We start from the raw sequence: 115,343 nt of genomic DNA on the forward strand, positions 1-115,343 counted from the left end.
TGTGATCTGGGTGCCGAAGTGGGCGGCGTGGCGTTCGCGCAGGGTGCTGTTGATGCCGTCGCCGGCCACGATGAGGTCGGCGCCGGCCAGTTCGTCCTCGTGGGTGATCTCGTGCTCGTACTCGATGCGCACGCCGAGGGAGCGGGCCCGCTCGGCCAGGACGGCCAGCAACTGGTGCCGGCCGATGCCGTAGCCGACGTCCGAGTCGTTCGCCGTCACCGTGGCCCGTTGGTGGATGTGCGCCACCCAGCTGTCCCAGCGGACGGAGTTCTCCCTGACGATCTGGGCGGATTCGGGATCGGCGAAGTACAGGTTGCTCAGGAGTTCGTCCCAGTACGTCACACCCCAGCCGTACGTCGATCCGGCCGGATTGCGTTCGTAGACGGTGATGTCATGGGCCGGATCGGCCCGTTTCATCAGGATCGAGAAGTACAGGCTGGCGGGCCCGCCGCCGACGCAGGCAATCTTCACAAGAACCCCCGTTGTGACGCAGTGCGCTTCAATTATCACATAGAGTAGCGATTTCGTGCCTGCGACCCTTCGGCAGGGGCGACGGTCTGGAGCAAGGGACCCGTTCGTCGCTGATTTCGGACCGCTCGCCGTAAGGAGCTCCAATGCTGCATACGGTATGTGGTACGCGTGACACGTGGTGACAAGATTCCTTGACCGTTCCCGCATCGTGGCGGACCCGGGCTGGAGCCGGTGGCTGGTGCCGCCCGCGGCGCTCTCCGTCCACCTGGCGATCGGGCAGGCGTACGCGTGGAGCGTGTTCAAGCCCCCGCTTGAGTCGGCGCTCCAGCTGTCGGGCACACAGAGCGCCCTGCCGTTCCAGCTGGGCATCGTCATGCTCGGCCTGTCGGCGGCCTTCGGCGGCACGCTGGTGGAGCGCAACGGGCCGCGGTGGGCGATGTTCGTCTCGATGTCCTGCTTCTCCTCCGGGTTCCTGCTGTCCGCGCTGGGCGTGGCCACCCGGCAGTACTGGCTGGTGGTGCTCGGGTACGGGTTCGTGGGCGGGATCGGGCTCGGCATCGGCTACATCTCCCCCGTCTCCACGCTGATCAAGTGGTTCCCCGACCGGCCCGGCATGGCCACCGGCATCGCGATCATGGGGTTCGGCGGCGGGGCCCTCATCGCCTCGCCGTGGTCGGCGCAGATGCTGGAGTCGTTCGGCACGGGCACGGGCGGGATCGCCGGCACGTTCCTGGTGCACGGCGTGGTCTACGCGGTCTTCATGTCGATGGGCGTGCTGCTGGTGCGCGTCCCGCCGGAGGGCTGGTCGCCGCGCGGGTGGACGCCGCCCGCGGTCGCGGCCCGCCCGCTGGTCACGGACGCGGACGTCTCGGCCCGCAACGCGATCCGCACCCCGCAGTTCTACTGCCTGTGGATCGTGCTGTGCTGCAACGTCACCGCGGGCATCGGGATCCTGGAGAAGGCCGCGCCCATGATCAGGGACTTCTTCACCGGCACGGCCACGCCGGTCGCCGTGGGGGCGGCCGCCGGTTTCGTGGCGCTGCTGTCACTGGCGAACATGACCGGCCGGTTCGTCTGGTCGTCCACCTCGGACCTGATCGGGCGCAAGAACATGTACCGCGTCTACCTGGGCGTGGGCGCGCTGCTCTACCTGGTGATCGCGCTGGCGGGCAACTCCTCGAAGCCGCTGTTCATCGTGTGCGCGCTGGGCATCCTCTCCTTCTACGGCGGCGGCTTCGCGACGGTCCCGGCGTACCTGAAGGACCTCTTCGGCACCTTCCAGGTCGGCGCGATCCACGGCCGCCTGCTCACCGCGTGGTCCACCGCCGGCGTGCTCGGCCCGCTCATCGTGAACGCCGTCGCCGACGCGCAGAAGGCGGCGGGCAGGTCCGGGCCCGCGCTCTACACCACCTCCCTCTACATCATGATCGGGCTGCTGGGGGTGGGGCTGGTCGCCAACGAGCTGATCCGGCCGGTGAGCGAGAAGTACCACGAGAAGCCCGCCGAGCGGCTGGCGGTGGAAGGGCAGGCGCGATGAGCTCCCGGCGGACCGCTCTGATGGTGCTGGCGTGGGCCTGGGTCGGCCTGCCCTTCGCCTTCGGCGTGTACGAGCTGGTGCTGAAGCTGACCCAGCTAATGGGTTAGCACTCCAAAGCTCCAGCGGCTTGGTCAGGCGGCGGACGTGCTGGTGAAGTAGTGGCCTTTGTCGAGGTCGTCGATGAGCCCGGGATGCGCCGGCCGCCAGCCCAGCGACTCCTGGGTCAGCGTGCTCGAGGCGGGGCTGTCGCTCGCGAGGAAGCCGGCCAGCCAGCCGAAGTGCTCGCCTGCCTCCTCGCGCGGGATCGAGACCACCGGCAGGTCGAGGTGGCGGCCGATCACTTCGGCGATGTCACGGATCGGCACGCCCTCGTCGGCGGCGGCGTGCAGCACCGTTCCAGCCGGGGCACGCTCCAGCGCCAGGCGGAACAGGTGCGCGGCGTCGAGCTGGTGCACGGCCGGCCAGCGGTTGGAGCCGTCGCCGGGGTAACCGGAGACGCCCTTGGCGCGGGCGACGCCGACCAGGGTCGCCATGAAGCCGGGGTCTCCTTCGCCGTGCACCGTCGGGGCGAGTCGTACGACGGACGAGCGGACGTCGCGGGAGGCGAGGGAGAGCGTCAGCTGCGCGGTGGCCAGCCGACCCTGCGGGCCGCGGCTCCGACGCGCCGCCGGGTCCGGGTCACGCCCGTCCTGTTCGGTCGCCACCTGTCCCGGTGTGAGCCCGAGCAGCCCGGAGGCGATGACGAGCGGCCGGCCGGAGCCCGCGAGCGCCTCGCCGAAGGTCTCGACGGCGAGGCGATCCGCGTCTGCGGCGCCCTGGTAGTTCCCGGAGAAGGCGATGTCGTGCTTGAACGCGAGGTGGATCACGCCGTCCGACTCGGCGGCGGCACGCCGCAGGCCGTCGAGGTCGTCGAGGGTGCCGCGACGCACCTGTGCCCCGGCCGCGGCGAGGGCGGCGGCCGAGGCGTCCGAGCGTGCCAGGCCGACGACCTGATGGCCCGCGCCGATCAGCTCGGGTACGACGGCGGAGCCGATCCAGCCGGACGCGCCGGTGACGAATACGCGCATGAGAAGAACTCCCATCGATGTCAGTGACTGTCATCAAGCTAGCACTGATGTCAGTCGCTGTCATCAAGGTAGGATTCGACGCATGGGTCGATGGGAGCCGAACGCGCGGGGCCGCCTCGAGCAGGCGGCGATGGAGCTCTACACCGAGCGCGGGTTCGAGCAGACCACGGTGGCGGAGATCGCCAAGCGCGCGGGACTGACGGAGCGCACGTTCTTCCGGCACTTCGCCGACAAGCGCGAGGTGCTGTTCTCGGGCTCCCGCACGCTGCAGCAGCACCTCGAGGACGCGGTCGCCGGCGCGCCCGATGCCACGGCGCCGATCGACGCGATAGCAGGCGCCCTCGAGGCCGCCGCCGCCCTGCTCCAGGAGCGGCGCGACCGCGCCCGGCAGCGGCAGGCCATCATCGCCGCGCACGCCGAGCTCCGCGAACGCGAGCTGATCAAGCTCGCCCGGTTGGCCGCGGCGCTCGCCGACGCGTTGCGCCGGCGCGGCGTCACGGACCCGGCCGCCGACCTGGCCGCCGAGGCGGGGATCGCCGTCTTCAGGATCGCGTTCGAACGCTGGGTCAGCGCCTCCGCCCAGTCGGACTTCCCGCAGGTCATCCGGGAGTCACTCGAGGAGCTGAAAGCCGTCACCGCCGGCAGATGACCATCGATGGGGCGAACCGGCCCGGCAAATCGCCGCTCAGCTGTTGACGACGCGGAGCGTGCCGAGGTGGCGGCCGGTCAGGCGATCGAGCGCGGCCGACGACGCCTCGTCCGCCGGAAGGTAGGCGATCAGGCGCTGGTCGTCGGCGAGTTCGAGGGCCTCATACGCGAGGCGCAGCTCCCCGGCCTCCGGGTGCGCCCAGCGCTGGACGCCGGCCCGCTCGGGGATGCCCGGCGTCGTCAGCCGCTCGACGAAGGGCCCGCCGGCCGTGACGGTGAGCTCGTCGACGAGGGCCGCCACGTGCGGGTCGGCGAGACCGGCGGCGCACTTGAGGATGGCGACCTGCTGGGTCGCGACGGCGTCCCAGTCGGGGTGGACGTCGCGGGCGCGCGGGTCGGTGAAGACGAACCGCGCGAAGCTGGGCTCGGCCGCATCCAGGAGCCCGGTGGGCCGGGCCAGGTGCTCGAAGCCCGTGGTGTACGCGAGCACCTGCGTCATCCGGTTGATCAGCACCGCCGGGGCGGGTTCCAGCTTGTCGAGCAGCGCCCGCACCGTCGGCCGGATGGACACGACCGGCGGCTGGGCCGAAGGACAGACGTAGGAACTGCCGCCTTCGGTTGCCTTCGCCAGGAGCCTGAGGTGGAAACGCTCGTCGGTGGACATCCGCATGGCCTCGGCGAGCGCGCCGAGCACCTGCGGCGATGGATGCCGGTCACGGCCCTGTTCCAGCCGTGCGAGGTACTCGACGCTGATCCCCGCGAGCGTGGCCAGTTCGGCGCGGCGCAGCCCCGGGGTCCGCCGCCGGTATCCGGCGGGGAGACCGACGTCGGCGGGACTGACGGCCTCCCGGCGGCTCCGCAGGAACGCGCCCAGTTCGTTCTCACTCACACCCGCAACCTACCGATCCGCGGTGCGCTCATCATCGCCCTGCCAGGGCCAGCCTCAGCCCGGCCTCCCTACGCGCCGCCGCCCGGGCCAGGTTTGGGGACATGACTTCCAAGAGCATCACGACGACCACGAACGCTCTGCCGCTCACCGCCGGGCAGTGGACCCTGGACCCGTACCACTCGGCGGTCGGCTTCACGATCCGCCACCTCGGCATCTCGAAGGTGCGGGGCCAGTTCGGGCGCTTCGAGGCCGACCTCACCGTCGGCGACACCCCCGGCAGCTGCTCGGTCAACGCCACCGTCGCGCTCGACTCGATCGACACCGGCAACACCGACCGCGACGCCCATGTGAGCGGCCCCGACATGCTCGACGTCGCCAACCGCCCGGCCATGGCGTTCCGCTCCACCAGGATCGAGGGCCAGGGCAGCGACTGGATCATGGAGGGCGACCTCACCATCGGCGAGGTGACCCGGTCCGTCGCCTTCGACGTCGAGTTCGGCGGGGTCGAGGAGTCCATCGTGGACGGACGCAGGCACGCCGGATTCGAGGCGAAGGGCGAGATCCGCCGGAGCGACTTCGGTCTCGGCTTCGCCCTCGCCGTCCTCGGTGACTCCGTGAAGATCCACCTCGACATGCAGTTCGTCGAGCCCGAGTAACACCTCCGGAGGTAGGTCTCGCGGCGCACCCGTGCCGACCGGGCGGCGATTTCCACTGTGGAAAGAATCTTCCCGCTACCTGTCACAAGCCCGGAGGCTGCCCTGTCTTAGCTGGCGGACCGGTTGGCACGCGGGTGCCTCGGCGCGGACAGAAGGGTTTCTGCCATGAAGGTCGTCGTGGTCGGAGGGACCGGCCTGATCGGGTCGAAGCTGGTGGCGAAGCTGGATGAGCACGGGCACGAGGCGGTGGCCGCGGCGCCGAGCACCGGTGTCAACACCCTCACCGGGGAAGGGCTGGCGGAGGTGCTGGCGGGTGCGCAGGTGGTGATCGACGTGTCGAACTCGCCGTCATTCGAGCCCGCCGCGGTGATGGAGTTCTTCGAGACCTCCACGAGCAATCTCCTGGCGGCGGAGGCGGCGGCCGGGGTCGGTCACCATGTCGCGCTGTCGGTGGTGGGAACGGAGCGGATGCCGGAGAACGGCTACTTCGCGGCGAAGGTCGCGCAGGAGGGCCTGATCGAGAAGTCGGGGATCCCGTTCTCGATCGTCCACGCCACCCAGTTCTTCGAGTTCACCCGCACCATCGCCGACGCGGCCACGGACGGCGACTCCGTACGGATCACGCCCGTGCTCTACCAGCCCATCGCGGGCGAAGAGGTCGCGCAGGCGGTCGGCCGGGTCGCGGTGGGGCAGCCGCTGAACGGCCGGATCGAGGTGGCCGGGCCGGAGCGGTCCCGGATGGACGAGTTCTTCCGCGAGGCCCTGGCCGCGTGGGGCGACCCGCGCACGGTGGTCGCCGACCCGGAGGCGCCCTACTACGGCAGCGTGCCGGGCGAGCGGACACTGGTGCCGGGTGAGGGCGCGATTCTCGGCGAGATCCGATACCGCGACTGGCTCGCGCAGAACGCCGCCAAGTAGCCGCCCAGATCCACTCAACACACGCATGGAGGAATGATGAGCGCTGCTCCGAGCGGCGACGACTTTCTGTATGAGCTCGAGGTCGAGGTGGAGGCGGAAGTGACCTTGGTGGAGGCGAGCCGTCCGGAGGAGGTCGCCGGCCTGCCGGTCACCGAATGGCTCTTCGATCCGACGGACGTCGAGCGCGAGGAGATCGGCCTGCGGGGTCTGCTCGGCGCGGTGGAGGCGCTCGAGGACCACTACCGGCCCGGCGATCACGGCGCATGACCGATGGACGCCTTTCCCCCGGCCCCGGCGAGAGCGTGCTGCCGCTGTTCGGTACGTTGGTTAAAGGGCAGCACCCTGGGCGGCGCCCTGACCGACGGGCTGAGGGCGTCCCAGCCCGACGCCGTGGCCGCCGCCGCCATCCGGCCGCGTACGGGACTTAGCGGGGCATGTCCGGCCGTGTGCCGGGGTCATCGGCCGGTGGTGAAGAGCCGCCGGCCGGCAGCGGAATCGATGTGACACCTTGGCGCCGGTGCCGCCAAGGCGGGGGAAACCATGCACACGCGATCTCTGGAACAGGCAGGCGCGCTCGAACAGGCTGCTTCCGCCTTCGTCGAGCTGCGCCCGCGCCTGTTCGGCATCGCCTACCGGATGCTCGGCAGCGTGATGGAAGCCGAGGACATCCTTCAGGAAGTCTGGTTGCGCTGGCAGAACACCGACCGCTCCACCATCCAGAACCCCTCTGCCTTCCTGGCGTTGATCACCACGCGCCTGGCCATCAACGTCGCCCAGTCCGCTCGCGCGCGGCGCGAAGCCTACATCGGGCCGTGGCTCCCCGAACCCGTGGACACCAGCAACGACCCCACCCTGGGCGCGGAACGGGGCGAAGCGCTCGAACTCGCCTTCCTGCTGCTGCTCGAGAGGCTCACCCCCACCGAGCGGGCCGCCTATGTGCTGCGCGAGGCCTTCGTCTACCCCTATCCGCAGATCGCGGAGATCCTTCAGGTCAGCGCGGTCTATGCCCGCCAGCTCGTGAGCCGCGCCCGCAGGCATCTGACCGCCGCACGGCACGAACCCATCGACAAGATCGAGCATCGGCGCCTGCTGAAGGTCTTTCTCGACGCCGCCCGGACGGGGAACGTCGCCGCCCTCGAAGACCTCTTCGCGGCGGACGTCGTCAGCTCCTCCGACGGCGGCGGCATCGCCGGGGCGGCGCGGTTCCCGCTGCTGGGGAGCGCGCGCGTGGCGAAGTTCCTCGCCGCGTACGCGCCACGATTCTGGCCGGGCACCGCATTGACGGGGGTGGAAGCGAACGGGCGCGCCGCTGTGCTCGTCCCCCGCAACCGCACCGACGTCGCCCTCCTCACCATCGACGCCTCGCCGCAGGGCATCCACCACGTCATGTGGATCGTCAACCCGGCCAAACTCGACGCGTTCGCGAAACGCGCCCTCAGGCCGATCTGACCAGCGCGTATGTGGGTACCACAGGTAATGGCCAGGAGGCCGTGCTCCGCAGGGGACGCGCCGGAGGCGACGTCGCGAGGCACAACTCGCACGGACTGTCACAGACGCGGGCCGCACTCTGTCTCTCCTGCGGAGCAAGTCGTGTGACACCGGAATCGACGAGCACGGTCACCGCCGGCCCACCGGCCCGGAGAAGGGTGGCCGAGGCGAGATCGTCCGTTCCGGGCAGGCTTACGGAGGTGCAATACCGTGTCGAAGAAGGACCCAGGGGCCGGAATCGCGTCCGGACCCAGGATGCTGGCGGACATCCAGCCGCCCTCCATCCCCGAAGGCGCTTCGGGGATGACCGTGCTCGTCGAGTGGCCTCCCGGGCATCCCGGCGCCGCTCCGCACCGCCACTCGGGGCCGGCGTTCGGTTACGTGATCGAGGGTGCGGTCCGGTTCGAGCTCGAGGGTGAGCCGGAGCGCGTGATCGAGGCCGGTGAGACGTTCTGGGAGCCGGGCGGCGACGTGATCCACTACCAGGACGGCAACGCCCTGCCGGACGCGCCGACCAAGTTCGTCGTGTTCATGCTGTGCGAGCCGGGCCAGCCGATGCTCACGTACGTCGACGAGGAGGAACTGGCGCAGCGGGCCCACCTGCGCGCCCCGCGTCCCACCGCCGGCTGATCCGTCTGTTCGGCACGGTGGCGCCCCGGCCCCCACCGGGGCGGGGCTTCACGTGGCGGCGGCCGAGACGAGGCTCAGGCGTTGATCGACGTGCCGAGGGCGCTGCCCGCCAGCCAGTCGTCCCACGACTTCGCCCACGGCGTCGGCCCGTTGCCGAACTCGAGCTTGCGCGACGTTCCCACGATCTTGATGATGTCCCCCCGTTGCGTGAACTTGTAGAACCAGTGGGCGTTGGCCGTGCTGGCGTTCACGCAGCCGTGGCTGACGTTGCGGCTGCCCTGCGCGTCGACCGACCAGGGCGCGGCGTGGAAGTACGTGCCGCTGTAGGTCATCCTGACGTTCCACTTGGTGTGCGCGTAGTACAGGCCCGGCCTGCCGATGGTGGCCGAGTCCATGAGGACGTCCGCGGCCTTCTCCTGCGCGATCATGATGCCGGAGTAGCTCTCGTCGCCGGGCTTGCCCAGGCTGACCGGGATGGTCTTGACGACCTTGCCGTTCTTCCGCACGACCGCCTGGTGCGTCGCGTTGCGGATCTTGGTGATGTGCTCGGGGCCGACGGTGAAGGTCACGCCGCGGTCCTGGGTGCCCCACAGGTCCCGTCCGACCCGTAGCCCGGCCAGGTGGGCGACCACCGTGACCTTCTCGCCGGTCGGCCAGTACTCGCGCGGCCGGAACTGGACCTCCCGGTCGCTCACCCAGCTCCAGGCGCCCTCGACCGGCTTGGACATCCGTACCTCCAGCGACCGCTCGACCGCGGCCCGGTCCTCCCGCGCGGTCAGCGGCCGCGTCAGCGTGAGCTGGATCGGCATCCCGACGCCGACTTTCTCGCCGTCCATCGGTGACAGGCCGGTGCCCAGCACCCGCTTGGGCTTGAGCGTGGTGAACCCGGCCCGCGCCATGACCGGCTTCCCGTCCGTGCCGATGGCCTGCACGTTCACCGTGTACGCGGTCGCCGGCTTCAACGGCCACCACGGCCGCCACGTCCCGTCGGTGCCCGCGCTCCCGCTGACCTCCTGTCCCTTGGCGTCCGCGACCGTCAGCCTGATGATCCTGCCGTCGGTGACCTTGACGTTGATCCCGGCGTCCGGGGAGACCTTCCTCGCGCCGTCGGCAGGGGTGATCGTCAGCTTGGCCGCCAGGCCCCGCCTCTCGGACGGCGTGTCGGAGCCGCCCGAGGTGCAGCCTGCGGTCACGAGCAGCACCACCGTGAACGTGCCGACGAATATGGGTCCGCCACTCCGCATGGCCGATGCCTCCAGTCCCCCGACAAATGGGCATATTTCAGGCTAGACAGCCTCTTAATGATACGAAGTCCGTTGTGCCCATAACTGACCGTAATCATGCACGTCGCTCCCGAACTGGACCGTGTCGACCATCAGTCGAGCCGCCGAGACCCCGCTCCCAGCCAGCATCGGGAGGCGGCGTGTCAAACATCAAAATAATGGCTGTATAACCCCTCATAGGTTTTACGGGTTGTTTGGGGTTTAACAGGTAACTCTGAGTATCTGGTAGGGGTATGTCTGCTTCCGTCTGAGTGCCTGGCGAATCCGAATACGCCACCGAAATGGCGGCTGCCGGATTTCCGGCCGTCCATCCAATGAACGGAAACGAGCAGTGAATACTGAAAGTCGGCGGTCACGGACCTCACGCCATGGGCGGTTCGTGGCACTAGCTCTTACCGGCGCAGCCGCCGGTCTCATGTTCCTTCCCTTCGGCCAGGGGGTGGCCGGAGCGAGCACGGGCTTCCCCGCCGTCCAGGCAGGCGGCCCGCCGGCGCCGGCGCCGCAGGCCGCGCCGCGCGTCCACGTACAGAAGAAGATCGTGCATCACCGCCCGCACCGCCACCGCAACTTCGAGGAAGCGGACGTCCAGATCTTCAACCGCAACAACAGCTTCAACTTCGACCACCGCAGGGACTTCTTCAGCGAGAGGGAGTTCGACAGGGACCGGTGGGAGAAGGAGGACTTCGACCACGACCACGACCACCACAAGCCCGTCGAGTGACGCTGACGGGATCCGGACGCACGAACGGCCCGCCCCTCCCCGAGGAGGAGCGGGCCGCCGCGCCGAGTGCCTGTGCTCCCTAGCCTGTCGCGGCCGTGCGCAGTGCGCGGTAGAGCAGGCGGCTGTCGCCCAGGTGGTGGCGCAGGAGTTTCTCCAGGCCGCCGATCGGGATCAGGTTCTGCGGGGCGCGGGGGTCCTTGTAGTCGACGCCCGCCAGCGGTGGCAGGGCGAGGGTGACGGAGTCGGCCAGCCGTACGGCCTGGGCCGGGTCGAGGTCGGCGCTGGCCTCGCAGCGGGCCACGCCCGCCCATGGGGCGGACGACTGGACGGGGAGCCGCAGGTACCAGGCGTGCCGCCGCCAGCTCGTGCCCATGAGAAACACGGGGGTGCGCTGGCCGGGACTGAGGGCGGCGACCACTGCGGACTGGGGCGGCGGCAGGTAGGCGGTGTGGTGGGTCTTGATGTAGCCGACCGTGCGCGGCACGTGCGTACGCCCCCGCAGCGGCCCGTCCACCAGGAGCAGGTCGTCGCCGCGGTTGCGGTGCCGGACGGCCAGGTCCACCTCGAGCTGCGTGACCTGCCGCTGCAGCGCCAGGGAGAGCTCCTCGAAGGAGGCGTCCGCGGCCTTGCTGGGGTGGTAGGTGGCGTGGGTGGTCTTGACCTCGGGCGCGTACGGAGAGGCGGAGATGAGCGTCCGGTTGACCTGGATCTCCGCCAGATCGGCGCCGTCCGGCCCGCAGCGGACGATCCCGGCCGCGTAGGAGGCGGCGATGCCGGGGACCGGCATGGGCGCGTCGGGATCGTGGACCCAGACGCGGGCGTCGATCCTGCGGACGCCGTCGGCGACGAGCAGGGTCTCGGGCGCGGAGGCGTCGGGTCCGGGCGTGACGGGTTTCCAGTCGGCGGCCGGCTGCTCGATGTCGAGGATCAGCTCGGCGCTGGTGGTGCCCAGCTCGGAGAGGTTCTCGACGGCGAGGGCGGCGGCGTAGCCGGGGTCCCACGGGTCGACGGTGAAACCGGTCATGGAGCGACGGTCGCCTTCCTTACGTGCGAGCCCTTGCCGTCGCGGCTGACCTCGAAGCGGATCGGGACGCGGTCGGCCAGCGCGGGCACGTGGGTGACGACGCCGATCATGCGTTCCTGGCCGGCGGCGAGGCGTTCGAGAGTGGTGGCGACGGTGTCGAGCGTGGCGGGGTCGAGGGTGCCGAAGCCCTCGTCCAGGAAGATCGAGTCGAGCCTCCTGGCGACGGCGCCGGACAGGGCCAGCGCCAGGGCGAGGGCGGCCTGGAAGGTCTCGCCGCCGGACAGGGTGCGGGCGCTGCGCCGCATGCCGGCCTCGCCGTAGTCGATGACCTCGATGTCGCCGGTCTTGTCGGCGAGCGCCAGCTCGTACTGGCCGTCGGAGAGCTCGCGCAGCGTGTCGGAGGCGGAGGCCACGAGCACGGCGAGGGCCTCGGCGCACAGCCAGCGTTCGAAGGCGTTGGCGCGCAGGCGGAGAGCGAGCTCGTGGGCGACCTTGGCCTCGTGCTCCTTCTGGGCGACCTGCTTGTCCAGGTCGGCGGCGCGCCCGCGTTCCTCCTTGAGGCGTTCGAGTGCGCTGTCGGCGCGGGCGACGGAGCCGGCGACGGCGGCGCCGAGCTGGTCGGGAGAGGCGTCGCGCGGCGTGACGACGCCGTGCTCGGCCAGGCGCTCGACCAGCCTGCGGCGGTCGGCGGCGAGCCGGTCGCGGGCCTGGGCGAGCTGCTCCTCCCGTTCGGCGAGCGCGGCGCGGGCGGCCTGGGCGGCGCGGTCGCGCCAGCCGAGCAGCTCCGTCCAGGCCCGGTGCAGGTCCTCGCGGGCGAGGGGTGGGGGCGGGTCGTCCTGGGTGCCGGAGACGAGCAGCCGGTCGCGGGCGGCCTCCAGGGTGCGCCAGGCGCTCTCGGCCTGGCGCTCGACCTGCTCGGCCGCGGCCCGCGCCTCCTCGAGGCCGCCGCGTGCGGCGCGTACGGCGTTGCGCGCCTGGGTGGTCAGCTGGTCGGCCTTGGCGATGGCGGCCAGCCGCGCCTCGAGCTCGGCCCGGTCGCCGGGCGCGGGCAGCGCGGCGAGCTCCGCCTCCAGCCGGGCGGCCTGCGTGGCCAGCATCGACGCCGAGGTCTCGGCCTTGGCGCAGGCGGCTCCGGCGCGCTGGGCGCGTTCGCGGGCGCCTGTCAGGGCGCGGTCGGCGGTGCGCATGTCGGCGGGCGGCTCGTGATGGGGCAGCTCGGCGACCGGGTGCCGGCAGACCGGGCAGGGCTCGCCGACGGCGAGCCGGTTGAGCAGGTGGGCGGCGGCGTGGGCGTCGCGCAGGCGTTCGCGCTGGGCCTCGGCTGTGGCGAGCGCCTGGTCGGCGGCGGTCCGCTCGGCGGCCAGGCCCTCGAGTGACGCGGCGGCCGACGTGGCGGCGGCGCGGGCGCGGGTGGCCTCCGCCTGCAGGCGTTCGCGGGCGTCCAGGGCGGCCAGCGCCGCCCGGGGCGCGCCGCGGTCGCCGAGCGCGGCCAGCGCCTCGTACGCCTCGTGCTCGTCGGCCTCCAGCCGGGCCACGTCGGCGGCCATCGTCTCGACCGACTCGGCGGCGGCGCGGCGGGCCGCGGCCAGGGTCGCGACGGCGGCGGGCATGCGGAGCTGGGAGAGCACCGACTGGCGTTCGGCGACGGCGGAGCGCTCCTGCTCGGCGCGCCGGATGTCGCCCTCGCGGGCCCGCAGCAGGTCCAGGTCGGCGCCGATGGTCTCGGCCAGCCGCCGCAGCGCCGCCAGCCGCTCGGCCAGCTCGCGCTCGGCCTCCTCCGTCGCGCCGGAGAGCTTGGCGAGCTGGTCGCGGGCGAAGGAGGCGGCCTGCTTGGCGGCCTCCTCCTCGCGGGCGGCGCTCTGCCTGATCCGCTCGTAGACGTCGGCGTCGAGCAGCTGCACCAGCAGGTCCTGCCGCTCGCGCGGCGCGGCGTGCAGGAACTCGGCGAAGCGGCCCTGCGGCAACACCACGCACTGCGTGAAGAAGCGGTACTCCAGCCCGGTCACCCGCTGCGCCTCCGGGGTGACGTTCTCGCCCTCGGCGACCGGCTTGACCACCGCGTCGAACGCCTCCGCGAGCGGCGCGGCGGCGTCCAGCTCGTCGAGCCTGGCCTCCTTGGTGCGCACCGCCCCCTTGGCGTCGCGCACCATCGCGCGGACCACGCCGTAGCGCCGGCCGTCGCTGTCGAACACCATCGCCACCTTGCCGGCGGTGACCGACGGGGCCAGGGCGTGGGCGACGGCGTTCTCCCTGCCCCAGCGGGGCACGGTGCCGTACAGGGCGAAGCAGATCGCGTCGATGATCGTGCTCTTGCCCGCGCCGGTCGGGCCGACGAGCGCGAAGTACTCGGTGTCGGAGAAGTCGACGGTCACCGGCTCGCGGAAGCTGCCGAAGTGGTCCAGGTGGAGCAGCAGGGGGCGCATCAGCCGGTCACCTCGTCGTAGAGCCGGTCGAACAGCGTGGCCACCTGTTCGTCGTGGCGGCCGGTCGCGGTCAGGTAGTCGCGGAACAGCTCGCGCGGGCTGCGCTCGCCCGAGCCGGTCCTGCGGGTGGCGGGCACCGGCCGGAACTTCTCGTCCAGCATGACGTCGACGGCGCCGGACAGCAGCTCGCGCACGTCGTCGGCCAGGCCGACGCGCGGCTTCTCCTCCACGATCACCTTCAGCCAGTCGTCACCCGGCTCGATGCCCTCGAGCTGCTCCAGCGTGCCGCGCACGGTGCGGAGGCGGCGGGCCGAGGCGAAGGTCAGCTCGCTGACCACGGCGGGCCGCCCAGGGGTGACCTCGACGAGCAGCGCGCCCGGGGTGTTGCCCTCCTCGCCGAAGTCCACGTTGAGCGGCGAGCCGCTGTACCAGATCGGGCACGGGCCGGGGATCTGCTGGCGGCGGTGCAGGTGGCCGAGGGCGGCGTACTGGGTGGCGGGCGGGAACGCGGTCGGCTCGAAGTAGTAGGAGAAGATCGACTGCGCCTCCCGCTCGCCGCCGCCGAACGCGCCGCCCGGGAGCGTGCCGTGGGTGGTGACCAGGTTGACGGTGTCGGCGTGGAAGCCCGCGGTGAGGGCGCCGATCAGCTCGCCGATGCGGGAGGCGTAGTCGCGGTTGTGGTCGGAGGCGGTGCCGGTGAGGACCTCGGCGGCGCGTACGACGTACCGGTGCGACAGGAACGGCAGGACCGCCAGCCGCACCGGCTCCCCCGAGCGCGCCGTGAAGGCGAGCGTGCCGCCCGCGTCGGGGCGCCGGAACGAGCCGATCACGTGCAGGCCGAGCTTGCCCAGCACGGGCCGGTAGACCTCCAGCAGCTGCGGGTTGTCGTGGTTGCCGGCCAGCACCACCACGTCGCGGCCGTCGCCGCGCAGCGCCATCAGCGCGTTGAGCACGAGCGACTGCGCCTCGGGCGTGGGCGCCGAGGTATCGAACAGGTCGCCGGCCACGATGACGGCGTCCACGTCGTGGGTGCGGGCGGCGGCGACCAGCTCGCGCAGCACGGCCCGGTGCTCGTCGAAGCGGGGACGGCCCTTGAGCACCTTGCCCACATGCCAGTCCGCGGTGTGCAGGATCTTCACGAAACCACCTGTGGTCAGAAGGGCGGGATGTCGTCTTCGACGCCGGGCAGGCCCTGGAACGGATCGGCCGAGACCTTCGCCGGCTGGGTCGCGGCCTCGGCGGGCCGGGTCGCCCAGGCGGGGAAGGGGAACGCGACGGCCAGCGGCACCGGGATCTCCGGCTGGGCGACGAACATGGTGCCCGGCTTGGCGATCGTCGCGCGCTCCCGCACGGCCGGAGGCAGCCAGCCGTACTCGGAGCGGGCGGCCTCGGCCGGGTCCAGCCGGCCCGCGACACGTACGGCGCTGTTGGAGACGATGCGCCGCTCCACCTCCGAGGCCGTCTGCTGGGCACCGATGAGGATGACGCCGAGCGAGCGGCCCCGCTCGGCCACGTCCAGCAGGATCTCCTTGATGGGCGAGTCGCCCTCGCGCGGCGCGTACTTGTTCAGCTCGTCCAGCACCACGAAGAGCAGCGGCCGGGCCGTGCCCGAGGACTCCTTGCGGTGGAACTCCCCGCGCAGCACCACGCCCACCACGAACCGCTGCGCCCGCTCGGGCAGGTTGTGCAGGTCCACGATCGACACCTGCGCGTCGGAGGTGCGGACCGAGTGGTTGCGGTAGAAGGGCAGATCGCCCCGGATGATCGGGGAGAGCGGGCGCACCGCGCTGCGCAGCCTGCGCAGGAAGGCGTTGACCGTGCCGAGCGGCGTCTGCGCGCCGGTCCACTCGCCGCGCGCGCTCTCGTCCTGCAGCTGGTCGGAGAGCAGCTCCACGAGGTCGGCGAACGTACGGCAGGAGACGCCGCGCACCATGACCGCGCCGCCGTCGCCCACCGGCTCGGCCCACGCCTTCAGCCGGGCGGCGACCTGCCCCACCAGCAGGGAGTAGCCGGCGCGCTCGTCGTCGGCGTCGGCGAACACGAACCGCAGCAGCTCCTCCTGGCAGAACTCCACCAGCGTCCAGTAGAAGGCGCTCACCCCCTGCGTGCGGGCCGAGACGTGCGGCACGCCGTTGGGGTCGCCCGGGCGGGGCGGCGCGAACACGTGAACGCTGCCGAACGCCCTGGCCGGCAGCCCCAGCCGGGCGTAGACGCCGGCGGCGCGCTCGTCGAGCCGGACGTTGTCGTGGTCGAGGAAGAGCAGGTCCTCGCCCTTGACCGAGAAGATCAACGCCTTGGTGTTGGCCGCTTCGCCCTCCAGCACCCCCGAATTGAAGATCGAGTAGAGCAGGAACGTCGCGAACGAGGTCTTGGTGGCCACGCCCGACACGCCGGAGATCGACACGTGCGCGCCGCGGGTGCCGTCGAGGAAGTCGAAGTTGACGTAGAGCGGCTGGCCGTCGCGGCCCATCCCCAGGGGGATCCGCCGGTCCATCACGTCGAAGTAGAGAGCCTGGTCACGGTCGCCCGCGCCGGCCAGGAAGACCTTGGAGCCGGGCAGCGGCGGCACGAACACCTCCGGCTCGACCCTCGTCACCCGCACCTCCGCCACCTCGACCACCGCGGCCGGCAGCGCGCCGTCGGCGATCAGGAAGACGTCGGAGTCGTACGCGGCGCCCTCGTGCCTGGCCTCCACCGTGGTCACCACACCGGCCACCAGCACCGGGCCGTAGCCCGGCACCTCCCGCCTGGTCACCACCACGTCGTCGAGCTGGACGACCTTGCCCGGCTCCAGCCCCACCCAGAACGACAGCGGCGAGGCCGCCTGGGTGCCGAGCACCCGCCCGACCGCCTCACCGGACGCGGACGCCGCCTCCGTCGCCTGATGGTTCACCGCCCCGTTGACCGTCACTCATCCCTCCGCCCCCACGAATTCCGCTCTAAGGGAGCGTAGTCGGCCTCAGGGGTGCGTCCGGCTCATTTCAGCAGTCAGCCGAGCGAGATCCGGTCGAGGTCGGGGGCGGCGGCCGCGTCGTTGATGGTGTTGGCGCCGGGCCGCGTCCACGTGCCCTCCAGCGTCTGCCCGAGCCGCATCGTGCCCGCCGCGACCGCATCACCGCCGCGGATGCCGGACCTCCGCGTCGGCGGGCGCCGCGCAGAGGCTCACGACCACGGCGAGGACCAGTGCGGCCCCGAAATTACGACGAAGTCTCAGGAGGCAAACCCCTCCAGACATCCGATGAATACAGCAGCCACAGGAGCCGGTCAAGGGCCTTGACGCAGTAACGCGCAAAGTGATCCTATGACTCATGATAGGAAAGTTTCCTAATGGAGGGTCGATGCGATTACTCATCACGAGCGCGCTGACCGTGGGGCTGCCCCTGCCCGCCCTCCCCGTCTTTGCCGGCCCCGTCGGGTCGGGGCCCTGGACCGAGTACTCGCCCGCGTTCACCGTCCAGGAGCGGGGCTGCGGTGACGTCAGCGACTTCATGCTCGCCGTCGAGCGCGGCGGCCGGCTGTACGCGGTGCACGGCGGCGACACGATCGCCACGGGCTGCGACGATCGGCGCCACGGTCCGCGTCAACACCGTCCACGTGGTCGGCGGCGTCCACCGCACCTACGTCAACGGGTCGCTGAAGCACACGGTGTCGGGCGAGAGCGGCAGCTTCTACGACAAGTTCGGCGCGCACCGGACGGCCGGCGGCCAGGGGCCCGCCTCGGTCGAGTGGAGCGGCATCCGCTTCTGGCGTAAGCAGGGGGCTGCGGTGCCGCCGGGGCAGAGCTCGTACACGCATCCCGACCCGATGCCGCGGACCACCTTCTCCTACCGGCTGCGGCCGGTGGGCAGCGAAGGGGCCGCTCCCACCGGCCTGAAAGCCACGGTGACGCAGGCCGACGGCGTCCAGCGGACGACCGGCGACGACCCCCCATCCCCCACCACCGAAGAAAGCTCACCATGAACAAGCTGTCCGCGTCCGGTGCGCTCGCGCTGGCCGCCATGTTGGCGCTGAGCGCCTGTTCGAGCGGTACGTCCGGCACGTCCGCCGCCCCCTCCTCCCGAGGCTCGTCCGGCGGCAAGCAGAAGGTCACGTTCCTCGTCTTCCCCTCGCCGAACCTGCCGGAGTCGTACTGGAAGGCCCAGGTGGCGCTGGTGACGAAGGCCGATCCCGACCTCGACGTGGAGCTGGTCGCCGCGCCGTCGGAGTCGGAGCGCAACGACTACGCCAAGCAGCTGGCCGCCTCCGGGCAGCTGCCCGACGTGCAGATCGGCATGCAGGACCTGATCGCCCTGGAGCCGAGCCTGGCGCCCTGGACCGAGCAGGAGCTGAAAGACTTCCTCTGCCCCACCTGCGGCGCGGTCAACGGCAAGGTGCTGCAGCTGCCGGCCAACACCCAGACGATCCCGAACGTCTACTACAGCAAGAAGCTGTTCAAGACGGCCGGGATCGCGGCGCCGCCCAAGACGTACGCCGAGTTGCTCGCCGACGCCGAGAAGCTCAAGGCCGCCGGGATCACGCCGTTCGTCAGCGGCGGGGCGTTCGTCACCTCCCAGCCGTGGACCGCCATCCTGGCCACCGACCTGTACGCCAGGACGCCCGGCTGGATCGCCAAGCGCCGCGCCGGCCAGGTCACCTTCGCCGGCGACCCGGCCATGAAGGCGGCCACGCAGAAGTTCGCCGACCTCGCCGCGAAGGGCTACATCGACAAGCGGCAGATCGGCCAGGACTACCCCAAGACGCAGGAGGCGTTCCTGGCCGGCAAGGGCGCGATGTACCCGATGGGCAGCTGGTTCGCCGCGGCCGCCGACCAGTCGGACATGAAGGACGACATCGGCGTGTTCGCCTGGCCCAGCGATGACGGGAGCCTGCACCTGCCGGCGTTCACCGGCGGCGGCCTGTCCGTGAGCGCCACCGCGAAGAACCTGGCCGCGGCCAAGAAGTTCGCGCTGGCCTTCCAGCTCACCAGGGAGAACCTGGACGCCTCGGTCAAGGCCGACGCGCTGTTCCCGGCCGTCAAGGGCTACACGCCGCCGTCCACCACCGGCCCGGTCTTCAAGGCCGTGTACGACCTGTGGCAGCAGGCGATCAAGCAGAACGCGACCGTCCCGGCGTTCGGCTGGGAGGCTGGCGACGCGGCCATGCTGCCCGGCATGCAGGGCAAGTTCTGGTCGGCCGCGCAGGATCTGGTCAGCGGCAAGAAGACGACGGACCAGACGCTGGCGTTCCTCGACACCGAATGGGAGAAGAGCGGCTGATGGCCGTCAGCACCACCCATCGCAGGCCCGGCGCGCTGACCCGCCCTGGGAGCAGGCGGCCGGCGCTGCCGGGCCTGTGGCACTTCCTGACCTTCGCGGCGCCAGGCACGCTCGTCTACACATGCCTGGTGCTGCTGCCGATCGCCATGAGCGTCGGCTACAGCCTCACCAACCAGGCGCTGCTCAGGCCGAACACGCAGTTCGTCGGGCTGCGCAACTACGCGCTGCTGCTGAAGGACGACACGTTCCTGAACTCGCTGCGGGTCACCACCGTCCTCTCCCTGATCGTGGTCATCGTCCCGAACGTGCTCGGCGTGGCCATCGCCGTCGTCCTCGACCGGCGCGGCTGGCTCTACAACGCGCTGCGCAGCGTCTTCTTCACCCCCATGGTGATCAGCTCGGTGGTCATCAGCGTGATCTGGACCCGCGTGCTCGCCGACGACGGGCCGGTCAACCAGGGGCTGCGGGCCCTGGGGGTCGGCGAGCCGCCGGGCTGGCTGTCGGACCCGGACATCGCGCTCTACTCGCTGTCGTCCATCGTCTGCTGGCAGATGCTGGGGTTCTGCGTGGTCGTCTACCTGGCCGGGCTGCAGGGGGTGCCGCAGGAGCTGGCCGAGGCGGCCGCGATCGACGGGGCCGGGCCGCTGCGGCGCTTCTGGAAGGTCACCTGGCCGCTGCTGGCGCCCGCGCTGACCATCAACACGGTCGTCCTGCTGATCTCCGCGTTCAAGATCTTCGACCACGTCAAGGTCATCACGAACGGCGGCCCGGGCACGGGGACGACCGCCAGCGTGGCGTTCGTCGTCCTGCAGGAGGGGTTCGTGGAGAACCGCACCGGCTACGCCTCCGCCGAGGCGGTCGTCATGCTCGTCATCATCGCCCTTCTGTCGGTGATCACGCTGCGGATCCTGCAGCGCAGGGAGGTGCAGCTGTGACGGGGTCCCGCCTGCCGTGGGTGCGCCCGCTGGTCGCGCTGGTCATCGGCGCCGTCTTCTTCATCCCGCTCTACATCGCGCTGATCAACGTCTTCAAGGCGAGCGGTCAGGTGGCGCGCGACACGATGGCGCTGCCCGCGCCGCCCACCCTCGACAACCTCGTCCGCGTGCTGACCGACCCCGACAGCCTCTTCTGGTCGTCGCTGCGCACCAGCGTCGTGGTCACCTCGCTGTCGATCGTCATCCTGACGCTGCTGTCGGCGATGCTCGGCCACTACCTGGCGCGGCACGGCCAGTGGTGGTCGCGGGCCGTCATGGTGCTGCTGCTGTGCGGGCTGATGATCCCGCCGCAGGTCATCCTCATCCCGGTCACGCAGGTGCTCAAGTCGCTCGGGCTGATGTCCACGCTCCAGGGCCTCATCCTGTTCAACGTCGGCTACTACGTGCCGTTCGGGGTGTTCGTCTTCTCGGGGTTCATGAAGGGGATCCCGCGCGAGCTGGAGGAGGCGGCCGCGATCGACGGGGCGACGCGGTGGCAGACGTTCTGGCGCGTCGTCTTCCCGCTGCTGCGGCCGGCCACCGCCAGCGTGCTGATCTTCCTCGGCGTGTGGATCTGGAACGACTTCCTCAACCCGCTGATCATCTACGGGCCGCGCGAGGGCACGACGATCATGACGGGCGTGTACAAGTCGCTCGGCCAGTACGCCGCGGACTTCGGCGGCATGTTCGCCCTCATGTTCCTGGCCACGCTGCCGATCCTGCTCTTCTACCTGCTGCTGCAGAAGCAGTTCGTCAAGGGCCTCACGGGCGGCGCGACCAAGGGCTGACGGCCTCTTCGAGGTGGAGGTCCGGCGGCAGGCCGGTGACCGCGGCCCTGCCGTCGTGGTCGACCCGCACCTCGACCTCCGTGCCCGCCACCCGCAGTCCGGCGAGGGTCAGCGCTCCCAGGGGCGCGCCGGACAGCGGGCGCACGTATGCCCGGCCCGCCGGCACGTCGGGGTAGAGGCCCAGGGCCGCGTGGGCGATCGTGAGCGCGGCGGCGGCCGACCAGGCCTGGGGGCGGCAGGCGGCGGGGTAGGCGACCGGGCGGCCCACCTGGTCCCTGGCGTCGCCCGCGTACAGCTCCGGCAGCCGGTAGCCGAACGACTCGGCCGCCGCCAGCAGCCCCTCGGCGAGGGTGGCCGCCTGCTCGCCGAAGCCCTCCCTGGCCAGGGCGGCGATGACGATGGCCGTGTCGTGGGGCCAGACGGATCCGCAGTGGTACGACAGCGGGCTGAACCCGCCCTCACGCGACGACATCGTGCGCAGCCCGAACCCCTCCGCCATGCCGGGAGACGCCAGCAGATCGGCGACCCGGGCGGACTCCGCCCACGACAGCAGGCCGGTGCCGAGGAGGTGGCCGATGTTGCTGGTGAGGGCGTTCACCGGGCGCTTGTCGCGGTCGAGGGCGAGCGCCGGGAAGCGGCCCTGCGGCCCGTCGACCCAGAACGCGGCGCGGAACCTCTCGGCCAGCGCCGCCGCGTACTCGCGCCACCTGGCCGCCCCCGGCAGGTCGAAGGCGTCCAGCAGGGCGGCCCCGTGCAGGGCGGCCTGGTGCGCGTAGCCCTGGACCTCGACCAGCGCGATCGGCGGCTCGGCCTGGCGGCCGTCGTGGAAGCGCACCGAGTCGCCGGAGTCCTTCCAGCCCTGGTTGGCCAGGCCGTGTCCGCTGGCGTCGACGTACTCGACGAACCCGTCGCCGTCGGGGTCGGCGTGGTCGGCGAGCCAGCCCAGCGCGGCCCGCAGGTGCGGCAGCAGCTCCTCGACCTCGGACGGCGGCATGCCCCAGCGCCAGGCGTCGTGCAGCAGGCTGATCCAGAGCGGGGTGGCGTCGATGGTGCCGTAGTAGGCGGCGGGCAGCCGTCCTTCCTGGCCCGCCAGCTCGAACGCCTCCCTGCGCAGCTCATGCATGATCTTTCCGGGGGCCTCCCCCGTGTCCGGGTCGAGCCGCCTGCCCTGGCGGCGGGCCAGCACGCGCAGGGTGCCCGCGGCCAGCCGGGTGCCGAGGGGGAGCAGCATGCGCGCCGCCCAGATGCTGTCCCTGCCGAAGAGGGTCAGGAACCAGGGGGCTCCCGCCCCGAGGAACGTGTCACCGGGCGCTCCCGGCTCGGCCAGCCGGAGCGACCTGAGGTCCTCGAGCGACTGGTCGAGCAGCCTGGTGATGCGCCGGTCGGATGCGGTGACGCGCGGCGGGCTCCATTCGAGGGCGGCCGCGGGGGTCACGACGACGGCGGCGGGGTCCTCGACGGCGACCTGCCAGCGCAACGTCACCTGCCCGCGCGGCGGCAGACTCACCTCCCACCGCAACGACGCCACGCCCGCCGCGTCAACACCGTCCGCCACGCGGTAGGCCGCGCCGCCCTCCACTCCCCCGGTGGCACCGGCTCCGGCGCCGTCACGTCCACGGGGCTCGGTGCCGTCGCCCGCTCGCGGGCCGCCGGATCCCCCGGCCGGGGCCGCGACCGGTGTCGAAGCGTCTTCGCCGGTGACAGTTACGTGGGTGGTGTCGGAGCGCCAGGTCAGGCGGCCCTGGCCGGCGGCGGTCGCGCGGGCCGGGGTGCCGGGGTGGCCGGACTTGACCGCGTCGATGGCCGCGAAGTCGCAGGACAGCTCGACCGTGACCGTGGCTGTCACGGGCGACGACGCCGTGGAGGTGATCACCACCTGCTCGCTCATCCCGTACGGCGAAAGCTCCCGCAGCCGGTCCAGCCGGACCGTGGGATCGGCCGTTGGGTCGCCGAGCCAGCGGGCGAGCGACACGAAGCGGTCGCGACCGGCGCCGGCGGACGCGTGCCCGACGGACTCCGGCTCCCGCCCGTCCACGAGCAGCCGGGCCTGGGAGAGCACCCGGCGGTCCGCGTAGAAGAGCCCCTGAACGCCGGCCGGGCGGATCTGGCCGTCGGCGTCGCTCAGCGCGCTCGCCGGCGCCATGACGGTGCTGACCAGATCGTGCAGCAGCGGCTGAAGCACTAGGACTCCCCTGGGGTCGGGTCGATGATCAACGGCAGGTCTTGACAGAAGGTCGCCGGGGGTGCAGATTTCGAAACACTCCGCAAACTTTGAACGATCAAATCATGCATCATCGGACTTTGAACGTTCAACCCCTCGAAAGGCGCTTCATGGCGGAAAAGGTGACGATCACCGACGTGGCCCGAGCGGCCGGCGTGTCGCGCCAGACGGTGTCCAACACGCTCAACAGCCCCGAAGTGGTCCGGGAGGAGACCCGCAGGCACGTCCTGGAAGTGATCGAGCGGCTGGGTTACCGGGCCAACCAGGCCGCCCGCCAGATGCGCACCGGCCGCTCGCGCCTGATCGCCATCCGCATCGAGCCCGACGGCGACGGGATCAGCGGCTCGGTGCTCGACCGCTTCCTCCACGGCCTGACCGAGACGGCGGCCCAGGAGGGGTACCGGATCCTGCTCTACACCGCCGCGGACGACCGGTCGGAGATCGCCACGTACGAGGACCTGCTCGGCGCCTACAAACCGGACGCCTTCGTCCTGACCGCCACGCACCACGACGACCTCCGCACGTCCTGGCTGCTGGAGCGCGGGCTGCCGTTCGTCGCGTTCGGCCGGCCGTGGAGCGACCTGCCCGACGCCCGCCATCCGTGGGTGGACGTGGACGGCGCCGCGGGCACCGAGGCGGCCACCCGCCACCTGCTGGCCGCCGGCCACCGGCGCATCGGCTTCATCGGCTGGCCGCCGGGCTCGGGCGTGGGCGACGACCGGCGGGAAGGATGGGCCCGCGCCCTCGCCGCCTCGCAACGTGGCACCGACCTCACGACCTCCCAGCAGGGCGCCACTCTCGCGGCCTCCCAGCAGGGCACCGACCTCGCGGCCTTCCGGCAGGGGCCGGACGCTGCGGCCTCCCAGCAGGGCGCAGCTCTCGGCGGGTTGCAGCGGGCGGTCGAGGACGGTATCGCCGCCGGAGAGAGCGCGGCCCGCGACCTGCTCGCCGCCGATCCCGAGCTGACCGCCCTGGTGTGCGCCAGCGACTCCCTGGCCCTGGGCGCGCTGCAGGCGCGGGAGCCGGGCCGGCCCGTCGCCGTGATCGGCTTCGACGACACCCCCGCCGCCAAGGCCGTCGGCCTGACCAGCGTCAACCAGCCGCTCGCCGAGGCCGCGGCGGCCTGCGTCGAGCTGCTCGCCCGCGCCCTGGAGAGCCCCGACGCCGAACCGCCGTCCACGCACGTGCTGCTGCCCCCAAGCCTGATCATTCGCCAGTCGGCTTGACTCCCCCGCGCCGCCACGCTCACGTTCGGTTTCGAAGTCGGCGCACACCGATCACGTGATCTCTTCCAGCCGGGGCAGGTGGGTGCCGATGAAGACCGGATGCCGAAATTTGGTGACGAAACCCAAATGTGCGTGCAGCATGAAAACACAGTGCCTGCCGGTTCTGACATCGGCGTACTCGCCCATAAACCAACTCTAGAATCAGCCTCGTGCAGCTTCGGTACGCCTACCGGATCGACCCGACCCCCGCCCAGCGCACCGCACTGGCACGGGCGTTCGGGTGCGCGCGGGTGGTGTTCAACGACGCGCTCGCGCTGCGCAACCACGCCCACCAGGTCGGCCTGCCGTTCATCACCGATGCCGAGTTGTCTCGCACGGTGATCACGCACGCCAAGCAGACACCTGGACGGGCCTGGCTGGGCGAGGTATCGGCGGTGGTGCTGCAGCAGGCCCTGGCCGACTGCACCACCGCGTTCCGCAACTTCTTCGCCTCGCTGTCCGGCAAGCGTAAAGGTCCGAAGGTGGCCCCGCCCCGGTTCCGGTCCCGCAAGGACCATCGGCAGGCGATCCGGTTCACCAAGAACGCCCGCTTCGCCGTCACCCCTCGCGGGAAGCTGCGCCTGCCGAAGATCGGGGACGTGAAGGTGCGGTGGTCACGAAAGCTGCCCGCGCCCCCGTCTTCGGTCACCGTCATCAAGGATGCGGCGGGCCGGTATTTCGCCAGTTTCGTGGTCGAGGTGCGCGAGCAGCCGCTGCCCGCCACGCTTGCCGAGACGGGGATCGATCTGGGGCTGGGCCATTTCGTCGTCCTTGCGGCCGGCCGGAAGATCGACTCTCCGCGGTTTCTGCGCCGGGCGGAGAAGAAGCTCAAGAAGCTGCAGAAAGCGCTGTCACGTAAAGAGAAAGGATCGTCCAATCGGGCCAGGGCCCGGGTGAAGGTGGCCCGCCGGCATGCGAAGGTCGCTGATGCGCGTCGCGAGTTCCATCACCAGACCTCCACACAGATCATCCGTGAGAATCAAGCGGTGTATGTGGAGGACCTGGCGGTGAAGGGGCTGGCGCGCACGAGGATGGCCAAGAGCGTGCATGACGCGGGCTGGTCGGCGTTCGTGAGCATGCTGGAGTACAAGGCGAAACTGTATGGCAGGCAGTTCGCCAAGGTCGGCCGGTTCTTCCCGTCGTCCAAACTCTGCTCGGCCTGCGGGAGGCTGGCCGAGACGATGCCGTTGAACGTGCGGGAATGGTCCTGCCCGTGTGGCGCCGTCCATGATCGGGACGTCAACGCCGCGATCAACATTCTCGCCGCCGGACGGGCGGAGAGACTAAACGCCTGTGGAGGACCGGTAAGACCACCGCTCGCGGCGGCACGGGCCGACGAAGCAGGAAGCCATGGAAGTGCCGCCGCATGAACAGCGCGGCACAGGCCAGAATCCGCGACGTTTACGCCGGGGAGCACGTCAAGAGAAGGTGTTCGTCAACACCGACCTGCCGCTGTGGCTGGGCAACTCGGTGCTGGTGACCGTGGTGGTCACGGCCGGGCGGGTGCTGCTCGACTCCATGGCCGGCTACGCGCTCGCGCGGCTGCGCTTCGCCGGACGGCGCGCCCTGTTCTCGGCCATCGTGGCGATCATGGCGGTGCCCGGGGTGGTGCTGTTCATCCCGAAGTTCCTGGTGCTGAACCAGTTCGGCATGTACGACAGCTACACCGCCCTGATCCTGCCGGTGATCGCGGACGCCGCCGGGGTCTTCATCATGAAACAGTTCTTCGACTCGCTGCCGGTCAGCGTGGAGGAGGCGGCCCGGGTGGACGGGGCGGGGGTCTTCCGCACGTACTGGTCGGTCGTGCTGCCGATGGCCCGGCCGGCGCTGCTGACGCTCACCATCATCTCCTTCCAGGGCACCTGGAACGCGTTCCCGCACACTCTCGTCGCGGTGCGGAGCCCGAAGCTGTTCACCCTGCCGCGCGGGCTGGCCGACCTGGTGACCGGGTCGCTGGGCAAGGACACGCAGTATCCGCTCAAGCTGGGCGCCGCGCTGCCGGCGACCCTTCCGGTGGCCGTCGTGTTCGTGGTCTTCCAGCGGTACTTCGTACGCGGCGCCAACGAGGGCTCTGAGAAGGGCTGATGGCCATCCATTCCCTTGAGCGTCAGCGCTTGTTCACAGACGGGTAGCGCCAGGACCATAGGTTCCGATCTCATGAAATTTGATGACAAATCGCCCAGGCTCTCCCGGCGTTCCCTGCTTGCCGGTGCGCTCTCCGGAGCCGGTCTCGCCGCGCTGAGCGGCACCGCCGCGTACGCCGACAGGAGAGCGCCACGGGTCCTGATCGCCACGAACGAGCCGTGGGGCACCTACCACGTGGCGCCGCTGCTGCCCGAGGCGCGGCGGCAAGGGTGGGAGATCGCGCAGCTGGTGCCGGATCTGTCCGGGATCAAGCCGGGCGACCCGGTGCCGGTGGTGACGCCCGACCGGGTTCAGGGCGCCGATCTGCTCGTGGTGACGGGCGCCGGGGACTGGCCGGCGGAGTGCGCGGCGCGGTTCCCCCGGCTGCCGTTGATCGCAAGCTCGCTGGCGTACCAGCTGCCCGTCGAGGCGCCCCGCGCGAAGGAGTTCCGCGACCGGCTCAGGGCGATCACCGCGTCCTCGCCCGCCGAGGCCAAGGTGTTCGACGACTATCTGGGCACGCGCCGCCCGATCGCGGTCGTGGGCACGCCACAGACCGACGACCTGCCCAGGCACGCCCCCGAGCCCGGGACCGTCCTGGTGCTGACCAGCGTCACCAGGTCGAGCGGCACCGGCGGCTCGGCGCCCGGCACCGAGCTGCTCCTGGCCGCGGCCGAGCGGCTGACGGCGGCGGGCAAGCACATCCTGGTCGGGCTGCACCCGCGCGAGGACCGCTCGCTGTGGGAGCGGTACGAGATCAGCTCCGTGCCGTCGGTCCAGGCGTCGGCGCGGGCCGAGGCCGCCATCGGCATCCCGGGGACGGTCTTCCCCGTGGTCGCGGCCGTGGGCGTCCCGCTGGTGGGCTGCACGGATCCGCGCCTGCAGATCCCGCAGTACCTGCTGAGCGTCTGCTCGCACACGATCACCGCCGCGGACGAGGCCGTGCCGGCCGTGACGGAGGCCGAGCCGATCTCGCGGAAGGTGCTGTACGAGGCGGTGGGGCCCGTCGGCGGCTCGGCCCGCCGCCTGCTCAAGGTGTGGCGGAAGGCGGGCATCCGCGGCTGAGGCCACTCGGCGGGGGATGTACCTCCCTCCCCGCCTCCAGCGCAGCACGGAGGCGGGGAGGGAGGTCGTCACTTCAGTCCGTAGGCCCGGTGGACGGTCTGCTCCACGGTGTTGCCCTCGGCGTCCGTGGCCCGGGCCCTGAGCCCCACGGCGCCCGTGGTGCGGGAGAGCTCGGGCGGCGTGATGGTGGCGCGTCCCGAGGAGGACACGGGGACCGGGGTCCAGTGGGCGCCGTCGTCGAACGTGACCGAGAGCTGCAGCGCCGTGAGCTTCGCGTCCCGCACGCCGTAGGACCCGTGGTAGCCGGTGACGGTGATCCGGTGCGAGGTGCCCGCCTTGAGCCGGTTGTCGAGGTCGAGGGGCACGTCGTAGCGGAGGTTGAGCCGCCTGACCGGCTCGCACGGCGCCAGCTTGCCCGTGATGAACCAGGCCAGGCAGAGACCGTCGTCCGTCGTGGACATCCCTCCGGTCGGCTGCTTGGACCGGAAGGTCCACGCGGTCTCGACATCCTTGGCGTACAGCTGCGACGGGTTGGGGGTGTGGAACTTGTCGGTGAGCCGGTAGGCGGCCTCCGTCTGCGGCAGGGTGAAGGTCGGCACGATGAACGCGACGATCGCCAGCACGATCTGGGCCTCGACGAGGGGGATCTCCTGCCCGTCGCGATACAGGCGCATCTCGTCCTTGCCGCCGTGGACGTCGCTCTGGAAGTTGGCGTTGTACGTGTACGCCTCCTGGTGGTTCGGCACCGGTCCCATGACCGGCACGGCCGCCAGGAAGGTGTCCTGTGTGCGGCACGGGAAGCACATGGCGACGCCCGCGTCGACCACCGCGTCGGAGACGACGACGTTGCCGGGCACGCGGGGCTGGATCCCCCACGCCTCGGTGCGCGATCCGGACTTGGCGAAGATGTCCACGGCGGTGGTCGTCAGCGCGTGTCTGGCGTAATAGTCGTCGCCCTCGTCGTACATCGTGGTGTTCGTCCGGGTCCAGACGACGTCCGGCGAGAGCGGCCCGACGTACTCGGTGAGGGTCGTCTGCGCGCGCACGGCGTGCTCCATGGACCACGGCCCGGCGTACGCGCCCGGATGGGTCAGCAGCGACGCCGCCGTGCTCAGCTCCACCTCGCCCGGCCGGTCGGCGTGGAAGCGGTCGTCGATCTGCTGCAGGTCGCGCGGCTTGATCGAGTAGCGGACGTCGGCGGGGACCCGGCCCTGCTCGGGGAGGAACAGCGAGTACAGGTACGGCGTGGTCGCGACGCCCTCCGCCGTGACCGTCACCGGCCGGCGCCGGGACAGGGCGGCCAGCGCGCGCCCCTGCTCGGCGGGCAGGCTCATGGTCGGGATCGGGTAGGTGGGCCAGCTCGCGGCCGGGTCGAGGAAGGACCGGCCGGCGGCCCCGTACCCGAGGACGGCGGCGGCGCCCGCCTGCTGGGCGGCCTTGACGCGGTCCAGGGCGTTGCCCGTGCAGGCCGTGGCCGGGCACAGGTCCGCGAGGTCGAGCAGGACGAGCTTGCCCCGCACGTCCAGGCCGCTGAAGTCGGCGCCCTTGCCCGCGGGGACCAGTGCGAGCCTGCTGCGGCCGTCGAGTTTGGGCGTCACCGTCTGCAGGTTCGCGTAGCGCGGGGTGAGGTCGGGGCCGCCGGGGACCTTCATGCGGATGGCCGGGGCGCCCATCTGGTAGCGGCCGGTCAGATGGAACGTGCCCTGGGTGACCTTGCGCGTGGGCAGCATCAGGTAGTCGTCGATCCCGTACTGCGGATACAGCGACGACGCGTCGACAGAAGCCATGCCGTTGGCCGCCTTGCGCCGGAAGGCGTACTGGGAGAGGTAGACCTCCGAGTCGCGCGGCGTCTCCACGGAGACCTTGCGCGCCTTGCGCAGGTCGAGCGTGACCGTGGTGTCCTTGGTGATCTCGATCTGCGGCTCGACGGGCAGGGCCTGGGCCCATTCGCCGTCCGCGCCGCGCCAGGCGAGCGCGCTCATCACGGCGTAGGTGCCGGGGTAGACCTGCGCCTGGCTCTCGGTGCCCGTGGTGGGGCTGTAGGAGTACTGGAGGTCGTCGCGGTCGTCGGTCCGCATGAGCAGCCACGGGATCTCCGTGCTGCCGGTGGCTCCATCGGGCAGCACCAGCCGGGTGCGGACGGTGACCTTCCGCGGCTCGACGAACGCGCCGACGGCCGTGTTCACCTGGACGTCGCCGCTGGAGGCCCGGACGTACCCCTCGTACCAGGTGTCGGGGCCGGCGGGGTCGAACGTGACCGTGACCGGCGCGGTGCCGTGCGCGGGGACGGTGACCGTGCCGCGGTCGAGGGTGAGCGTGCGGGCCGGCAGGCCGCCGCCCCGGTGCGCCTTGACGCCGGTGCTCAGGGTGAGGGTCACCGGCTGGTCGCCGTCGTTGGTGTAGGTGAGGGTCTTGGCGACCGGGCCGCTCTGGGGCGAGGGCAGGAAGCCGAAGTCGATGCTGCCGGAGGCGCGTACCTGCTGCTTGACGGCGCGGGCGACGTCGACGCGGCCGGCGCCCTGCTCGTAGGCGTCCTGCCCGTCGCCGTGGGCGGTGCTGGTCAGCGCGGCCTTGAGCTGGACGTTGGTCCAGTCCGGGTGCTGCTGGGCGAGGATCGCGGCGGCGCCGGCGACGTGCGGGGTGGCCATCGACGTGCCGGACGCGGCGGTGTAGCCGTCCTCGGCGGGCTCGCCCATGGTGGTGCCGTGCGCGCGGGCGGCGACGATGTCCACGCCCGGGGCGCTGATGTCGGGCTTGAGGCTGTAGTCGAGCGGGGTGGGGCCGCGGCTGGAGAAGGAGGCGAGCGCGTCCGAGCGGTCCACGGCGGCGACGGTCAGCGCGGAGGCGGCGGTGCCGGGCGAGCCGATCGTGCGGTTCTGGCCGTCGTTGCCCGCAGCGATCACGAACAGCGCGCCCGAGTCGGCGGAGAGCTTGTCCACGGCCTGGTCCAGCGGGTTGTCCGGGCCGGGGCAGCACCCGCCCAGGCTCATGCTCACCACGCGGGCCTGCTGGGCGACTGCCCACTGCATGCCCGCGATGATGTCGGACTCGAGGCCGCTGCCGTAGTTGTTCATCACCTTGCCGACGAGCAGCGACGCCTCGGGCGCGACTCCGCGGTACTTGGGGCCGTTGCCCGCGATGATGGAGGCGACGTGCGTGCCGTGGCCGTGCCCGTCCTCGGCGCTCGGCTCCGAGCTGAAGTTCGCGGTGGCGGCGATCCGGCCGGCCAGGTCGGGGTGGGTGGCGTCCACGCCGGTGTCGAGCACGGCCACCTTGACGCCCGTGCCCTTGAGCCCGGCCGCCCACGCCTCGGGGGCGCCGATCTGCTTGACGCTCCGGTCGAGCGCGACCTGGACCTTGCGGTCGAGCCAGATCTTCGAGGACGCGGCCCTGGCGGTGGCGACCCCGGACCAGAACTGCCCGGCGGCCTTCTTGTCCACCTTGACGGCCATGCCGTCGATGCTGGCGAGGGCGCGCGCCCCGGCGATCCGCTGCTGGGCCCCGTGCTGGACGATCACCGGCAGGGTGGGGCTCTCGGCGTCGGAGTAGCCGTTGCCCGCCAGGTACGCCACGTCGAACAGGCCCCTGTCCAGGCGGCCCGCCGACAGCTCGTCCATCACGTCCGTGGGGTAGACGTAGTACGCCTTGCCCTCGCGTACCGACATGAAGAACACCGGCGCGCCGTCGGGCCTCCGGGCCGGCTCGACCTGGGCCTGCGGGCTGCCGTCGGGGGCGGTGCCGTAGGTCACCACGTCCCCGGTGATCAATGTGATCTTCTTGGCGGACTCCCCCGCCGCACCGGCGACCGGCGCCGGGGCCGAGGGGGTGGGAAGGGGGGTCGGCGCGGCCATCCCGGTGGACAGCAGCACGCCTAACGCGACAAGCGAGCGGCCGATCATGCGTCTCCTCAGAGATCATCGAGTCCCGGGAACCATGACAGATCGCAGTAAAGCCGCGAAAGATGATCGAGAGTCCTTTTCCCGCCATGTACGGAAACAGGACAAGCGCGACCCACGGCGGGGCCCGGCGCGGCGATCACGGACGGTAAGCTGGAAATGACGGAAGGGGGACGTCATGATCGAGGTCAAGAGCATCGACAAGCCTGACGAGCGCCGCGACTTCCCCATGGGGCACATCGAAGTGTGCAACCTGGAGGGCCTGACCTTCGGCGTGGCCACGTTCGAGCCGGGCTGGCGGTGGTCGTCGTCGGTGAAGCCGATCGCGGGCACCGACTCGTGCCAGGTCCACCACAACTGCTTCGTCGTCCAGGGCCGGCTGCGCCTCCGGAGCGACGAGGGCGGCGAGTCCGAGGTGGGCCCCGGCGACGTCTTCGTCTGCACGCCCGGACACGACGCCTGGGTGGTGGGCGACGAGCAGTGCGTGGTCTACGACTTCGCGGGCGGCGCCGCGGAATACGCCAGGGGCACCCGGACCCTCTGATCGGGGCCGGACATGGCTGTGGCCGGATCGCCAGTCCGGTGCGATCCGGCCACAGGTCAGTGGGTGTTTAACCGCAGTGTTCGAAGGGGCTCTCGTACGTGCTGGTGCCGACGCTGCCGCCCCACTTGACGCACTTGTCGGCGGCGGCGGCCCGGACGGGTCCCGCGTAGTACTCGAACTTGCCCGAGTCCACGATGCGGGTCTTGTCCTTCACCTCCAGGAAGGCACTGGTGTCGGAGGCCGTGCCCAGGGAGATCTTCTTGAGCGTGGCCACGCAGTTGTAGCCGTTGGCCGAGTTGTAGAGCAGGTAGACCGTGCCCGCCGTGCCGAGGGCCTGCGAGTCGATCACCTTGTAGCCGCTGCCGCACACCTCTTCCGGCGTGTGGGGGTTCGTGCCGCCGCCCCCGCCGCTTCCGCCGGTGACGTACTGCATGTACTTGGTCCAGTCCCAGTAGCGGCCCGGGTCGGTGTGGTCGGTGCCGGGGACCTCGACGTGGCCGATGATGTGGGTGCGGTCCTTGGGGATGCCGTACCGGTCGGCGATGTTGCGGGTCAGCGCGGCCGACGAGCGGTACATCGCGTCGGTGAACCACGTCGCGTTGTCCACGAAGCCCTCGTGCTCGATGCCGACCGAGCGCCGGTTGTAGTTGCCGGCATGGAAGGCGCGGTCCTTCTCCCTGACCATCTGGGTGATGGCGCCGTCGGAGGAGCGCACGACGTAGTGGGCCGAAGTCGGGTTCGGCCTGGGCCCGGTCTGGAACCAGTCGATCGTCCCGGCGTAGGAGCCCTGCGTCACGTGGATGACGATGCGGTCGATGGCGTCACTGGCCGGCCGGTTGGAGACCGCGTAGTTGCTGCTGTGGGCGGGCACCCACACGGCCGACGGGTAGTCCGTGCTCGCCGCGAGCGTGCCGGGGTTGCCCAGGTCGTCCGCCTTGGCGTACTGGCCGCGGTCGGGCGTCACGGCGCGGGCCGGCACGGTGACGGTCTCGCCACCGGGCGTGGTGGCGCGGATGCCCTCACCCAGCATGTCGTAGACGGTGTCGGCGTAGAGCCGGGCGACCTCGGGCGAGGACGCGCCGGAGTACTTGGCCACCGCCTGGTACCACTTGCCGGCGTCCTTGCGGGCGGCGGCGGTCAGCTTGAGCTCGTCGGCGTAGGCCCGCAGCACGGCGGCGCCGCCGGCGATGTTGGCCGCGTCGTCCGCCTTCAGGGCCGAGAGCGGCTTCTTGGTCAGCGTGACCGCCCGGTCGAGGGTCTTGGCGGTGACCAGGTGCATCACGCCGTAGCCGTCGTCCGCGCTGGGCTGGCCCTTGTGCCCGTCCAGGTGCGTCTCGGAGTACGCGACCGACACCAGCAGGTCACGCGGCACCTCGTAGGCGGCCGCGGCCTTGGCGAACGCGTCGGCCATCGGGTCGGCGGCGGCGGCCGAGGCCGGCTGCCCCGCGCCCGCGAGCATCGCCAGGGGGATGACCGCGCCCGTAAGAATCATGCGCATCTTCACAGAGTTCAGCTCCCGCAGTGCCCGGACGGGGCGTCGTACTTGCTCGAGCCGACGCTGCCGCCCCACTTGACGCACTTGCCGGCGGCCGAGCCGCGGACCGGTCCGGCGTAGTACTCGAAGCTGCCGCTGTCGGTGACGCGGGTCTTGCCCTGGACCTCGAGGTAGGCGCTGGTGGCGCTGGCCTTGCCGAGCGAGGTCTTCTTGATCGTGGCCACGCAGTTGTTGCCGTTGGCGGAGTTGTAGGTCAGGTAGACCGTGCCGGCCGTGCCGAGGGCCTTGGACTCGATCACCTTGTAGCCGCTGCCGCAGACGGACTCGGCGGTGTGCGGGTTGGTGGAGCCGCCGCCGCCACCGCACTTGTTCTTCGAGGTCACCGAGGCGATCGGGTAGCCGAAGGTGACGCCGTTGAAGACGGCCTTCTTGATGTTGGCCGGGTAGCTGGAGCCGTTGCGCACCTCGTAGTGGAGGTGGGGGCTGATGTTGTTGCCCGGCTTGCTGGTGTTGCCGACGGTGCCGATCTTCTGGCCCTGGGCGACCTGGGCGCCGGCCGAGACGGCGCGGGAGTTCAGGTGGGCGTAGTACGAGGTCCAGCCACCACCGTGGTCGATCTTGACCAGGTTGCCGTAGCCGTTGGCCGAGCCCTGGTGGGCGGAGATGACCACGGTGCCGGCCGCGGCGGCGACCACGGTGTCACCCTTGTCGGCGTCGGGCGTGCTGCCCCGGTTGAAGTCGATCTCATACGACCGGTGGGCGCTGCTCCCGCTGTTGTTGCCCGTCCAGGTCTGGCCGCACGGGAACGGGAGCTGGAAGCTCGGGGCGGCCAGGGTCGAGACCGGCGGGACGTCCACCTGGTTCGGCGGGTTGCCCATCTCCCCCTCGTCCTCCTTCGCCGAGGACGACGGCGAAGGGGTCGGGGTCGGGGCGGCCCATGCCGCCGTCGCGATCGAGCTTGTGGCGAGGCTGAAGAGCAGGGCAACCCCGGCCGTAAGCACCCCTCTGGGTCTCATGCGGATACCTTTCTGCGCGCGCCGGAGGGGGTGGTCCCCGACCGGCACCGCGAACTGTCCGTTGGATCTTTCGAAGCGCTCTTGCTGGGGACCAAGATTGCGAGTACGACATACAAAGAACATCCAAAATCGGTATAAAGGCCCTTCCAGCTTGATACGCCTCACCCACGGGCGCCCCGCCCGGCGTCCAGCTCAGGAGTACGCGCGGTCATGGTGGTTGAACAGCCCGTATTCAGTGTTCTTGGGCCGTTGCAGGTCCGGTCTCCTGAAGGGCTCCTTCGGATCGCGGGCAGGAAGCCCAGGCTCCTGCTCGCCTCGCTGCTGCTGGACGCCAACCAGGTGGTCAGCTCGGACATGCTCGTCGAGGTGCTGTGGCCGCGGACGCAGCCGTCGTCCGCCGTCGCCAATCTGCGCACGTACGTGAGCTCGCTGCGCTCGGCCGGGGTCCAGATCGTGGCCCAGCCCTCCGGCTACGCGATCGAGATCGACGCGGAGCGGCTGGACGCCCTGCGGTTCGAGGAACTGGTGACCATGGCGCGGGCGGCGGGCCGTACCGACGAGGCCTTCGAGCATTTACGCCGCGCTCTGGCGTTATGGCGCGGGGCGCCGCTCAGCGACCTGCCCGCCAGCCCGCTGTGGGACGGGCGGCTGCGCGCGCTCACCCAGGCCCGGCTGGCCGCGGCCGAGGAGCTGGCCGAGCTGAAGCTGGCCCGCGGCGAGCACGCCGGCGCGATCGACGACCTGCGCCGGCTGATCGGCGAGCACCCCTACCGGGAGGATCTGTGGCAGCGGCTGATCCTCGCCCTGCACCACAGCGGCCGGCGGGCCGAGGCGCTGCACGCCTACACCACGATCAGGCGGCAGCTCGTGGACGAGCTGGGCATCGAGCCGGGGCAGGACCTGCGTGACGTGCACGCCTCCGTGCTGGCGGGCGACCCCGCGCCCGCGCCCGTGACGGCGGGCGATCCGCCTCCGGCGCCCGCCGCCGCGCCCCACCAGCTCCCCGCGGACGTGCCGGACTTCACGCCCCACCAGCTCCCGGCCGACGTGCCGGACTTCACCGGCAGGGCGGCGGACGTGGCGGCCCTGACCCGGGCCCTGTCGGCGGGCGAGCGCCCGCCGGACGGGCCGCCTTCGATCGCCGTGGTGACCGGGCCGCCCGGCGTCGGCAAGTCGGCGCTGGCCGTGCACTGCGCGCACGCCCTGCGCGCGGAGTACCCGGCCGGCCAGCTCTACCTGTGCCTGGGCGGCACCGACACGACGCCGGCCGACCCCCTCGACCTTCTCGCCGAGGCGCTGCGCGCGCTCGGCGTCGCGGAGCAGGCCCTGCCGCCCACGCTGCGCGAGCGGGCCTCCCTGTACCGGTCCCTGCTGGCCCGGCGGCCCATGCTGGTCTTCCTCGACGACGCCGCCGACACCGCGCAGGTACGCGCCCTGCTGCCCGGTCACGGCTGCGCGGTGCTCGTCACGAGCCGGCGGCGGATCGCGGAGCTGCCGGGCGCCCTCCAGCTCGAGCTCGACGTGCTGCCGCCCGAGGAGGCCGAGGAACTCCTCGCCAAGATCGTCGGCGCCGAGCGGGTGGCGGCGGAGCGCGAGGCCGCACAGGCGATCCTGCACTCCTGCGGCCACCTGCCGCTGGCCGTCAGGGTGGCGGGGGCCCGGCTGGCCGGGCGGCCCGGCTGGCCGCTGAGCGTGCTGCGGCAGCGGCTGGATGACGAGACGAGCCGCCTCGACGAGCTGCGCGCCGGCGACCTCGAGGTACGCGGCTCGTTCGAGCTCAGCTACCGCCGGCTGCCCGGCGACGCGGCCCTGGCCTTCCGCGCGCTCGGCCTGCTCGGCTCCCAGTCCGTACCCGGCTGGGTGGCCGACGCCGTGCTCGACCGGCACCGGTCGGACACCGTGGTGGACACCCTCGTGGACGCCAACCTCCTGCGCCTGGCCGGCACCGACCCCGTCGGCCAGCCCCGCTACCGCCTGCACGACCTGGTCCGCTGCGCCGCCATGGAGAAGGCGGGCGCCCCCACCATCGACGGGGCCGAACGGCACGCGCTCGTCAGGGTGCTCGGCGGCTGGCTGACCGCCGCCGAACACGCCGCCGCGCGGCTGCCGACCACCCTGTTCGGGCTGACGTCCGACGGGGCGCCCCGCTGGAGCCTGGAGCGGGAGACCCTCGGCCGCCTGACCGCCGAGCCGCTGGCCTGGTTCGACGCCGAGCATGAGTCCCTGGTCGACGCCGTACGGCTGGCCGCCGGCGCGGGCCTGGCCCAGTCCGCGTGGGGGCTGGCCGCGACCCTGGTGCCCTACTTCGACCTGCACTGCCGCCTGGACGAGTGGCAGAGCACGCACCGCGTCGCCCTGGACAGCGCCCGCGCGGCCGGCGACCGCCACGGCGAGGCCGCCATGCTCCGCGGCCTGGCCCAGGTCTGCCTCTACCAGGACCGGTACGCCGAGGCCGGCGACATGTTCCGGCGCGCGCGGGCCATCTTCCACGAGCTCGGCGACACGCGGAGCGAGGCGATCTCGATCTGCGGGCTGGCGGCGGTCAACCAGTTCTCCGGCCGGCACCTCAGGGCGCTCGGGTCCTTCAGGCACGCGCTGGCCATGTTCCTGGCCATCGGCGACAGGAGCGGCGAGGCGTACGCGCGGCAGGCGATCGGGCGCGTCTACCTGTCGCTGCGCGACGTGCGCCAGGCCTCCAGGTGGCTCGGGGACGCCCTGCGGCTGGCCGAGGAGCTCGGCGACGCGCACCGCGAGGGCTGCGTGTCCATGCAGCTCGGCCGCCTGTACGACCTGGTCGCCGAGTCCGACAGGGCCATGCGCTTCCAGGGGCACGCGCTGGACATCTTCGAGGCTCTCGGGGATCGGCACTGCGGCGCGTACGCGATGCGGAACCTGGGTGGGCTCCAGGTGGCCAGGGGCGACCGGTCGGACGGCTCCGACCAGCTGGAGCGCTCACTGGTGATCTTCCAGCAGCTCGGGGACCGGAGCGGCGAGGCGGACACGTACCAGTCGCTGGGCGAGCTGTACCACTCGTCCGGGCGCTCCGTGCTGGCCCGCCACTACCTGCACCAGGCCCGCGAGCTGCGCAGGGAGCTCAGCGAGTCGTTCGCGTGACGGCGGGGTGTGCGGCCAGCCATCCCGCCGTGGGCCAGGTCTCGAGGCGCCACGCGCTGTCCCAGAACATCCACTCGTACTCGGTGGCCCGGCAGAACGCCGCCTCCATCGCCCGGCGCGTCCCCGGGTCGGCGAGCTCGGCCAGCCGGTCCACGAGCGCCCTGGCCTGCTCCACCGAGGCCGCGAACGACGGGTCGGAGTAGGTGGCGATCCAGGTCCGGTACGGGTGGCCGGCGGCGTCCGCCGTGCGCTCGAGCAGCGCCGTGCCGACGTCCTGGTACACCCAGAAACACGGCAGCACGGCGGCGGCGAGCACGGGCAAGGGAGCGGCGAGGGCCGTGGCCTGGAGATAGGAGGAGTAGGCCAGGCAGGTGGGCGAGGTGGCGATGGCTTCTGTCTCGTCGGGCGCCAGGCCGAACTGCTGGAGGTAGCCGGCGTGCAGCCCGCGCTCGACGACCAGCGCCGTGTGCGCGCTCCGGGCGAAGAACGCGGCGTCGTCCGGGTCGGTGGCGCGGGCCGAGGCGGTCGCGAGCACCTTGGAGTACGCCACCAGGTAGCGGCCGTCCTGGACGAGGTAGAACGCGAAGCGCTCCCGGTCGAGGGTGCCGTCGCGGAGCGCGGTGTTGAACGGGTGGTGGTGGATCGCCTCGAGCAACGCGGCCGTGCGCGTCCACATCTGCTCACAGAAGGTCACCGATGACGTCCCTTCGCTAGTGCGAACTAGATCAGGTTCGACGGGTGTGATCTCAGCCCGGCCTCCCGGGCACCCCGCGTCACAGGGAACGCTAGCAGAGGGCGAGAAGCGACACCACGGCCCGCACTCTCACCAGAGCGGTGGCGGCCGGCAGACCGGCCCAGACGATGGGCCGCCGCACCGGCTCAGCCACGCCGGGCCTCCCACGTGCGCCGACGCCCGGCTCCGAGCCCGTGCCCACACCCGCGAGCACAGCGAGGACCCCCTCGAAATAGGCTCGTGGACATGGCCGGCCGCATTCTCGTCCTGAACACCGGATCCTCGTCGATCAAGTACGAGCTGGTGGACGTCGAGACCCGCGAACGCCCAGCCGGCGGCCTGGTCGAACGCATCGGCGAGGAGACCGGGCGGCTCACCCATCGGAGCGGGGACGGGACGCCGTACGTGCGGGAGCGGCCCTTCCCCGGGCACGGCGAGGGGCTGGAGGCCATGATGGAGGCGTTCGCCGCGGCAGGGCCCGAACTGGCGCCCGTCGCGGTCGGGCACCGGGTCGTGCACGGCGGCACCCGCTTCACCGAGGCCGTGCTGATCGACGACGACGTGATCGCCGCCCTCGAGGAACTGACACCACTCGCTCCCCTGCACAACCCGATCAACGTCACCGGCATCCGCGTCGCGCGCAAGGCGTTCCCCCAGGTACCACAGGTGGCCGTGTTCGACACCGCCTTCCACCGCACCCTGCCACCCGAGGCCTACACCTACGCCGTGCCCCAGGAGTGGGGCGTGCGGCGCTTCGGCTTCCACGGCACCTCCTGCGCGTACGTCTCCCGCCGCGCCGCCGCCTTCCTCCGCCGGGACCTGGCCGACCTCAACCTGATCGTGCTGCACCTGGGCAACGGCGCCAGCGCCACCGCCGTCTGCGGCGGGCGCAGCATCGACACCTCCATGGGCATGACGCCCTTGGAGGGGCTGGTCATGGGCACCCGCTCCGGCGACATCGACCCGGCGCTCACCGGTTACCTCGCCCGCGTGAACGGGCTGGACGCCCAGCAGGTCGAGCAGGCGCTCACTCACCACAGCGGCCTGCTCGCGCTGGCCGGCACCAGAGACATGCGGGAAGTACGCGCCCGCGACGACCACGCCGCCCGTTCAGCCCTGGACATCTACACTCGCCGCATCCGCAAGTACGTCGGCGCCTACTACGCGCTGCTCGGACGGGTGGACGCGATCGTGTTCACCGGCGGCGTGGGCGAACACGACACCGCCACCCGCGCCGAATCCCTGGCCGGGCTCGAACGGCTCGGCATCGCCGTGGACCCGGCACTCAACCAGGCCGGCACGACCGGCGAACGGCTCATCTCCCCCGCGGGCGCCGAAGTGTCCGTGCTGGTCATCCCCACCGACGAGGAATGGGAGATCGCCCGCCAGGCCCACGCACTCGTTTCGCCGATCGTGGCCCCGCCGGCAAGCCGTCCTTCAGTCCAAGGGGACGTGCCAGCGTAGCCGTGTGCCGCCCTCCTCCGGAGCCTCCAGTTCGGCGGTGCCGCCCAGACGGCCGGCCCGCTCCTCGATGTTGCGCACGCCGCTGCGGCGTCCTTCCTCTCCCAAGCCGACGCCGTTGTCGGTGACCACAAGCGTGAGCCGCTGATCGGCGACCTCCACCGAGGCCTGCGCCCGGGTCGCGCGGGAGTGGCGCACCACGTTCGACAGTGCCTCACGCAGCACGGCCAGCAGGTGCTCGGCGACACGCTCGGGCACCACGGTGTCGATCTGGCCCTCCATGCGCAGCCCCGGCATGAACCCCAGATGCCCGCCCGCTCCCTCCACGAGTTCGACGATCTGCGTCCGCAGACTCGGAGCAGCCTCCTGGCGCGGGGCCTGCAGGGCGAAGATGGACGAGCGGATCTGCCGGATCGTCTCGTCCAGCTCGTCGATCGCGTGCTGCACCCGCTTGCCCGCCTCCGGCCGCTCGATCAGGCGTACCGTGCTCATCAACGTCATCGCGGTGGCGAACAACCGCTGGATGACCACGTCATGCAGATCCTTGGCGATGCGGTCCCGGTCCTCCAGCAGGCCGAGCCGCTCGGCATCACGCCGTGCCTCGGCCAGCTCCAGCGCGACCGCCGCCTGACCCGCGAACGACTCCACCATCTGCTGATCGGCCCCGCTGAACGGCAGCCGCCCGCTGCGCTTGGCCAACGCCAGCACCCCACGCACCTGCGGCGCCGTACCCAGCGGCACCATCAGGGCGCGCCCGTAGCCCAGCCGCCGCAACGGCGAGTCAGGGTAAGGATCGCTCGGCAGATCCCGCTCCGACACCGGCTCGCCCCGTCTGAACGCCTCGCCGGCCGGCGTGGCCGAGATCTCGAACGTCATCCCCAGCAGCTCGCCGGCTCCCTCGCCCTCCGCCACATCCACGACGAGCGTCTCACCCGACGCCTCGGGCAGCAGCACCTGCACCACGTCGGCGTCGCACATCTGTCCGGCACATGCCGCCATCGTGGTCAGCACCTCATGAAGGCCGGCGCCGGACAGCAGGCTCGTGGTGATCTCTGACGACGCCTTCAGCCACACCTCGCGCCGCCGGGACTCCTCGTACAACCGGGCGTTCTCCACCGCGACGCCCGCGGCGGTCGCCAGTGCGATGACGACCGCCTCGTCCTCTTCGTCGAAGTCCCCGCCGCCGCGTTTCTCGGTCAGGTAGAGGTTGCCGAACACCTCGTCCCGCACCCGTACGGGCACTCCGAGGAAGGTGCCCATCGGCGGGTGCCCCGGCGGGAAGCCGTACGACTCCGGATGATCGGAGATGCGGCTCAACCGCAGCGGTCGCGCATCCTTGATCAGGAGGCCGAGCAGCCCGAGCCCGTGCGGCCAGTGCTCGATCTTGGCGATCTCCTGCTCGCTCAGCCCCACCGGGATGAACTGGACGAGCGTGCGCTCCTCCCCCACCACGCCCAACGCCCCGTAGCTGGCGTCCACGAGCTTGGTCGCGGTCTCCACGATCCGCCGCAGCACGGTCTCCAGGTCCAGGTCGCTGCCCACCGACACCACGGCCTCGAGCAGCGCGTGCACGCGATCCCGCGTGGCCAGTACGGCGTTCAGCCGGGTCTGCAGCTCTGCCAGCAGTTCATCGAGCCGCATCTGGGGCATCAGCGGACGATGCTCGGTCTCGGACATACCGATCAGTGTCGCAGCAGGGAGGGTAGCGGCAACACCGCTGCGGGGCGGTGTGTTCGGGCGCAGCGCGACGCCCGCCTCCGGCGGCCGGAGACGGGCGTGTTGCCGCGCGCTCTACTTCAGCCAGGCGTTGCGCTGGACGACCGGCAGGTTGCCGAGTCCCAGTGTGGTGCCGGCGTCGGCGAGGGCGAGGCCTATGAGGACGATCGAGTAAATGATGTGGTCGTCCATGAAGGGGTTGTTGTCCAGGGGCAGCTCGGCCGCCCACATGAGAACCAGCATCAGCGTGCCGGCACCAGCGGCGATCCTGGTGCCGATGCCCAGGATCAGAGCCAGGCCAATGCCGAGCAGCCCGGCCATGAACAGCCAGTCCACCCATGCCTGCCCGGCCAGCGAGCCGAAGAAGCCACCGAGCGCGTTCTCGCCGGTGCCCTTGAGGAACCCCGTCGTGGGGCTGCCGCCGGAAATCCAGGCACGGTTGGCCGGGGTCGCGAACCCCCAGCCGAAGGTCTTGTCCAGGAACGCCCACAGGAAGATCCAGCCGATCGAGATCCGGGCGATCGCCCAGACGTAGTCGACCGGACGACGTGGCTGCGTGCCCGTGCGCTCCGGGATGACGGGCCGGTTGACGGTGGCGGCCATGATGGCCCCCTTTCGCTGCGGACGTGTCGTTGTCACACCCCAAGCACACCGCCCGCGGCGCTTCCTGAGCAGTGTCGTATGACCCCCAGCGCCAGGACCTTGGTCCCGTCCGTACCCGGGCGGGCAGCCGCCGTTCCGCGGCACGCGAGGACGAACGGCAGCTACCTCACCGCCTTGCGGCACTGTCCCACCTCGCACTTCCTTGATGCGATCGAGGCATGCAGAGAACGCTCGATGCCGGGAGCCGTCTACGACGAGCACTGCCAGGACTGCCTGCCGGGCTCGTCGCCTATGTGACGTTCGTGCGCCCGCGGCTGCTCCGCTGGGGAGCGACGGCATGCCCAGCGCTCGCCGCATCGTCCCCGAGTAGCAGCAGCTCGACGTGGGCCACCTGCTCCTGTCGCAGTCGGCCGACTACTTCACGGTCAGGAAGCAGATGACCAGGATCAAGGCTCTGGCCGAGGGCGCATACCGGCGGGGGACCGTCCGCTCCTGCCAGAATCATGGTCCATCCTCGATCTCCCTTGCAGAGCACGCTTGATCAGGGCGGCGAGGCCAGCGTCGAAGGGCCTCACGAGGGAGGACTTTGGACCTCCGAATCAAGGACCTGTTGCCTTCCGGGTCCCGCCGATGGTCAGATAGCGTCGCAAGCATGATTCGTGTGTTCCTCGTCGACGATCACGAGGTAGTGCGCCGGGGTGTGGCAGCTCTGCTGTCTTCCGAGGACGACATCGACGTCATCGGCGAGGCGGGCACCGCTGAGTCGGCCATCGCCCGCATCTCCGCGCTCGAACCCGACGTGGCGGTGCTGGACGTACGGTTGCCCGACGGCAGCGGCGTGGACGTGTGCCGCGAGGTGCGTTCCCGGATCCCCGGGCTGTCCTGCCTGATGTTGACGTCGTTCACCGACGACGACGCGTTGTTCGACGCGGTGATGGCCGGCGCTTCCGGCTACGTGCTCAAGCAGATCCACGGCTCCGACCTGGTCGGCGCGGTCCGCACGGTGGCGTCCGGGCAGTCCCTGCTCGACCCGCAGACCACTGCCGCCATGCTGCAACGCCTGCGCGAACAGGCCGCCAGGAAGGACCCACTGGCCGCGTTGTCGGAGCAGGAGCGGCAGATTCTCGACCTGATCGGCGAGGGGCTGACCAACCGGCAGATCGGCGAGCGGATGTTCCTGGCCGAGAAGACGGTCAAGAACTACGTGTCCAACCTGCTGGCCAAGCTCAACATGCAACGTCGCACCCAGGCAGCCGCGCTTGCCGCCCGGCTCCAGGACGACCGGCGCGACTGACCAGCTCAGGCACGTGACAGCCGCGGCCGCCGCGACAGCGACAGCCGCCCTGCCATGATCGAGGATCATGCCGCATGAGCGGGTCCAGAACGCCGGTCAGAGTGGTGGCGGAGCGCGCTGGACGCGCAGTTGCTCAATTTCGCGAGCGCCACCATCCACGGCCTGGCCGGCGGCCGGTGCGAGATCGTGGAGACCAACATCTACAACAACGAGGCCCGCTCCAACTACACCCGGTTCGTCTCCGCCACCTCCTCACCCTCGACCCGGGTCGGGACGCAGGTGCGGCTGGCCAACCCGTTCGACGCCTCCACGCTGGTGCACGCCGTGGTGAGGCCGCGGCACCCGTACCACCGGCTCTTCCTGGAGCACCAGTGGCTGCGGGTGGACGCCCGCTCCAGCCGCCCGGTCGGCGTGTTCGACGAGGCGCTGGCCGGATTCCCCGAGCTGGAGCTGCTCGGTGGACAGGAGCGCCTGGACGAGCTGTGGCGCACCCCCCCAACCAGGTCAGCGTGGCAGGCTGGGCGGCCCGCCCCTTCCCCGCCGACTGCGGCGCGCTGACCCTGACCGGCGGGGTCAGCCTCCGCGTGGATGCCGGACGCGCCACCGCCGTCGCCATCGAGCACGCGGGCAGGACCACCGTGTCCGGCAACGTCCGCCGGATCCCGCACGGCGAACCCGTCCCGGCAGGGCTGGTCCTCGTCGCCGTACGCGGTCGCGAGCCCGGCCAGTACTTCACCGTCACCATGGACGTCCGCCAGGACGGCACCTTCGCCGGCGACTTCCGCAACCCCCTCGGCCAGGACGCCGCCACCGTCGAGGCCCACTACCTCGGCGCCATCTCCTACGCCCCCTCCGAGTGCCGCCCCGAGCCGCTCACCGACTAGCTCGACGAGGACCACCATGAACCTGATCAGAAACGGCGCCATCGACCCGAACGGCCTGCTCTTCCCCGAGCCCGACACCACGGGCACCGGGGGGCGCAACTCCTTCGCCGGCGGCCCGGGGCGAGCGTCATGCTCCCGGCCCTCAGGACGGCCCACCACCTCGCGGGCGGCGCGATCGCCACGACGAGCTGCTTGATCTGCTCCACGCCAGGCACCTGCCCAGCTGCCACCACCCCCAGCAGCCGTTGCAGGCCCTCGGCCGTGTGATTCGAACTGGCGAAGGCAGCCCCGACGTGCCTTCATCAGATCATCCCCGCTGAGCAAGGCGTATTCCGTGCGAGCCACCGAAGCGCTGGACGTGCACCGGACCGGCAACACGTATGCCAGTGTCTCCTGTGTCGGCCCATGGCCGTGCGCGCCTGTGCTGGTCGCCGCTTTCACGATCGACCTGCACGTCTCCGGAGAGGACCAACGGCACCCCGATTCGGGACTTAGTCCCCGGGCACGGCCAAGCCGTTGTCGCGAGGGTGGAGGTGACGGTTCCAGCTCGTGAAGGGGTGGCCTGATGGTCGGTCACATCGTGGTCGGTGTGGACGGGTCCGCACCAGCGACCGCCGCAGTGGAATGGGCCGCGGCCGACGCGCAGCGGCGTGAGGTGGCGCTGCGGATCGTGCACGTGTGCCAGCAGTGGCCGCACAGCGACGACACCGAGTACTGCACCAAGGCGCTCGAGGCTGCCGCCGCCCGGGCACGTGAGTTGACCAGGGCTGTCGATGTGACGTCGGAGCTGCTCAGCGGCGACGTGGTCAACGCACTGATCGCGGAGTCGGAGTCGGCGGACAGTCTGGTTCTGGGCAGCAGAGGGCTCGGCGGGTTCGCCGGGCTGGTGCTCGGGTCGGTCGGCATGGCCGTGACCGGGCACGCGACCGGCCCCGTCGTGATCGTCCGGGCTCCCAGCCCGCTGCGGCACGACAGGGTCGTGGTCGGCTACGACGGTTCCCGGCATTCCGAGGCCGCCATGGCTTACGCCGTCCAGCAGGCCAGAGCCCGTGGGGCGCAGTTGCACGTCGTCTCCGCCTGGCAGATACCGGCGCTCTCGCCGTACGCGGTCGCGTACGGCAGCCTGATCGAGGAGCTCATGCGGCAGGAGACCCACGCGGCGCGGGAACGCGTCACTCCCTGGCGCGAGAGCAACTCCGATCTCGTCATCACCGACGAGCAGGTGTGTACGCACCCCGTCAAGGCGCTGATAGATGCGGCTCGGACGGCAGATCTGGTCGTGGTGGGCTCGCGCGGGCTCGGCGGCTTCACCTCGGCGGTGCTCGGGTCGGTCAGTCATGGCGTGCTGCACCACGTGACCTGTCCGGTCGCCGTCGTGCGGCCACGCGGAACGGAGGAGTCATGACCGTCGAAGCATTGACCGCCAGGCAGGTCATGAGCCGTGTCGTGGTGGCCATCAGGCCGGATGAGTCGCCATTGATGGCCTGGGAGCTGATGCACCGCGCAGACGTGCATCACCTGCCGGTCGTCGACGGGCGTCACGTGCTGGGCGTCCTGACGCGTGAGCAGGTGGCTGCGTCGTGGTCGGGCGGGCCGGAAGAGCAGTCCGACCGGCAGGTCGGGACGTTGCTGAGGTGTGAGCGTAGGCCGGTCGTCGGACCGGACGCTCCGTTGACCAAGGTTGCGGCGGCGATGCTCAACGCTGGGTGCGACGCCCTGCCGGTGGTCGACGCGGAGGGGCTGATCGGGCTGGTCACCGCACGCGACGTGTTGACGGCCGTCGCCGGACGGCTCCGGCCGACCGAGGGGCCGGGTGAAGTCGTCACCGGGATGTTCCACCTCGAACCCGTCCTGCCCCCTGAGGGCCGATAGGAGACGCGTGCTGGACGCGCCGGTTGTCTGCGATTCACCGCGATCGTGGAGGCGATGAAGCGGTTCGCGGTAGGCGCGGTCACCGTGATCGACGCCGACCGGCGGCCGGTGGGTGGGGTCTCCGAGGACGACCTGCTTCTCAAGGAGACCCACACCGTACAGGCCGTCGCATTGACGGAGCGGATCCGGACGATCGAGGGCGTTGTGACGCCGGCGGGCTCGGCAGATCCCGCCGTGACGGGGCGTACGACGCAGATGAGGGACGCCGTAACGGCCTGCGCGACATCCTGGAACGTGCCGCCAGGTCGGGCGGAACCGCGACGCTGCGGAGCCGCGAAGCCCGGAACACGGAGGAACCCGGCTGCGCCGGCAGATCCCGCTGTGAGGTTGGACCCTCCAGGTGGGGACCAAGGTCCCTAGGCCGCACGTTCAGCTGCGGAAATCATCGAAGGCATGATGACGACGCAGCTCATCGATACGTACTGGCGGGCTCGCCGACTACTTGTCCGTGCGGCAGATCCATCTGCTCGACAACCCACTGATCAGAGAGCCGCCAAGGCCGGATACGCACCTCCGTCGGCACATGAGCGGCACCCAGTTGCAGGCGCCGCGCCTACACCCGCGAGCAAGGCAAGGACACACCCGAGGCCCGCGGCGGACCCGGGCATGCCCCGGGCCGGCACAACGTGCTGTACATGGGCGCACTGCGCGGAGGCTGACCACGGATGGCCGAAAAGCCGAGGGACCAGTCGATGCCGCGGTGGCCAATCGAAGACCTGCGGCGCCGCAACACCGCCGCAGCGAGACCTTCCTTCTGAAGACCCGCGGAGCGCGGACCCGGACACGAGATGTCACTCGCGGCAACAGCCGGAGTCTCCTTCGCGCAACCAACCGATGGGGAGCCAAAATGAGCACGACCACTCTTGACGCCGTCACGTCGAAAGACGGCACCAGGATCGCCTATCAGCGGCTCGGCCAAGGCCCCGGCCTGGTGCTTCTGCACGGAACCATGCAGGCCGGCCGCAGCAACATCGAACTGGCCCAGGCCCTCGCCCGCGACTTCACGTGTTATGTGCCCGACCGCCGGGGCCGGGGCGACAGCGGCCCGTACGGCCCCGACTATGGCCTCGAGCGCGAGACGGAAGACCTCGACGCGCTGCTCGAGGCGACGGGAGCGCCCTACGCCGTCGGCGTCAGCTCGGGCGCCATCATCACGCTGCACACCGCGCTCGTACGACCCGGCCTGCGCAAGGCCGTGCTCTTCGAGCCGCCGCTTGACCTCGGCGGCACCTACCCGACCGACTGGCTGCCCCGCTTCGACAGCGAGCTCGCGGCGGGCCGGCTCCCGGCTGCCCTGGTCACCGCGATGAGGGCCGCGAGGCTGGGACCGCCTTTCCTGAGCCTCATGCCGCGGGCGCTGCTGGAGGCGCTCACGGCCAGGATGCTCACCCATCAAGAGCAGGCCGCTGCGGGCGGGGAGCCGACGTTCCGCGAGCTGGCGCCGACGCTGCGCTACGACGCGCAGGTGGTGGCGGAGACGGCGTGCCGTCTGGACACCTACCGGTCGGTGAAGGCGGAGATGCTCCTGCTTGGCGGCACGCGCAGTCCCGCCCACCTGAGGTCCGCACTCTCCGCGCTGGAGCGGGTCCTGCCGCATGTCCGGCGAGTGGCCCTGAAGGGCCTCGACCACAGCGCCACGTGCAACACCGCACACCGCGGACACCCGGAACGGGTCGCCACCGCGATCCGTGCCTTCCTTGCCTGACACGAGCCGACCACGTTGTCGCGAGGTACTACCCGGCTCGTCCCTCACCTGGCGGCGCCTTTACGGGGACGGCGTGCCATCGGTGGGTGGCGCACCGGCGGGGGAAGGCAGGAGGCGGCTGGTCGAGGCCCTGAAGTGGGGCGCCTGAGATCCGCGGACCGCGATGCGGTGGCCGCCTCAAAACGGTATGGGCGCGGTGCTCCGCAGCGACTTCCCAGACCGAAGGATCGGGATGCGGGCTCGCCGGGTGGCCGATCGGCGTGTTGGAACGGGTTACAGCTCGGGTGGACGCGATCGCGAATGCTCGCCCTGGTGGGGACGCCTCCTGCTATTGCGGGGGCACCCACTCCTTGGACGCCGCCGCGGCCTTCGCAGGTGAAGCGGTAATCTGAGAATTATTCATTTCATCGGGCCTACCAAGAGAAATTCTGGCACGTCACTTCTCGGGGACCTCTCTCATCGGCAAGGGGTGGCCGACTGCGGCCAGTCGGGAAATTTCCGTAAGGGTCCTATTTACATTGATTCGACAGCCAGTCACCCTATGACCGTGGCCACACCCACCTCGTTGATCAGCGCCTGGCGCTGAAAAGTCACCGAGGTTGTCAACCAATGCGAATTGGTATCCGCTCGCGCCAACACGTGAGGAGAGGACGTCCCGGATGGCGCAATCATCGAAATTCTGCACGGCCAGCGATCCCAACTTCGTTATGGCATGACGCCACACAGAAGGAATCACACCGTGAGAATGACGCGAAGATTACGGGCCGCCGTGTGCGTGGCGGTGGCCGGTGCAATGCTGGTGGCCGGGGTGGGGACGGCGTCCGCCGCGCCCGGGGTCACCCCGGCGGACGTGACGCTGGACCTGGACCTGGGCGAATCGACGACGATCGCCAAGACCGTCTCCACTCCGGCGATCCCGCCCAAGCCGGATATCACGTTCCTGATCGACACGACGGGGAGCATGGGCGGGGTCATCTCGAACGTGCAGACCAATGCGAACGCCATCTTGTCCAACGTCGCTTCGGCGCAGCCGGACGCGCAGTTCGCGGTCGCCGAGTACAAGGACGTGGCGGACGCGACGTCGTTCCGGGTCGCGCAGAACCTCACCGACAACAAGACCGACGTCACCAACGGCCTCAACTCGCTGATCGCGTCGGGCGGCGGAGACTTCCCCGAGGACGGCATCAACGGCCTGTTCCAGGTCGCGTCCGGGGCGGTCCACTTCAGGCCGAACAGCTCTCGGGTCGTGCTGCTGATCGGGGACGCCCCCAGCCATGATCCCAGCAACGGCCATACGCTGGCGGACGCGATCGGCGCCCTGAAGGCAGCGGGGATCACCGTGCTCGCGTTCGACCTGTTCGGGCTGGACTCGACCGGGCAAGCGACCGCAATCACCAACGCCACGGGTGGACGGCTGTTCTCCGGCATCGACTCCTCGGAGGTCAGCGAGACCATCCTGGCGGCCCTGGGCAACCTGCCGGTCACGGTCACCCACCAGTCGCGCGACTGCGACCCGAACCTGTCGGTGTCCTTGGCTCCGGGCAGTCGGACGGTGACCAGCGGCGATGATGCCACCTTCACGGAGACCGTCTCCGTCGGCGCCGGAGCCGTACCGGGAAGCACCATCACCTGCAAGGTGGACTTCCTGCTCAACGGCGTTCTGTCACCAGGCTTCACTGAAACGATCACCGAACACGTCCCGAAGGCGACCCCATCGATCGCCACGACGCCATCGGACACGGTGCCCGCGGGCGGGAACGTCTCCGATACAGCGACGCTGTCCGGCGGGTACCACCCGACAGGCACCGTCACGTTCCAGCTGTTCGGGCCCGGTGACACCAGCTGTGCGAAGCCGATCGCGACGCGTACCGGGACGGTGTCCGGCAGCGGCACCGCCGCATCCGGCAACGTGACCATCGGCGCGGCCGGCATCTACCGGTGGACCGCCACCTACAGCGGCGACGCCCACAACAACTCCGTCACCTCATCGTGCGGCACCGAAGAAGTCACTGTCACGCCGCAGCGGCTGACCGGACGGGCCTACGGCCTGACCGCTGACGCCTCTCTGGCCGGCATCCAACTGGTCAACATCGCACCCACCCCCGACACCGGCCACATCACCACCACCTCGACCGAGACCACCTCGGTGCCCTGCACCGCCACCCTCAGCGGACTGATCAACGCGCACACTCTGTGCGCCCAGGTCGCCACCATCGAATTCCCCGGCAAATCCGTGGCCACCGCCTCCATCGACGACACCACCATCGGTATCACCGGCATCCCAGTGATCACCGTCAAGACCGTCAACTCCAGCTCCACCACCACCTGCGCTGGATCCAGCGGAACCACCACGATCGCCTTCCTGAAGGTGGGCAGCACGGTGGTCATCGCAGAACCTACCAAGGTCCAACCCAACACCACGGTCAGCGTCGGCGTGGTCAAGCTCGTCCTCAACGAGCAGACCCCATTCACCACCCCCGACAAAGGCCTGACCGTCAACGCCGTCCACGTCACCGTCGACACCCTCGGCCTGGCCAAGACCAACGTTGTCCTGGCCTCCTCCGAAAGCGATATCGGCAACTGCCCATAACCCCACCCACCTGCACCAATCAACCCCAAGGCCGGGCGGAACACCCTAGCTCCGCCCGGCCTCAGCCAGGCTTCAGGCGCTCCCCGTGGCTGCTTTGCTCCGCATAGACAGTCTCGCCACTGCCGGCCCCATGCTGGGCCATTGCCCTCCGGCACGCCTCACCAGGTGATGGCATCGATGCCGACGGACATGGTGGCGTCGGTCTCGGCGTAGAACTGCATCCCGATGGCATGCAGGCGGTCCACCTGCGGGATGGTCCAGTCCACGGAGCTCCAGCCGGCACGCATGGGCAGCGCGATCTCGGTCTCCAGCGTCTCCGGCGCCCAAACGGGCTTGGACGCCGAGTTCATCGCGAAGAATCTGAGGCCGCCGGGCTGAGCCCCGGGAACCCAGAGCCAGACAGTCACCTTCATGCCGGGCCGCAGACCGGTCAGCCCATGGGTGACGCCGACGGCCGAATACCCCTTCTCGGCCGAAGCGCCCTTCACCGTGACCAGGACGGCCTGCCTGCCGTGCCGAGCCACCGTAGATGTGACCCCGGCGGTGGCCACTTGCGAACCCCAGAAGACCGACAGCCGCTCACCCGGTTGCTCGAAGTCCATCCTTACGGTGGGGGCAGGAGTGTACGGAGCGTTGACGGCGGTTCGTGCGGAGGCCGGCCAGTTCGGCAGCCGGGATGCCGTCACCAACGTTGCCGCCACAACCAGCGAGATGGTGAGGGCGATCACGAAAGGGAACCAGACTCGCCGATGCCTGCGCTCGGGGGCCGTCACAACGCTCTGGGGTGTGCCGTGCCCCGCCGACGATGGACTCTGCTCCTCGGAAGAAACGCCGAGACGGGGTGGGGCATCGGCAGGGGCCGGCGTCGGACCGGGCGGGGGCTTCTTGAGGAGCCGTGCTGCCTCGTCCCGGCCACGTTCGGCCAATGCCGCGGCGCGCAGTTGCAGCAACTCCCCCTGCGGGACTTTCAGCACCCGTTCGAACGCCGTGAGCAGATCCAGCGGAGGAAGACGCCGGCCGTGCTCGTAGTCCACCAATGTTCCGTGCCCGCCCAAGCCGACCTCGCGGGCCAGGGCCCGGAGCGACAGACCCTGCGCCAGGCGACGGGCACGGAGCGCGGCACCTAACTGACGTATCGCATCCTCGCCGCTCGCACTCATCGCTCACGCTCCGCGTCGCCAAGCAGACGGCCTCAAGTTCCGCGACAGCTCATGTCCAAGGCTAATCGACAAGAGGAGCCGGCCGAAAGGCGGATGCGTGTACGTGCGACTGGTCCACGAATGGTCGGATATCGGTTCGAGATTGGTCCATGTGGTTCTACGCGAGCATGTGTCGCAGTTAGCGTCCGAGACGTCGCCCGCTTCACCAGTTCACGCTCATCGGGAGGTAGTTCGATGCGACGTCACCGGATGCCCGTCGTTCTGGCCGTGCTGACCCTGGCCCTGGCCCCATGGTCGGGGGCGAACGCCGCCGACCCCCCGGACGATGCGAGCTTCGGCCGGACAATCTGCTTCGGCACCGACTGCGACGGCAAGGACCCCGTGAGAACCGGGTGCACGGCGAACTCCTCCACCGTGCGCGCGGGCGGGGCGCTCGTCCGAGCCTACGCCTTCGGAGGTTACGTCGAGCTGAGGTACGGGCCGGGGAGACCCGTCGATGACCGGCGCACCTGTCAGGTCAACTGGGCCAGGTTCGTCAAACCCGGCCAGAACGCCGACTACAACGTGTGGGTGGAGCGCGAGCGCCCGGAGCGATCGACCAGCGACGTCTCGGACAAGCGCCTGACGCAGTATTCCGGCGGCGACGAGGGCACCGGGGTCATCTACTCCGACCAGGTCTACGCGCCCACCGTCAAGGCCATGGCCTGCGTGGAACCGGCCCTCGGCGATTCTGTCGCGCGCGCGGGAGCCGCTGACCCGGCCGGCAAGGTCTGCACGAACCTCGTCTGATCTCCTCGGTCTTCTCCTCGGCCACTCAGAGGGGAAGCCGATGCCGACGTCCCGGCGTCCTCGAGGGCCCCATCGGCCCGCCGAACGAGGTTGGCGCAAGGCCACAGCGGCCGCCATCGCGCGGTAGTGCCAGAAGGCGCGCACGTCGTCTTCGTCGCCAGTGCCCGCCGACCCCGCGACGGCACGCTCGTGAGGCTGCGCATCGCTGAGGGCTGCGGCGAGCACATCGACGTACGCTCGTTCACCACGAACCTGGACGACACGGCCGGACAGTGGCGCCCGGTTGGGCCACCGAGCTGCGGATGCCACGGGCCATCAACTGCGCGACAAACACTGCAATATGCCACCAGTTTCGCCATAGCCACTAACTAGAAATCGGCCGATCATTTTTGTTCGGTCACCCAGCGGGCGATCTGTGAGCGGGAGGTGAATCCGAGTTTCTGCATAATGTGCTCTATGTGACCTTCGGCCGTACGACTGGCGATCACCAAGGTCGCGGCAATGTCCTTGTTCTTCATACCCTGAGCGATCAGCTCGGCGACCTGCCTCTCACGGGGAGTGAGCGCATCTTGCGCGGGACGCGCCGTCCGCGTCACTTCCCGCGTTGTGCTCTCATCCAGAGCGTACGCAACAGCGTCGTCAACACCGCCTTCCTCTCCGGCGCGGAGGGCGTCGGCGAAGGCACGGTCTCCAAGTCGAGCCCTCAGCGCCGTTTCGCATCGGTCGTGGCAGGCGGCGAGAGGACGAAGGCCGGGGATCGATGTTCCCGTCGATCGCCAGGCGGCCCGAGCGGCGCCCAGCAACCGGGTGGCGCGGTCGTCGTCGCCGTCCGCCGCAGCGACCCAGGCGAGCACCTCAAGACATTCGGCGACGCCCCACGCGTCTCTGGTCTTGCGCATGACCCGCAGCCCATCAGCGATCAGCGCGGCGGCATGGCGCTGGTCGCCCTGCAGCCATCGGCCGTAGCCGACCGCCCATAGGGCGTTCGACCTGCTCAGATAGGCGCTGTACGCCTCGCACAGCGCGAGGCACTCCGTACCATAGGAGTGGGCACGCTCATGATCGCCGGCTGTCGAGGTGGCCATCACCAGGTGGCAGAGCGCCATCCAGCTGCCGGCCAGATCTGCCTCGGCGCGGTAGCGATCGTTCGCTTCTTCCAGCAGCATGACTGCATCCCGCACCTTGCCGCGGAAGAACGCGACGAGAGCCGTGAAATGCGTGACGCGCACGAGCGTCTGCGTGTCGTCCACCGAACGTGCCAGAAGGCCGCACTCGTTCAACAACCGGGCTGCTACCTCGATGTCCCCTTGCCTGAGGGCAAACCAGGCGTTGACCCACAGCGCGTTGATGCGCTCCGGGCTCGGCGAGGTCTCTCGTGCCAGCGCGACGTCGAGATAGTGACGGCCCTCGGCGTACGACCCGAAGACAAAGATCCAGTAGTTCCACAGCCGCGACACCAACTCCAGCGCCGCACCGGATCCACCCGGCTCGGCCAGACAGAACGCCAACGCTGTACGGAGATTGCCCACCTCGCGCTGCAGGCGGGCCAGCCATCGCATCTGATCCGGTCCCAGCCATGCCGCGTCCGCCTGGGCCGCCTGTTGCCGATACCAGTCCCGGTGCCGCCGACGCAGCCGGGCTTCGTCGCCGGATTGTGCCAGCAGTTCGGCTCCGTACTCGTGGATGGGCTCCAGTTGGACGTAGTGATGCTCGTCCCGGTGCAGGACCGACTTGTCCACCAAAGCCACGACAAGATCGAATACATCCTGTCGCTCGATCCCCTCGCCCGAACACACCTGCTCGGCATCCTCCAGATCGAAACCGCCCGCGAACACCGACAACCGGGCCCACATTGTCCGCTCTTGCGGCGAGCACAGGTCGAAGCTCCAGTTGATGGACGCACGCAACGTCCGCTGGCGCGGCGCCACCGCGAGACGACCACGCGTCGGCAGTTCGAGGCAGTCGCCCAGCCGGTTCGAGATCTGTTCGACTGACAGCACCCGCACTTGGGCCGCCGCCAGCTCGATGGCCAGCGGTATGCCGGCGAGCCGCCGGCATATGAGCGCCACCTGCTCGCAGTTGCTCGGGTCGATCGCGAAGGTGGGACGGGCGGCCCTCGCGCGATCCGCGAAGAGAGTCACAGCCTCAAAGCGGGCGAAAGAATCGGCTGAGGAGAGCTCGCCCGGGCCAGGCGTGGTCAACGGCGGTACCGGCAGCAGCTGCTCGCCCTCGACACCCAGTGGATGGCGGCTGGTAGCCACGATCTTCAGGCGGACCGCCCGGCCCAGCAGCTTCGTTGCCAGCATCGCGACCGCATCAAGCAGGTGCTCACAGTTATCCAGCACGAGCAGAATGCGCCTGTCCGCCAGATGATCCGAGAGAACGTCGATCGACGGCCCATCCGACTGGTCGCGAAGCCCTAGCTCCACGGCGACCGCCCTGCCCACGAGTTCCGCATCAGAAAGCCCGGACAGGTCGACGAACCAGACCCCGTCCGGAAAGACCCGCCGCACTTCGGTGGCCACCCGCAACGCCAGCCGGGTCTTGCCGATCCCACCAGGACCGATGATCGTCAGCAACCGCGCCGTAGACATAAGCTGTCTGGCGTCGGCGACCATCTGCCGCCGACCAACGAAGCCCGTCATATCGGCTGGCAGATTTCCGGCCCTCTGTCTATGCGGGCCTGGCACAGCCATAATTCATTATAACCGATGAGCGCGCACACGATCTTTGTTAATGGCGTTATCCAAGTTATAAGTGGGTTGATTGAGACTCCATGGCTCACTGCCCGTGCGCCTGTGGACCCAGCTGGTCAGGCCCGGTGCCGGTGGAGATGCTGTTGCTGATGTACGGCCGGGCGCACGAGATCGATGTCATGCCCCGGCCGGTTCCAACAGATGAGTCCTCACAAGGGAGTCTCGTCCGGAAGGAGAGGGCGCATGAAGGTCCGTTCGTAGCGTATGACGCAGCCGCTTTCGTCACGGATCTTGTCGGCGGCGATGAATTCGGGATCCCGTCCGAACAGCTGACGATACTGTTCGTAGGTCGCGAGGCTGGGGAAGCTGAAAAGGGCGAGAGCCTTGTCGCTGGCCCCCTCGGCGGGCAGGAAATATCCGTGATGTGTGCCGCCATGCCGGTTGACCAAATCGATCCAGCGGCGCGCGAACGCTTCGAACGCCACGATCTTCGAAGGATCGATGGTGTAGTTGACGACGCAAGTGATCATCGCTGTCCTCTCATCTCAGGCCGGCGGAGACCCTTACCCTGATCTCTTCACCGAAAGCGGCGTACGCCCATGAGGTCTTGGAGGTCTCCTCCGTGGCCGAGCCCGACCGGGCGTCGCGTTGAGCGGCCTTCGCGCGTCGTTGCGTGGGGCGAACGGCTTGTCCACGTTCAGCGCGGGGCTCCGCGTACGGGATCGTGGCCGGGCTTGCGGTGGTCCTCCGCATGCCTCGCGAAATCGGGCGCCTGGTCGCCGGAGAGCCAGGAGCGATGCGCCTGCTCTACGACTTCACCCACACCCTGCGGCCAGGCGCCGCGTCAGAAAGGCCGCCTTGTCGACGAAACCGCTCAAACCCCTGGTGTTATCGGTAACGTTGAGGCGGTCGCACGTGATCGAAAGATGACACGATGACGAACAGAGACGGCGGGGAAAATTCATGTCAGACCTGACCGACGCCGGGGGCGCCGCCCTGCGGATCAATCCGCACATCCCGCATCCGGCGCGGATCTACGACTATCTGCTGAACGGCAAGGACAACTTCGCCTCCGACCGCGAAGCGGCCGAAGCGCTCATCAAGCTGTCGCCGGGCACACGGGAGGGAGTACGCGCCCACCGCGCCTTTCTGCGCCGCGCGGTACGCTACCTGGCCGCTGAGAAGGGAATCGCCCAATACCTCGACATCGGCACCGGCATCCCCACCCAGGGCAACACCCACGAGATAGCCCAGGAGGTCAACCCCGCCGCCCGGGTGGTGTACGTCGACAACGATCCGATCGTCCTCGTACATGGCCGCGCCCTGTTGACCGGAACCCCTGCGGGGGCGACCACGGTGATCGAGGCCGACCTACGGCAGCCGGACACCATACTGTCCCACTCCGAGGTGCAGGACGTACTCGACTTCGATCGCCCGGTGGGCGTCATCCTGGCCGGTGTCCTGCATTTCATCACCGACCGGGAGGGGCCGTACGAGCTGGTCGAGCGGTTGAAGGGCGCCGTGCCCGCGGGCAGTTACCTGCTCCTGTCGCACATCACGCTCGACTTCGCCCCCCAGGTGAGTCGTGACGACTTCACCAAACCCTATGACAACAGCACAGCCTCGATGGTGCCCCGCACCCGCGACGAGGTACTGCGCTTCTTCGACGGCTGGCAGTTCGTCGACCCGGGCCTGGTCGAGGTCGTGGAATGGCGACCGGACGAGCATGAATACCAGGAGCCGATCCCTGGAGGCCACGCCTGGGCCTACGGCGGCCTGGCGGTCAAACCCTGACATTCGGCCAACGACACAGAGCGGACGGCCCCAATCGGAGTCTGCCTGGGGCCTTGCTCTCAGCGCTGGACGCCACGCCCCAAGCTCTGGATTGACCAGGGCACGGCGGGGCTCGTCAGGGGTGGATCACGGGTGGGCGAGCGGCGATGGACTGGTGGAGGGCGTTCGCCACCGCGTGGACGAGCTGGGCCTGTGAGGCGTCCCAGACGAGGTTGAGACCGCTGTGGCTGCGGAGGATGAGCCTGCCGTACAGCAGGATGGGCAGGCGGGCGTTGTTCTTGAAACGGCGGTCGGGGCCGCCCTTGACGTTGACGTAGCGCCAGGTGGAGTCCACGACCGTGCCATCGCGGGGCACCGGGCCTTCTTCGATGAAGCGTGCCTGTTCCACGGCGACTTGGAGGTGCTGATAGGCGAGGTCGGCGACGTGGCGGCCGTCACGGAACAGGACCCGGTCGGGGAGGAAGTGCACCGACAGGCTGCCGGCGGTCAGGGTCGGGACGGCGACGTTGGTGACCAGGATCCGTGGTCCCGCCAACCGGGCCGAGGCGTTCAGCCTGCGCAGCAGCCTTGAGGCGCCGGCGTACACCTTGAACTGATAGGTGCTGGTGATCGCGCCGGATGCGGTGATCAGCCAGAACCCGTGGGCCCGCTGGAGGCCGGTGATCGAGTTCACGAGGTGATCGAAGCGCCAAGCGGCCTCGTCGGTCACGTCGTACATGACGACCACCGTGCGAGCCGCCCGATCGCGCAACGCCACCCAGATCAGGCAAGGCAGCCCGACGGCGACGATGACCAGGCCGAAGCGTCCTGTCACCAGCCCCGCGACGAGCAGGGCGGCCAGGGCGAACGGCCAGTACGGCCGGCGTTTGGCGGCCTTCTGCAACTGCTGGACGACGTCGCTCGGCTGGGCCGGGACCAGGCTGACGACATCGTGCATGACCACGTCACGGTCGGCCGCGGTCGTGCGGTAGGAGATCACGCCGCGTCCCATGCGCACGACGTTGCCGCGAGGGCTCATCCCCGCCCGGAGGCCTGCGATTCCGGCCGAGACTCCCAGCCCGCCCTGGCTGAGGGTGAAGCGGAACGGTCCAGCCCTGAGGCTGGTACGCACATAGAAACCCACGATGAGGAATCCTTTCGGCCCGGGCGCCCGTTACCGCGGCCGAGATCCGACCCGACAGCGTGATCGCAGCCAGGGGAGCAACCGGGCGAGGGTAAGGCCGGACGCGAGGCATCACGGGATTCGTCATCGACAAGCCCGGACGGCGGGACGAATACGGGTGATAGGGCCTGGCCGCTGGAAGAGGCGGCGGGCGGCGGGCGGCGGGCGGCGGGCGGCGGGCGGCGGGCGGCGACCGGAGCCTTCCCCGCCGGTCGCGAGAACACCGCTGGTCTCGGGGTTCAGGGGTGCCCTCCCCGGTCGCAACTCGTATGGCGGAACGTGGAAGCCCCGTCGGGGTCCGGGCTGTGAGCCCGGTAGGCCGATCCGCAGCTCGGCCGCATCCCGAATCACCGCCACTGGCGCCCGGGGAGGTTCGCGAACGACTCGCCATTCAACCGGGCCTCCGGCGGCACCACACCGGCGGGCCCGTCACCTCCCGTGTCGAACAATCTACGGGCATGGATTCCGCAAGACGCGCTGTCACCACGGAAGTCCTGACCATGGCGATCTACGCTTCCCGCATGGCTTTTGTTATCCCAGAGATCAAGGTCGGCCTGGCCGAACTCGGTGGCGGACCTGACGCCTGGTGCGCAAGATGCGGCAAGCGCGCGACTCTCTACTACGTTGATCCGGCGACCGGGAGACCCACGTACGTCTGCACGGCCGATGCCGGTCCCGAGGTGGAGGCAATGCTCTTGCGCTCCGCCGACTGAGCGAATCACCACCGCGGTGTCAGCCCTTCGAGCCTGCGCCCTGAAGAGACTTCGGAACGAGGTGTTCCTCGACGCCGTAGAACCGCTCGCCCGACCGGCAGACACACTCCGAGCCGCTCCCCCAACCGGGCGGCGGCGGTACTGGTGTGCTGCCCGGGTGGGTCGTCCCGGTGGGTCAAGGCAGGATCTCGACGTACCCGTCGGTTCCGTGCACGCGGATCCGCTGCCCGTCCCGGATCAGCCGGGTGGCCTGCTCCACGCCCACGACGGCGGGCAAGCCGTACTCCCTGGCGATCACCGCGCCATGGGTCATCAGGCCGCCCACCTCCGTCACCAGGCCCGCGATCGCCACGAACAGGGGCGACCAGCTGGGGTCCGTGTATGGCGTGACCAGGATGTCTCCGGCCTCGAGATCGGCCTGCGCCACGTCCAGGATGACGCGGGCCCGCCCTTCGACGGTCCCGGCGGAGACCGGCAAGCCGGTCAGGGCGCCGGCCGGCACGTCGTCGCGCCGGTACGCGCCGGTGAAGACCTCGCCGTCCGAGGTGAGCACCCGGGGGGTCGTGAGCGCGTGATACGACCGGAACGCGTCCTTGCGCCGCTGGATGAGCTGGTGATCCACCTGGTTGGTGCGCACAACGTCGTGGAGCTCCTGGAACGTGAGGTAGTAGATGTCCTCCTTCTCGGACAGCACGTCGGCCTGCACGAGGCGCTCGGCCTCCTCCAGCACGGCCTGCTTGTAGACGAAGTAGCGGCTGATGATGCCGTACTTCGGGTACTCGCGGTAGCCGATGAAGGTCCGGACCCGGTCGATCATCCGTTTGACCTCGTCGGCTTTCTGCTCCCCGTCCGGAAGGGCCCGCAGGCGTGACAGCACGTCCTGTTCCTTCTTCTTCGCCTCTTGCCGCCCGTGCTCGAAGCGCCGTTCGGCGGCACCCGGCTCGAAGAGCTTGATGTTGTCGAGGATCAGGGGCACGAGGGTGGTGGGGCGCTCGCTCCAACGCGGTCTCGTGATGTCGATCTCGCCGACGCAGCGCATGCCGTACCGGTCGAGGTAGGCCTCGATGGCGTCGCGCGCTTCGGTCCCGCCCGCGAGCTTCGGCAGCTCGTCCAGGAAGCCCTCGTCCTCGACGTCCTGCAGGAACGCCACCACCTCCGGATGCGGGCGGATCGCGTCCGCGACGTCGAGCAGCGCCAGCCCCATCTCCGACGTGACGTTGCCGGGGGCGGACAGCGTGAGCGTGTCGGCCGCGTTCTTCTCTCCCAGCCACTCCTGCAGCTTGTCGTTGAGCCACCACGTGGCCTCCATCCCCGCCATGATCGCCTGCATGCTCAGCGGATCGCTGAGGACCCGCTTGTGCTCCTGGAAGGCCTCCAGCAGGAAGTCGAACAGCGCCGGCCCGGTCTTCGTCCGGATGTCGCGCCGCAGGGCGGCGATGGACGCCTGGCTGCGCTCGATCAGCCCGGCGACGATGGCCGGATCGGTCTCGATCGGCGCGGACGCGCCGCCGGCCGGCGGCCCGCCGGGACCCCCGTCCGGGAGCGTCGGGACGAAGTCGCCACGATCGAGGAGGGTTTCCAGCGCGTCCCTGGTCAGCGGATCGGACCTGCCCGCCATCTCCAGGAAGCCGGCGCGGCTCGCGGGCGAGGCCAGTAGCCGGGTGGCGTCGACGAACAACCTCCCACCGGCTTCGTGCATCGGCGCCATGGCCGTCAGCTGCCAGAAGGAGAGCCCCAGGGGCTTCATGGGGTCGGTCATCATCTGCTGATGGCCAACGGACAGGTAGACGTGGTTCTCCCGGTCGTGGGCCGCGGGGATGGGGAACAGCGTGGTGATCGGCCGGCTCTGCACGATCTGGAAGTCATCGTCGACCAGGCACCATTCGATGTCCTGCGGGCGGCCGAAGTGCGCTTCGATCCGCCGGCCGAGCCGCACGAGCCGCACGACCTGCGCATCCGTCAGCGCCGGCTGCTCCTGCCGCTGCGGGTCGATCGGCAGGACCTGCGTCCCGCCGTCCGGCGAGGCGTGGATGGCACGCTTCTTGGCGGCAATCGCCTTGGTGACGACCTCGCCGTCTCGCACCTTGTAGACGTCGGGGTTCACCAGGCCGGAGACCAGGGCCTCGCCCAGGCCGAAGCCGGCGTCCACGGTGGCGACCTTCCGGTTGCCCGTGACGGGATCGGCCGTGAACACGATGCCGGCCGCATGCGGGAAGACCATCTGCTGTACGACCACGGCCATGCGGACCTTCCGGTGGTCGAAGCCGTTGCGCAGGCGGTAGGTCACGGCCCGCTCGGTGAACAGCGACGCCCAGCACCGGCCGACGTGCTGGAGGATCGCCGCCGGACCCACAACGTTCAGGTAGGTGTCCTGCTGGCCGGCGAAGGATGCGGTCGGCAGGTCCTCTGCCGTCGCGCTGGATCGCACGGCGTAGGCGGCGTGCTCGCCGAGCTGCGCGAGCGCGCGGGTGATCGCCGCCGCTAGATCGTCAGGGATGGCGATCCCTTCGATGGTCTGGCGGACCTCCGCGCTGAGCGTGCGGATCGCCTCCCGGTCATCCGGGTTCAGGCGCGAGAGCTGATCGAGCCGATCGTCGATCGACGGCGCCTCCGCCATGATCCGCCGGAAGGCGTCCGTCGTCACGCAGAAGCCGGCCGGCACCCGGATGTCTTCGATCCGCGACAGCTCCCCCAGGTGCGCGCCCTTGCCGCCGACGACCGCGGCCCGCGTCTCGTCAACCTCTTGGAGACCCAACACGTACTGCTCGATCACTGCGCTACCTCCGATGCAGCCGTGCTCCGCCCCATCACTGGTTCGACGTCACCGCGTCCCATACACGTCGACAACCGCACATCCACGTCGTGCCCCCATTCCGCAGGTTGTGGCCTCGGCCGACGATTCTGGGGTACGACCCGGGTCTTGCCGCAAGCCCCCCTGTGCGCTATACGTTAGGAGTGGCAAGAGGAGGATCTTTCGGCCTCTGCCCCTTTCGCCCGCTGGGACCGACAAGCTGCTTGAGCTGTGGCGGCGGGTGTGTACCGCCCCGGCCTATCTCAGGCCGCCGACGGACAGCCCTCCGCGCCAGTGCCGCTGAAGCGTGAAGAAGGCGATGACGAGGGGAACGACCGACACGAGCGCGCCCATGACGATGAGGCTCCAGAGGGAGGTGCTGCCTGCGTTGTTCGCCGAGGCGATTCCCTGCCAGAGGCCGAGTCCGACAGTGACGGGGAAGAGGCGGTTGTCGGAGAGCATGGCGAGAGGCAGGAAGTAGTTGTTCCAGGACGCCACGGCGGACAGGAGCAGCACTGTGACCACCGCGGGTCGCATCAGGGGGAAGGCGACCTGGAGGAACGTTCGCACCTCACCCGCACCGTCGGCCCGCGCCGCGTCCAGGATCTCGTCGGGGACCGCGTCGCGCGCGTATACATGCATCAAGTAGACGCCGAACGGGTTGAGCAGTGACGGGAGGATCACCGCCCAGACCGTGTTCGTCAGGCCGAACTCGGAGAACATCATGAAGGTGGGAATCACCAGGGCCGTCGCCGGCACCATCAACGCGCCGAGCACGAGTGAGAAGCTGAAGCGCCTGGCGGCGAATCGGTATTTGGCGAATCCGTAGCCGGCCATGACGGCCAGGACCGTGGCGCCGACGCCGCCCGCGAGTGCGTACAGCGTGGAGTTGAGGATCCACCTGCCGTAGATGCCGTTGTCATAGGTGAACAGTTGCTCGAGGTTGCCGAAGTAGTCGATCCGGTCGGCGAACCACAGGGTGTTGCCGCCGCCGAACAGGCCGGGGGCGTCCTTGGAGCTGTTGACGATGACCCACCAGAACGGCACGAGGAAGTACACGACCAGGAAGCCGAGGAGCACCTGCAGGGGCAGGTGGCGTTGTGGCCGGCGGCGGACGCCGGCGCGGGAACGGTCGCTCGTCACAGAAAGCTCCTCCGCTTGCGGGTGAAGAACAGGAAGGCGTAGACGCCGACGAAGACGATCCCGCCGAGAGCGAAGGAGATCGCCGATCCGTAGTTGAAGTTCGCGAGTGCGAACGCCTGCTGATATGCGTACATATTGGGGGTGAAATCCGGTCCGATCGTGCCGGCCGCGAGGGAACGCAGAATCTGCGGTTCGTTGAAGAACTGCAGGGTGCCGATGAGCGAGAAGACCAGGATCAGCAGCAGTGCGGGGGCGATCAGCGGGATCTTGATCCGCAGCGCGATCTGCCATGCGCCGGCGCCGTCCATGCGGGCGGCCTCGTAAAGTGCCGGGTCGATGCCCTGGAGCGCCGCATACAGGATGATCATGTAATAGCCGGCCCACTGCCAGGTGACGACGTTGACCAGACCGTAGAAGATCAGGTTGCTGCTGAGGAAATCAGGCGGGGCGGCGCCGAACAGATCGAAGAGGCCGGAGAGCGGCCCGAAGCTCTTGCTGTACAGAAATCCCCACATGACGGCTCCGATGACCGTGGGGATCGCGTAGGGGAGGAAGATCATGAGGCGCGAGAAGCGGGTGAACAGAGAGGTCACGGCATCCAGGATCAGGGCCATCGCGAGCGCGACGATGATCTGCAGAGGGATGGCGACCAGCGAGAAGCGGATGACGAACCATGCCCCGGAAAGAAAGCTCGGGTCGGTGAACGCCTTCACATAATTGTCGAGGAAGACGAAGCTGGTGCCGCCGATCAGCTTTTTCTGGAAAAGACTCAGGTACAGCGCGTACGCGAGCGGCGCGATGAGCAACGCCAGGAAGACGATCCCGAATGGCCCGACGAAGAGCCATCCCATCACATGCTCACGGAGGCGCACCTTGCCACGTATTTTGCGCGTCCTTTCCTGGGTGCTTGGCACACGCTTGTCGATCATGAGGGTCAACCTGGACTCCGGGATGTCGATGCCGAGGGATCAGGGGTGGGCCGGCGGGATGGAAGACGGCCCACCCCTCCCGTCACTGAACGGTGAAGCCTTGCTCCTTGGCGTACTTCGCCACGTCCTCCTGAAGCCGGTCGGCGGCCTGGGCGCCGGTGACGGAGCCCTCGATGAGCGCGCTGATCTGCTTGGTCATGGCGTCGAAGTAGTACTGACCGAACGGGCTGTAGGTGACGCCCTTGTAGGCGTTCGCCGCAGGGACGTAGACCTCCTTGTTCGCCTGCTGGCCGCCGAAGAACCCGACCTTCAGGTTCACGAACTCGGGGTCGTTGAGCGCCTTCAGGTTCAGCGGGAAGATGATCTGGTTGGTCCAGCCGTGGGTGAGCGACTCCTTGTCGGCGTAGAAGCCGTACGCCACCTTCGCCGCGAGCTCCGGGTTCTTCGCCTGGCTCGTCACGGAGAAGGCAGACCCACCCCAGTTCACCTGCACCGGATTGGCGGGATCCCATTGAGGGAGCGGCGCCACCGCGAACTTGCCCGTGTCCTTGCCCTTGCCGACGCCGGCACCGGTGAGGTAACCGGGCGCCCAGGCCGCGGAGATGTACGTCGCGTACTTACCGTTGATCACGCCGGAGATGTACTCCGGGGTGAACTGGTCCTGCGTCCCGACCAGCCCCTTCTTCGCCAGGCGCGCCCAGTAGTCGAGCACGTCCTTGGAGGCCTGGTCGTTCAGCTTGACTCCGATGGAGTTCTGTTGCGCCGGACTGTAGGTGAACGGGGCCGCGCCCTTCTGGATCTGCAGCGCCATCATGAGGGCCGACACGTTGGCGGCGAAGTCGCCGAACGCCGGGCCACCCGCGTCCTTCACCTTCTGGGCCGCCTGCTCGTACTCGGCCCACGTCTTCGGCGGCTTGATGTCGTACTTCTCGAAAATGTCCTTCCGGTAGATCATCGCCATCGGGCCACCATCCACCGGCACGCCGTAGACCGCGTCACCGACCGAGACGTCCTTCCAGGCACCCTCGCTGTAGTCGGCCTTGACGGCGTCGAAGCCGTACTTCTTGATGTCGACGAGCGCCTTCTGGATCTGGAAGGTCGGGATCCGGTCCATCTCGATCATGATCACGTCGGGTGCGCCGGTGCCGGCCGAGATGGCCGTCTGGAACTTGTCGTACTCGTCACCGCCCTGGCCGACATTGGTCCAGCAGATCTGCACCTCGCCGTTCTGCTTGTTGAAGTTGTCGACGACGAGCTGCATGTTGGGGTACCAGCCCCACATGGTCACGACCGGCAGGTTCTTCTTGGGGATCGTGTTCGTGCAGTTGCTCGCGCCGCCGCCGCTCGCGGCGCTTGTGCCCGCTCCCCCGTCGGAGGAGCAGGCGGCCAGCGCGGTCGTGGCGGCGAGCATGGCCACCGCAGCAGAGAGCCATTTCTTGTTCATCGGCATGTTCCCTTGGGGATCGGGGCGCACGGAGGTTCATGCGCCGCCGTTGAGACCGAGCGATCGGCCAGGACGGGGCACCGGTGACGCGACCCGCGCCCCCGTCCCGGCCGACTTCAGGTGAGCGCTGACACAGCCCGCGTCCGGCGGCGAAGGCCGGGCGGACGGGGCTTGCCTAGCGCTTGAACAGGCGTGGCGCCAGGTCGATGAGGTTCTTCTGCCACACGTCCCAGCCGTGCGGCCCAGGGGTGACCCCGTCGAACTCGTAGCGGATACCGAGGTTGTTCAAGGTGGTCAGGGAGGTCATGAAGAACGGCTGGACGAAGTCCGTCTGGTCGCCGACGTACAGGCGCAACAGCTTGGTGCCGCTGTTGATCGCCTCCGCGTCGACGCCGGCGGCACTGCCGAACCCAGCCGAGAACGCCGCGACGTAGGCGAACCGACCGGGGAAGGCCTTGAGCACGCCGAACGCCTGCCCGCCACCCATCGACAGGCCGGCGAGGGCCTGCTGCGACGGGTCGTCGGAGACGTGGTAGCGGGCGCGGGCCGCCGGGACGATGTTCTCCAGCAGTTCCTTGTTGAAGTCGGAGACGTTCCCGTTGCCCATCACGACCACCATCGGCACCAGGTCCCCGTCGAGGAACTGGTGGTCGAGGATCTGCTTGGCGCGTCCCATCTCCACCCAGTCCGTGTAGCTCTGGCCGCCACCGTGCTGGAGGTAGAAGACGGGATACGGCTGCGCGCGCTTCGGGTCGTATCCCGGCGGGGTCCAGACCAGGGCGGTCCGGTCCTGGTTGGCCACGCCGCTCCGGTACGTCATGCTCTCGACCTTTCCGCCCTGTCCGGCGGGAACGTCCGTGAGCAGGCGTGCCCTGTCCCCGCGGACGAGGAAGGTGCTCCAGGTCGGCTCGGAGGTCACCTTCGTCGGGTTCGAGGCATCCTTGACCGAGACCCCGTCCACCATCCACCGGTAGTAGTAGAACCATGGGCCGAGCGGCCCCACGGTCACCCGCCACCGGTCGCCCGCACGCGACAGCGGGATGCGCAGCCAACTCCCGTTGGGCGCCCAGTTCGCCCACACCTTGACGCGCTCGGCCGCCGTGAACGCCGTCGTGGTCTCGAAGGTGACAAAGCCGTCCTCGGTGACGAACGGCGTCGGGGTGGTGCCGGGGGCCGGCGGATTGAACTCGCCCTTCAGCTTCCCGTGCCCGGCGCTCGGACCGTGATCCGAGACCTTGCGGAACAGCCGCGGGGCGAAATCGATGAGGTTCTCCTGCCAGGCGTTCCAGTTCGCCCCGGCATCGGGGTTGACCCCGTCGAATTCGTACGCGATCCGGGCGCGGTCCAGCGCCTTCATCAGGCGGTAGGTCGCGTTGTACGCGGGATCTGTCACATTCCCCGTGTACAGGCGCAGCAGCTTGACGTGGCGGTTGCTCGCGTACGCGTCCGTCCGGCCGGCGCCGTCCGTCAGGAGACCGGAGAATGAGCCGGCGTAGGCGTACTGGGCCGGGTGCGCCAGAGCGGCGCGGAGCGCCCGTGTCCCGCCCTCGGCCACACCGGCGATCGCCTGGTGCGCCGGGTCACGATGGACGCGGTAGCGGTCGGCGACCGCCTTCCGGAGCTCCTGCAGACCGTCACCGTCGCTGATCACGACCACCATCGGCTCCATGGCCTTCTGGAGCGACAGGTTGTCGAAGATCTGCTTGGCCCGGCCGAGGTCGAGCCAGTCGGTGGCGCTTGCGCCGTCGCCGGGCTGCAGGAACAGCACCGGGTAGGCTTTCGGGCCCTTGGCCGCGTATCCCGGTGGCGTCCACACCTGAGCTGACCGCTCCTGCTGCTTGGCCCGGTAGGTCAGGGTCTCGACCTTGCCGCCCTGCCCCTGGGGCGCGTCCGCCAGCAGGCGCGCCGCGTCGCCCGGCACGAAGAAGGTGCTCCAAAGGGGCTTGGATGCCACGCCGGTGCTGTTCGTCGGATCCTTGAGACCCTTGGTGTCATCGCCCGTGACCTGGTACGAGTACAGCCCGGGCCGGAGCGGGCCGAGAACCCCTGACCAGACGTCGCCCCGTCGGGTCAGACCGAACTCCGCCCAGGTGAAAGAGGGGCCGAAGTTCCCCTCGATGGCGACCTGCGACACCGGGCCCACACTGGCCTCGATGGAGGCCACCGGAACGCTGAAGGACGCGTAGCCGTCCTCGGAGATGCTCAGCCATGGCGTATCCGCCGCCGCCGGCCGCGACGCGAGCAACACCGCGGCGATCGCCATGACCCCGGCGGTGATCGCCGCCGCGAGCCGGCGCCCGCCATGGGGGCGTGACCTGCCGTGATAAGGTAAAGAACGCATGCGAAACTCCCTTAATGGCCGGCCACGATTGACGTCCGACTGGCCGGCCTGATTCATGCGGTGGATAGTTCGTGGTTGGTGTTCGCACCTCCATCCGTCGTGGGGTCAGCTTGCCCACCTGGCGTTCGTTGCAGCGAACGCCAGGTGCGATGGGACGCCGTGCCTGTGGGTGGCGTCACGGTCACATGGGGTTCCCCGGCGCCGCGGTGGAGCCGCGAACCACCAGGCGGGTCGGGAGCACGATCTGACCGGGGCCCTCCCAGTCGCCGGACACCAGCGACCTGAGCATGCGCGCGGCCTCGTATCCGAGCCGGTACATCGACTGGTCCACCGTGGTCAGCCCCGGCTCGGTCAACGCGGACTCCGGGATGTTGTCGAAGCCGGCCACCGACAGGTCGCCGGGCACGCTGAGCCCCAGGTCCTTCGCGACCGCCATGGCTTTCAGCGCCATTCCGTCGCTCGCCGCGAAGATCGCCGTCGGAGGGTCCGCCCTGTCCAGCAGCGCCCGCGCGAGCGGTGCCGCGGACTCGGGATCGAAGCTCCCTCTTGCGACCAGCTGCGGATCGATCGGAACACCGGCCTCGCTCAGCGCCCTGCGGTAACCTTCCTCGCGCGACCACGCGGACTCCAGGCCGGCGCGGCCCGCGATGAAGCCGATGCGCCGATGCCCCAGGCCGAGGAGGTGCTGGACGACCGCGGTGGCGCCCGCGAAGTTGTCCGCCGTCACCGACGGCGCCGTCGAGCCCTTCGCCGGATCGATGACCACGACCGGAGTGCCGCTCCGCACCTCGCCCGAGGGCGTGACCACGATGCACCCGTCGGTGAGCGTGCCTGACAGGCGGGCCAGGTGCCGCTGCTCCCAGCCGTCCGAGTACGTCCCGTAGAGGTCGCTGTTGGCGTAGATGATCAGATCGAACCCCGACTGGCTCAGCGCGTCCATGACCCCCTTGAGCACCTCGGCCGTATAGGACTGGAAGCTGTGCGTCACCAGCCCCAGGACGCTGGTACGGCTGCGCCGCAGGCTCGTCGCCACCAGGCTGGACTCGTAGCCGAGCCGTTCGATGGCCGAGCGGACCTGCGCGATGGTGCTCGCGCTGACGCCGTAACGCCCGTTGACCACCCGCGACACGGTCGCGGTGGAGACGCCCGCTAATCGTGCGACATCGCTCATCGTCACCGGCGCACCGCCCTCGGCCATGCCGCCCTCACAAGTTGCAATCGTTATCGGTTACGTTTGCAGCGCAAACGTAAGCGATGACGATTGCGGAAACAAGACCTTTTCGGCCGACCGTTCATGGGATAGAAACACGGGCCGGATCCCGCGGCCGGGGCCAGGTGCCGCCGCGCCACGACCGCCGGCACCGCTGCCGAGCGGGGTGTACGCGCTGGAAGGCGTCGTCGTTCGCGCCGTCCGTGCCGCATTGTGACCGCGGCACGGACACTCGATGTGTGGCTCCTGCCGTCGATGAGCTTGGCGGTCACGTCCTGGGTGGCGCCGTTCCAGGACGCAGGTTCCCGCCGGTGAACTGCCACCAGTTGACGTTGAAGAGGTTGCCGCTCCCGCCGGTGTACTTGAAGTACAGGTCATGGGTGCCGGTCGCGCCGTTCACCGGGCAGGTGACGGACGTCCACGTCTGCCAGCCGCCGGTGCCCGGCACGGTGCAGGTTCCCACCAGCGTGCCGTTGACGCCGTCGAGGTGGAGCTCGATCCGGCCGCCGCTGGTCGCGGAGGCCACCCGCGCGGTGAAGGACGTCGCGCCGGAGCCGAAGGCGACGCCCTTGACCTTGATGTGGTCGCCGTTCTCGATCCAGCCGACGTTCATGCCGCCCTCGCTGGAGGGCTCGGTCTCCACGCCGGACTCCCAGGCGATCGTCTCGGCCTCCTGGCGGACGTAGGGGTTCAACGTGCCGACCTGGGGTGCTCCGGTCGTGGTCATGTTGATCGTGGGGATGGTGCCGTCGGCGTTGTAGGTGAATCTCTCCACGGCGACCGAGCGGGTGTAGCCGCCACCACCCGGCAGGGCGCCGTTGTGGTAGAAGAAGTACGACCCGCCGTTGAAGTCGATGATTCCGGGGTGGTTGGTGAAGCTGCTGCCCTGCGTGGGCATGACCGTCCCGCGGTAGGTCCAGGGCCCGGTGGGGCCGGGGGCCGTCGAGTAACCGATGAACTCTGAGCAGCATTTCGCCGCGAAGACGTTGTAGTACAGGCCGTTGCGCTTGTAGACCCAGGGTCCCTCCTCGTACAGGGTTGGTCGGCTCGTGTTGCCGGTGCGGGTGCCGAAGCCCGCGGTGGTGAGGGGGATCTGCGTGGGACTGCCCGAGTACGAGATCATGTCCGGGTTGAGCCTGACGTACCACAGGTTGGGATTGCCCCAGTACAGATAGGCCTGCCCGTTGTCGTCGATGAAGACGGTGGGGTCGATCTCACCGTTCCTCACCAGCGGGCGCCCGATGGCGTCGGTGAAGGGCCCGGTGGGGCTGTTCGAGACCCCGACGCCGATGGCCATCTGGCCGCTCGCCCGGTCCTTCACCGGTACGTACCAGTAGAACTTGCCGTTCCTGTAGACGGCCTGGCCGGCCCACGCGTCCGCGCTCGCCCATGTGAAGGTGGCGACGCTCATCGGCGAGCCGTGGTCGGTCCAGTTCACCATGTCCGCCGACGACCAGACCCGCCACTGCTTCATGGTGAAGTACGTCGAGCCGTCTTCGTCGTGTCCCGTGTAGAGGTACACCCGGCCGTTGTACACCAGCGGAGCGGGGTCGGCGGTGTAGATCGTCTGGACGATCGGGTTGTCCGCCCTGGCCGTGCCAGGGATCATCGTCACGAAGCAGAGCAGCGCCATGATCGCAAGCGCACCGCGCCCGGACAAGACGCCGAACCGAGGTTTCATGATCCACCTTCCGGATTGCGGGCCGTGGTCCGTCAGGTACGGGCCCAGCGCTGGTTCGCGCCGCCGTGGCAGGTGTAGAGCTGGAGCCGGGTGCCGTTGGCGGTGCCCTGGCCCACGGCATCCAGGCACAGCCCGGACTGGACCCCGGTGATGGAGCCGTCGGAGTTCAGGCGCCACTTCTGGTTGGCGCCGCCGTGGCAGGAGTAGATCTGGATCCTGGCACCGTTGCCGGTCCCGGCCGCGTCGAGGCACTTGTTGCCATAGACCCTGAGCTCGCCGGCCGAAGTGGCGGTCCATTGCTGGTTGTCCCGCCCGTTGCAGTCCCACAACTGCACCGCGGTGCCATCCGCGGTGGCGGCGTTCGGAACATCCAGGCAACGCCCGGAGGCCACCCCCCTGATCGGGCCGGCGCCATCGCCGGGCGCGGTGGGGGTCGACGTCGGAGTGGACGAGCCGCCGTCCAGCCCGAAGAAGCGGATGGCGTAGACGGCCATCCCGGCGTGCGGCAGATCGTGGCCGGCGCCGGCGATGGTGTACGCCTCGACCTGTCCGGAGCCGAAGACTCGCCGAGTCCACCCGGACTGCGGGCTGTCAGTGGAGGCCGGAGTCTGGGTCAGCCCGTGCACGTTGGTCCACTGATCGACCTCTTCCTGCAGCATCGTGTACGGCAGCACGGAGTCGGCGGTGCCGTGCCAGGCCATCACGCGCGGCCGGGGCCCGGTGTAGCCGGGGTAGGCGTTCCTGACCAGGTCGCCCCACTGCTGCGGCGTCTTGTCCCCACATCCGGCGGGCCCGAGGCAGCCGTAAGGAACTCCGGAGAACGGCGCGCCGGCCTTGAACACGTCCGGATACGTGGCGAGCAGGTTGTTGGTCTCCATCGCGCCGGAGGAGAAGCCGGTGGCGAACACCCGCTCCGGGTCACCGTTGTAGCGCTGCAGCACGTAGGCCGTCATGGAGACGATCGACACCGGATCACTGCCGCCACCGTGGCGCAGGGCCTCGTTCGACCACACGTCGAAGCAGTTCGACATGCCGTTGGCGCTCTTGTTCGCCTGCGGGTAGATGACGATGAAACCGTACCGGTCGGCGAGCGAGGCGAACTCGGTGCCCTGGTGGAAGCCCGGGGCCCAGCCGTTGCAGCCGTGCATCGCCACCAGCACGCCGGGCCGGGGGGCCACCCTGTCGGGGACGTAGAGGTACATCCGCAGGCCGCCGGGGTTGGCTCCGAAGTTCGTCACTTCGGTCAGGGCCGCCGCCGACGCTCGGGGGGCAACGGTGAGGAACATGGACAGTGCGGCGGCCACGACAGCGATCAGAGCCGCCACGCCGGCTCCGATGGTGGCATACGCCCTAGGACGCGGTTTCATTCGCTGCCCTTCTCTTCACGTGTTCGGCCTCTCTGTGGGGCTGCCGACCTGGCGGAGACGCATCGGACGGCCCCTCCCTCCGAGCCGCCCTCGCGGGCCGATAGGGGACGGGGAGCGGCCACGGAGCGGCCGGCGGCCCGGTGAAGCGAGGACCGCAGGTGTGGTGCCTGTGCGGATCTCGCTCGGCTGCGGTCGTCAGCGCGCCGCTCGGCCAGGCGCCACTTGTTAGCGCTAACAAGCAGCTTGCTCGTCGAACTCCTTTCGGGGGTCGGCGCGAAGTGGTGGCGTCACGGAGCAAATACGAGACCGAAAGGTAACGTCAAGAGCCCCCGGGCCGGCGGTGTCTCGAAGGAGACGGGGCCCGAGCGCGCTCACCTGGCGTTTCCTGTCAAGGCCGCAGTCGATCGGCGGGGGCGAGGCCGTGAAACTTTCACCTGAGGTCCTGCACGGCGAGCCAGGCCGAAACTTTCAGATAGCCGATCGACCATGGTGCCAGTACAGGGGCATAGGCGCCGACGGGCGTCGCCGAAACTTTCACCCCGCCATTGAGTAGTTTCGGCGACATTCCCCCACCGAGTTCTCCGAGCCGAGCCGCGGGAAGACACGACGCCCCGGTGGACAAACGGAGCATCAGCGAGTACCCCAAAGCACGCCGGTACTACGCATTGATGCGGATCGCTGTGCTCGGCGCGTGCTCCAACGCCTGAAGGCTCCCTCATGTTTCCCCCGTGGGCAGTTGTCGTCCGGCCTGCCTGAAGGGCCCCTGATGACGGCGGCCGCAGCTCCGGGTCGGCCGGCGTGTTCGAGACGACGGCGTACGAGTTCGGCCGCAATCCCCTGGACTACTCGTACGTGACCGGCTACGGCGACCGGTGCTCCCGCATCGTCCACCACCGCTTCTGGACGAACCGGCTCGACGGCTGGAACGCCGTGCTCGCGTGGACGGCCGAGAAGACCGCCCAGTCACGCTCTCGGGGCCCGCATGGGAGCCGAGGAGCCCCGGACGGTCAGCGTCGGCCCGATCAACGTGACGCCCTCGACGGTCTCGCCCTCCAATTGGGCCACGGCCAACTCGGCCGCCCGGGAGCCCAGCTGCGCGGCGGGCACCGCGACGTTGGTCACCTGCGGGGAGGTCTGAACGGCCGTCCGGTCGGGGCAGACGGCGACCACCGACGCGTCCTCGGGGACCACCCGTCCCAGTTGCGGCAGCAGGCTCAGCACGTGCGGAATCGCCGCCTGGTGCAGCACGACGAAGCCGGTGGTGCCGGGACGCTCACCGAGGATACGGGCGAGCGTGCCCGCGGTCGACTCGAACGTGCCTTCGCAGGGCCGGAAGTGGGCGTTCATCCCGCGTTCCGCCGCCCGGCGCATGAACCCGTCGAGGGTGCGGTCGGCGAAGCTCTTGTGCCGCTGGTAGACGATCTCACTCTCGCCGATCAGCACCACCTCGTGGTGCCCCAGGTCGGCGAGGTGGTCCGCGCAGGCCGCGCCATTGCCCACGCAGTCCAGATCCAGGCAGACGAGCCCGGACGGGTCGGCCGGCAGGCCCATCAGGACGGACGGCACCTGCGTGCCGCGGACCTGTTCGACGCGGGGGTCCTCGAGCTCGACGTCCATGAGGATGACGGCGTCGGCGGCGCCTCCCATCGTGACACCGCGCAGGTCGTCGACGACCTCGGTGCCGGTCAGCAGAAGGACGTTGCGCCCGTGCCGGCGCGCGGTGACGGCGACCTCCATCACGATCTCGGCGATCAGGGGAACGTGCTTGTCCCCCTGAAGCGGCACGGTCACGGCGATGACGTTCGACCGGCGCGACGCCAGAGCCTTGGCGCCGAGATGGGGATGGTAGCCGAGCTCCGCGATCGCCTTGGCGACCCGCTCCCGCGTGGCCTCCGAGATGCTCCGCTTACCGTTGATCACGTATGACACGGTGGTTGGGGAGACTCCCGCGCGCCGCGCCACATCAGCCAGGGTGACCAGGACCATCACCCCCCATCGGACCACGCTGGTGCAGCGCTTCACATCGTACGTCCATGCTCATCCCTTGACCGCACCCAGGAGCATGCCCTTGGCGAAATGCCGCTGCACGAAGGGGTAGGCGAGCACGATCGGCACGAGAGTGAGCGTCACCACGGCCATCTGGATCGACAGCGGCGCGACCTCCTGATGCCCCAGGTACTGCCCCGTCTGGGTGATCCCGGTGCCTGGCAGGGCGGTGCCCTGCAGCGTATAGGTGTAGATGACCATCTGCAGCGGCCACTTCCCGTTGTCGGGCAGGAACAACATCGCGTTGAAGAACGAGTTCCAGTATCCCACCGCGTAGAACAGCGAGATCACCGCGAGAACCGGCCGGGAGGTCGGCAGCACCACCGACCACAGCGTGCGCCAGTGGCCGGCGCCGTCGATGCCGGCCGCGTCGATCAGCTCCCTCGACGTGGCGGCGAAGAACGCGCGCATGACCAGGATGTTGAACACGGAGACCGCGCCGGGCAGGACCAGCGACCAGTACTGGTCGTAACCGCCCAGGGCCGACACCAGCAGGAACCCGGGGATGATCCCACCGCTGAAGAACATGGTGACGACGAACGTCATCAGGATAGGCCGGTGCCCCCACGACCCCTGCCTGGACAGGCCGTAGGCGCACAGAACCGTCAGGATCATGGAGAACAGCGTCCCTGCCACAGTGATCGCGCAGCTCACCCAGAGCGCGTGGGTGACCAGCCGGTTGGCGAAGATCTGCCCATAGGCACTGGTGGTCAGCTCGTCCGGCAACAGGACCAGGCCGCCGGCCCGGTTAATCGCCGCCTGGGTGGAGAAACTCGTCAGCACCACAGCGTAGAGCGGCACCAGGATCGCGGCCAGCACCAGCCCGAGGGTCAGGCCCTTGCCCGCCTGGCCCGCGCGGGTGGGCGGTTCCTCCCAGACCGGCCTGCGGGTGTGCCGTCGTGGGCGAGACAGTGCGGTCATCGCCGGTACAGCCCGTCCTCGCCGAAGGCGTGCGCCACCTTGTTCGCGGCAATGATGAGAATCAACGAGAGCACTCCCTTGAAGAGCCCGGCTGCGGCGCCGAACCCGAAGTTGTTGTTGACCACGCCGTAGAAGTAGGCGAACGTGTCGAGCACCTCGGACGCGTCGCGACCGACCGCCTGCCGCTGGATGAGCATCTGCTCGAAGCCGACCGACAGGGCGCTGCCCAGCCGGAGCACGAGCATGAGCACGATGACCCCGCGCATGCCCGGCAGCGTGATGTGCCACATCCGCCGCCACCGGCCGGCGCCGTCGACCGCGGCGGCCTCGTAGAGCGCCGGCGAGATCGCCGCCAGCGCGGCGAGGAAGACGATGATGCCCCAGCCGGCCTCCTTCCAGACCGCCTGCGCCGTCACCAGGAACTTGAAGGCGTCCGGGTTCGTCATGATGTCCCAGGTCGGCATGCCGAACCGGCGCAGCAGCGTGTTGATGGCGCCCGCGCCGCCGAGCATCTCCTGGAAGAGCGTGACGACGAGGACCCAGGAGAAGAAGTGCGGAAGGTAGACCACGGACTGGATGAAGGAGCGGATCCTGTCGCTCAGCACCGAGTTGAGGATCAGCGCCAGCGCGATGGGCACCGGGAAGTACAGGACCAGCTGGACCGCGCTGATCACCAGGGTGTTCTCCATGGAGCGCCAGAAGAGCTCGTCCCGGAACAACTGCAGGAAGTTGTCCAAGCCGATCCACGGACTGCCGGTGAACCCCGAGTAGATGTCATAGCTCTGGAAGGCCGTCACCACGCCGAGCATCGGCACGTACGCGAACACGACGGTCAGCACCAGGGCGGGCAGGATCATGAGCAGCAGCGAGCGGTCTCGGCGGAACCTGCGCCACCCGCTCGGCCGCCCGGACTCGCTGGGGGCGGGCGTGCCGCTCGCGCGGGCGCGTTCCTCGCGCACGGATTCGCGGATGAGGCTCATTTCGTGCCGTCGCCGTACTTCGCGCGAATGTCCTCACGGAAGGCGCGCAGCTTGTCACCGCCGTTCCTGCGCCAGTCGGCAACCGCCTCCTGGTAGGCGGAGATGGGCTTGCGGCCGAGCCGGACATCGGTGAGCGTGTCCTCCACCGCCTGGCCGATCGAGGCGTACTGCGGCGGGTCGACGATGTTCATGCCGTAGAACAGCGGCTTGTATGCGTACTTGACCATGTCGGCCTGCCATGCGGCCTTCTCCTTGGCCAGCTGGTTCAGCTCGCCGCCGCCGCCGGAGCTGTAGGGAGGGCTGCCAACGAGGAAGATGTAGCTGGCGGCCACCTCCTTGCCGCCCTTCTCGGTGAGCGTCGGCGTGCCGTCCTTCATCGTGTACGTGACGCCCTGCGCCCCGAAGTTGGCGGTGAGGAACTCCTTGCTCCCGTACGGCGCGGCGAGGTAGTTCGCGACCGCCAGCAACTCCTTGACCTGGTCGGGGCTGAGCTTGGCATTGAGGTAGGAGAACATGGCCGCGGCGTTGCCCAGCGGGACGCTCGGAGTGGTGTTCGCGTCCGGCGACAACAGCTTGAAAGCCTGCCGGTTGTAGCTGGGATTGGCGGCCTTGCCAGACGTGATGTCGTCGCCGAGCCAGGCGCCCATGCCGTCGGCCTGGATGGCCACCTTCCCGCTCCAGAACCGCTGCTTGCTGTCGCCGCTGTTGCCCGCGACGGCGTCAGGGTGCACGTACCCGGCCTTGACGAGGGAGACGAACCAGTTGAGCGCCTCCACCATCTGCGGCTGCTCGTACTTGTGGATGAGCTTGCCCGAGCCGTCGAGACCCCACTCGGGCCGGACGCCGAAGACCTGCCCGAGATAGGCGGCGCCGCCGCCGAAGATGTCGTCGAAGGCCCACCTCCCGGCCTTCTCATCGGTGAGCTCCTTGCCCAGGCCCATCAGATCGGCGGGCGTCCGGATGCCGTCCGCGGAGATTCCCTTCTCGTCGAAGATGTCCTTGCGGTAGAAGATGGTCCCGGCGATGATCGCGCCGCCGGGGCTGATGGGGATGCCGTAGAGCTTGCCGTTCCAGACGCCCGCGGCCCAGGCGCCGGTGGGGATGGCCGCCAGGTTGGGATAGGCCTTGATCTTGTCGCCCGACAGATAGGGACCGAGATCGGTGAACTTGGCGACCGCGGACCCGAAGTTCAGCTTCCCGGTCTCCCAGCCCGGGATCATGATCCAGTCCGGGAGCTTGTCGGCGGCGAACAGCGGTGCCAGCACCTGCGCATAGGACGTGGCGTCCGTGATGTGCATCGTGAAGTTCACGCCGAGGGCCTTGTTGACCGCGTCGATGTAGGAGTTGCCGTCCGTGGGAGGGATGGCGCCCCACAGCGGCGTCATCGTGGTGTACGTCCCGCCCTTTCCGGGGACACCGGAAACGGTGGCCACCGGGTTGTCCGGGTACTTGAAGAAGACCGGATCGGTGACGGCGCCGGTCGCGGCTGTGACGCTGGGGATGTCCGGCTTGACCAGGCTTCCGGGCACGTAGCTCGGCAGGACCTGCTGGAGCTTGTCTCTGGGGGTCAGCCCCCCGCCGGCGGCGGCCGGGCGCTGCTGCCCGCCGCAAGCGGCCAGCAGTGGGGAGCCCAGGACCGCGCCCGCGCCGAGCGCGGCGAGGGAAAGGAACGATCTCCGGTTGAGCGCTGAGGGGTGGGCGTCCATCGTGTTCGGGCCTCTCTGCTGAAGGGGACGGAACCCCGGCCGTGCCGGAAGGAGACCACGGCATGGCCGACGTGACAGTAGAGGAGAATCCGCGCTTGAAGCGCTTCACTGTTGCGGTGAAGTTACGCCATGGAAAACATCCTCACAAGAGGGCCGCGGCAAAAAGGTGACGTGGACTTTTCCACCAGTCCTGGGAACTTGACCCGGAGTCGGCGTTCCAGCGATTGTTGTAGCGCTTCACCAATGATGACCAGCACAGGAAAGGACCTCGGCGTGGCCGCTGAACCGCCCGGCATGGAGTTCCTCAACGCCGGACTGCCCCTACCGCGACGCGTCGCCGACCTGCTCGGCCGCCTGACCCTGGGCGAGAAGGTCGCCATGATCCATGCACACGCCCCCGCCGTGCCACGCCTCGGCCTGCGCTCCTTCCGGACCGGCACCGAGGCCCTGCACGGCGCCGCCTGGCTGGGGCCCGCCACCGTCTTCCCGCAGGCCGTCGGGCTGGGCGCGACCTGGAACCCGGCGATCGTCGAAGCGGTCGGCGAGGCGACCGGCATCGAGGTGCGCGCCCTGCACGTCAAGGACCCCACGGTGAGCCTCAACGTGTGGGCGCCGGTGGTGAACCTGCTACGCGATCCACGCTGGGGCCGCAACGAGGAGGGTTACTCCGAGGACGTGCTGCTGACCACCGCGCACGCCGTCGCCTACTGCCGCGGGCTGCGCGGCACCGACCCGCGCTACGTCCGCACGGCGCCCACGCTGAAGCACTTCCTTGCCTACAACAACGAGAACGCCCGCGACCTGACGTCATCGGCGCTCAGGCCGAGGGTGCTGCACGAGTACGACCTGAAGGTGTTCCGTGACGTGATCCAGGCGGGCGTCGTGGACGGGGTCATGCCCTCGTACAACCTCGTCAACGGACGCCCGAACCACGTCAGCCCTTACCTCGCCGCGCTGCGACAGTGGGGAGGCGACGACCTCGTCGTCGTGAGCGACGCGGGGGCGGTCGGGAACCTCGCGGACTCCCAGCGCTACTTCCCGGACCATCCGTCAGGGCACGCGGCGGCGATCCGCGCCGGGGTGGACAGCCTCACCGAGCCCGTCGAGGAGGCGATCACCCTCGCCCGCGTCACCGAGGCGCTGGACCGCGGCCTGCTCACCGAGGAAGACGTGGACCGGGCCGTGAGCAGAGTTCTCGCGCTGCGGTTCCGCACCGGCGAGTTCGACCCGGATCTCGACCCCCACGCCGCCATCCCGGAGTCGGCGCTGTGCGCGCCCGAACACGCCGAGCTCGCCAGGCAGGCGGCCCGCGAGCAGGTCGTGCTCTTGAAGAACGACGACGCCGTGCTCCCTCTGGCCACGTCCGGCCTCCGGGTGGCCGTGATCGGGCCCTTCGCCGAGGACCTGCGCACCGACTGGTACAGCGGCGAGCTCCCCTACCGCGTCTCGGTGGCCCAGGGCCTGAGGGAGGCGCTGGAGTCGCACGGCGGAAGCGTACGCACCACGAACGGCGCCGATCGGATCAGCCTGCGCGCCGTCGGCGCGGGACGGTACGTCACCCTCTCCCCCGATGCCGTCCTGACCTGTGCCGCGGAGCCGGCCGCCGAGCAGTTCGACGTGTTCGACTGGGGCGACGGCGTCCGCACACTGCGCGCCGTCAGCGCCGGCCGGTTCGTGACGGCCCGGGACGGCGGGCTCCTGGTGGCCGCCGCGGAACAGCCCGGCGGCTGGTTCGTCCAGGAGACCTTCCATCTCGACGGGCAGGACGACGGGACGGTGCTGTTGCGCCACGCGCACACCGGACTGTTCGCCGCGATCGACCCGGAGACCGGCGCCCTGACCGCTTCGGCCGCCGATCCTGGGGACGCCGAACATTTCGCCGTGGACCTGGTACGGGACGGGGTGGAGCGGGCCGAGGAGCTGATGCGGGACGCGGACGCCGTCGTGGTGGTCGCCGGCAACGATCCGCACATCAACGGCCGCGAGACGCAGGACCGCACCACGCTGGCGCTGCCGCCGGCGCAGGAGCGGCTGGTGTGCGCCGCCGCGGCCCATCCCCGCTCCGTGCTGGTCCTGATGAGCAGCTACCCGTACGCGGTGAGCACCTCGATCCCGGCGGTCCTGTGGACCAGCCACGCCGGGCAGGAGACCGGGCACGCGCTTGCCGACGTGCTGCTCGGCACATACGCCCCCACCGGCCGGCTCCCGCAGACCTGGTACCGCTCCGACGCGGACCTGCCGGACATCCTCGACTACGACATCATCAAGGCCGGGCACACCTACCAGTACTTCCAGGGCGACGTCCTCTATCCCTTCGGGCACGGGCTGACCTACACCAGCTTCGCCTATGGCGCCGCGGCCCTCGCCGACCAGGGCGAGACCGTCCAGGTGAACGTGGAGGTCACCAATACCGGCGACCGTCCCGGACTGGAGGTGGTCCAGCTCTACGCCAGGCTCGACGATCCGGCCGGGCCGTGGCCACTCCGGCTCCAGGCGTTCGAGCGCGTGACCTTGGCCCCCGGCCAAACCCGCACCGTGCTGCTGCGGTTCGCGATGGCGGGCCTCGCGCACTGGGATGTCGCCGCCCAGGGCCTCAGGGTCCGCCCCGGCGCGTACGACCTGCTGATCGGCCGCTCCTGCACCGCGATCCAGGCCACCGCCCGGCTGGTCGTCCCCGGCGAACCGGCACGCGCGCGCCCGGTCGTGGGCATCCCGGTCAGAGCCGTGGACTTCGACGACTACGAAGGGGTGACGCTCGCCGACACGAACCCCGCCGAGGGCGACTGCGTGACCACCGTCGACGAGGTCCCGGGCTGGATCGTGATCCGGGACGCGGACCTGGCCGGTGGCGCCGCACGGCTGAGGGCGCGGGTATCGCGCGCGAGCGCCGGGAACGCGCGTATCGAGGTGCGCCGGGACGACCCGTTCGCCGGGCCCCTCCTCGGCGTGCTCGACGTCGCCTCGACCGGTGGCAGGTACGCCTGGGACGCGGCCACGGCGGACCTGGACGCCCCCTCCGGGGTGTACGACCTCTACCTCGTCCTCCATGGCGAACTGCGCCTCGACACGTTCCTGCTGGAGATCTGAATGACACACACCCCTCTCGTCACCTTGTCGGCAAGCGGGACCGGCCTCATCCTCGATGTCGCGGGTCCCGCTCTGCCGCGCGTGCTGCATTGGGGCGCCGACCCAGGGCCTATCTCAGCGCTGCCCGCCGCGGAGGGACAGGCGCTGCTGCCGAGCCAGGGCGACGGCTGGTTCGGCCGTCCCGTGCTGGACGGACACCGCGACGGCTCCTGGGAGCCGGCGAGGTTCGAAGTGTCCCAGCCCGCTAAGGTGACCGTACGGGCAGGCGCCGGCGGCACCGTCGCGGTCCGCGCCGCCGATCCCCTGGCCGGGCTCGAGCTGGGCATGGAGATCGAGCTGACCCCCCAAGGTGTGATACGGATGCGGCACGAGCTGGTGAACACGGCCCCGCGCCCCTACGTGCTGGACCGGCTGGCGTGCCTGCTGCCGGTGCCCGCGCACGCCACGGAGGTGCTCGACTTCGCGGGCCGCTGGGCACGGGAACGTTCGCCCCAGCGCGCGTCGCTGCGGCAGGGCGTGTGGTCGCGCGAGAACCGCCGGGGCAGGACCGGATTCGATGCCGGCCCTCTTATCACGGGCACCGACGGGTTCGGCTTCGGCAGCGGTCAAGTGTGGGCCGTGCACACCGCCTGGAGCGGCGACCACGTCCACTACGCCGAGCGGCTCCCCGACGGTGCCGCCGTGCTCGGCGGCGGCGAGCTCCTCACGCCCGGGGAGATCCGGCTCGGCGAGGGCGAGTCGTACCGCACCCCGTGGGTGTACTTCGCCACGTCAGCGGCCGGGCTCGACGGCCTCAGCCACCGCCTGCACGCCATGATCCGCGCCCGCGACACCCATCCCGCGACGGCCCGGCCGGTGACGCTGAACATCTGGGAGGCCGTCTACTTCGACCACGACGAGGACAAGCTGCTGGCGCTCGCCGACGCCGCGGCCGCCGCAGGCGTGGAGCGCTTCGTCGTGGACGACGGCTGGTTCCGCCACCGCCGCAGCGACGACGCGGGCCTGGGCGACTGGTACGTGGACGCGGATGTGTGGCCGCACGGCCTGCACCCGCTGGTACGGCGCGTTCGCGAGCACGGGATGCAGTTCGGGCTCTGGTTCGAGCCGGAAATGGCCAATCCGCACTCGGATCTGATCCGCGAGCATCCCGGCTGGCTGCTCGCGGACTCGCGCCGCCTGCCGCGGCCGCAGCGCAATCAGCACGTCCTCGACGTGGCCAGGCCGGAGACGTACGCGTACCTGCTCGGCCGGATCAGCTCCCTGGTCGCCGAGTACGGGATCGACTACATCAAATGGGATCACAACAGGGACCTGGCCGAACCCGTGCACGACGGGCGGCCGGGCACGCACGCGCAGACGTCGGCCGTCTACCGCCTCCTCGACGAGCTGCGTGCGCGGCACCCCGCTCTCGAGATCGAATCCTGCTCGTCCGGCGGCGGCCGCGTGGATCTCGGCATCCTGGAGCGGACCGACCGGATCTGGGCCTCGGACAACATCGATCCCGTCGAGCGGCAGGCCATCCAGCGCTGGACCAGCCTGCTGGTCCCGTACGAGCTGATCGGGACGCACGTCGGCTCCGCCCGCGCCCACCTCAGCGGCCGGACCACGAGCCTCGGGTTCCGCTGCGCCACGGCGCTGTTCGGCCACGCTGGGATCGAGTCGGACATCACCGCCTGGACGGCCGCCGACCGGGCCGCGCTGGCGGAGTGGATCGCCCTGTACAAGGAGCTGCGCCCGCTGCTGCACGCGGGGGACGTCGTGCGGGTGGACCATCCCGACCCGGCCGCATGGGTGCACGGCGTGATCGCGCCCGACCGGCGCCGGGCCCTGTTCGCCTACGTCCAGCTGGAGACCTCGGTCGCGCAGCGGCCCGCACCCATGCGGCTGCCAGGGCTGAACATGAGCGCCGAGTACGTCGTCCGCGCGATCCCCGGCGAGATCTCCGGCCCCGAGCAGCACTGGCCTGACTGGGCCAAGGCCGGCGAACTGCGGCTGACCGGCGCGGCCTTGGCCGAAATCGGCCTGGCCGCCCCCGGCTTCACGGACCGGCCCGGCAACGCGTTCCTCTTCACGCTCGGCTGATCACGCCGTCCACCCGGGCGCGGACCCGGGCGGACGGCGCCCGGGGCATGGTCCACTGGGTCTGCGGCGTGTCGTCGAACCGGTGACCGACAACTGGCCGGGAACGGAAATGCCCAGGTCCTTGGCGGCGGAGAAGCCGGTCCGCGCAAGTTTCCGCGAACCGGCTCTCACAAGTTCGGTCAGCTACGGGTCCACTGCTGGTTGGATCCGCCCCAGCAGGAGTAGATCTGCACCTTGGTCCCGTTGGCTGTGCCCGCGCCGTTGACGTCAAGGCACTTGTTCGCTCCGACCGCGACGACGGTGCCGTCGGAGTTGAAGCGCCATTGCTGGTTCGGTTGGCCGTTGCAGTCCCAGATGATCACGCTGGTGCCGTCCGCAGTGCCTCCGCCGTTGACGTCCAGGCACTTGTTGCCGTAGACCCGCAGCTCACCCGAGCTGGTGGAGGTCCACTGCTGGTTGCTCTGACCGTTGCAGTCCCAGATCTGGGCCTGGGCGCCGTTGGACTGGGAGGCGTTGGAAACGTCCAGGCACCTGCCGGAAGACGTGCTCTTGATCGTGCCGCCGCCTGTGGGAGGCGGGGTGGAGCCGCCGTTGAGGGCGTTGAGGACAGCGTCGTAGGCGGGTTTCTTGTTGTAGTTGCCGTCGAAGAGCAGGGGCGTGTCGCCGCTGCGCCATGAGTATTTGTCGGTGATGCCCCAGACGGTGATGCCGGTACAGCGGGAAACGGCCATGCACGCCTGGGTGACACGGCGGTAGGCGTCGGCCTGTGCCGAGCCGGAGCCGCCGACGTCCAGCTCGGTGATCTGCACGTCCACGCCGAGCGCGGCGAACTGGGCGATGTTCTGCTGGTAGTTGGACGGCGGGTTCCCGAAGTGCGACTGCAGGCCCACGCAGTCGATGGGGACGCCGCGGGCCTTGAAGTCGCGGACCATGTTGTAGACGCCGCGGGTCTTGCTGGCGTTGGCGTCGTCGATGTTGTAGTCGTTGTAGCAGAGCTTGACGTTAGGGTCGGCGGCGCGTGCGGCGCGGAATGCCTCTTCGATGAAGCCGTTGCCGAGCTTCTGGGTGAACACCGAGCTGCGCAGCGTCCCTACCGCGCCACCGTCGGCGAAGGCCTCGTTGACCACGTCCCAGGCGTAGATCTTGCCCTTGTAGTGGCCCATCACCTGGTTGATGTGATTGGTCATCGCCGAGCGCAGGTCGGCGGCCGACATGTTGCCGTTCACCCATCCAGGTAGTTGGGAGTGCCAGACGAGGGTGTGACCGCGGATCTTCATGCCCTTGCTGACCGCATGGTTGACGATCTGGTCGGCCGGGCCCCAGTTGAACGAGCCACGGGAGGGTTCGATGGGGCCCCACTTCATCTCGTTCTCGGCGGTGACCCCATTGAACTCCCTGTCCCAGGTCGTCACATACGCCGACTCGCCGAGATGACCGGCCGCCACCGCAGCGCCGAAATAGCGCCCGCTCTGCGCCGCCGCCGCGCCCAATGTGCTCGCGGCGGCGCTTGCGGGCGTGGTCACCGTCAGTGCGGTGAGCACGCCGAGCGCGCCGGCGAGCAACGTCCGGGCGCCCGATGTGAGTATGGGTTTTTCGCCCATGCCTGAGCCTCCACTAGGGGATGCGAAGGAGAGGGTTCCGAGAATCCGCGCGGATCAGCACGCGGCCTGCCGTCCGGACCGCGTCACGGGCGGCGCTCCCGCTGTCACCACCGACCTCGGCAGAAGGCAGCCCGCTCGGGGACTCAGTGTGGAAACTTGAACGAAACATGTCAAGGTCCACCCGAAAGTTTCACCGCTCCTCTGGTGACCTCAGTCCTTTCTCCTCACGAAGAGCAGGCCCCGACACTGCACCTTCGCGGTGGCCTGCCGCGGATGGCAGCGATGAACGTTTCATCAACGCCGACCCGTGGACGGCCACCGGTCTCCGACCGGCGAGAGGAGTCAGGTCCCAGCCTCCGCACCACTTGAGCCTCGATTGGCCGCAGTCCTTTCGGCTCCATCAGCAGCCAGTACGGCCGGTCCTTGACACGCTCCGGAAGCATCTAGACGCTTGTGTTATCGATAACGCACGCGTGGCCTTAGCCAAGCGACATGACCCCATAGTCCACCATGTGCCGCCCTCCTCCGTCCCGAGAGGGTCCCGTCCATATCGCCGTCGTCGTGTACCAGCTCAGCAGCCGCCGACTGCTCAGCATGGCCGCGTTCGCCACCGCCGGCGGCCTGCTGGGCGCCGGGCCCGCGCGAGCGGTCAGTGCTCCGAGCAACCGGTCCCCGAAATCCGCAGGCCCCGCCGCACCAAGGTAACGGGCGAGAACAGGAGTGATGGGCCTTACTCTTGCTATCCACCGTCATCATCTTGATTGCGGCGGTATCATTTTTCAGCGTTGTCACCGACAATAGCGATGTCAGCAATCCAGCCACTCCGGCTGCTATTCCCACAACGGATGCAATCTTGTCTGCCGCGTCCACCCCCAGGACAGCTAGGCCCACCTCTAGGCTGGTGACCACGGAGAGGGCAATACCAAAAGATACCCCGTGCCGGAGCCAGGACTTCGTACGACGAGCTACCATGTTCACGGCTCCGATCGCTTCACAGTCTGAAAAGAAACGGCGGCCGATATCACGCAGTAAACGGGGAAACTATACTAACCCAGGTCTTCGACTTCTCGGCATCGGTGAACTTCTTCACGATTTCACTTGGGCTGGACCTCAGCGACTGCTGCGCCTCGTTGATGCTGAGGGCGCTGGAGAGATCGAGGTTTTCCTTCGCAAGGATGTACAGCGCAATAGCGATGAATGAGGGTTTCCAACCTGAAGTCGCAGGTCATGGGTTTTGTCAGACCGTCCACCGTGGGGCGTACTCCAGGTGGATGTCCTGCCCGCCGCCTGGATCCAGATTCGGCCAGTAGAACAGCCGGCAGACGTGATAGTTGCAGGCGCCCGGGATGTACAGCGAGGTCGCGGCAGCGGGTGGCCCTTCCTTAGCTACGGCGAAAAAGTGACGGGCCGGCTGCCGAAACGCCGCAGTGCTGCCGGTCAGAAACAGCGTCTCGGCGTGCACGCGCTGGTGGAGTGTGTCCTTGTTCTCTTGGTAGTTCAGGGCCCGGTAGTCGATCTCCTCGTCAGCGGGTAGGTCGGTGTCCGGCACACTTGCTGTCCGTATTTCGCCTGGAGGGCTTCCAGCGATGATCCGCTTTCGTACCTGCTTCCAGCGGGAGGGCGGGAACTGCAGCGAGTGGTGGGCCAGCACGAGATCAAGCGGCCGGTCCGGGCACCTCTCCTCCTTGTCCCAGTCGGGGTTGATCCCAGGGGCGGCCGGAGTGGCGCGCATCGGCAGGTAGACCAGAGAGCGTGGCGATCGGGCTGCGAGCAGCCACAATGCGCCGATCCGTCGGCCATCCGTCCGGTCCACATACATGTGATACTGACTGCCGGTGTCGTAGAGTGCCCCATTGGCCAAAGGCTTGGCCGGGCGGATCACCCGGAACTCCGAGGCACCCCGCCGCACTCGGTGAATGGTGATCTTAACCTGCACGATCAGCGGTTCCTTTCAACCTCAGGCTGCCTGTGCGACACGGTGGTTTTGAAGGACGGCGATGGCCTTGCACAGATGGCCGGCCTTGGAAGGGCTGCAGCGTAGCTTGCGGAGGATCTTCCAGCCCTTCAGCTGGGCGTTGGCGCGTTCGCCGGGGCCGCGGAGCCTGGCGTGGGAGCGGTTGGCCTGTTGCTGGGACTCAGGCTTGTTCTTGCCCTTGTACGGGGTGACGAGCGGACCCTCGGCGCCTTGGTACGCCTTGCCCGCGAGGGTGATGATCCCGGCCTGATCCAGCTCGCGGAGGATTCGGTGCTTGCCGGAGAAGTACGGCCGGTCGGCCTTGATCCGATCGGTGCGGATCAGCGTGCCATCCAGCACCAGGTAGTGCAGCCCGTCCCGCTTGGCCTTCCGCAACACCGCCGTGAGCTTGGGAGAACGCGCTGACAGGAGCGCCACCGTCTCCTCCACGTACCGCCACGCGGTCGCGGTGGACACCCCGAACCCCGCGCCGAGTTCGGTGAACGTCTCAGCTTTGCGCAGGTGGACTAGGACGAGCAGGGCCTGCTGGCCGGGGTTCAGCCGCCGCCAGAGCGACCTCATGGACCTACGGTGGCGCCGGATCACCCCGGCGACGTAGTTCAGGGTCTGATGCGACAAATCGACGGCGGCACGATAGAACAGCACCGGAAGCTCCTGGTTGTGACGGTGAGGATTGTGGTGATCAATCCGTCTACCAGGAGCTTCGTTGCGTCAACGGCCGAACACCAGCATCGCGATCATGCTGTGATCAGGGCATGCGTCCAGGAGGTTGAGAAACGTTCACTGGAAGCTGCACTGAAAGGATCACCGTTTCCGGTGGCGCAAACGCCGAGGAAACCCCCTGCCGTATTGACTGCCCCTCAACGCCCCTTACCCGGTGGGGGCGACCGTGACGCAACCATGACCCGACACGGATGAGCCGCGAACACGTCAAGTCGATAGTGGACGGGTCATGGAGCGTTCCGCATCGGAAGGCGGTGTGCCTTATGCCCAGCTGAATCAGGTCCCCATAGCTTGAGGATCAGGTTCTGCGCGATCCAGGTTGCGCAAAACACGAATTCCGGAGGTCACCACATGACTTTGCCGCCTTCGCACAGCGCCCCGCCCACCGTCCTTGTCGTCAGTGACGTTCCCGCGGAATTACCCGGACTCGCCCCCGTGCTCCCGGCCTTGCGCGACGTGATCGGCAAGGCGACCGGGCGGCCCGCGTGCTGGCTCTGGGTCGGACGGTCCCGCCGTGGCGCGGCGGCCGATGACACGCTGAGGACCTGGGCGCGCCGCGCCCACGGGCTGGTTCTCCTGGCCGGTGTCCGCAACGAATCCTGCTCGGTAGAGGTCCAGCTCGCCCTGGACCGGCTCGCGGGCGGCGCCCTGCGCCGGAAGCCGGTCGGCATCGTGTCGGTCGGCGTCGGGCAGAGCAGCCACGCGGTGGACCACCTCCGCGTCGTGCTGGCCGCGCTGGGGGCGGTGGCCATTCCGAGGGCCCTGCACCTGCCGGTTCATGAGCAGCCGCCGCTCGGCCTGGGACAGCCGCGCGACGGTGCCCGGGCGTTCGTCGACGAACTGCTGTGGTTCGCCGCCCGGCTGCGGGAGGACGTCCCGCTCACGACCGCCCACCCGCCGAAAGGCCACGACCACGCCGCCGCCGTGCACGTGGCGGCCGCCGTTTCGTACATCACCGAGAACTTCGCCGACAACGACCTGACCCTCGAGTCCGCGGCCCACGTCGCGCACATGAGCAGGTACCACTTCTCGCGGACCTTCAAGAAGCACACCGGACGCCGGTTCATCGACTTCGTCACCGAACTGCGCATGCAGCGCGCCCAGACGCTGCTGCTGAAAACGGATCTGCCATTGTCCGACATCTGCGTGCAGGTCGGCTACCGCGATCTCAGCCATTTCCAGCGGACCTTCAAGGCGGCCTTCGCCGTGACACCGTCCGTCTACCGGTCGGCGGCCCTCGCTGGGCTCACCTCCGCGGGCACCGCCCAGGCCGGCGGGCCCGACGCCTCGTCGTCCGAGCCCGTACTGGTCTCCTCGTCTGCCGGGAGCCGGCTGTGACCGGGCTCGTGCCGCACTACCTGTGCGGCCGATGGCGTACGCCCACGGACCTCGGGACACCGCGGCGGCACGCGGTGTCAGGAGAGGAGGTCTACCGGGTCACCGCGGTCGGCGTCGACGCGGGCCCCGCCGTGGCACACGCCCGTACGGTCGGCATCCCCGCCCTGCGCGGCCTCGGCTTCGCGGAGCGCGCCCGGGTCGCCAGGCTGCTGGCGCGTCATCTGGCCCGGTACCAGGCGGAGTTCGTCACTCTGGCCGGGCACCTGGGCGGCTCGCCCGCCGATGCCGAACAGGACGTCCGGGCGGGACTGGACGCATTGCTCGGTCACGCCGACGCCGTGACCCGCCACTTCGCGGGCGAGACGACCAGCGACGGGAACCTGCTCGTCGAGCCCGTCACCCATCTGCCGCCCATGGCCCACCTGTCCGCCGCCCCGCCCGGAATCGCCGTTCACGTCAGCGGCTTCGCCGACCCCGTGAGCACGATGCTCGACGGCTTCGCGGGCGCGTTCGTGCTCGGCGTGCCGAGCATCGTCCGGCCGTCGCGCCGTACCGCGGAGCTGGCGGCCCACCTGGTACGGCGCGTCAGCGAATGCGACGCCGTCCCGCCGGGCTGCCTGCAACTGGTGACCGGTCCCGCCGACCTGACCGGCCATCTCGGCCCGCACGACCAGCTCCGGTTCAACGGCACCGCCGCCACGGCCGGGCGGTTCCGCACCCTGCTCGCGCGGCGGCCGATGCCGCCCCGCGCGGAGTTCACCGCCGGGATTCTCGACTGCGCCGTCCTGGGCATGGACGCGGCGGACCACGGCCGGGCGCTCGACCTGTACGTGGAACGTCTCGTGGCCGGCATGTCCGCGCACAACGGCCAGACCCGCCGGGCGGTACGCCGTGCCTTCGTTCCCGAGACCCTGATGGACGCCGTCAGCCAGGCCACGTCGTCGGCCCTGGGCGAACTCCGGTTCACGGACCGGGAGTGCGGAGACCCGGCCCTGGGCCCGCTGGTGGACGCCGCGCACCGGCGCCGCCTGCTGTCCGCGCTCGCACGGTTGCGCCGAGCGGCCCGTACGGTGTGCGGCACGCCCGAGGACGTGGCGTTCGCGGCGAAGGAGTACGGGCCCGGGGCATACCTGCCGCCGGTCCTCCTCGCCGCCGGCGACGCACAGGCCCAGGACCTGCACCGGGTCGAGGCGTTCGGTCCCGTCCTGGCACTCGTCCCGTACCGCGACGCCGACGAGATCGCCCGCGCGCTGGCCCTCGGCGCCGGCGGCCTCCGAAGCTGGATCGTCACAGCGGACCCCGGCCAGGCCCGCGACCTCGCCCGTGCCCTGGCTCCGACCCACGAACGCCTGCACCTCATCGACCCCGAGACCTCACCCGCCGCGGACGCGGCACTCGCGCCCGGCAAGGGGCAGCACCCCGGCCGCCTGCGTACCCGCCTCACCGCGACCACCGTCGGCGGCACCCCGGCCCACCTGACCGCCGCCACCGACCGCTGGACGCCAGGAAGCCCGCCGGACACACCCGGTACGAGCCCGCTCCGCCTGCACCTGCGCGACCTGCGCCTCGGCGACACCGCCACGGCCGGGCCCCGCGTCGTCACCCGTGAGGACATCGCCGCCTTCGCCGAACTGACCGGCGACCACTACTACCTGCACACCGACGAGGCCGCCGCCGCCGATCACCCGATCTTCCGCGGCATCATCGCCCACGGCCACCTGGTCGCCGCGCTCGCGACCGGGATGCTCGTCCCGCCCGAACCCGGGCCCGTGCTCGCCAACCTCGGCCTTGACAACCTCCGCTTCCTCGCGCCCGTCCGCCCCGGCACCCCGCTCAGCGTCACCATGACTGCCGTCCGCATCACCCCGCGCCCCGGCACCGGGCGCGGCGAGGTCCGCTGGCACGCGGTCGTCACCGGCGCCGGAGACCGGCCCGTCGCCCGCTTCGACCTCACCACCCTGACCGCCGACCGGCCCACCAACAACTAAGGACCCACCATGCGCGCCGCGATCATTCACGGTCCCTACGACGTCCGCGTCGAGAACGTCCCCGATGCCCGCCTCAGCGAACCCGGCGACGCCGTCGTCCAGGTCCTGCGCTCCTGCGTGTGCGGCACCGACCTGTGGGCTTACCGCGGCGAATCGCCGCGCCGGCCCGGCCAGCGCCTCGGCCACGAGTTCCTCGGCACCGTGACCGACACCGGGCCTGACGTGACCGCGATCCGCCCCGGCGACCTCGTCCTCGCCCCGTTCGCCTGGTCCGACGGCCGCTGCGCCCCGTGCGCCGACGGCCTGCCCACCTCATGCGTGAACGGCGGCATTTGGGGGGCGGTAGGCGCCGACGGCGCCCAGGGCGAGGCCGTGCGGGTTCCTTACGCGGACGCCACCCTGGTCCGCCTCCCGTCCCACGCCGCCTCCGACGACCGGCTCCTCAACGCCCTGCTCGCGCTCTCCGACGTCATGGGCACCGGCTACCACGGCGCGGTGTCCGCCGACGTCCGCCCCGGCGCGGCCGTCGCCGTCATCGGTGACGGCGCCGTCGGCCTGTGCGCCGTCCTCGCCGCCCGCATGCTCGGCGCCGAGCAGATCATCGCACTCGGCCATCATCCCGCCCGCCTCGACCTGGCCCGCTCCTTCGGCGCCACCGCCGTCGTCACCCGGCGCGGCGAGGCCGCCGTCGCCGCCGTCCGCGAACTCACCGACGGCCACGGTACGCACGCGACGATCGAAGCCGTCGGCACCCGAGAGTCCATGCGTACCGCCCTGGGCGTCACCCGCCCCGGCGGCGCCATCGGCTGGGTCGGCGCCCCCCACGGCAACACCGACGCCCTCGATCCGATGACGCTCTTCCTGCACAACATCAGCCTCCGCGGCGGCCTGGCCCCCACCCGCCGCTACATCGACGACCTCCTCCCTCATGTGCTCGACGGCACCCTCGATCCCTCGCCCGTCTTCGACACCAGCCTCTCGCTGGAGTCGGTCCCCGCCGCCTACCGGGCGATGGACGCCAGGACGGCGCTCAAGCCGTTGATCACACCCGGCGGCTGACCAGTCGCGGGTTCTTCTGCGGCAGAAATTGCGCTGGATAATCTTCGCGCTCGGTCGAGATCTGGTGGATGTTGCTCGACACGCCGGGCGGGACGCGCAATCGGTTGTTCGGAAGCGAGATCGCAGGTGAACTTGACTCGTTTCCGCAACGACCGCGGCACCGGAGAGAGGGTGCGCGCGGCGGCGCGTTCCCTCCCGTGAAAGCCGGTGGTCCCATGCTGTCCGCGTTCACCGATCTGTCCGTGGCATCCGCGCGCCGTACCCTGCTGCCCAGGGCGGGGCGCGTCGCCGTGGCCCAGGACCCCAGTCTCGGCGGCGGGAGCCTGTGGCGGACGGCGCTGGCGCACAGCCGCGATCCGGATGCCACGTTGGTCGTGGCGGATCCGCCGATACCCGGCGTCGACGGAGCGCCTCGCGCCGAGTTCGGAATCGCCGCGCTGTGCGCGCTCGCGGACGCGTGGTCGTCCTGGTATCTCGCCCAGGGCGTGCGGCCACGCGACCGGGTCGCGCTGTATCTGGAGGACTCGTTCGAGGAGCACGCGCACCTCGCCGCGCTCGCGCAGATCGGCGCGATCGCCGTCGTCGTCAACGGTCGGCTTCCCGGCGAGGTCGCGCTCGGGCTCATGCGGCGCGCCGGCACAGTGGGCCTCTACACCGACGCCGCGCACCTGGCGCGACTCGGCGGGGGCGAGAAAGAGCTCCCTTCGCTGCGATGGGCGTTCACCCGATCCGAGGCCGGCGACCTGAGCGGCGCGGTCCTGCCGGACCGGGCCCGGTACCGGCACAGCGACTCCGACCCGATCTTCCTGTGCCACTCCTCCGGCACCACCGGCGACCCGAAGCTCGTCATCTGGACGCACGGGCAGGGCACGGCGGGGCCCGCCTTCCGGCTGTCCACCCAGCCCGAGCCGGACGACTCGCTGCTGTTGTGCGCGGCGCCGCTGTCGCACGGAGCGGCCATCGCCGTCACGTTCTTCGCGTTGCTGGCCGGCCTGCCAATGGTCGCGCTGGCCGACCGCAGCGCGGCGGGCCTGTCCCGGGCGGCTGCCCGGTACCGTCCCACGACCGTGTTCGCGTTCAACCACGTCCTCGCCGAACTGGCGCTGTCCGACCCCGATCCGGAGGATTTCGACTCGGTACGCGACTGGGTGAACGTGGGTGACTCCGCGCACGAGGTCCACATGCGGCGGCTGGTGCGGCTCGGCCACCGCGACGTCGGGGGCGAGCGGGTGCCCGGCTCGATGTTCCACGACATCCTCGGCTCGTCCGAACTCGGCTGGGCCGCGTTGCGCCGTACCACCACCGCCGACATGCCGTCCGCCCCGCGCCACCTCGGCAGACCGGTGCCCGCGATGAAGGTCGCGGTCCTGCGCGAGGACGGCAGCCACGCCGGCCCCGATGAGGTGGGCATGCTCGGCGTACGCGGCGACTCGGTCACCACCGGCTACTGGAACGACTCCGACACCACTCACCGCAGCCGGCTCGCCGGGTACTTCCTCTCCGGCGACCTGGTACGCCGCACCGCCCGGAACGAGTACTTCCACGTTGACCGCATCGTGGACGCGATTCCCACGGCGGCTGGGACGGGCCACTCCGTCCTGATGGAGGACACGGTGCTGCTCGCGCTGCCCGAGGTCGCCGACTGCGCGGTGGTGGCCGGGGATGACGCCGGGGCGATCGTTCCGGTGGCAGTGGTCAGGCTGCGCGACGGCGATCCGGCGTCCGGCCCGGACGGCGACCCGGCCACCGGCCCGGACACCGGCCCGGACACCGGCCCGGACACTGACCCGGCCGCCGGGCTTCTTGGCCGGGCCAACTCCGCGCTCGTGGCGATCGGCCAGCCGCCCCTCGCCGCGCTGGAGATCGCGGTCACCGACGACGACCTGCCGGTCGGTGCGACCGGCAAGGTGCTCAAGCGCCGGCTCCGCGAGAAGTACCGGGATCTGGCCGCTCATCTGGCCACCGCGCCGCACGCCGCCGCGGCAGGGCGCGTACGGCCCTGGGGGCAGGTGGTCGAGACCCTGCGCCGCCTCGCCGAGGACGTACTCGACGCCGAACCCGGGCAGGTCTCCATGGCAGACGGCTTCCACACCGACCTGCAGATGGACTCCCTGCAGAAGATCGAGCTCGTCACTCGCGTCGAACGCGCCTTCGCCGTACGGCTGGAGGCCGAGGAGGCCGCCGGGATCGAGGCGCTCGCCGACGTCCTCGATCTCCTGACCCGCCGCGGCCTGGTCGCCGGCGCCCCGACGGGCGGCGCGTGATGGACCCCGTCGAGATGCTGCTGCTGCGCCACGTCGCGGCCGGGCAGGGCGGCCGGACCGCTCTCGCCGACCACCTACGTACCCTGACCTACGCCGAACTGACCCAGGCTGCCTGCGAACACGCCGGAGCGCTCGCCGCCGCCGGAGTACGCCGCGGCTGCCGTGCGCTGGTCGTCGGCGACGACAGCGCGGACACCGTCGTCGCGGTGCTGGGCCTGTGGTGGTATGGCTGTGTCCCCGTCGTCCTCAGCCCGATGTTGCGCGATACGGAGATCGCCTTTGTCGCCCGCGACTGCGCCGCCGAGTACGCCTGGATAGCGCTGCCCAAGGGGCGGCGCGACAGCCTGCGTGAGGCGCTCGGCCCGCTGCCCGTGCACGAACCGCGCGCCACCCGCGCCGCCGACGTCGGGCCGCCCGCCCCGTTCGTGCCGGAAGCGGAGGTCCTGGTCCAGTACACCTCCGGCAGCACCGGGCAACCGCGCGGCGTGCGCCACAGCATGGCCGGGCTCCGCGCCGTCCTTGACGGCTTCGGCGGTGTCCTCGCCCTCACACCCGACGACACGGTGCTGTCGACCGCGAAACTGTCCTTCGGCTACGGCTTCGGGAACTCCGTGCTGTTCCCGCTGGCGGCCGGCGCCCGGTCGGTGCTGCTCGCGGGCCCCGTCGATCCGTACACTGTGATCACCGCCGTCCACCGGCACCGGCCGACCGTGCTGTGCGCGGTGCCCAGGCTGTACGCGGCCCTGCTCGACATCGTCGCGCGCGGCACGGTGCTGGACCCGTCGTCCCTCCGCCTCGCGCTCGCCGCGGGCGAGCATCTGCCTGCCGAGCTGTCCGCCCGCGCGGCGCGGTTGCTCGGCGTCCCGGTGGTGAACGGGCTGGGGGCGACAGAGGTGCTGCACATCGTCCTGGCGACCGACCCGCAGGACATCCTGCACGGCTCCACCGGCCACCCGGTGCCCGGCGTCACCGCGACCGTACGGGACGACGACGGCCGCCCGCTGCCCGCCGGCTCGCACGGCCGCCTGCACATCCGGAGCGCCTCGGCCGCGCTCGGCTACATCGACCGGCCAGAGGACTCGGCGCGCACGTTCGCCGACGGCGGCGTCTACACCGGCGACATCGCCTACCGTACCGAGGACGGCGACTTCCGCCACGTCTGCCGGGCCGACGACCTGCTCAACCTCGGCGGTTTCAAGGTCGCGCCCGCCGAGATCGAGGCGGAACTGCGTACCGCCGACGGCATCGCCGACCTGGTCGTCGTCGGCGGGCGCGACGACACGGGGCTGGAGCAGGTCGTGGTTCACGCCGTTCCCGCCGACGGTGTCACACCCGATCAGGCCCGCCGCGCCCTCAGGCGTGCCATCCGGGAGAACCTGCCGCCGTACAAGCGGCCTTCGCGCGTCGAGGTGCTCGCCGCGCTGCCCACCACCTCCACCGGGAAGCTCGCCCGTTACCAGTTGCGCGGCCCCGCGCGGGAGCCGCGATGAGCGGGGATATCGTCGGCATGGGCGTCGTCACCTGCCTCGGAGACGAACCCGAAGCGGTGCACCGGGCGCTGTGCGACGGACGTACCGGTGTCGCGCCGCTGCGGGCCTTCGACAGCGCACTCTTTCGGGTCAAGCACGCGTACGAGATCGACGACCGGACCGTCCCCGGCCAGGACGAACCGGGGCGCGCCTCCCGCTGGCTGCGTGCCGCCGTCGCCGCGGCGCTCGCCGACGCGGGGCTGCCCGCCACTGTCCCCGACGTGCCGGTCATCGTCGGAACCACACTGCGCGAACTGCGCTCCGCCGAGCTGTGGTGGCGCGACGGGCACTCGCTCACCCCCGCCGAGATGCACTTCGGCCAGGTGATGCGCGACGCGTTCGGCACCACGGAGACGCACACCGTGGCCAGCGCGTGCGCCGCCGCTCTCTACGCCCTGGGCATGGCCACCGACCTGATCGCGCTCGGCCTCGCCGACACCGTCGTGGTCGCGGGTACCGACGCCATCACCGAGAGCTCCTTCGGGGGACTCGACCGCGTGCAGAACCCGCCGCCGCAGGCCATACAGCCGTTCGCGAGGCACCGTCGCGGCATGGTCATGGGAGAGGGCGCCGCCGCGGTCGTCGTACGAGCCTCTGGCGCCCATCCCCGCCCCGCACACGCCTGTGTCCGCGGGGTCGCGATGAACTGTGACGCGGCGCATGCCACCGTACCCGACGTCGCGGGCGTCGCCGGCGCCGTCCGCGACGCCCACCGCCGTGCCGGAGTCGACGCCGCCGACATCGACCTGGTCGTGGTGCACGGCAGCGGCACACGCCACAACGACGCGGTGGAGGCCGGCGTACTGCGCGACGTCTTCCGGGGCGTCCGGCCCGGCCCGCTGGTCACCTCGGTGAAGTCCGGCCTGGGCCACACCTGCGGGGGATCCGGTCTGATGAGCCTGATCATCGCCGTACTGGCCATGCGGACCGGGGAACTGCCGCCGATGCCCGGGCTGAGCGACCCCGCCCCCGAGGCTGTGGACCTGCGCCTCGTCGCCGGCCACCCGGCCCGTGGCCGCTTCGGCACAGCGCAGATCAACGCCATCGGCCTCGGCGGCATCAATGCCGTCGCCGTCATCGGCGGGGCCGCATGACACGCGCCGTGATCACCGGCTGCGCGCTCGCCGTCACCGGCGTCGCCGACGAATACGACCTCCTCGGCCTCGGCACCGCCGCCGCACCCGAGGACGACGCCGCCCGCGCCGAAATCGGGCTGCGGCACAAGGACCGCGCGTCCCGGCTCGCCCTCCGTGCCGCACGACGGGCGCTGCGCGGCGTCACGCTGCCCGCGTCGGGCACCGCCGTCATCGTCAGCAGCAACCTCGGGAACCTCGACACCGTCTGCGAGTTCGTCGACACCATCGGCAAGGAGACCGTCACCGGCCTCAGCCCCATGCGGGTGCCGCACATGTCCAGCAACGTCACCGCGAGCTGGATCGCCCTCGACCAGGGCCTGCGCGGACCCAATATCACCCTGTGCAGCGGCACCACCAGCGGCCTGGACGCGATCTTCTGGGCCACCGCCCTGCTCGCCGCGGGCCGCGCCGAAGTCGCCGTCGTCGTCGGCGTCGAACCGGACACCGCGCCGGTCGCCAGGCTGCACGGCGGCACAGCTCGCCTGGACGGCGCCGGGTGCCTCATCCTCGAGACACCCGCGCGGGCCCGCGCCCGCGGCGCCCGGCCGCGCGCCGAAATCCACGCCTACGGCAGGGCCGCCGACCGCGCCGAGGCCGTGCACCGCGCGACCCGCACGTGGCGGGGCCCCATCGGACTGCGGCTCGCCGGGGGGCCGGGTATCGGTATCGCGGCCGACGCGGTCGATCTCTCCGCGGGTCCGGGAAATACCGGCCACGCGGCCATCACCGTCGATCTCACCGCCCGGCTCGGCCGCTGCTCCGGCGCGCTCGGTGTCCTGCAGTGCGCCGCCGCCCTCCCCTGGCTCGACCGGCCCGGCCACGACGCCGTGCTCGCGGTCGCCGGCGACGACGGCACCGGCGACCAACCCGACGGGGAAGGCGATCCGAGCGCGGTGGCAGCCGTGCTGCTCACCCGGCCTGCCGGGAACGTGCCCACTCGGCCCGCTGACGGCCTGCTCCCCCGGCCCGCTGACGACGTCACGTACGAGAACGGCTTGGGAGGTGATCGGCATGATGATGCCTGATCGGCGTCGTGCGGTGCTGACCGGGCTTGGTGCCGTCTCCTGCCTGGGCGCGGGCGCTGAGGCCCACTGGGCCGGTCTGCTTGCGGGTGGAGCGGCGCCCCGCGAGGTCGATCTGCCGTACATGAACATGCGGGCCAGGCGTATGTACCTGACACCGCCTTCTGCGATCCCCGCCGACCCCGGCACCCACGCCGGAATCCCGCTCGGACCGGCCCCGCGTATGGCGGTCGCGGCCGCACGTGAAGCACTCGCCGACGCCGGCATCGGCCGCGGCGACACCGTACGCATCCCCGTCGTGATGGGCGTCGAGATGGGCAACGCGAGCGTTCAGGAAGAGCAGCGCGGCGCGGGCGGCACCCCGCCGTGGACCCCGCTCGCGGTCACCGCCGCGGTCGTCGCCGAGGCGGTCGGCTCGCGGGCGGGCACCGCCGGCTTGGGCAACGCCTGCGCCGCGGGCGGTTACGCGCTCGGCGTCGCGCTGGACGTCATCCGTGCCGGCGAGGCCGACGTGGTGCTCGTCGGCGGCGCGGAGGGCATCACCCGGGTCGGCATGGCCGGGTTCGACCGGATCCGGGTGACCGATCCGTACGGCTGCCGGCCGTTCGCCCGCGACCGGGCGGGCACCGTGTTCGCCGACGGCGCCGCGTTCGCGGTCCTCGAATCCGCCGCCCACGCCGCATCGCGGGGAGCCCGGCCGTACGCGGAGCTCGGCGCCGCAGCCTGGAGCTGCGACGCCTACCACCACCCCACCGCCCCGGAGCCCGACGCGGTGCAACTGGTCCGGGCCATGCGGAACGCGCTCGCCGACGCCGGAGTCCGGCCGGAGCAGGTGGGCTGTGTGCTGCCGCACGCGACCGGCACTCCCGTCAACGACGCGGTGGAAAGCCGGGCGCTACACCGCGTTTTCGGCGATTCCTCCGGCCGTCCACCGGTGTTCGCGCTCAAGGCGCTCATCGGCCACACCTCGGGGGCCGCGGGCATGTTCGCGTGCCTGACCGCGGCGCTCATCGCCTCCCGGGCCAGGATCCCGGCCAACGCGCCCCTGGACCAGGACCCGGAGTGCGACGTGTGGCTGCCGCAGGACGGGCCTGTACCGCTGAACCGGCCGGCCGTGCTCGTCAACTCGTGCGCGACCGGCGGAGTCAACGCCTCGTTCGTGCTCTCGCGTGTGGGAGACCCGGCATGAACGCCCCGGTCCGCGTACGCGTCCTCGGCCTCGGGATGATCGCCCCCGGCGCCCTCCGGCCGGCCCGCGCCCTCGAACCTCCCGTGGAACCGTTTCCCGACTGGTTCGACACCGAGGCCTTGCTCCCCGGCCGCGGCTACCGGAAACTGCCACCGGCCTGCCGGTACTTGCTCGCTGCGGCCCGCTCGGCACTCGACGACACCGGTACGTGGTTCGCCGGACTCTCACCACAGGACCGGGCGGCCGTGATCGGCGGCAACAACGCGGGGGCCGCGCTCCAGGACGACTTCGACCGTACCGTCATCGCCACGGGGGCGGCAGATCTGTCCCCGGCCCGCGTACCGTACATGGCGCTGAGCATGTTCGGCGGCCGGCTGGCCCCGGAACACGGGCTGCAGGCATTGGTCCTGACCACCAACTCCCCGGCGGTCGCCGGACTGGAGGCCGTACAGACGGCGGCGCGCGCACTGGCCGCCGGGCGTGCCACGGCTGTGCTCGCGGGCGCCGTCGAAGACCGGCCCGCGCCCGTCCAAGGCGGTGGGTCCGCGCACGACCTCGGCGCCGCCGTGCTCGTGTGCGTACCGGAAGGTGTTTCGGTCGCCGGAGAACGGGCGTACGGCCACTGCTCCGTGCGCGGCGCGTTCGTCGGCGCGGCGGGCGGGGTGCCCGAGACCTCCGACGTACTCGACCCGCTGTGGAAGGAACTCCTAGCCGACGGCCGGCCGGTCGCGCGCATCGACGCCGTGCTCGACGACTCGCCCGCGGGAGCGGCGGTCGCCGGGTGGCTGACCGCACGCGCGGGCGACCGCGCCGTCACCATCCTCACCCGGCCGCCGGGCAGCGGATCCCTCGCACCGCTGCGCCGCGTGGTCGGCCGGATGGCGGCCGGTACGGCGGAGCGAGCCGTGGTGCTCGCCGTGTCCGCGCACGGCCACGTCTCGATCGCCGACGTGCTCCCCGGGACGGCGGGCGTTCCGTGACGGTACGCCCGCCGGCCGAACCCTTACACCCCCACCGAACAGGCATCACCGACCCAGAAAGGCAGGAGCCCATGGCCACCTTGATCCCCACCCGCGACGAACTGCGCGACTTCTTCGCCGAAGAGCTCGAACTCCCGGCCGACGTCGTCGGCTACGAGAGCGACTTCGAGACCGACCTCGGCGTCGACTCGCTCGCCACCATGGAGATCCTCGTGCAGTTGGAGAAGAAGTACGGCATCCGTCTGGAGGAGTCCGAGTTCGCCGGTCTCACCTCCGTGAACGCCGTCCACGCCTTCCTCGCCGACCGGCTCGAAGCGGCGTGAGCATGACGGGCGCCCACCGCCCGGTCGCCATCGTGACCGGGGGATCACGTGGCATCGGCCGCGCTGTCGTGACCCGCCTGGCCGCCGACGGGTTCGACGTCGCGTTCTGCTACCGCACCCGTAAGGACGCCGCGGAGGAGGTGGCGGCCGAGGCCGGGGCGACGGGTGCCCGTGTGCTCGCGTACGAGGCCGACGTCGCGTCCGCCGACCAGGCACGGGCGCTGGTCGCGGCCTCCGAAGAGCACCTCGGGCCGCTGTCGGTGCTCGTCACCTGCGCCGGCATCGTCCGGGACCGGCCGCTGGTACGCATGACCGACGCCGAATGGGACGATGTGCTCCAGACCAACCTGTACGGCACGTACCACGTCTGTCGTGCCGCCGCGCTCCCGCTCATGCGGCATGGCAGCGGCTCGATCGTCACGCTGTCCTCGGTCGCGGCCGCGCACGGCGGCCCGGGACAGAGCAACTACTCCGCGTCCAAGGCCGGCATCGTGGGCTTCACCACGTCCTTGGCGCGCGAACTCGCCCGGTCCGGGGTGCGTGCGAACGTCGTCGCGCCCGGGCTGATCACCACCGACATCACCAACGCTCTGCCGCCCAAGGTGCAGGCGTCCATCATCGGGAAGATCCCGCTGCGCCGGCCCGGGACTCCCGGCGAGGTCGCCGATCTGGTCTCCTTCCTGGTCTCCGACCGCGCCCGCTACATCACCGGGCAGGTCATCGGCGTCGATGGAGGGCTGGTGCCGTGACCGCATCCGCCACCGGCCGTCCGGGCTCCGGCTCCGGCGTCGGCTATGACGTGATCGTCGTGGGTGCCCGCTGCGGCGGAGCGCCCGCGGCGATGTTGCTGGCCCGCGCGGGCTACCGCGTCCTCATCCTGGACCGCGCTCGCTTTCCCCGCGACACCCTGTCCACCCTGTACATCCACCAACCCGGCACCGCCCTGCTCGACCGCTGGGGCCTGCTCGACCGGGTCGCCGCCACCGGCTGCCCGCCGATCACCTCGGCCATGCACCGCATGGGGCAAGTCGCCGTCGAAGGCGCTCCCACTCCGGTTCACGGCATCCACGCGGCCTATGCCCCACGGCGTTACCTCCTCGACACCCTCCTCGCCAAGGCCGCGACCGACGCCGGAGCGGAGTTCCGCGAGGACTGCCGGGTCACCGACGTGGTCGTCGAGGACGGGCGGGCCGTCGGGGTGCGATGGCGTACCGCCTCCGGCAGCGGCACCGACCGCGCCGCGCTGGTCGTCGGCGCGGACGGTATGCGCTCGGTCGTGGCGGACGCCGTACGTGCCGAGACGGTCCGCGAACACCCGCCGCTGACCTGCGTCTACTACGGCTACTGGGAAGGCGTGCCGGTCACCCGGTTCGAGGCCCACGCGGTACGCGGCCGCTGGGTCGGCTGCCTGCCCACCAACGACGGCCGTACCCTGCTCGCGGTGTACTTCCCCCAGGCCGAGTTCGAGGCCGTCCGTCGCGACCTGCCCGGCGCCTACCTGGGCGGACTCGCGGCCGCGGCCCCGGAACTGTACGAACGTGCCCTCGCCGGCACCCGGGTCGGCCCGCTCCGCGGCAGCGGCACACAGCGGAACTTCTTCCGCCGCGCGGCCGGACCCGGATGGGCGCTGGTCGGCGACGCGGGACACCACAAGGACTCCATCACCGCCGACGGCATCACCGCGGCGTTCCAGCAGGCGGCGCTCCTGGCCGCCCGCCTGGGCGCCGACCTGCCCGACCCGGCGCGCCGGCAGGCCGCGTTGGAGCGCTATGCCCTCGACCGCGACCGCATGCTCGCCGCCCGCTACTCCGACACCCTCGCGCTCGCCCGGCTCCGCGCCGACCGTGTGGAGGCCCGGATCGCCGGGCTCGCGCACGACCCGGCGTGGGTGCAGGCGTTCTTCGACCGCGCGGCGGGCACCGGTCCCGACCTCGTGCCCGTGCCCGACCCCGCGCCCGACCTCGTGCCTGGTAACCGGTCTGAGGAGGTGCCGGCGTGATCGCCGAACAGTACGGAATCGCCTTTCCCGGACAGGGCATCAAGGCGCAGACGCTGCGCTGCGCCCTGTGGGCCCACGTCCGGCACCCGCTGGTCGCCCGGCTGCTGACGACGTTCGGCGCGGCGGATCCCGAGGCGCTGGACCTTGGTGACACCTCGGTCGTCCAGCCCGCCACCTTCGCCGCCGGCCTCGCGGCGGCCGACACGGCCTTCGGGCCGGATCACTGCCCACCGGTGGCGCTCGGCCACAGCCTGGGCGAGCTGACCGCCGCGGCGTACGCCGGATTCCTCAGTATCGACGAGGGCTTCGAACTGGCCGTGTACCGCGGCCGGTTGTGCCACGACCAGAGCCGGCGCAGGCCCGGGGCGATGGTCGCGATCGTCGGCGCCGACGCGGGCGAACTCGAATGGCTGCGCCGGAGCGTGGTCGCCGAGCACGGCGAGATCCTCGACGTCGCCGGGCTCAACAGCGCCCGGCAGACCGTGCTGTCGGGCGCTCCCGAGGCGGTGGCCGCGGCCGTACGCATCGCCGAGGAACAGTGCCTGCGCGCCGAAGTGCTGCCGATACCCGGCGGTTTCCACAGCCCGCTGATGATGGACGCCGTCCCGGCGTGGCGGCGCCGTCTGGAGTCCGCAGACTTCCGCCCGAGTACGACCCGATTCGTCTCCGCGATCGACGTACGACCGCACACCGACCCGGTCCAGGTCCGCGAACAACTCGCGCGCGGCCTGGTGCTCCCGGTGCGCTGGCACGAGGCCGTGCGTACGGTACGAGACCTCGGCGTGCCCGGCCTCGTCGACGCCGGACCGGGTACGACCCTGCTCAAGCTCGGACGCCGCGCCCGCATCCTCGAGTTCACCGGCCTCGGCGCGCTGCCCGAACCGGTTCCACCCGGGTGAAGGCGGCCCGCTGAGCACCCCCGTTCGACCACGTGACCCACAAGCGGACCAGCCCCGCCCGCCGCGCGACCGGAAGGCGCCCATGCACCACCACGATCCCGCCACGGATGCCGTGCTCGACCCCGGCATCGTCCCCGACGGCACCGCATCCGCCGCCGGACTGGCCCGCCACGTGCTGCTCACCGGCGCCACCGGCTTCCTCGGCGCGTTCCTGCTCCGCGAACTCCTCGACCGCACCGACGCCGACGTGTGGTGCCTGGTGCGCGCCGACAGCGACCACCACGCGGCCTCCCGCCTGCGCGAGGCCATGCGGCGCTATCTGATCTGGGACGACCGGTCGGCCGGGCGCGTCATCCCGGTCGCCGGAGACCTGACCGCGCCCGACCTCGGCCTGACGCCCGCCCGCTGGGCGGAACTCGCCGAGCGGATCGACGCGGTGCAGCACGCCGGCGCCCAGGTCGGCCACGCCGCACCGTACGCCGCGCTGCGGGCGGCCAACGTGTACGGCACCCAGGAGATCATCCGGTTGGCCTGCGAACGCCGCGGCAAGCCGCTCAGCTTCATCTCCACCGCCGCCGTGCCGGGGGATCCGGCGGACCGTACCGCGGCGCCTCCTCCGCCCGGGCGCCCGGGCGGAGGCTATGTCACCGGCAAATGGGTCGCCGAGCGCCTGGTCCGGCAGGCCGGCGACCGCGGGCTGCCGGTACGGATCCACCGCCCCGGCCGCATCAGCGGCCACTCCGTCACCGGAGCCTGCCAACTCGACGACGGAATATGGCACTTCGTACGAGCCATCGCCCTGCTCGGCCTGGCCCCCGTCGTCGCGGCGCCCGACGGCGGCGGCCCCGCGGTGTCGTTCTCGCCGGTCGACTACGTCGCCCGCGCCATCGTCCACATGTCCGCGCAGGACACTGGACCCGCCCCGCTGCGCTACCTGGTCAACCATTCCCGCATGCCGCTGAGCGACCTGATCGGCCACGTGGCCGAGCGGTACGCCTTCTCCTACATCTCGTGCGACACGTGGCTCGAACGCCTGTGGCAGGCACGGCACCGGTACGACGGCGCGCTGCTCAAGGCCGGCGTCCTGGTGAAGTACTACCGGGCGCTGCTCACCGGAACCGGCCGCCCGCCGACCGCCGAGGACCGGAACACCGTACGGGACCTGGCCGGAACCGGCATCACCTGCCCACCCCTGGACGGCGCCCTCATCGGGGTGTACCTCGACTACTTCCAATCAGCGGGTTTCCTCCCGGTACCGCCGACACACCTGAACCGAGAATCGCCGGCCCGAGGCTGAGTGCCGCGGCAGTGGCCTGCAGCGGCAGCCACTCAAGCGAGCGGTCCCGGCCCGGGAGGTCTCCGGCGCGCGCGATCGCGATGCCGGCGGCATACGCCGCCGGGCTCGCCTCCCGCCGCCAAGGGCTGGGCCCCGGCACGTCAGCCGAGGCCCAGCCGACCGGCACTCATGATCAGGCGTAGGGATCCTGGGTCAGCAGGTGCGCCTTGTACCCCTCGCCGATTCCCGGCTCAGGCGTTCCGTTCCAGTCCTTGATGAGCACCCCTCCCTGGGTGCAGCCCCACGGGTTCCACGTCCAGGCGAGGTAGGACAGGCCGTGCGTGTCGGCCCACTTGGTGAGCGCGTCGACGTAGTCGTAGCCGCAGTTGTCCGCGCCCATCTCGCCGATCACCACGGGCACCTGCGCCGCGAGCGGGGCTATCTCCGTGTTCCAGCAGTCGACGGCGGCACACCGGTTGAAGCTGTAGGAGTGCCAGGAGGCGACCAGGTTGCCGGTGGGGTCGTGCGGCTTGTACTGCGTCCACTCGCGAAGGTCGTTGGTCCACTCGAGCCCGCCGACCATGACGATGTTCGTGGCTCCGGTCGATCGGACGGCGTCGAGCATGCTCTGCATGCCCGCGACCTCATAGCTGAAGCCGGTGCAGGTGCCTCCGTCGCGCAGGCACCGCCAGCCCGCCTCTCTGTCGACGGTGCCGAATTCCGGCCACGGCTCGTTGAACAGGTCGAAGACCACCGCGTTGTTGCCCTTGAAGGCGTTGGCCACGCCGGTCCAGAACCGCGGGGCGTTGCGAGCGGACGGGATCGGCTTCTGGCAGGTCGCGGTCACGTCCTTGCACGCCCAGTCGACGCCGGTGAACTCTCCCCAGGTCCAGTGGAGGTCGAGGATGGGCGTGATGCCGTTGGCGACCAGGAGGTTCACGTAGTCCTTGACCTGCTGCTGGTATGCGGCGCCGCTGGGCGAACCGTTGGTGCCGAGCCAGCACTCCTCGTTCAGCGGGATGCGGAGGGCGTGGATGTTCCAGCTCTTCATCGCGTTGACGGAGGTCTGGTCGACCGGCCCGCCGTCCCACATCCCCTTGCCCTGCACGCAGGCGAACTCGCCGCTCGAGCGGTCCACGCCCAGCAGCCGGTACGGCTTGCCCTTCGCAGTAACGATCTTGTTGCCCTGGACGTGCAGCTGCGGAGCCGGCGTCTTGGGCGGGTCGATGATGGTGCCGTCGCACTTCACCCCGTTGACGGAGATCGAGGCGGGCACGGGATTGGCATCGCTCCACGAACCGTTGAAGCCGAGGCCCACCGAGCCCTTGGTCGCAACCTCGCTGTTCCAGCTCAGGCTCTTGGCGGTGACGTGGGTGCCGGACTGGGACCAGTCGGCACTCCAGCCCTGATTGACGCGCTGGCCGGCGGCGGGGAAGTCGAACTCCAGAGTCCACGTTGTCAGGCGGTCACCCAGGTTGGTGAAGGAGACTTCGGCTCCGAATCCACTTCCCCATTGGCCGGTGACGGTGTACTTGGCCGTGCAGCCGGTGGCGGCGGTCGCCGCCGGGCCGGTGACGAGCCCGGCGACGGTGAGGGCGGCAGTCGCCACCACGGATAAGATCGTGCGAACTTTCATCGGGGGGTGTCCTCTCTGTGGTCGTACGGCGGTGCGGAGCCGGCGGCGACCACGTCCGCCGGGTCGAAATCGAAGGTGCGGCCGCGCGCGTCCGGGTCGGGTGAGGCGGCGGCCAGCAACTTGGTGTAAGGGTGGCGCGGATCGAGGATCACCTCATCGGCCGGCCCCCGTTCCACGACCCGCCCTCGGTAGAGCACGAGGATGTCGTCGGCGAAGTGCCGCGCGGTGGCCAGGTCATGGGTGATGTAGAGGATGGCGAGATCCTCCTCCTGCTGCAGCCGGGCCAGCAGCTTGAGCACGTCGAGCCGGATGGAGACGTCCAGCATGGACACCGGCTCGTCGGCCACGATCACCTTCGCGCCGGGTGCGAGGGCGCGGGCGATGGCCACCCGCTGGCGTTGCCCGCCGGAAAGCTCGTGGGGGCGGCGCTGCGCCAGCTCCTCCGCCGGCAGGTTGACGCGCTCCAGCAACCGCGCGACCTCCTGCCGGGTCTCGGCCCGTGTCCGCGCCCGGCCGTGCAGCCTCAGCGGCCGGGCCAGGTGGTGTTCGACGGTGTGGAAGGGGTTGAGCGAGGCGAAGGGGTCCTGGAACACCATCTGCACGTGGTCGCGGTAGTCGCCGCTGCCTGCGCCATTCAGGACGACCGTGCCGGACGTGGGTCGCTCCAGGCGGGCGATGATCCTGGCGACCGTGGATTTGCCCGAGCCCGACTCGCCGACGAGTGCGGTGGTGCGGCCGGGTGTGAGCGTGAAGGAGACATGGTCCACCGCCCGCAGCCGCGTACGGCGCATGCCGTCGCCGCGCACGCGGTACTCCTTGACCAGGTCCGCTACCTCGAGAGTGGTCACCGGGCGCCTCCCGATCGCACGAAGGCGCCGCGGTCGCCGGTGAGGCTGGGGAAGGAGCCGAGCAGGCGCCGGGTGTAGGGGTGGCGTGGCTGCTTGTGGATCTCCTCGGCGCTCGCGCACTCGACGATCTCGCCGTGCAGCATGATCGCGATTCTGTCGCTCACCTCCAGGAGGAGGGGGAGGTCGTGCGTGATGAACACGACCGCGAAGCCCAGCTCGTCCCGCAAGCGCAGGATCTCCTTGAGGATGCCGCGCTGGACGACGACGTCGAGGGCGCTCGTCGGCTCGTCCATGATCATGATCTGGGGTTCGAGGAGGAGCGCCATGCCGATCATGACCCGTTGCCGCATGCCTCCGGAGAGCTCGTGCGGGTAGGAGCGCAGCCGCCTAGGGTCCACCCTGACCAGCTCCAGCGCCGTGGCGCAGCGGGCCCGGCGCTCGGCCGCCGACAGTCGGGGCAGGTGGGTGGTGAGCACGTCCTCCAGCTGGGCGCCGACGGTCATGACGGGGTTGAGCGAGTCCATCGCCCCCTGGAACACCATGGAGAGCTTCGCCCATCTGAAGGTACGCAGCTCGTGCGGCGGCAAGGTGAGGACGTCGACGGCTGTGCCGGCGCGGTCGTGGAAGGCGACCGTGCCGGAGGTGATCTCCGCCGGCGGCCGGTGGAGCCGGCTGATCGCATAAGCGAGGGTGGTCTTGCCGCTGCCCGACTCGCCCGCCAGGCCCAGGATCTCGCCTCGCCGTACCGTCAGCGAGATGTCCTTGACGGCCTGCACGGGCCGTTCGCCCCGGTAGGTCACCGACAAGTTGGCCACGGTGAGAACGGCGTCGTCGGCGGCCTGGTCGACACGCCCCGCCTCCTGGCGGCGCGTATCCACCAGGCGGGCGGCCGGAATCCGGAGCTTCGGGTTGATGATCTCGTCGATGCTGAAGTTGATCAGCGCCAGGCCGCAACCGAGCAGGGCGATGATGATGCCGGGCGGCGCGAACCACCACCACGCGCCGAGTTGCAGCGCGAAGCCGTTCTGCGCGTAGTAGAGCATGGTCCCGAGCGTGGCGGAGTTGGATGCGCCCAGTCCGAGGAAGGACAGGCCGGCTTCGCTGAGAATCGCGGCGATGACCGCGAACACGAACTGGGAGGCCAGCAGGGGCAGGAGGTTCGGGAGGATCTCCACGCCGATGATGCGCCACGGCCGCTCCTTGGCCACGCGGGCGGCCAGGACGTACTCCCTGTTGCGCAACGACAGCGTCTGCGCCCGGAGCACGCGAGCCGAGCCGGCCCAGCTGGTGATCGCGAGCACCAGCGCGATCGTCCACCAGCCGCGTTGCTCCGCCGGGACGAAAGCGGAGATCACGATCACCAGCGGGAGTCCGGGGATCACCAGCATCACGTTGGACAGCAGCGAGAAGGCCTCGTCCACCAGACCACCGGCGTAGGCGCCGACGATGCCGAAGAGCGCCGACAGCAGTGTGGCCATGACGCCCACGAGCGCGCCGATGACGAGCGAGCCCCGGGTGGCGTAGGTGATCTGGGACAGCACGTCCTGGCCGGTCTGGGTGGTGCCCAGCAGGTGCTCCCCGCCCGGCGGCGTCAGCCCCATGTCGTTGATCGCGTCCGGGTCGCCGGCGAGGAGCGGTCCGACCACGCCGACGGCGGCGATGACCCCGATCAGGATCAGTCCGATCACGAATTTCGGGTCCCGCCGGCTGATTGCCGTCATGTGGCCGCCCCCGCTCGCGTCCGCGGATCGACGATGCTGTAGAGCAGGTCGACCACCAGGTTGGCGCCGAGGACGGCGACCGTGATGACCAGGAAGATGCCCTGCATGAGCGCGTAGTCGTTGTTCTCCACAGCCTGCAGGAGCTTGGAGCCGATGCCCGGATAGGAGAAGACCTGCTCGGTGACGACCGAGCCGGCCACCACGAACCCCAGCGAGATGGCGAATCCGGCGATGGAGGGCAGTGCCGCGTTGCGGGCCGCGTACCAGACCATGATGCGCCGGTTGCGCAGTCCTTTGGCGACAGCCGTACGGACGTAGTCCTCCGCCATCGTCGAGACCATCATGTTGCGCATGCCCAGCAGCCAGCCGCCGATCGAGGAGATCACGATCGTCGCGGCGGGGAGGATGCCGTAGTACACGGCCGAGGCGAGGAACTCGCCGCTCCAGCCGGGGGTGAGGTTGACGTCGTAACCACCCAGCAGCGGGAACCAGCCGAGCGCGGAGGAGAAGACGGCGACCAGGACGAGGGCCAGCCAGAAGTACGGCACGGCCGACAGCACCGTGGTCGCGGGCACCAGCGAGTCCAGCCAGGTGCCCCGGCGCCAGCCCACCAGTGCTCCCAGCGTGGTGCCGGTCAGCACTGACAGCACGGTCGCCAGGCCGACCAGGACGACGGTCCAGGGCAGCGATGCGGCGATGACCTCGGAAACGGGAGCCGGGAAGGAGCTCACGGATATGCCGAAGTCGCCGCGGGCCATGTTCCCCAGGTAGAGCAGGTACTGGGTGAACAGCGGCTCGCCGGTGTCGGTGCCGAGCATCAGCTCGTAGGCGCGGCGCGCGGCGGGATCGACTCCGCCGCGCTGCTGCGCCTTGGCCAGCAGGATGGTGACCGGGTCACCGGGCATCATGCGGGGGATGAGGAAGTTCAGGGTCACCGCCGTCCAGAGGGCGACCAGGTAGAAGGCGATCTTGCGCAGGTAGTACCGCATCGGTCACGCGCTCATTTCCCGGTGGGCTTGAGCCGTCGGTAGATCTCCGCGTTATCCGGCGACTGCCAGGCGGCCGGGAAGGCGTAGAGGTCTTCCTTGGTCGGCCAGCCGGTGAACTTGGTGGCGTTGTAGACGCTGATCGTGCCCTGGGTGAGCAGCGGGATGTACGGCATGGCCTGTTCGATGCGGGTCTGGATGGTGTCGAACTGCGGCTGCCGTGCGGCGGTGTCCTTCGGGTCGATCTTCTTGAGCGCGGCGATGGCGGCGTCGACCTGGGGATCGGTGAAGCGGCTGACGTTCGTGCCGGCCTGCTTGCCGACCTTCTCGGTGGTGTCGGAGCCGTAGAAGTAGCTGTAGACGTAGAACGGGTCGGCGGCCGGGCCCTGGTAGAGGGAGTCGATGATCAGCTGGTAGTCGCCGCGCCCGCGGGCGTCGGACCATTCGTTGAAGGACAGCTGCTGCGCCGTCACCTTGATGCCGGCCTTCTTGAGCTGCTGGGAAAGCGCGTTGACTGCGGTGATGTAGTCGGTCCAGCCGGACACGGTCTTGAGGGTCAGCTGCAAGGGCTTGCCGTCCTTGGCGTAGATGCCGTCGGCCCCCTTGGCGTAACCGGCGCCCTCCAGGATCTGCTGGGCCCTGGCCTCGTCGGGCTGCATCGGCGCGACCTTGTTCTGCAGCCGGCCGGAGATGAACGCCTGGTCTCGTTCCAGCAGGGCAAGGCTGGGCGAGATCTCGCTGGAGGTGTTCTCGAAGGCCAGCGCGTTGAGCTGGGTCCGGTTGACGGCGTAGTAGATCGCCTGGCGGACGGCGGGGTCGGTCTGCGGTCCCTGGCAACCGAGGTCCGGGTTGCTGCAGGTGTCCAGCACCATTTGGTTCACCGGAGTGATGACGACCTTGTAGCCGGGGTAGGTCTGCTCGGCGTTCTTGACATTCGGCACGGGCCCGGTCTGCCAGTCGATCTGGCCGGCCCTGATCGCCGCTGCTCCGGCCTGGTTGCCTGACAGCGACAGGACGCGGACGCGCTTGATCGCGGGTTCCCCGCCCCAATGGCTCGGGTTGGCCTTCAGCGTGTATGCCTGCGGCTTGACGTCGTCCTCAAGGTAGGGCCCGGTGGCGACGGGGTTGCGCATCTGGGCGGTCGTGGGGTCGGCCACGGACTTCCACACATGCTCAGGCACGATGTAGATGCGGCCGAGAAGCTGCGGACCGTCCACGAACGACGGCTCGTCGAACGTGACCGATACGTGGGTGTCGTCCACCGCGGTCGCCTTGCCGCGGTAGCCGGTGGTGTTCAACGCCTTGTTCTTGGCGAGCAGGTCGAGCGTGAAGACCACGTCCCTGGCGGTGAACGGCTGGCCGTCGGACCATTTCACGCCTTGGCGGAGCGTGATCGACAGTTGCGTGCCGTCGGCGTTCCACGAGAATTTCTGGCCCAGCCGTGGCTGGGGCGGATCGGCCCGAGCGGTGTTGTAGAAGAAGAGGGGCTCGTAGATCGGCCCGGTCGACGGGCTGCCCGGGGCGAAGGGATTGAAGTTGACCTGCATGTCGCCGGTGGCGCCCGTGTAGATCACGAGCATCGGCGGTGCCCCCGCCGCCGCCGGTGCGCCGGTCGATCCTCGCGGTGAGCTGCCGGACGAGGAACATCCGGTGATGGCTAAGGCCAACGCGGCCAGTCCGGCCCCGGTTCTCATGGTTAGTGCATTCCTCACCGACATCACGCGGAGTCCTCTCGAGCGGTGATGTGATTGTCGGCGCGCCGGTTCCGATTGTTAACTCAGCAATTTAAGTAAGTCAACAGCGTCTGTACCCTCGCAGTGTCGAGCGGATGGAGGGCCCATGAACGCAGCAGCCAAGACCAAGCCGCATGCGAGCAGCAAGGCCGTGGTCCTGGACGCCATCAGAGCCGCGGGTACGATCAGCCGGGCCGGCCTGGTCGGAGCCACCGGATTCACCGGCCCGACGATCACTGCCGTGGTCCGCAAGCTCATCGAGGAGGGCCTGGTCGTCGAGTCCGGCCGCGCGGAATCCACGGGTGGCAAGCGGCGGATCCTGCTGCGACTCGATCACTCGGCCAGGTACGCGGTTGGCGTGCACCTCGATCACGGCGGCATGGTCTACGTCCTGACGGATCTCGCCGGCACCGTCGTCACCCGGATGGCCAAGCCGGGAGTGGGTGTGGAAGAGCCACGCGCCGCGGTGGAGGCCATGGCCCGGGAGATCTCCGGGCTGATCGACAGCGCCGGTGTGGAGCGCCATCGCGTGCTGGGAGTCGGGGTGGTCTTCGCTGATGCGGGATTCCCCCTCTCCGAGTCGCTCGAGCAGGCGACCGGTCTGCCCGTGGTGCTCGACAACGACGCCACGGCCGCGGCCCTGGGCGAGCACTGGGCCGGCGGATTCGGGGGTGCTTCCGCCGCCGCCGCGCTCTATCTGGGCACCAGGATCAGCGCGGGCCTGGTGATCAACGGCATCACCTATCGCGGTCCCAGCAGGAAGGCGGGCGACCTCGCGCATGTCTGTGTCCAGGCGGACGGCCCGAGGTGCCGGTGCGGTGCCCGAGGCTGCCTCGATGTGCTGGCCGGTCCTGCCGCGGTCGTCGCGGCGGCCCGTGCGGACCTGCTCGTCCCCATGCGCCGCTCGCGAGAGCCTTCGGTGGCGGCGGACTTCGCCGCCCTCAGTCGCTCGGCGCGCAGGGGCGAGCCGAGGGCGCTGGCCTTGCTGGAACGCTCCGCCCACTACATCGCGGCGGCGGCCAGGACGCTCTCCGCGATCATGGATCTCCAGGTGCTCGTGCTGACGGGCCCTGGATTCTCCATCGCGGGTTCGGTCTATCTCCCGGTGATAGAGAAGGAACTGTCGCCCGCGGTGGACGTGCGGCTCTCGCGGCTGGCCGCCACGGCCTCGGCTGTGGGCGCGGCGGCGCTGGTGCTCGAGTCGGAGCTGGTACCTCTCAGTCTGGGGGCCCGATTGCCCGAGAATCTGAGCTCGGAGGCGATCCATTGACTTTCTTTAGTTCACTACGTAAGAAAGGTGCGTGACTTTAGTTGAGGGCTGGCGGCTGCGCGCCGTGGACGGGCCGGTACCGGAGTCCATCGCAGGCCGGGAGGTGGACGCCCGCGTACCGGGCAGCGCACACCTCGATCTGCTCGAAGCGGGACTTATCCCGGATCCCTATCTCGACCGGAACGAAACCCTCCTCTCCTGGATGCATCACACCGACTGGTGTTACTCCACCACCTTCCAGTCGGCATCCGCCCGCCCGGGCGAGCGGGTGGACCTCGTCTTCGACGGGATCGACACGGTGGCGAGCGTCCACTTCAACGGCGAACTCCTCGGACATACCGCCAACATGCACCGCGGCTTCCGCTTCGACGTGGCCGGCCTCGTGCGTGACGGCCTGAACGAGCTGGTGGTCAACCTCCGCTCGGCGCTGCGCCACGCCGAGGAACTGGAGGCGAGACTGGGCCGACGCCAGCGCGCATACCCCCACCCCTACAACGCGATCCGCAAGATGGCCTGCTCGTTCGGCTGGGACTGGGGCCCCGATCTGCAGACGGCGGGCATCTGGAAGCCGGTGCGCCTGGAACGCTGGGACAGCGCCCGTCTGGCGCAGGTACGCCCGCTGGTGACGGTCGACGAGGATGGCACCGGACGCGTCGAGGTCCACGTGCGGCTCGATCGAGCCAGAGACGACGCCTACACCGTGGTGGCCAGGGTGGGCGGCCACGAAGCCCGGACCACCGCGTCCGGGGAATCGGCCGTGCTGACCGTGCTCGTGCCTCAGGCCCGGCTGTGGTGGCCGGCCGGCCACGGCGATCAGCCGCTGTACGAGCTGACCGTCACCCTGCTGGACCGCGACAACCCGGTGGACGAGGTACGGCGGCGCGTCGGGTTCCGCACGATCACCGTGCACACCGAACCGGACGAGGTCGGCACGCCGTTCACCTTCGTCGTCAACGGCAAGCCGATCTTCGCCAAGGGCGCCAACTGGATCCCCGACGACCATTTCCTCACCCGCATCACCCGCGAGCGGATCGCCCAGCGCGTCGACCAGGCCGTCGGCGCGCACATGAACATGCTGCGGGTCTGGGGCGGCGGCATCTACGAGAGTGACGACTTCTATGACGTCTGCGACGAACGCGGCATCCTGGTCTGGCAGGACTTCCCCTTCGCCTGCGCCTTCTACGCCGAGGAGGAGCCGCTGTGGAGCGAGGTCGAGGCCGAGGCGCGCGAGAACGTCGCACGACTGACCAGCCACCCTTCACTCGCGCTGTGGTGCGGCAACAACGAGAACCTGGTGGCGTACACCGACTGGCCCGGCTGGCGTGACAGCCTGGAGGGCCGCACCTGGGGGCAGGCCTACTACACCGAACTGCTGCCCGGGATCGTGGCCGAGCTCGATCCCACCCGGCCGTACGCGCCCGGCAGCCCGTTCAGCCCCGGCACCCTGCCGCCCAACGATCCCGACCACGGCACCCGGCACGAGTGGGCGGTGTGGAACGTCGTGGACTACGTCCATTACCGCGACCACATTCCCCGCTTCTGCGCTGAGTTCGGGTTCCAGGGCCCGCCTGCCTCGGCCACGGTGGCCCGCTGGATCCACGATGAGCCGCTGACGCCGGCTTCCCCGGTGTTCCTGCAGCACCAGAAGGCCGTCAACGGCGACCACAACCTCGATCGGGGGCTGCGCCCGCACCTGCCCGTGCCCGGCACGTTCCCCGACTGGCACTGGGCGACGCAGCTCAACCAGGCAAGAGCGGTGGCGCTGGGTGTCGAGCACTTCCGCTCCTGGTGGCCCCGGACGGCCGGTGCGCTGGTGTGGCAGCTCAACGACTGCTGGCCGGCCATCTCGTGGTCCGCGGTGGATTACGAGGGGCGGGCCAAGCCGCTCTACTTCGCCCTCAGGCACGCCTTCGCGCCCCGCCTGCTGACCCTCCAGCCCAGAGACGGTCGCTGGGTCCTGGTCGCCGTCAATGACCATGACGAGCCATGGCGGACCGTGGCGACTGCATCCCGCCAGACGTTCGACGGAGAGGAGCTGGCCGGACGGCAGCTGGAGCTCGCCGTACCGCCTCGATCGGTCGCGCCGGTCGAGCTGCCGGGTGAGCTCCTGAAGCCGGATGACCAGACCAGGGAGGTGCTCACGATCGTGACAGGCGAGGGCACGCGTCTGTGCCATCTGTTCGCCGAGGACCGCGATGTCGCCTACGATCCGCGGCCGTTGACCGCCACTGTTCAGCCTGTCGACGGCGGCTACCGTGTCGAGGCGCGAGCCACCTCCTTCGCACGTGACGTCGCCCTGCTGGCAGACAGGGTGATACCCGACGCCGTGGTCGACGAGATGCTGGTGTCGTTACCGGCGGGGGCGTCGCACGTCTTCCTCGTGCGCACGCGTTCGGTGCTGGAGTGGCCGGATCAACTGGCCGCCCCAGACGTGCTGACCAGCGCCAACCAGTTGAGTGCGGTGACATGAGCATCGCCGACGCGGTTGGCCTCGTCCTGGCAAGACCTTCCCGGCTTCTGGGCGCCGAGCCGTTCTTCATGGAGTTCATCGCGGGCATCGAGGAGCGGCTCGCAGAACACGACCGGTCAGTGCTGCTGCACGTCGTGACCACACACGAACAGGAAGTGGCGGCATACCGGCGATGGGCCGCCCACCGCACCGTCGACGCCGTCGTGCTGGTGAACAGGGCCGTTCACGACACCAGGCCTGCCGCCCTGCGGGAGCTGGGCATACCCGTCGTGGTGGCGGGCGAACCGGCCGGTGACGCCCCCACCGTGCGGACCAACGACGAGGGCGCGGTTCACCAAGCCGTCTCCCATCTGCATGATCTCGGTCATCGCCGGATCGCACGGATCAGCGGTCCGAACACCCTGCTCCACACCCGGACCCGCACCAGGGCACTGCTCCAGACCGCGGGTGCGGCAGGTATCGAAGCGATCGTCGAGGAGGGAGACTATTCGGAGGAGTCGGGCGCCAAGCTGACGGAGATGTTGCTGAACCGGCCGGATCCTCCCACAGCGATTGTCTACGACAACGACCTGATGGCGGTCGCGGGGCTCAACGCCGCAAAAGAGCTGGGTGTCCGAGTGCCCCACGAGCTCAGCCTGATGGCCTGGGACGACTCCAGCCTGTGCCGGCTCACCTCGCCCGCGCTCACCGCCATGAGTCTGGACGTTCACCTGTTCGGGCAGATGGTGGCGGATTCGACGCTGGATCTCATCGCAGGAGCACCTGTGGCGGATCGATGGTGCCCGACTGCCACCCTCGTCACCCGGGAGACCAGCGCGCCCGCCCTCACCGCGAGGTGAAGCGCCTCTGGAGGCTCACGGCAGCGGCGCCGCGCGCCCATTCCTCGAACGGCAACGGCCGGATGAC

General features: G+C 70.1%; 89 protein-coding genes, 2 pseudogenes and 1 riboswitch (1 of these 92 running past the window's edge). Of the genes and pseudogenes, 50 read left to right on the forward strand and 41 right to left on the reverse strand.

The annotated features are described in order from the left end of the window. Positions 1 to 471, reverse strand: a pseudogene (locus AB0H84_RS24740) (FAD-binding monooxygenase); the annotation flags it as partial. 178 nt (positions 472 to 649) lie between these two features. On the opposite strand from AB0H84_RS24740, the gene AB0H84_RS24745 reads away from it, so the two are divergent. Further along, on the forward strand, positions 650 to 2,008 hold the full coding sequence (locus tag AB0H84_RS24745) for an OFA family MFS transporter (RefSeq protein ID WP_357609031.1): 1,359 nt from the start codon (positions 650 to 652) through the stop codon (positions 2,006 to 2,008). 131 nt (positions 2,009 to 2,139) lie between these two features. Here the strand turns inward: AB0H84_RS24745 and AB0H84_RS24750 are convergent, their stop codons facing one another. Then, on the reverse strand, positions 2,140 to 3,075 hold the full coding sequence (locus AB0H84_RS24750; RefSeq protein WP_357608452.1) for an SDR family oxidoreductase: 936 nt from the start codon (positions 3,073 to 3,075) through the stop codon (positions 2,140 to 2,142). Between the two features lie 82 nt (positions 3,076 to 3,157). Between AB0H84_RS24750 and AB0H84_RS24755 the strand changes: the two genes are divergently transcribed. Next, positions 3,158 to 3,724, forward strand: a complete 567-nt coding sequence (locus AB0H84_RS24755; RefSeq protein ID WP_357608454.1) for a TetR family transcriptional regulator — start codon at positions 3,158 to 3,160, stop codon at positions 3,722 to 3,724. Positions 3,725 to 3,760: 36 nt separating this feature from the next. Here the strand turns inward: AB0H84_RS24755 and AB0H84_RS24760 are convergent, their stop codons facing one another. Next, entirely contained in the window at positions 3,761 to 4,612 is an 852-nt protein-coding gene (locus tag AB0H84_RS24760) for a helix-turn-helix transcriptional regulator (RefSeq protein WP_357608457.1), read from the reverse strand. Positions 4,613 to 4,713: 101 nt separating this feature from the next. Between AB0H84_RS24760 and AB0H84_RS24765 the strand changes: the two genes are divergently transcribed. The 5 genes from AB0H84_RS24765 to AB0H84_RS24785 all read left to right on the forward strand — a co-directional run bounded on the left by AB0H84_RS24765 (position 4,714) and on the right by AB0H84_RS24785 (position 8,304). Continuing rightward, on the forward strand, positions 4,714 to 5,268 hold the full coding sequence (locus AB0H84_RS24765; protein WP_357608459.1) for a YceI family protein: 555 nt from the start codon (positions 4,714 to 4,716) through the stop codon (positions 5,266 to 5,268). 165 nt (positions 5,269 to 5,433) lie between these two features. Then, a complete protein-coding gene (locus tag AB0H84_RS24770; protein ID WP_357608462.1) occupies positions 5,434 to 6,186 on the forward strand; it encodes an SDR family oxidoreductase in 753 nt (250 codons plus the stop codon). Between the two features lie 36 nt (positions 6,187 to 6,222). Beyond that, a complete protein-coding gene (locus AB0H84_RS24775) occupies positions 6,223 to 6,453 on the forward strand; it encodes a hypothetical protein (RefSeq protein ID WP_357608465.1) in 231 nt (76 codons plus the stop codon). A 273-nt stretch (positions 6,454 to 6,726) separates the two neighbouring features. Then, a complete protein-coding gene (locus AB0H84_RS24780; RefSeq protein ID WP_357608467.1) occupies positions 6,727 to 7,635 on the forward strand; it encodes an RNA polymerase sigma-70 factor in 909 nt (302 codons plus the stop codon). A 249-nt stretch (positions 7,636 to 7,884) separates the two neighbouring features. Beyond that, a complete protein-coding gene (locus tag AB0H84_RS24785; RefSeq protein ID WP_357608470.1) occupies positions 7,885 to 8,304 on the forward strand; it encodes a cupin domain-containing protein in 420 nt (139 codons plus the stop codon). Between the two features lie 74 nt (positions 8,305 to 8,378). On the opposite strand, the gene AB0H84_RS24790 is transcribed toward AB0H84_RS24785, so the two are convergent. Continuing rightward, a complete protein-coding gene (locus AB0H84_RS24790) occupies positions 8,379 to 9,548 on the reverse strand; it encodes an Ig-like domain-containing protein (protein WP_357608473.1) in 1,170 nt (389 codons plus the stop codon). 454 nt (positions 9,549 to 10,002) lie between these two features. Between AB0H84_RS24790 and AB0H84_RS24795 the strand changes: the two genes are divergently transcribed. Continuing rightward, positions 10,003 to 10,308, forward strand: a complete 306-nt coding sequence (locus AB0H84_RS24795; RefSeq protein WP_357608475.1) for a hypothetical protein — start codon at positions 10,003 to 10,005, stop codon at positions 10,306 to 10,308. Positions 10,309 to 10,387: 79 nt separating this feature from the next. On the opposite strand, the gene AB0H84_RS24800 is transcribed toward AB0H84_RS24795, so the two are convergent. From AB0H84_RS24800 to AB0H84_RS24815, 4 genes are read right to left on the reverse strand one after another with little or no spacing between them, the layout of a single operon-like run. After that, positions 10,388 to 11,332, reverse strand: a complete 945-nt coding sequence (locus AB0H84_RS24800) for a hypothetical protein (protein WP_357608478.1) — start codon at positions 11,330 to 11,332, stop codon at positions 10,388 to 10,390. Then, positions 11,329 to 13,755 carry an SMC family ATPase gene (locus AB0H84_RS24805; RefSeq protein ID WP_357608481.1) on the reverse strand — a complete coding sequence of 809 codons (2,427 nt, stop codon included), beginning with the start codon at positions 13,753 to 13,755 and terminating at the stop codon, positions 11,329 to 11,331. The genes AB0H84_RS24800 and AB0H84_RS24805 overlap by 4 nt, the downstream gene beginning before the upstream one ends. Next, entirely contained in the window at positions 13,755 to 14,894 is a 1,140-nt protein-coding gene (locus AB0H84_RS24810; RefSeq protein ID WP_357608484.1) for an exonuclease SbcCD subunit D, read from the reverse strand. The genes AB0H84_RS24805 and AB0H84_RS24810 overlap by 1 nt, the downstream gene beginning before the upstream one ends. Before the next feature lie 14 nt (positions 14,895 to 14,908). Further along, complete coding sequence (locus AB0H84_RS24815) at positions 14,909 to 16,666, reverse strand: ATP-binding protein (protein ID WP_357608487.1); 1,758 nt, start codon at positions 16,664 to 16,666, stop codon at positions 14,909 to 14,911. 560 nt (positions 16,667 to 17,226) lie between these two features. On the opposite strand from AB0H84_RS24815, the gene AB0H84_RS24820 reads away from it, so the two are divergent. The 4 genes from AB0H84_RS24820 to AB0H84_RS24835 are packed head-to-tail and all read left to right on the forward strand — an operon-like array spanning position 17,227 to position 20,772. Then, positions 17,227 to 17,715 (forward strand): hypothetical protein, encoded by a 489-nt coding sequence (locus AB0H84_RS24820; protein ID WP_357608490.1) that lies wholly within the window; start codon positions 17,227 to 17,229, stop codon positions 17,713 to 17,715. After that, complete coding sequence (locus AB0H84_RS24825; protein ID WP_357608493.1) at positions 17,712 to 19,010, forward strand: extracellular solute-binding protein; 1,299 nt, start codon at positions 17,712 to 17,714, stop codon at positions 19,008 to 19,010. Before AB0H84_RS24820 ends, AB0H84_RS24825 begins: the two co-directional genes overlap by 4 nt. After that, positions 19,010 to 19,945 (forward strand): sugar ABC transporter permease, encoded by a 936-nt coding sequence (locus AB0H84_RS24830; RefSeq protein WP_357608496.1) that lies wholly within the window; start codon positions 19,010 to 19,012, stop codon positions 19,943 to 19,945. The genes AB0H84_RS24825 and AB0H84_RS24830 overlap by 1 nt, the downstream gene beginning before the upstream one ends. Further along, entirely contained in the window at positions 19,942 to 20,772 is an 831-nt protein-coding gene (locus AB0H84_RS24835) for a carbohydrate ABC transporter permease (protein WP_357608499.1), read from the forward strand. The genes AB0H84_RS24830 and AB0H84_RS24835 overlap by 4 nt, the downstream gene beginning before the upstream one ends. On the opposite strand, the gene AB0H84_RS24840 is transcribed toward AB0H84_RS24835, so the two are convergent. After that, positions 20,747 to 22,954 (reverse strand): glycogen debranching N-terminal domain-containing protein, encoded by a 2,208-nt coding sequence (locus AB0H84_RS24840; RefSeq protein ID WP_357608501.1) that lies wholly within the window; start codon positions 22,952 to 22,954, stop codon positions 20,747 to 20,749. The genes AB0H84_RS24835 and AB0H84_RS24840 overlap by 26 nt on opposite strands. Positions 22,955 to 23,103: 149 nt before the next feature. On the opposite strand from AB0H84_RS24840, the gene AB0H84_RS24845 reads away from it, so the two are divergent. Beyond that, a complete protein-coding gene (locus tag AB0H84_RS24845) occupies positions 23,104 to 24,219 on the forward strand; it encodes a LacI family DNA-binding transcriptional regulator (protein ID WP_357608504.1) in 1,116 nt (371 codons plus the stop codon). Positions 24,220 to 24,270: 51 nt separating this feature from the next. Here AB0H84_RS24845 and AB0H84_RS24850 read toward each other — a convergent pair whose 3' ends face one another. Continuing rightward, on the reverse strand, positions 24,271 to 24,405 hold the full coding sequence (locus AB0H84_RS24850) for a hypothetical protein (protein ID WP_357608507.1): 135 nt from the start codon (positions 24,403 to 24,405) through the stop codon (positions 24,271 to 24,273). A 23-nt stretch (positions 24,406 to 24,428) separates the two neighbouring features. Between AB0H84_RS24850 and AB0H84_RS24855 the strand changes: the two genes are divergently transcribed. The 3 genes from AB0H84_RS24855 (at position 24,429) to AB0H84_RS24865 (ending at position 27,447) form a co-directional block, all read left to right on the forward strand. Next, positions 24,429 to 25,628 (forward strand): transposase, encoded by a 1,200-nt coding sequence (locus AB0H84_RS24855; protein ID WP_357608510.1) that lies wholly within the window; start codon positions 24,429 to 24,431, stop codon positions 25,626 to 25,628. A 58-nt stretch (positions 25,629 to 25,686) separates the two neighbouring features. Next, the gene (locus AB0H84_RS24860; RefSeq protein ID WP_357608513.1) at positions 25,687 to 26,343 is read left to right on the forward strand and encodes a carbohydrate ABC transporter permease; all 657 of its coding nucleotides are present in this window, start codon (positions 25,687 to 25,689) and stop codon (positions 26,341 to 26,343) included. Between the two features lie 72 nt (positions 26,344 to 26,415). After that, positions 26,416 to 27,447: a hypothetical protein gene (locus tag AB0H84_RS24865; RefSeq protein ID WP_357608516.1), complete on the forward strand. Its 1,032-nt coding sequence runs from the start codon at positions 26,416 to 26,418 to the stop codon at positions 27,445 to 27,447. Between the two features lie 68 nt (positions 27,448 to 27,515). Here AB0H84_RS24865 and AB0H84_RS24870 read toward each other — a convergent pair whose 3' ends face one another. Continuing rightward, positions 27,516 to 31,346, reverse strand: coding sequence for a S8 family serine peptidase (locus tag AB0H84_RS24870; RefSeq protein ID WP_357608518.1), 3,831 nt, complete (start codon positions 31,344 to 31,346; stop codon positions 27,516 to 27,518). Between the two features lie 175 nt (positions 31,347 to 31,521). Here AB0H84_RS24870 and AB0H84_RS24875 point away from each other — a divergent pair, with 175 nt between their 5' ends. Continuing rightward, a complete protein-coding gene (locus AB0H84_RS24875; RefSeq protein ID WP_357608521.1) occupies positions 31,522 to 31,887 on the forward strand; it encodes a cupin domain-containing protein in 366 nt (121 codons plus the stop codon). 67 nt (positions 31,888 to 31,954) lie between these two features. Here the strand turns inward: AB0H84_RS24875 and AB0H84_RS24880 are convergent, their stop codons facing one another. Further along, positions 31,955 to 33,385, reverse strand: coding sequence for a peptidoglycan recognition family protein (locus AB0H84_RS24880; protein WP_357608524.1), 1,431 nt, complete (start codon positions 33,383 to 33,385; stop codon positions 31,955 to 31,957). An 11-nt stretch (positions 33,386 to 33,396) separates the two neighbouring features. Further along, the gene (locus AB0H84_RS24885; RefSeq protein ID WP_357608527.1) at positions 33,397 to 34,398 is read right to left on the reverse strand and encodes a M23 family metallopeptidase; all 1,002 of its coding nucleotides are present in this window, start codon (positions 34,396 to 34,398) and stop codon (positions 33,397 to 33,399) included. A 210-nt stretch (positions 34,399 to 34,608) separates the two neighbouring features. Between AB0H84_RS24885 and AB0H84_RS24890 the strand changes: the two genes are divergently transcribed. After that, positions 34,609 to 37,512: a BTAD domain-containing putative transcriptional regulator gene (locus tag AB0H84_RS24890; RefSeq protein ID WP_357608530.1), complete on the forward strand. Its 2,904-nt coding sequence runs from the start codon at positions 34,609 to 34,611 to the stop codon at positions 37,510 to 37,512. Here the strand turns inward: AB0H84_RS24890 and tenA are convergent. After that, complete coding sequence (gene tenA / locus AB0H84_RS24895) at positions 37,493 to 38,206, reverse strand: thiaminase II (protein WP_357608533.1); 714 nt, start codon at positions 38,204 to 38,206, stop codon at positions 37,493 to 37,495. The genes AB0H84_RS24890 and tenA overlap by 20 nt on opposite strands. Then, positions 38,198 to 38,293, reverse strand: a riboswitch (TPP riboswitch). It overlaps the preceding gene by 9 nt. A gap of 198 nt (positions 38,294 to 38,491) precedes the next feature. Between tenA and AB0H84_RS24900 the strand changes: the two genes are divergently transcribed. Then, the gene (locus AB0H84_RS24900; RefSeq protein WP_357608535.1) at positions 38,492 to 39,709 is read left to right on the forward strand and encodes an acetate kinase; all 1,218 of its coding nucleotides are present in this window, start codon (positions 38,492 to 38,494) and stop codon (positions 39,707 to 39,709) included. On the opposite strand, the gene AB0H84_RS24905 is transcribed toward AB0H84_RS24900, so the two are convergent. Further along, entirely contained in the window at positions 39,683 to 41,383 is a 1,701-nt protein-coding gene (locus tag AB0H84_RS24905; protein WP_357608538.1) for a GAF domain-containing protein, read from the reverse strand. The genes AB0H84_RS24900 and AB0H84_RS24905 overlap by 27 nt on opposite strands. A gap of 114 nt (positions 41,384 to 41,497) precedes the next feature. After that, a complete protein-coding gene (locus AB0H84_RS24910; protein WP_357608541.1) occupies positions 41,498 to 42,025 on the reverse strand; it encodes a hypothetical protein in 528 nt (175 codons plus the stop codon). Positions 42,026 to 42,677: 652 nt separating this feature from the next. Here AB0H84_RS24910 and AB0H84_RS24915 point away from each other — a divergent pair. The 8 genes from AB0H84_RS24915 to AB0H84_RS24950 all read left to right on the forward strand — a co-directional run bounded on the left by AB0H84_RS24915 (position 42,678) and on the right by AB0H84_RS24950 (position 50,430). Beyond that, positions 42,678 to 43,319, forward strand: a complete 642-nt coding sequence (locus AB0H84_RS24915; protein ID WP_357608544.1) for a response regulator transcription factor — start codon at positions 42,678 to 42,680, stop codon at positions 43,317 to 43,319. 129 nt (positions 43,320 to 43,448) lie between these two features. Continuing rightward, a complete protein-coding gene (locus AB0H84_RS24920; RefSeq protein ID WP_357608547.1) occupies positions 43,449 to 43,877 on the forward strand; it encodes a hypothetical protein in 429 nt (142 codons plus the stop codon). Further along, entirely contained in the window at positions 43,829 to 44,203 is a 375-nt protein-coding gene (locus AB0H84_RS24925) for a hypothetical protein (protein WP_357608550.1), read from the forward strand. Before AB0H84_RS24920 ends, AB0H84_RS24925 begins: the two co-directional genes overlap by 49 nt. A 16-nt stretch (positions 44,204 to 44,219) precedes the next feature. Beyond that, entirely contained in the window at positions 44,220 to 44,399 is a 180-nt protein-coding gene (locus AB0H84_RS24930) for a hypothetical protein (RefSeq protein WP_357608553.1), read from the forward strand. Between the two features lie 369 nt (positions 44,400 to 44,768). Next, on the forward strand, positions 44,769 to 45,608 hold the full coding sequence (locus AB0H84_RS24935) for a universal stress protein (protein ID WP_357608555.1): 840 nt from the start codon (positions 44,769 to 44,771) through the stop codon (positions 45,606 to 45,608). Then, positions 45,605 to 46,075, forward strand: coding sequence for a CBS domain-containing protein (locus AB0H84_RS24940; protein ID WP_357608558.1), 471 nt, complete (start codon positions 45,605 to 45,607; stop codon positions 46,073 to 46,075). The genes AB0H84_RS24935 and AB0H84_RS24940 overlap by 4 nt, the downstream gene beginning before the upstream one ends. A gap of 907 nt (positions 46,076 to 46,982) precedes the next feature. Beyond that, positions 46,983 to 47,840, forward strand: a complete 858-nt coding sequence (locus AB0H84_RS24945) for an alpha/beta hydrolase (protein ID WP_357608561.1) — start codon at positions 46,983 to 46,985, stop codon at positions 47,838 to 47,840. A gap of 745 nt (positions 47,841 to 48,585) precedes the next feature. Continuing rightward, the gene (locus AB0H84_RS24950; RefSeq protein ID WP_357609034.1) at positions 48,586 to 50,430 is read left to right on the forward strand and encodes a vWA domain-containing protein; all 1,845 of its coding nucleotides are present in this window, start codon (positions 48,586 to 48,588) and stop codon (positions 50,428 to 50,430) included. 158 nt (positions 50,431 to 50,588) lie between these two features. Here AB0H84_RS24950 and AB0H84_RS24955 read toward each other — a convergent pair whose 3' ends face one another. Beyond that, entirely contained in the window at positions 50,589 to 51,590 is a 1,002-nt protein-coding gene (locus tag AB0H84_RS24955) for a helix-turn-helix transcriptional regulator (RefSeq protein ID WP_357608564.1), read from the reverse strand. Positions 51,591 to 51,824: 234 nt separating this feature from the next. On the opposite strand from AB0H84_RS24955, the gene AB0H84_RS24960 reads away from it, so the two are divergent. After that, complete coding sequence (locus tag AB0H84_RS24960) at positions 51,825 to 52,379, forward strand: DUF2690 domain-containing protein (protein WP_357608567.1); 555 nt, start codon at positions 51,825 to 51,827, stop codon at positions 52,377 to 52,379. A 383-nt stretch (positions 52,380 to 52,762) separates the two neighbouring features. Here the strand turns inward: AB0H84_RS24960 and AB0H84_RS24965 are convergent, their stop codons facing one another. Continuing rightward, positions 52,763 to 55,024, reverse strand: coding sequence for a LuxR C-terminal-related transcriptional regulator (locus AB0H84_RS24965; protein ID WP_357608570.1), 2,262 nt, complete (start codon positions 55,022 to 55,024; stop codon positions 52,763 to 52,765). A 260-nt stretch (positions 55,025 to 55,284) separates the two neighbouring features. Further along, a complete protein-coding gene (locus tag AB0H84_RS24970) occupies positions 55,285 to 55,605 on the reverse strand; it encodes an NIPSNAP family protein (RefSeq protein ID WP_357608573.1) in 321 nt (106 codons plus the stop codon). 433 nt (positions 55,606 to 56,038) lie between these two features. On the opposite strand from AB0H84_RS24970, the gene AB0H84_RS24975 reads away from it, so the two are divergent. Further along, positions 56,039 to 56,869 carry an SAM-dependent methyltransferase gene (locus tag AB0H84_RS24975; RefSeq protein WP_357608575.1) on the forward strand — a complete coding sequence of 277 codons (831 nt, stop codon included), beginning with the start codon at positions 56,039 to 56,041 and terminating at the stop codon, positions 56,867 to 56,869. Between the two features lie 115 nt (positions 56,870 to 56,984). Here AB0H84_RS24975 and AB0H84_RS24980 read toward each other — a convergent pair whose 3' ends face one another. Continuing rightward, a complete protein-coding gene (locus AB0H84_RS24980; protein ID WP_357608578.1) occupies positions 56,985 to 57,992 on the reverse strand; it encodes a DUF4236 domain-containing protein in 1,008 nt (335 codons plus the stop codon). A 497-nt stretch (positions 57,993 to 58,489) separates the two neighbouring features. On the opposite strand from AB0H84_RS24980, the gene AB0H84_RS24985 reads away from it, so the two are divergent. Then, a complete protein-coding gene (locus tag AB0H84_RS24985) occupies positions 58,490 to 58,744 on the forward strand; it encodes a hypothetical protein (protein WP_357608581.1) in 255 nt (84 codons plus the stop codon). A gap of 175 nt (positions 58,745 to 58,919) precedes the next feature. Here the strand turns inward: AB0H84_RS24985 and rph are convergent, their stop codons facing one another. The 8 genes from rph to AB0H84_RS25025 form a co-directional block, all read right to left on the reverse strand. Further along, complete coding sequence (rph, locus tag AB0H84_RS24990; RefSeq protein ID WP_357608584.1) at positions 58,920 to 61,517, reverse strand: rifamycin-inactivating phosphotransferase; 2,598 nt, start codon at positions 61,515 to 61,517, stop codon at positions 58,920 to 58,922. A 276-nt stretch (positions 61,518 to 61,793) separates the two neighbouring features. After that, entirely contained in the window at positions 61,794 to 62,678 is an 885-nt protein-coding gene (locus AB0H84_RS24995) for a carbohydrate ABC transporter permease (RefSeq protein ID WP_357608587.1), read from the reverse strand. Next, on the reverse strand, positions 62,675 to 63,607 hold the full coding sequence (locus AB0H84_RS25000; protein WP_357608590.1) for a sugar ABC transporter permease: 933 nt from the start codon (positions 63,605 to 63,607) through the stop codon (positions 62,675 to 62,677). Before AB0H84_RS25000 ends, AB0H84_RS24995 begins: the two co-directional genes overlap by 4 nt. Before the next feature lie 82 nt (positions 63,608 to 63,689). Beyond that, positions 63,690 to 65,051, reverse strand: coding sequence for an extracellular solute-binding protein (locus AB0H84_RS25005; protein WP_357608593.1), 1,362 nt, complete (start codon positions 65,049 to 65,051; stop codon positions 63,690 to 63,692). A 175-nt stretch (positions 65,052 to 65,226) separates the two neighbouring features. Continuing rightward, positions 65,227 to 67,392: an alpha/beta hydrolase-fold protein gene (locus AB0H84_RS25010; RefSeq protein WP_357608596.1), complete on the reverse strand. Its 2,166-nt coding sequence runs from the start codon at positions 67,390 to 67,392 to the stop codon at positions 65,227 to 65,229. A gap of 181 nt (positions 67,393 to 67,573) precedes the next feature. Further along, a complete protein-coding gene (locus AB0H84_RS25015) occupies positions 67,574 to 68,563 on the reverse strand; it encodes a LacI family DNA-binding transcriptional regulator (RefSeq protein WP_357608599.1) in 990 nt (329 codons plus the stop codon). Positions 68,564 to 68,870: 307 nt separating this feature from the next. Further along, positions 68,871 to 70,283 (reverse strand): glycoside hydrolase family 43 protein, encoded by a 1,413-nt coding sequence (locus tag AB0H84_RS25020; protein WP_357608602.1) that lies wholly within the window; start codon positions 70,281 to 70,283, stop codon positions 68,871 to 68,873. Positions 70,284 to 70,315: 32 nt separating this feature from the next. Continuing rightward, positions 70,316 to 71,650, reverse strand: a complete 1,335-nt coding sequence (locus AB0H84_RS25025) for a PHB depolymerase family esterase (RefSeq protein ID WP_357608604.1) — start codon at positions 71,648 to 71,650, stop codon at positions 70,316 to 70,318. Between the two features lie 798 nt (positions 71,651 to 72,448). Here AB0H84_RS25025 and AB0H84_RS25030 point away from each other — a divergent pair. After that, positions 72,449 to 72,550 (forward strand): annotated as a pseudogene (locus AB0H84_RS25030) (glycoside hydrolase family 9 protein); the annotation flags it as partial. 63 nt (positions 72,551 to 72,613) lie between these two features. Here the strand turns inward: AB0H84_RS25030 and AB0H84_RS25035 are convergent. From AB0H84_RS25035 to AB0H84_RS25050, 4 genes are read right to left on the reverse strand one after another with little or no spacing between them, the layout of a single operon-like run. Then, positions 72,614 to 73,636 carry a LacI family DNA-binding transcriptional regulator gene (locus AB0H84_RS25035; RefSeq protein WP_357609037.1) on the reverse strand — a complete coding sequence of 341 codons (1,023 nt, stop codon included), beginning with the start codon at positions 73,634 to 73,636 and terminating at the stop codon, positions 72,614 to 72,616. A gap of 51 nt (positions 73,637 to 73,687) precedes the next feature. After that, positions 73,688 to 74,617: a carbohydrate ABC transporter permease gene (locus AB0H84_RS25040; protein ID WP_357608607.1), complete on the reverse strand. Its 930-nt coding sequence runs from the start codon at positions 74,615 to 74,617 to the stop codon at positions 73,688 to 73,690. Further along, complete coding sequence (locus tag AB0H84_RS25045; protein ID WP_357608610.1) at positions 74,614 to 75,576, reverse strand: ABC transporter permease subunit; 963 nt, start codon at positions 75,574 to 75,576, stop codon at positions 74,614 to 74,616. The genes AB0H84_RS25040 and AB0H84_RS25045 overlap by 4 nt, the downstream gene beginning before the upstream one ends. A 17-nt stretch (positions 75,577 to 75,593) precedes the next feature. Next, positions 75,594 to 77,303: a hypothetical protein gene (locus AB0H84_RS25050; RefSeq protein WP_357608613.1), complete on the reverse strand. Its 1,710-nt coding sequence runs from the start codon at positions 77,301 to 77,303 to the stop codon at positions 75,594 to 75,596. A gap of 273 nt (positions 77,304 to 77,576) precedes the next feature. Here AB0H84_RS25050 and AB0H84_RS25055 point away from each other — a divergent pair, with 273 nt between their 5' ends. After that, entirely contained in the window at positions 77,577 to 80,390 is a 2,814-nt protein-coding gene (locus AB0H84_RS25055) for a glycoside hydrolase family 3 C-terminal domain-containing protein (protein WP_357608616.1), read from the forward strand. Continuing rightward, positions 80,391 to 82,472, forward strand: coding sequence for an alpha-galactosidase (locus tag AB0H84_RS25060; protein ID WP_357608619.1), 2,082 nt, complete (start codon positions 80,391 to 80,393; stop codon positions 82,470 to 82,472). It abuts the gene before it with no gap. A 179-nt stretch (positions 82,473 to 82,651) separates the two neighbouring features. On the opposite strand, the gene AB0H84_RS25065 is transcribed toward AB0H84_RS25060, so the two are convergent. From AB0H84_RS25065 to AB0H84_RS25075, 3 genes are all read right to left on the reverse strand, one after another. After that, positions 82,652 to 84,073: a lectin gene (locus tag AB0H84_RS25065; RefSeq protein ID WP_357608622.1), complete on the reverse strand. Its 1,422-nt coding sequence runs from the start codon at positions 84,071 to 84,073 to the stop codon at positions 82,652 to 82,654. Positions 84,074 to 85,310: 1,237 nt separating this feature from the next. Beyond that, entirely contained in the window at positions 85,311 to 86,009 is a 699-nt protein-coding gene (locus tag AB0H84_RS25070) for a hypothetical protein (protein WP_357608625.1), read from the reverse strand. Positions 86,010 to 86,030: 21 nt separating this feature from the next. Continuing rightward, the gene (locus AB0H84_RS25075) at positions 86,031 to 86,693 is read right to left on the reverse strand and encodes a transposase family protein (protein WP_357608627.1); all 663 of its coding nucleotides are present in this window, start codon (positions 86,691 to 86,693) and stop codon (positions 86,031 to 86,033) included. A gap of 513 nt (positions 86,694 to 87,206) precedes the next feature. Here AB0H84_RS25075 and AB0H84_RS25080 point away from each other — a divergent pair. The 14 genes from AB0H84_RS25080 (at position 87,207) to AB0H84_RS25145 (ending at position 103,794) form a co-directional block, all read left to right on the forward strand. Next, on the forward strand, positions 87,207 to 88,109 hold the full coding sequence (locus AB0H84_RS25080) for a helix-turn-helix domain-containing protein (RefSeq protein WP_357608629.1): 903 nt from the start codon (positions 87,207 to 87,209) through the stop codon (positions 88,107 to 88,109). Beyond that, positions 88,106 to 90,097 (forward strand): aldehyde dehydrogenase family protein, encoded by a 1,992-nt coding sequence (locus AB0H84_RS25085; RefSeq protein ID WP_357608631.1) that lies wholly within the window; start codon positions 88,106 to 88,108, stop codon positions 90,095 to 90,097. Before AB0H84_RS25080 ends, AB0H84_RS25085 begins: the two co-directional genes overlap by 4 nt. Positions 90,098 to 90,106: 9 nt before the next feature. Further along, the gene (locus tag AB0H84_RS25090) at positions 90,107 to 91,156 is read left to right on the forward strand and encodes a zinc-binding dehydrogenase (RefSeq protein WP_357608633.1); all 1,050 of its coding nucleotides are present in this window, start codon (positions 90,107 to 90,109) and stop codon (positions 91,154 to 91,156) included. A gap of 215 nt (positions 91,157 to 91,371) precedes the next feature. Further along, complete coding sequence (locus tag AB0H84_RS25095) at positions 91,372 to 93,420, forward strand: AMP-binding protein (protein ID WP_357608636.1); 2,049 nt, start codon at positions 91,372 to 91,374, stop codon at positions 93,418 to 93,420. Continuing rightward, positions 93,420 to 94,910 (forward strand): AMP-binding protein, encoded by a 1,491-nt coding sequence (locus AB0H84_RS25100; protein ID WP_357609040.1) that lies wholly within the window; start codon positions 93,420 to 93,422, stop codon positions 94,908 to 94,910. Before AB0H84_RS25095 ends, AB0H84_RS25100 begins: the two co-directional genes overlap by 1 nt. Further along, positions 94,907 to 96,043, forward strand: a complete 1,137-nt coding sequence (locus AB0H84_RS25105; RefSeq protein ID WP_357608639.1) for a beta-ketoacyl synthase N-terminal-like domain-containing protein — start codon at positions 94,907 to 94,909, stop codon at positions 96,041 to 96,043. Before AB0H84_RS25100 ends, AB0H84_RS25105 begins: the two co-directional genes overlap by 4 nt. Further along, complete coding sequence (locus AB0H84_RS25110) at positions 96,040 to 97,110, forward strand: beta-ketoacyl synthase N-terminal-like domain-containing protein (protein ID WP_357608642.1); 1,071 nt, start codon at positions 96,040 to 96,042, stop codon at positions 97,108 to 97,110. Before AB0H84_RS25105 ends, AB0H84_RS25110 begins: the two co-directional genes overlap by 4 nt. Then, the gene (locus tag AB0H84_RS25115) at positions 97,097 to 98,296 is read left to right on the forward strand and encodes a beta-ketoacyl synthase N-terminal-like domain-containing protein (RefSeq protein ID WP_357608645.1); all 1,200 of its coding nucleotides are present in this window, start codon (positions 97,097 to 97,099) and stop codon (positions 98,294 to 98,296) included. Before AB0H84_RS25110 ends, AB0H84_RS25115 begins: the two co-directional genes overlap by 14 nt. Continuing rightward, the gene (locus AB0H84_RS25120) at positions 98,293 to 99,276 is read left to right on the forward strand and encodes a beta-ketoacyl synthase N-terminal-like domain-containing protein (protein ID WP_357608648.1); all 984 of its coding nucleotides are present in this window, start codon (positions 98,293 to 98,295) and stop codon (positions 99,274 to 99,276) included. The genes AB0H84_RS25115 and AB0H84_RS25120 overlap by 4 nt, the downstream gene beginning before the upstream one ends. A 71-nt stretch (positions 99,277 to 99,347) precedes the next feature. Next, positions 99,348 to 99,599 (forward strand): acyl carrier protein, encoded by a 252-nt coding sequence (locus tag AB0H84_RS25125; RefSeq protein ID WP_344990469.1) that lies wholly within the window; start codon positions 99,348 to 99,350, stop codon positions 99,597 to 99,599. A 2-nt stretch (positions 99,600 to 99,601) separates the two neighbouring features. Next, positions 99,602 to 100,348 (forward strand): 3-oxoacyl-ACP reductase FabG, encoded by a 747-nt coding sequence (fabG, locus tag AB0H84_RS25130; RefSeq protein WP_357608651.1) that lies wholly within the window; start codon positions 99,602 to 99,604, stop codon positions 100,346 to 100,348. Then, the gene (locus AB0H84_RS25135; RefSeq protein ID WP_357608654.1) at positions 100,345 to 101,598 is read left to right on the forward strand and encodes an FAD-dependent monooxygenase; all 1,254 of its coding nucleotides are present in this window, start codon (positions 100,345 to 100,347) and stop codon (positions 101,596 to 101,598) included. The genes fabG and AB0H84_RS25135 overlap by 4 nt, the downstream gene beginning before the upstream one ends. Then, entirely contained in the window at positions 101,595 to 102,497 is a 903-nt protein-coding gene (locus AB0H84_RS25140; protein WP_357608657.1) for an ACP S-malonyltransferase, read from the forward strand. Before AB0H84_RS25135 ends, AB0H84_RS25140 begins: the two co-directional genes overlap by 4 nt. 82 nt (positions 102,498 to 102,579) lie before the next feature. After that, a complete protein-coding gene (locus tag AB0H84_RS25145) occupies positions 102,580 to 103,794 on the forward strand; it encodes a thioester reductase domain-containing protein (RefSeq protein ID WP_357608660.1) in 1,215 nt (404 codons plus the stop codon). A gap of 172 nt (positions 103,795 to 103,966) precedes the next feature. Here the strand turns inward: AB0H84_RS25145 and AB0H84_RS25150 are convergent, their stop codons facing one another. Genes AB0H84_RS25150 through AB0H84_RS25170 form a run of 5 tightly spaced genes read right to left on the reverse strand, consistent with a single transcriptional unit; the run spans position 103,967 to position 110,544 of the window. Further along, on the reverse strand, positions 103,967 to 105,385 hold the full coding sequence (locus AB0H84_RS25150; protein ID WP_357608662.1) for a cellulase family glycosylhydrolase: 1,419 nt from the start codon (positions 105,383 to 105,385) through the stop codon (positions 103,967 to 103,969). Between the two features lie 20 nt (positions 105,386 to 105,405). Continuing rightward, positions 105,406 to 106,257: an ATP-binding cassette domain-containing protein gene (locus AB0H84_RS25155; protein WP_357608665.1), complete on the reverse strand. Its 852-nt coding sequence runs from the start codon at positions 106,255 to 106,257 to the stop codon at positions 105,406 to 105,408. Further along, on the reverse strand, positions 106,254 to 107,978 hold the full coding sequence (locus AB0H84_RS25160; protein ID WP_357608668.1) for a dipeptide/oligopeptide/nickel ABC transporter permease/ATP-binding protein: 1,725 nt from the start codon (positions 107,976 to 107,978) through the stop codon (positions 106,254 to 106,256). Before AB0H84_RS25160 ends, AB0H84_RS25155 begins: the two co-directional genes overlap by 4 nt. Beyond that, positions 107,975 to 108,967: an ABC transporter permease gene (locus AB0H84_RS25165; RefSeq protein ID WP_357608671.1), complete on the reverse strand. Its 993-nt coding sequence runs from the start codon at positions 108,965 to 108,967 to the stop codon at positions 107,975 to 107,977. Before AB0H84_RS25165 ends, AB0H84_RS25160 begins: the two co-directional genes overlap by 4 nt. Before the next feature lie 11 nt (positions 108,968 to 108,978). Next, positions 108,979 to 110,544 (reverse strand): ABC transporter substrate-binding protein, encoded by a 1,566-nt coding sequence (locus tag AB0H84_RS25170; RefSeq protein ID WP_357608675.1) that lies wholly within the window; start codon positions 110,542 to 110,544, stop codon positions 108,979 to 108,981. Positions 110,545 to 110,803: 259 nt separating this feature from the next. On the opposite strand from AB0H84_RS25170, the gene AB0H84_RS25175 reads away from it, so the two are divergent. Genes AB0H84_RS25175 through AB0H84_RS25185 form a run of 3 tightly spaced genes read left to right on the forward strand, consistent with a single transcriptional unit; the run spans position 110,804 to position 115,276 of the window. Beyond that, positions 110,804 to 111,967 carry an ROK family transcriptional regulator gene (locus AB0H84_RS25175; RefSeq protein ID WP_357608678.1) on the forward strand — a complete coding sequence of 388 codons (1,164 nt, stop codon included), beginning with the start codon at positions 110,804 to 110,806 and terminating at the stop codon, positions 111,965 to 111,967. Between the two features lie 31 nt (positions 111,968 to 111,998). Further along, on the forward strand, positions 111,999 to 114,437 hold the full coding sequence (locus tag AB0H84_RS25180) for a sugar-binding domain-containing protein (protein WP_357608680.1): 2,439 nt from the start codon (positions 111,999 to 112,001) through the stop codon (positions 114,435 to 114,437). Beyond that, positions 114,434 to 115,276, forward strand: a complete 843-nt coding sequence (locus AB0H84_RS25185; protein ID WP_357608683.1) for a substrate-binding domain-containing protein — start codon at positions 114,434 to 114,436, stop codon at positions 115,274 to 115,276. The genes AB0H84_RS25180 and AB0H84_RS25185 overlap by 4 nt, the downstream gene beginning before the upstream one ends. Here AB0H84_RS25185 and AB0H84_RS25190 read toward each other — a convergent pair. Next, on the reverse strand, positions 115,263 to 115,343 hold the 3' portion of the coding sequence (locus AB0H84_RS25190) for an ROK family protein (protein ID WP_357608686.1). Its footprint extends 906 nt past the window's final position; only the last 81 of its 987 coding nucleotides appear in the window; its start codon lies off the right edge, out of view; its stop codon occupies positions 115,263 to 115,265. The genes AB0H84_RS25185 and AB0H84_RS25190 overlap by 14 nt on opposite strands.

It is taken from the genome of Nonomuraea sp. NPDC050786 (assembly GCF_040654115.1).
In the GTDB taxonomy this organism is placed as follows: Bacteria; Actinomycetota; Actinomycetes; order Streptosporangiales; family Streptosporangiaceae; genus Nonomuraea.

What these genes read in the sequence shown, in the direction of transcription:
- AB0H84_RS24750 (WP_357608452.1), bottom strand. Translation starts at nt 3,075, where the DNA reads ATGCGCGTATTCGTCACCGGCGCGTCCGGCTGGATCGGCTCCGCCGTC.
- AB0H84_RS24755 (WP_357608454.1), top strand. Translation starts at nt 3,158, where the DNA reads ATGGGTCGATGGGAGCCGAACGCGCGGGGCCGCCTCGAGCAGGCGGCG.
- AB0H84_RS24765 (WP_357608459.1), top strand. Translation starts at nt 4,714, where the DNA reads ATGACTTCCAAGAGCATCACGACGACCACGAACGCTCTGCCGCTCACC.
- AB0H84_RS24770 (WP_357608462.1), top strand. Translation starts at nt 5,434, where the DNA reads ATGAAGGTCGTCGTGGTCGGAGGGACCGGCCTGATCGGGTCGAAGCTG.
- AB0H84_RS24775 (WP_357608465.1), top strand. Translation starts at nt 6,223, where the DNA reads ATGAGCGCTGCTCCGAGCGGCGACGACTTTCTGTATGAGCTCGAGGTC.
- AB0H84_RS24780 (WP_357608467.1), top strand. Translation starts at nt 6,727, where the DNA reads ATGCACACGCGATCTCTGGAACAGGCAGGCGCGCTCGAACAGGCTGCT.
- AB0H84_RS24790 (WP_357608473.1), bottom strand. Translation starts at nt 9,548, where the DNA reads ATGCGGAGTGGCGGACCCATATTCGTCGGCACGTTCACGGTGGTGCTG.
- AB0H84_RS24795 (WP_357608475.1), top strand. Translation starts at nt 10,003, where the DNA reads ATGTTCCTTCCCTTCGGCCAGGGGGTGGCCGGAGCGAGCACGGGCTTC.
- AB0H84_RS24800 (WP_357608478.1), bottom strand. Translation starts at nt 11,332, where the DNA reads ATGACCGGTTTCACCGTCGACCCGTGGGACCCCGGCTACGCCGCCGCC.
- AB0H84_RS24805 (WP_357608481.1), bottom strand. Translation starts at nt 13,755, where the DNA reads ATGCGCCCCCTGCTGCTCCACCTGGACCACTTCGGCAGCTTCCGCGAG.
- AB0H84_RS24825 (WP_357608493.1), top strand. Translation starts at nt 17,712, where the DNA reads ATGAACAAGCTGTCCGCGTCCGGTGCGCTCGCGCTGGCCGCCATGTTG.
- AB0H84_RS24830 (WP_357608496.1), top strand. Translation starts at nt 19,010, where the DNA reads ATGGCCGTCAGCACCACCCATCGCAGGCCCGGCGCGCTGACCCGCCCT.
- AB0H84_RS24845 (WP_357608504.1), top strand. Translation starts at nt 23,104, where the DNA reads ATGGCGGAAAAGGTGACGATCACCGACGTGGCCCGAGCGGCCGGCGTG.
- AB0H84_RS24850 (WP_357608507.1), bottom strand. Translation starts at nt 24,405, where the DNA reads ATGGGCGAGTACGCCGATGTCAGAACCGGCAGGCACTGTGTTTTCATG.
- AB0H84_RS24865 (WP_357608516.1), top strand. Translation starts at nt 26,416, where the DNA reads ATGAAATTTGATGACAAATCGCCCAGGCTCTCCCGGCGTTCCCTGCTT.
- AB0H84_RS24870 (WP_357608518.1), bottom strand. Translation starts at nt 31,346, where the DNA reads ATGATCGGCCGCTCGCTTGTCGCGTTAGGCGTGCTGCTGTCCACCGGG.
- AB0H84_RS24875 (WP_357608521.1), top strand. Translation starts at nt 31,522, where the DNA reads ATGATCGAGGTCAAGAGCATCGACAAGCCTGACGAGCGCCGCGACTTC.
- AB0H84_RS24880 (WP_357608524.1), bottom strand. Translation starts at nt 33,385, where the DNA reads ATGCGCATGATTCTTACGGGCGCGGTCATCCCCCTGGCGATGCTCGCG.
- AB0H84_RS24885 (WP_357608527.1), bottom strand. Translation starts at nt 34,398, where the DNA reads ATGAGACCCAGAGGGGTGCTTACGGCCGGGGTTGCCCTGCTCTTCAGC.
- AB0H84_RS24890 (WP_357608530.1), top strand. Translation starts at nt 34,609, where the DNA reads ATGGTGGTTGAACAGCCCGTATTCAGTGTTCTTGGGCCGTTGCAGGTC.
- AB0H84_RS24900 (WP_357608535.1), top strand. Translation starts at nt 38,492, where the DNA reads ATGGCCGGCCGCATTCTCGTCCTGAACACCGGATCCTCGTCGATCAAG.
- AB0H84_RS24905 (WP_357608538.1), bottom strand. Translation starts at nt 41,383, where the DNA reads ATGTCCGAGACCGAGCATCGTCCGCTGATGCCCCAGATGCGGCTCGAT.
- AB0H84_RS24910 (WP_357608541.1), bottom strand. Translation starts at nt 42,025, where the DNA reads ATGGCCGCCACCGTCAACCGGCCCGTCATCCCGGAGCGCACGGGCACG.
- AB0H84_RS24915 (WP_357608544.1), top strand. Translation starts at nt 42,678, where the DNA reads ATGATTCGTGTGTTCCTCGTCGACGATCACGAGGTAGTGCGCCGGGGT.
- AB0H84_RS24930 (WP_357608553.1), top strand. Translation starts at nt 44,220, where the DNA reads ATGAACCTGATCAGAAACGGCGCCATCGACCCGAACGGCCTGCTCTTC.
- AB0H84_RS24935 (WP_357608555.1), top strand. Translation starts at nt 44,769, where the DNA reads ATGGTCGGTCACATCGTGGTCGGTGTGGACGGGTCCGCACCAGCGACC.
- AB0H84_RS24940 (WP_357608558.1), top strand. Translation starts at nt 45,605, where the DNA reads ATGACCGTCGAAGCATTGACCGCCAGGCAGGTCATGAGCCGTGTCGTG.
- AB0H84_RS24945 (WP_357608561.1), top strand. Translation starts at nt 46,983, where the DNA reads ATGAGCACGACCACTCTTGACGCCGTCACGTCGAAAGACGGCACCAGG.
- AB0H84_RS24950 (WP_357609034.1), top strand. Translation starts at nt 48,586, where the DNA reads ATGACGCGAAGATTACGGGCCGCCGTGTGCGTGGCGGTGGCCGGTGCA.
- AB0H84_RS24955 (WP_357608564.1), bottom strand. Translation starts at nt 51,590, where the DNA reads ATGAGTGCGAGCGGCGAGGATGCGATACGTCAGTTAGGTGCCGCGCTC.
- AB0H84_RS24960 (WP_357608567.1), top strand. Translation starts at nt 51,825, where the DNA reads ATGCGACGTCACCGGATGCCCGTCGTTCTGGCCGTGCTGACCCTGGCC.
- AB0H84_RS24965 (WP_357608570.1), bottom strand. Translation starts at nt 55,024, where the DNA reads ATGACGGGCTTCGTTGGTCGGCGGCAGATGGTCGCCGACGCCAGACAG.
- AB0H84_RS24970 (WP_357608573.1), bottom strand. Translation starts at nt 55,605, where the DNA reads ATGATCACTTGCGTCGTCAACTACACCATCGATCCTTCGAAGATCGTG.
- AB0H84_RS24975 (WP_357608575.1), top strand. Translation starts at nt 56,039, where the DNA reads ATGTCAGACCTGACCGACGCCGGGGGCGCCGCCCTGCGGATCAATCCG.
- AB0H84_RS24985 (WP_357608581.1), top strand. Translation starts at nt 58,490, where the DNA reads ATGGATTCCGCAAGACGCGCTGTCACCACGGAAGTCCTGACCATGGCG.
- AB0H84_RS25000 (WP_357608590.1), bottom strand. Translation starts at nt 63,607, where the DNA reads ATGATCGACAAGCGTGTGCCAAGCACCCAGGAAAGGACGCGCAAAATA.
- AB0H84_RS25005 (WP_357608593.1), bottom strand. Translation starts at nt 65,051, where the DNA reads ATGAACAAGAAATGGCTCTCTGCTGCGGTGGCCATGCTCGCCGCCACG.
- AB0H84_RS25010 (WP_357608596.1), bottom strand. Translation starts at nt 67,392, where the DNA reads ATGCGTTCTTTACCTTATCACGGCAGGTCACGCCCCCATGGCGGGCGC.
- AB0H84_RS25015 (WP_357608599.1), bottom strand. Translation starts at nt 68,563, where the DNA reads ATGAGCGATGTCGCACGATTAGCGGGCGTCTCCACCGCGACCGTGTCG.
- AB0H84_RS25020 (WP_357608602.1), bottom strand. Translation starts at nt 70,283, where the DNA reads ATGAAACCTCGGTTCGGCGTCTTGTCCGGGCGCGGTGCGCTTGCGATC.
- AB0H84_RS25025 (WP_357608604.1), bottom strand. Translation starts at nt 71,650, where the DNA reads ATGAAACCGCGTCCTAGGGCGTATGCCACCATCGGAGCCGGCGTGGCG.
- AB0H84_RS25035 (WP_357609037.1), bottom strand. Translation starts at nt 73,636, where the DNA reads ATGGTCCTGGTCACCCTGGCTGATGTGGCGCGGCGCGCGGGAGTCTCC.
- AB0H84_RS25040 (WP_357608607.1), bottom strand. Translation starts at nt 74,617, where the DNA reads ATGACCGCACTGTCTCGCCCACGACGGCACACCCGCAGGCCGGTCTGG.
- AB0H84_RS25050 (WP_357608613.1), bottom strand. Translation starts at nt 77,303, where the DNA reads ATGGACGCCCACCCCTCAGCGCTCAACCGGAGATCGTTCCTTTCCCTC.
- AB0H84_RS25060 (WP_357608619.1), top strand. Translation starts at nt 80,391, where the DNA reads ATGACACACACCCCTCTCGTCACCTTGTCGGCAAGCGGGACCGGCCTC.
- AB0H84_RS25065 (WP_357608622.1), bottom strand. Translation starts at nt 84,073, where the DNA reads ATGGGCGAAAAACCCATACTCACATCGGGCGCCCGGACGTTGCTCGCC.
- AB0H84_RS25090 (WP_357608633.1), top strand. Translation starts at nt 90,107, where the DNA reads ATGCGCGCCGCGATCATTCACGGTCCCTACGACGTCCGCGTCGAGAAC.
- AB0H84_RS25095 (WP_357608636.1), top strand. Translation starts at nt 91,372, where the DNA reads ATGCTGTCCGCGTTCACCGATCTGTCCGTGGCATCCGCGCGCCGTACC.
- AB0H84_RS25100 (WP_357609040.1), top strand. Translation starts at nt 93,420, where the DNA reads ATGGACCCCGTCGAGATGCTGCTGCTGCGCCACGTCGCGGCCGGGCAG.
- AB0H84_RS25105 (WP_357608639.1), top strand. Translation starts at nt 94,907, where the DNA reads ATGAGCGGGGATATCGTCGGCATGGGCGTCGTCACCTGCCTCGGAGAC.
- AB0H84_RS25110 (WP_357608642.1), top strand. Translation starts at nt 96,040, where the DNA reads ATGACACGCGCCGTGATCACCGGCTGCGCGCTCGCCGTCACCGGCGTC.
- AB0H84_RS25115 (WP_357608645.1), top strand. Translation starts at nt 97,097, where the DNA reads ATGATGATGCCTGATCGGCGTCGTGCGGTGCTGACCGGGCTTGGTGCC.
- AB0H84_RS25120 (WP_357608648.1), top strand. Translation starts at nt 98,293, where the DNA reads ATGAACGCCCCGGTCCGCGTACGCGTCCTCGGCCTCGGGATGATCGCC.
- AB0H84_RS25125 (WP_344990469.1), top strand. Translation starts at nt 99,348, where the DNA reads ATGGCCACCTTGATCCCCACCCGCGACGAACTGCGCGACTTCTTCGCC.
- fabG (WP_357608651.1), top strand. Translation starts at nt 99,602, where the DNA reads ATGACGGGCGCCCACCGCCCGGTCGCCATCGTGACCGGGGGATCACGT.
- AB0H84_RS25145 (WP_357608660.1), top strand. Translation starts at nt 102,580, where the DNA reads ATGCACCACCACGATCCCGCCACGGATGCCGTGCTCGACCCCGGCATC.
- AB0H84_RS25160 (WP_357608668.1), bottom strand. Translation starts at nt 107,978, where the DNA reads ATGACGGCAATCAGCCGGCGGGACCCGAAATTCGTGATCGGACTGATC.
- AB0H84_RS25165 (WP_357608671.1), bottom strand. Translation starts at nt 108,967, where the DNA reads ATGCGGTACTACCTGCGCAAGATCGCCTTCTACCTGGTCGCCCTCTGG.
- AB0H84_RS25170 (WP_357608675.1), bottom strand. Translation starts at nt 110,544, where the DNA reads ATGCTCGTGATCTACACGGGCGCCACCGGCGACATGCAGGTCAACTTC.
- AB0H84_RS25175 (WP_357608678.1), top strand. Translation starts at nt 110,804, where the DNA reads ATGAACGCAGCAGCCAAGACCAAGCCGCATGCGAGCAGCAAGGCCGTG.
- AB0H84_RS25185 (WP_357608683.1), top strand. Translation starts at nt 114,434, where the DNA reads ATGAGCATCGCCGACGCGGTTGGCCTCGTCCTGGCAAGACCTTCCCGG.